The sequence below is a fragment of the Catellatospora chokoriensis genome, assembly GCF_011297315.1.
In the GTDB taxonomy this organism is placed as follows: domain Bacteria; phylum Actinomycetota; class Actinomycetes; order Mycobacteriales; family Micromonosporaceae; genus Catellatospora; species Catellatospora citrea.
This window is the reverse complement of record NZ_JAAOTI010000023.1, coordinates 55559-159932: the sequence shown is the minus strand read 5'-3', so window position 1 is coordinate 159932 and position 104374 is coordinate 55559. Positions and strand designations below refer to the sequence as shown.

Here is a 104374-nt window from a genome sequence, read left to right as displayed (position 1 = left end):
GCGCCTACACCCGCAGCAGCCGCGCCGCGGACCTGCTCGGCTGGCGGGCGGAACAGTCCGTCGAGGAGGGCATCAGGGACTCCCTGACCTGGTTCGCGCACCGCGGGCAGATGCTGCCCGACCTCGCCGGCTAACACCCACGGATCGCGCCCCCGTCGGATGTGGCGAACACGAGAAAGGCCCCGCCGGTATGGCGGGGCCTTTCCCGTGGAGCGTCAGCGCATGTACTGGATGGGGCCGGAGCTGGCGGCCATGGCCTCCAGGCGACGGACCCGCTCCTCCATCGGCGGGTGCGTGGAGAACAGCGACGCGATGCCGCCGCCCTTCAGCGGGTTGTCGATCATCAGGTGGGCCGTGCTGGCGAGCTGCCCCTCAGCGGGCAGCGGCATCTGCTGCACACCCATGTGGATCTTCTTGAGCGCGCTGGCCAGGGCTAGCGGGTCGTTGGTGAGCTGCGCGCCCGAGGCGTCGGCCTGGAACTCCCGGCTGCGGCTGATGGCGAGCTGGATGATCGTCGCGGCCAGCGGGCCGAGGATCAGCATCATCATCAGCGCGAGGGGGTTGGGGCCGTCGTCGTCATCGCCGCCCAGCGGGATGAACCAGGCGAGGTTGGCCAGCATGGTGATGATGCCGGCGAGCGCCCCGGCGACGCTGGAGATGAGGATGTCGCGGTTGTAGACGTGCGACAGCTCGTGGCCGATGACGGCGCGCAGTTCCCGGTAGTCGAGGATGCGGGTGATGCCCTCGGTCACCGCGACCGCCGCGTGCTGCGGGTTGCGGCCGGTGGCGAAGGCGTTGGGCTGCATGGTGGGGCTGACGTACAGGCGGGGCATGGGCTGTCCGGCCTGCTGGGCGAGTTCCCGCACCATCTGGTAGAGCTGGGGGAATTCGGCCTCGCTGACCGGTTGGGCGCGCATCGAGCGCAGTGCGAGCTTGTCCGAGAAGAAGTAGCTCACACCGTTCATGAGCACCGCCACGATGACGGCGATGAACAGGCCCGCGCTGCCGCCGAACCAGTAGCCGATGCCGAGGATGATCGCTGTCAGCAGGCCGAGCAGGGCCGCCGTCTTCAAGCCGTTGTGGCTGTGCATGCCTTCCCTCCACGAGTGGCGCGGTCGGTGGACCGCGCATCCGTTTCAACCAGTGCTCCTGGTCTCCACGTTCCCGCCGGGCGCTGTGAACATGCTGAAAACTCGGGTTTGGCGGCAGCGTCGCGGTGGAGATCGCTGTTCCGTGTCAAGATCTGCGGTCGAACCGCAGGTCCGGGCACCGAACAGCGATCTTCGACGCGGAGGCGCCGGGCGTCAGTGCCAGGCGGCGACGGCGGCGTAGACCAGTTGCGGGTCCACGGTGAGCAGGACGCCCGCGGCGGTGGCCAGGCCGAGCGCCGCCGCGGGGGCCCACGGCACGCGGGCCGGCTCGCCGGAGCCTCCGGTCGAGCGGTAGAGGGCCGAGACGGGACGCCAGTACACGGCGAGGCCGATGACCGAGACCAGCGCCACGAGCAGGGCCAGCCGGTAGGAGTCGACGCGCAGCAGCGACTGGATCACGGTGATCTTGGCGAACAGTCCGGCCAGCATCGGCGGCAGCCCGGCCAGGCCGACCAGCGCGAAGGTCAGCGCGGCCGACCGCCACGGTGCGGTCCGGCCCAGGCCGCGCAGGTCGGCCAGGGTGCCGCCGTCCGGCTCGTCCGGCCGCAGGGCCACCACCGCGCTGAACGCGGCCAGCTCCAGCACCAGGAAGAAGACGGTGTACTCGAGCGCGGCGTCGAGCAGCCCGTCGGCCTGCCCGGCCAGCGCCAGCCCGGTGAGCCCGCCCAGCGGCGCGAGGATGAACCCGGCCTGCGCGATCGAGGACCAGGCCAGCAGGCGCACCGTGCGGCGCTGGCGCAGCGCGACCAGCGTGCCGACCAGCATCGACAGGGCGGCCAGCACGGACAGGGTGATGCCCGCGGTGATGAGCATGCCGCGGTCGTCGCCCGCCGCGCCGGTGACCAGGACGCCGTCGACGACGATCAGGATCGCCACGACGCCGCCCAGCTTGGAGGCGGTGGACAGGAACGCGGCGACGGGCACCGGCGCGCCCTCGTAGGTGGCCGGGGCCCAGGCGTGCAGCGGCGCGGCGGCGACCTTGAAACCGAGGCCGACCAGGATCAGCGCCAGGCCGGTGAGCGCCACGGGACGCCACTGGCCGGTGGCGAACAGCGGCGCCGAGACCAGCCCGCGCAGCTGCACGGTGCCCGAGGCGAGGTAGAGCAGCGCCGCGCCGAGCAGGGTCACCGCGGTCGCGGCCACACTGTTGGCGAAGAACGTCACCGCGGCCGCGGCGGCCTCGCCGGCCCGCCGTCGGTGCAGCGCGACCAGGGCGTACAGCGGGATGGTCAGCGTCTCCAGGGCCACGATGAGGGTGATCAGGTCGCCGGCCGCGGCCAGCGCGACACCGCCGGTCATCGCGCACGCGAACAGGAACACGGTCTCGCCGGCGGGCGCGTCGCCGCGGCGCAGCGCCGGGACGTAGAGCAGCAGCGCGCCCACGGTCAGCGCCGCGACCAGCAGCGATACCAGGCGGGCCCGGGAGTCGAAGACGAGCGCGCAGTCCACCGGCATGATCGCGTCGCTGCCGGGTGCGGCGAGCCCGGCGCAGAAGGTGCCGATCTGGCGCGGCACGGTGACTGCCGCGGTCACCGCCGTCGCCAGCGCGCCGAGCAGTCCGACGCCGACCGGCCAGCGCCAGCGCGGTTGCGTGATCAAGTCGACGACCAGCACCGCGAGCGCGGTCCCGGCGGCGACCAGCAGGGGCAGCATCAACTGGAGGTTCACGGTGCCACCGCTCTCGTCGTCAGCGCGGCCACGGCGTCGGCCGACATGCCCAGCACCAGCATCGGCATGACGCCGAGCAGCAGCGCCAGGGCCACCAGCGGCGACCAGGCGACCAGTTCGGGAACCCGGGCCTCGGGCGCCCCCGCCAGCGTCGCGGCCTGCGGGCCGTGGCTGACCCGGCGCAGCAGCCGCAGCAGGTATGCCGCCGTCAGCGCGCCACCGATCGCGGCCAGCACGGCCAGCACGGTCCACAGGGTGCCGCCGCGCTGCACGGACGCGACCACGGCGAACGCCTCGCCCCAGAACCCGGCCAGGCCGGGCAGGCCGAGGCTGCCCAGCGCGGCGAAGCCGAGCACGCCGGCCAGCCAGGGCTGGCGCTCGCGCAGCCCGCCCAGGTCGGCCAGCAGGCCGGTGTGCGCGCGGTCCTTGATCGCCCCGGCCAGGAAGAACAGCAGGCCGGTGAGCAGGCCGTGCGCGATGTTGCCGATCAGCGCGGCCTGCAGGCCGATCTCGTTGAGGGTGGCGATGCCGAGCAGCACGAAGCCCATGTGACCGACGGAGGAGTACGCGATCAGGCGCTTGACCTCGATCTGGGACAGGCAGACCAGGGAGCCGATGAGAATCGCGGCGACGGCGAGCACGCCCAGCGCGGGCGCGAACGCCACGGCGCCCTCCGGCGTGACCCCGACCCCGACCCGGATCAGCCCGTACGTGCCCATCTTCAGCAGCACACCGGCCAGGATCACGCTGCCCACGGTCGGGGCCTCGGTGTGCGCGTCGGGCAGCCAGGTGTGCAGCGGCCACAGCGGGCTCTTGATCGCGAACGCGAGCGCGAACAGCCCGAAGATCCACAGCTGGGCGTCGTGCGGCAGCAGGCCCGGTTCGGCGGTCAGCCGCGCGATGTCGGCGGTCCCGGTCTGCGTCACGACCGCGACCACGCCGACCAGCAGCAGCACCGACCCGGCCAGGGTGTAGAGCGCGAACTTCAGCGCGGCCGCGCGCCGGGCCGGGCCGCCCCAGCCGGCGATGACCGCCGCCATCGGCAGCAGCACCACCTCGAAGGCGAGGAAGAAGAGCACCAGGTTGAAGGCGAGGAAGGTGCCGAGGATGCCCACCTCGATAACCAGCAGCAGCGCCGCCAGCTGGTTGGCCCGTTCCGGTCGCTGCCACACCAGATAGCCGCAGCACAGCAACGTCAGCAGCGCGGTCAGCACGACCAGGGGATAGGAGATGCCGTCCACGCCCAGGTTCAGCCGCAGTTCCAGCGCGGGCACCCAGGTCCAGTCGACCTCGTGCCACAGCCCGGCTCCCCGGCCGACCGGCTTCACCACGCCGCGCGTGACGAACATCGGAGCCGCGAGCAGCACGGTGAGCGCCGCGACGACGGTGGCCGTGATCGCACCGGCCCGCGCGCGCAGCAGCAACGCGGCGACGGCCCCGAGCAGCGGCACCACCAATACGCCCACCAGGAGAAACGCAGAGATCGTCATGCGAACACCACCGCCGTCACCGTCACCAGCACCGCGCCGATCAGGACCCCGGCCAGCGCCCGGGGCAGTGCCGCGCGATGCCAGGCCGCGAGCCCGGCCCCGGCTCCGGCGGTCGCCCGGCCGAGGCCGTTGACCGCGCCGTCCACGCCGGACACGTCGACGAAGGTGACCGCCCGCGAGAGCGCCCGCACCGGCCGGACCACGAGGCGGTCCTGCGCCGTGTCCAGGCCCAGGCCGCTCGCCAGGAACGGCCCGGCCTCGCCGAGCACCGCCGCCGGGTCGCCGCCGTCGGCACGCCGCCAGCCCCACCAGGCGGCTGCGACGCCGAGCACGGCCAGCGCCAGCGGCAGGATCAGTTCGAGACTCAGGTGGGCCAGTTCGTAGTCGGCGACCAGCGCACCGATGCCCAGACCCGCGGCGGGCACGGCGAGCAGCAGCAGCGGGGCCCGCATGGCCCAGCCGGGCTCGTGCGCATGCACGGCGGCGTCACGGGCCGGGCCGAAGAAGGTCAGCAGCCACAGGCGGGTGGAGTACCAGGCGGTGAGCGCGACGCCGAGCAGCGCGGCCAGCCACAGCGCGGGCTGGGTGTGCAGCGCGCCGACGACGGCCTCCTTGCTGAAGAAGCCGACGAACGGCGGCAGGCCGACCAGCGCGCCGAGGCCGATGGTCATGGTCCAGAAGGTGAGCGGCATGTCCTTGCGCAGGCCGCCCATCCGCGACATCAGGTTGCTGCCCACCGCGTGGATCACCGAGCCGGCGCACAGGAACAGCAGCGCCTTGAACGCGGCGTGAGCCAGCAGGTGGAACATCGCCGCGTCGACGGCCTTCGCGGACAGCGCGGCCATCATGTAGCCGAGCTGCGAGACCGTCGACCAGGCCAGCACACGCTTGATGTCGTCGGCGGCGGTCGCGGCGAGCGCGCCGAGCAGCAGGGTCACCCCGGCCATCGCCGCCATCACGGCCAGCGCCGTCGGGGAGGCCGCGAAAACCGGGAAAAGCCGCGCCACCACGTACACACCAGCGGCGACCATGGTGGCCGCGTGGATGAGCGCGGAGATCGGCGTCGGGCCGGCCATCGCGTCGGGCAGCCAGGTGTGCAGCGGGAACTGCGCGCTCTTGCCGGCCACGCCGGCCAGCAGCAGCAGTGCCGCCGCGGTCACCGTCGCGCCGGACATCGACGGCACCGCCGCCAGCACCTCGGTGATGCGGAAGCTGCCCGCGGTGACGCCCAGCAGCACGATGCCGAGCAGGAAGCCGATGTCGCCGACCCGGGTGACCAGGAACGCCTTCACCGCCGCGGCGGGCGCCTCGGGCAGCGTGCGGTCGTGCGCGATGAGCAGGTACGAGCAGGCGCCCATCACCTCCCAGCCGATCAGCAGGGAGATCAGGTCGCCGGAGAACACCACGGTCAGCATCGCGCCGGTGAAGATCGAGATCTGGGCGGCGTACGGCCCGTAGCGCCCGTCCCCGGCCAGGTAGCCGACCGAGTAGACCTGCACGCACAGCGCCACCACCGCGACGGCGAGGGACATCAGCAGCGCGCGCGTGTCGACCAGCGCGGTCAGCGTCACCCCGAGGTCGCCGAAGCGGGCCCAGGTCGTCGAGAACTCCCCGCGCGTGCCGTCGGCCAGCAGGAGCACCGTCAGCACCAGGCTGACCGCCGCCCCGGCGATGCCCAGGGCCGCGCCGAGCGGCCGGTTGCGCATCGGCAGCAGCAGGCCGACCAGCCCGCACACCAGCGGAGCGAGCACCAGTGTCGCGATCATCCTTGCTCCCCGTCGAGCGTGGGCGCACCGGCCGCCGCACGGGCTTCGGCCGGCCCGGGCTCGCCGGACGGCGCGTCGCCGCGCGGCTCGTCGAGCGCCACCTGGTCGGTGTTGATGTCCTGGCGCAGCCGGAACAGCCGCAGCACCAGCGCCAGGCCCACGCCCACCTCGGCCGCCGCGATCACGATCACGAACAGCGCGAAGACCTGGCCCGTCACCCGCTCGCGCATGGTGTCGCCGGTGACCAGGATCAGGTTCACCGCGTTGAGCATCAGCTCGACCGACATCAGCACGAGCACCGCGTTGCGCCGCCGCAGCACGCCGTACGCGCCCAGGCCGAACAGCAGCGCCGCGGTCACCAGCGGGATCACCGGCCGGATCATCGGCCGCTCCCCTGCGCCACGGCGTCGGACTGCGGGGCGGGCCCGGCCGGGCGCGACAGCACGATCGCGCCGACCAGGGCGGCCAGCAGCAGGATCGACAGCACCTCGAACGGCAGCACCCAGTCACCGAAGACGGAGTCGCCGATGCGCTCGGCGCTGCCCACCCGCGGCGCGGGGACCTGGAACTGTCCGAACACGCCGGCGAACAGCGCCGCCAGGCCGAGCCCCGCGGCCGCGCCGACCAGCGCCGCCGGCAGCGCCGGGCGGTCCAGATCGGCGCTGCGGCCGATCGGCGCACGGGTCAGCATCACCGCGAACAGCAGCAGCACGACCACCGCACCGACGTAGATGAGCACCTGCACCCAGGCCGCGAACTCCGCGCCCAGCAGCAGGAACTCCACCGCGACCGCGCCGAGCGCGACGACGAGCCACAGGCCGGCCCGTACCAGCTGCTTGGTGCTGACCACCGCGACGCCGCCCGCGACCGCGACCAGGCCGACCACCGCCAGCAGCACATCGGTCAGGGTCACGAGGCGCTCGCGCGCTTGGCCACGGCGGTCTCCTCCTTCGACGGCTCACCGAGCGGATCGTGCGGGGGCGGCGGCGGCACGGTGGCCATCCACTCGCCGAGGCGGTCCTTGTCGTGCATCAGGTCGCGGATGTCGTACTCGGCGTACTCGAACTCCGGCGACCAGTAGAGGGCGTCGAACGGGCACACCTCGATGCAGATGCCGCAGTACATGCACAGGGAGAAGTCGATGTCGAACCGGTCGAGGACGTTGCGCTGCCGGGGGCGGGCCGCGCCCGGCACCACGACCTCCTCCTTGTGCGAGTCGATGTAGATGCACCAGTCAGGACACTCGCGCGAGCACAGCATGCAGACCGTGCAGTTCTCCTCGCGCAGGGCGATCACGCCCCGGGAGCGCGGCGGCAGCTCGGGTGCCACATCCGGATACTGCTGCGTCGTCGACGGGGTCACCAGGGTCTTCAGCGTGACCGCCAGGCCCTTGCCCAATCCCGCACCGGGAATGCTCATGCCCCCTCCTCGCTGCGCTCGTCGGCCGCACGAGTACCGGACCACATGATTCGCTCGGCGGGCTCGCTCATACGTCCCATCCTGCCGTGTCGCCGGTCAGCGCGCGAGCACCGGTACAGACGGATGATCCAATGCCGGACGATCTCCGCTACGGTGAGTCGGTTTCACACGGGGAGGACCGATGCGTCGATACGCGAAGGCCGCGCTGGCAATCCTAGCCACAGCCGCCGTCATTTCACCAAGTGCCGATGCTGCCAGCTCACCTTCGGCGGTCACCACCGGCGCGTGGCAGCAGGCCGCACAGCTGGCGGCCACGCAGGCCGCCGCGCCTCAGCCCGCCGGCCGGTCCGCCGACCAGTCCGCCAACCAGGCGGCCGCGCCTGCCGCCACGGCACCGGAGGCGACGACCGTCCCCGCGCCGCCGCCGGCCTCGCCGCAGCCCGCGCAGGCAGCGGCGGCCGCGCCGACCACGAGCCAGATCAGCGGCACGATCACGGACGCCGCGTCGGGCGAACCGATCGCCGGGGCCTGCGTGACCGCGTACAACGGGAACCGCCAGACTCTCGCGCGCACCTGCGCCGGAGCCGACGGCAGGTACACGATCGGCAACGCCCGCGCCTACGGGATGTACCTGAAGGCCACCGTCGGCCCGCACGCACAGTGGTGGCCCGGGGCGCTGGAGCAGGCCTACGCGACACGGGTCGACGTGTATCCCGGTCTGGCACCGGTCGCGGACTTCCGGATCGAGCGGCGGCTGGGCACGGTCCGTGGCTCCGTGACGCGCCAGGACGGTGCCCCGGCGGTCAACGCCGCCGTCTTCTTCGACCCGGTGGACGCGGCCAGGACGGTCGGTTACACCATCGCGTTCGACGGCGGCTTCCAGCGCGAGATCCCGGTCGGCCGCTACCGCGTGTCGTTCTCCGGCAGCGGTTACCCCAGGCAGTGGTACCCGGCCCGGGCCGCGCAGGCGGACGCGGCGGTCGTCGAGGTCACCGACGGCGGCGTCGTCGAGCTGACCGAGCAGTTCCTGGCGGTCGACCCGATCCCCGCCGTGCCATCGTTCATCACCAGGCAGGGCCGCGTCCTCGCGCAGCCCGGGGCGACACCGGTCGCCGACGCGCAGGTCACCATGTACGCCACCGGCCTGGTCCCCCTCGGCACCACACGGACCGACGCCGAGGGCAGGTTCACCTTCCCGAACCTGTTTACCCAGGCCGCTGTGTACACCAAGGCGAGCGCGCCCGGATTCGCCACTGCATGGATGGTCGACGATCCAGAACCCGTCATCGCCATGGGCGCGGCGAACCAGCCCATCCCGATCACCCTACGCCCGGGTTCGGGGCGGTTGCTGGCACGGATCAGCGACCACGACGGCAGTCTGCCGTACCCGGGCACCACCGCCACGCTGTCCAGGGTGGACAGCGCCTGGACGTACACCCTGCCGGTCCGCTTCGACGGCACGATCGACCTGCCCGAGCTACCGGCCGGCCAATACCGGCTCCAGCTCCATCCGACGACGCCCACCACCTGGCGCCCCCAGCAGTGGTACCCGGGCGAGTTGGACAGCACCGACGCGGGCGTCATCACCATCACGGACGGCCAGACCACCGAGATCACCGAATCACTCCTGGGACCGGCCGTTGTCGAGGTCACGCTCCGGGACGCCGTCACCAGCGCGACGCTGTCCGGTGGTTGTGTGCTGTCGGTCTGCACCGACGTCGATGGCACCTATCGCGTGACCTTGGGCTGGCAACCCAATTCCTACGGACTCAGCGCGACGCATGCGCCGTACCACTACCCCGCGCAGATCTCGGTCACCGCCAGGCCGGGCGAGATCACCCAGGTCACGTTGACCATGCAACCGGGCGCCGTCGTCGCCACCACCTACCAGGACAGGGTCAACACGTACCTCTTCCCCGACGTCTGCGTCCACGCGGTGCGGGGGCGCTGGGGAATGGAGACCGACAACGACGGTTCGCCGGTCTGCGCCCGGCCCGCCGCCGACGGATCGCTGCTGCTCGGCCCCTTCCAGCCGGGATACGTGCAGCTGTTCGTCAGGTCCCGGGGCATCGCCGGGGCCCAGTGGCTCGGCTATCAGGGTGGGACCGGCGACCGCCGCAGTGCGGCCACGCTGCTCCTGCAACAGGGAGCGGTCACGACGGCGCCGACGATCGTCGCCGCCGAATCGGGCTCCGTACACGGCATCATCCGGGAGGCGGTCACCAATTGGCCGGTGCCGTACTCCTGCGCCGACGCGGGTCCCGGAATGATGAGCTGCGGCGACGGCGGTTTCTACAACTTCAGTGACCTGGGCCCGTACCGGTGGGTGATCGCCTATTCGGGCCCCGGCAAGGTGACCGTCAGGACGGGCGAGGCCGGCGCACCCGCGTCGGTGGTGATCACCTCACGGGGGGGCATCGCGGCGGACCCCGCGCTGCGACCGGCCACCGTAGGGCAGTCCTTCGCGGTCGGCGGGACGGCGCCGACGATGTGGAATGTGCTTGTTTACGACGCGTCGACCCGCGCGATGATCGACGCCGCGGGCAGCGGCGCCGGCATGGTCCTCCCGTATGGCCGGCACGTGGTGGTCCGGCTGGACTACGACGGCCATCGCTGCTGGGCGTACTCGGCCACCGGCAGCCGGCTGACTCCGTACCACCAGGTCGGCGTCAGCTTGATCAACAAGCTCACGTTGACGCCGGGGCAGAACTGCCTGGATTCCGAACCGACGCCGATGCCGCAGCGGATGCGCCCGGCGACCCCCCGCGGGATGCAGCCGTAGCTCCGCGCGGCGGCGGCCCTCCGATGTGCGGGTGGTGCTAGTTCAGCGCCACCCGCACCCCGGCGGTCAGCACCAGCTGGGCCAGCGCCAGCGGCACCAGGACCAGCCAGCACAGGCGCTGCAGCTGGTCCTCGCGCAGCCGGGGCCAGGACACCCTCAGCCAGATCACCACGAACGCCACCGCGCCGGTCTTGAGCAGCATCCACAGCCAGCCGACCGAATCGGCCCACGGACCGTGCCAGCCGCCGAGGAACAGCGCCGCGGTCAGCGCCGAGATCACCACGATGCCGACGTACTCGGCGAGCAGGAAGAACGCGAAGCGCAGGCCGGTGTACTCGGTCATGTAGCCGAAGACCAGCTCGGAATCGGCGATCGGCATGTCGAACGGGGGGCGGCGGATCTCGGCCAGCCCCGACACGAAGAAGACGATCGTCGCGGGCAGCTGCCACAGCAGCCACCACGGCTGCCAGGCGGCCACGATGCCGGGCAGGCTGAGCGTGCCCGCGGCCATCGCCACGCTCGCCGCGGACAGCACGAACGGCAGCTCGTACCCGAGCAGCTGGGCCGCCGCGCGCAGGCCGCCGAGCAGCGAGTACTTGTTCGCCGAGGCCCACGCCGCCATCAGCACCGCGATCACGCCCACGCCGACCACGGCCAGCACGAAGAACAGGCCCACGTCGAGCCGCTGCCCGACCAGGTCGCCCGGACCGAGCGGGATGACCAGCAGCACCAGCAGGTACGGCAGCAGCGCCACGGCGGGCGCGAGCCGGAACACGGGGCCGTCGGCGGCGCGCGGGGTCACGTCCTCCTTCTGCGCGAACTTCACGCCGTCGGCGATCAGCTGCGCCCAGCCGTGGAACGCGCCCGCGTACATCGGGCCCAGCCGGGCCTGCATGTGCGCCATCACCTTGTGCTCGGTCTGGCCGACCAGCAGCGGCAGCGTCAGGAACGCCACCGCCACGAGGCCGACCCTCAAGATCACGTCCCAGATCATGCTCCCGGCCCCCACTCCCCCGGTGCGGGCACGCCCGGCGGGCGGACGGCCTGGCGCTTGGAGCCGGTCTCCGACTCGCCCGGCTCCTTGGCCCCGGGCCACGGCTTGGCGACCCGGCTGGCCAGCACGAAGCTCTTGCGCAGCGGGTGCCCCTCGAACTCGGGCGGCAGCAGCAGCGGTTCGAGCGGGCCGGGGAAGCCGATGCCGAACATCTCGTAGGTCTCCCGCTCGTGCCAGGCCGCGCCGGGGTACACGTCCACGGCGGACTCCAGCGTGCCGTCGGCCGGCACCCGAGTGCGCAGCAGCACCCCGTGCCGCCGACCCGTCGACCACACGTGCGCGACCACGTCACAGCCCGCGTCCAGCTCGTCCACGGCCGACAGCCAGTCGAAGAAGTCGCAGCCCAGTTCGTCGCGGGCGGCGGTCAGCGCGGGCACCCACGCCGCGGCGGGCACGTCGACGACCGCGCGCGCGTACGGGCCGCCGCCCGACACACCCGCCTGCGCGCCCGCGACGGCTTCCGTCAGGCGCGCCCCGATCTCCTCCGGCGTCATGCCCGGCATCCTATGCCCGCCGCCGCCCGGCGCGCCCGCGCCAGCGCGACCCGCGGACCGGCCGACGCTCACACGCCCGGGATCGCGCCGTTGCGGAACAGGTCGACGAAGAGCTGGTGGTCGGTACGCGCCTGGGCGCCGTACGCGTGGGCGAACTCGACCAGCCCGCCGACGAACCCGGCCTCGTCGCGGTCGAGCTCGGCCACGATCGCCTCCTCGGTGGAGAAGTCCACCAGGTCGTGGCTGGACTCGTCGTCGGCGACCGAGTGCATGCGGGCCACCGCCCGGCCCAGCTCCCGCACCACGCTGACCAGCTCGTCGGGTTCGTTGACGTCGGACCAGTCCAGGTCGGCCGCGTACGGCGACACCTCGGCGACCAGCTGCCCGACCCCGTGCAGCTCGGTGTAGCCGAGCCAGGCGTCGGCCGCGGCCTGCAGCGCGCGCTGCGACTCGGCGGTGCGGTGGCCCTGGTGCAGGAAGTAGCCGCGCACCCGCGCGTCCTCGATGTGCCGGGCCACCGCCGGGGTCTGCGCCTGCTTCATGTAGACGACCACGTCGTTCTCCAGCGCCTGGGTGTGCCCCTCCAGCAGCAGGCTGTACGACGGCAGCCCGGCCGAGCCGATGCCCACGCCCTTGCGCAGCACCACGTCCTTGATGGTGCGCTCGACCCCGGCGTGGCCGTTGTGCGCGTGGTGCGGGTTCAGCGTGCCGAGATAGCCCCGGAAGGCCTCCTCGACGGCGTTGCGGGTCGGCGCGTCGATCCGGTACACGCCCTCGCGCTCGACGAAGCGGCGCTCGTACCGGTCGATCACCGTCATGCCCTGGAGCAGGTCCACCCGGGTGTTGAGGCGGGCCTGCTGAAGCACCCGGTGCAGCGGGCCGGTGGTGGTGGACAGGGTCAGCGAGCCGATGGCGTCGTCCCCGCCGAGCGCGATGGCCCGCAGCTCGGCCAGGTACGCCCCGGCGAAGTCCTTGATCAGATAGCCGATGGTCTCGTCGGACAGCGCCTTGGCGTAGCCGAGCAGCGCGATGCTGGCGCACAGCCGCCGCAGGTCCCACAGGAACGGGCCGACATACGCCTCGTCGAAGTCGTTGACGTTGAAGACGAGCACGCCCTCGGCGTTCATGTAGGTGCCGAAGTTCTCCGCGTGCAGGTCACCGTGGATCCACACCCGGCTGGTCTGCGGGGTCAGGAACGTGTCGTCGGCGTACTGCCCGTTCATGTCGGCGTAGAACAGCGCGGCGCTGCCGCGGTAGAACGCGAACGCGCTGGACGCCATCTTGCGGAACTTGCGCCGGAACGCCGCGGGCTCGGCCGTCATCAGCGGCCCGAACTCGGTGACCAGCACGTCCAGGATCTGTTCTGATCGCGTCATGGGTTGGACGCTAACGCGTGATCGCAACCGGGCGCTGCGGAAAGCGGACAGGTCAGCGCGGTGGTGACACGATAGGGGCGGTCAGCGCGGCCGGGTCGGGGCGGTGCACGCCGCCGAAGCCGGACTGCTCCGCGGCGATCTTCTCCTGCAGGCGCAGGATGCCGTGCAGCAGCGCCTCCGGCCGCGGGGGGCAGCCGGGCACGTACACGTCCACCGGGATGATCTGGTCCACGCCCTTGGTCACCGAGTACGAGTCCCAGTACGGCCCGCCGCAGTTGCTGCACGCGCCGAAGGAGATGACGTACTTCGGCTCGGGCATCTGGTCGTACAGCCGCTTGATGGCCGGGGCCATCTTGTCGGTGACCGTGCCCGACACGACCATCAGGTCGGCCTGGCGGGGGCCGTGCGCGAACGGGATCACGCCGAGGCGCATGAAGTCGTGCCGTCCCATGCTGCTGGCGATGAACTCGATCGCGCAGCAGGCCAGCCCGAAGTTGAACACCCACAGCGAGTAGCGCCGACCCCAGTTCAGCACGAACTTGATCGGGTCTCCGAGCACTGAGGGCAGGGCCATACGGCTCAGCCTAGACCGCGGAGGTCGGCGGAACGTAGCCCAACCACGCCTCGACCTCCTCCTGGGTCAGGATGCGGTCGACGCGCACCTGCGCGGTGATCGGGAAGCGCCGGCCCGGCCGCCAGTGCCGGCTGTAGCGGGCGTCGTCCAGCACCAGGATGCGCGAGCCGCTGACCACGGCGATGTCGGCCGGACCGGCCTCGTTGCGCATGGTCGCGCCGGTCGCGTCGGTGAGGTGGAAGCTGTCGTCGACGTGCTCCAGCACGGTGCCGTCCGGCCCGTGCTGGAACGCGCTGACCCAGCGCGCGTCGGGCCGCTTGCCCTGCACCAGGCCCGCCCCGATGAGCGCGTCGGCGAGCAGCGTCTGCAGCTGGAAGTTGTCGGCCACGCCGCTGACGAACACCATCGCCCCGCGCCGGGTCGGCCGGTGCAGCACCAGCAGGTGCTCGTCGACGATGCGCAGCGCCAGGATGAGCCGCATGAACGCGGGCGCGGCCGAGTGCAGGGGGTCGACCTGCGCGGTCCACGCGGCACGGTCGCCGAGCTGGGCCCGCGCCTCGGCGTGGTGCAGGCAGGCCACCGCGGCCAGCGCCCAGTGCGGTGCGTCGCGCCACGCTGCCACCAGTGGCATCGCCCGGTCGGGGCCGAGCTGGGAGGCCAGCAGGCCGGTCGCCACGGTGACGTCCATCTGGGTGCGCTCCGGCAGCGCCCGCCCGCCGCCGTGCGCCATCCAGGCGTCGATGAACGCGTGGGTGCCGGTCAGCGCGCTGCCGAGGCGCTCCAGCACGATCCGGGTGAGCGGGCCGGGCGACCCGCCCAGCTCGACCAGCGCGCCCGCGGCGGTGGCCGCGGTGGCCGCGACGAACGGGATCGGCGCCGCCCCGATGGCCGGGGCCAGGTGGGTGACCGCCGGGGTCAGCTCGTGCGCCGGGGCCAGCCGGGCCGCCTGCACCAGCGGTGCCACCGCGGCCAGCGCGGAGTTCACATCCTGGCCGAGGATGAGCTGGTGGAACCGCTGAACCTGCTGCACGAACATGTGGCGTGCACCCTCCCCTGAGGTCCTGTACACAAACGTGGAGCTACCTGGCCGGAGCCGCCTCGGGCAGCGGTTCGGCGTGGTCGGTGACGGCCGGGTCGCCGCCGAGGTCGTACCCCCGCAGCAGCACCAGCGCGATGCCCACGATAAGACCCGGCACCACGGTGAACCCGAGCAGTACTCCCGTCTTCGCCAGATCGCTCTGCGCGACCGTCTCACCTGCGGTGGTGGAGATGTAGCCGAAGAGCTGGAGCACGACGCCGAAGATGAACGGGCCCAGCGCCAGCCCCAGGGTCTCCCCCGCGGTCCACACGCCGGTGAACACACCCGCCTGCCGCTTGCCGGTGCGCGCCGTGTCGTACGCGATGCAGTCCGGCAGCATCGACAGACCGAACAGTTGCTGCCCGGCGTAGCCGAAGCCCATCACGGCGATGATCGAGTAGATCGTCCAGTGCGGCAGCAGCGGGGCGGCCGACAGCGCGAGCGTCGCCACGGTGAGCGTGATCGAGGCGACCACGTAGCCCTTGAGCTTGCCCAGGCGCTCGCCGACCCGCCGCCACACCGGCATCACGAACAGCGCCGGGCTGACCACGACCACGAACAGGGCGGTGGTGGTGCCCGCGTCGCCGAGCACGTGCTTGGCGAAGTACTCGACGCCGCCGAGCATGCAGGCCACCCCGGTCGACTGCGCCACGAAGCAGGCCACCAGCACCCGGAACGGCCGGTTCGCGGCGACCACCTTCAGCTGGGCGCGCAGCGACGGCTCGCTGGCGGTGATGGCGCCGGTCGGCGCGGAGCGGGTGCTCACGAACACGATCAGCGTGCCGGCCACCATGATCGTCGCGACGAACAGCGCCATCCAGCGGTAGCCGGGCAGGCCGCCGCCCATCGCGTCGCGGATGATCGGGGCCATCGCGCCGGAGACCAGGATCGAGGTGGCCAGCAGCGCCACCCGCCAGGTCATCAGCCGGGTGCGCTCGGAGTACGAGCTGGTCATCTCGGCGGGCATGGCCACGTAGGGCACCTGGAAGAACGCGAACGCGGTGGCCGTCAACAGGAACATCACCGCGACGTACAGGCCCGCCTGGCCGCCGTCGCCGAACGGGGCCGCGAACAGCAGCGCGAACAGCACGGCCATGCCCAGGCCGGCGAAGAGCAGGTAGGGGCGGCGGGCACCCCAGCGCGTCTGGGTGCGGTCCGAGATACGGCCGACCACGGGGTTGAGCATGACGTCCCAGGCCTTGGGCAGCAGCACCAGCAGGCCCGCCAGACCGGCCGCGACACCCAGGGTGTCGGTCAGGTACGGCAGCAGCAACAGACCGGGGACGGTGCCGAAAGCACCGGTCACCAGGGAGCCGAGCGAATATCCGACTCGCACACGAGTGGGAAGCGCTTCGTCCGGGGCCTCCATCACCTCCACACTGGATGTCATGAGCGCGGATGGTACGGGAGGCGAGTGAATGCTGGTACCTGCCGGTGTGGCAGCGGGCCATCCGGCCACCGCTGATGTAGGCCTTCGGCTACTGCGGATGGGCGGAACGGCGGCGGATGCGGGGGTCGCCGCGACCCTGGCCGCCTGCGTGGCCGAGACGATCTTCACTGGGTTGGGCGGCGGGGGGTTCGCCACCTACTACGAAGCTTCGACTGGCCAGGTCACTTGCCTTGATTTCTTCGTCGCAATGCCCGGCCTGGACGGCGATCGTAAGGCGGAGCCCATGACGCCGATCGCGGTCCGGTTCGGTGAGGTGCCGCTGCCCTACGAGATCGGCGGGGCGTCCGTCGCGGTCCCCGGCCTGCCCGCCGGATGTGGCGAGATTCACTCACGTTGGGGGGCCCTGCCCTGGGCCGACGTCGTCGCGCCCGCCGCCGAGCTGGCCCGCACCGGCACCGCCATGCCCTTCGCGCACGCGGTCACCCTGCCCTCGCTGATCGAGGCGATGCTGCCCGGCCAGGGCGGTCCCGCGTACGCCCCCGGCGGCAACCTGCTGCAGGGCGGGGACCGGCTGTTCCACGCCGGGCTGGCCGATGCGCTGGACATCCTCGCCGAGGACGGACCCGGCACCTGCTACACCGGCAAGCTCGGCGCGGCCGTGGTGGAGTCGGTGCGCGCCGACGGCGGGGCGCTCGGGCCGCTCGACCTGTCCGCGTACCAGGTGCTCGAACGGGCGGTGACCACGGCCGAGCTGGCCGGACGCACCGTGCTCGGCCGCGCCGACCTCAACCGCACCGTGCAGACCCTGCGCGGCCTGCCTCCGGACCTGGCCGCCATGCCCCGCCCGGAGCGCGCCGTGGTGCTGGCCGACGCGCTCGACGTACGCGGCCCCGACGACCGGCTCGGCGACACCACCAACGTCACCGCCGTCGACGGCGCCGGCAACGCCTGCGTCATCACCACCACGCTCGGCCTCGGCTCCGGGGTCTGGCTGCCCGGCCTGGGCGTGCACCTCAACTCGATGCTCGGCGAGGGCGAGCTGTACTCCGGCGAGCTGGCCCCCGGCGAGCGGCTGGCCTCGATGATGTGCCCGCTCGTGGTGCTCGATCCCGGCGGGGCGCTGCGGCTGGCGATCGGCTCGGCCGGGGCGTCCCGGATCCGGTCCGCGCTGCTGCGCACCCTGGTCGGCGTGCTCGTCGACGGCCTGGACACCCCGGACGCGGTACGCGCCCCGCGCCTGCACCCCGTCGACGACGTGGTCCACGTCGAACCGCACTTCCCGGTCCCCGAGGAGATGGCCCTGGCCGAGGCCGGCTACACCGTCAACCGCTGGCCGCACCGCAGCCACTATTTCGGCGGCGTCTCCGCCATCGGCACCACCGGCGCCTCCGGCGACCCCCGCCGCGGCGGCGCCGCCCGCCTCCTCTGACCCCCCTCGGGCTGACCCCTTCGAGTTGATCATGAACCTATGGCACGGCTCGACGGCGTGTCGTGACCACAACTTCATGATCACCCAAGCATGCGGTGCTGCCCGGTGCCGTTGATCGCTCGACTTGCCGGGCAATCGTGGGAAAGCGTGGCCAAGATACGCACAGGTGCCAGGCAAGTCCGGCGACCTTGAGGGGCGGCGGCCGCGGCCTGCCACGGGCGTGGGCGGGCGGGCGGGGGTCAGTTGATGGCGGAGGCGGCTACGCGGTCGCCGCGGAACGGGACGCCCTCGGCGGCCAGGCGGCGGCGGGCCTCGTTCTCGTGGCCGGGAGGCAGGCGGCCGCCCGCGCCGACGACGCGGTGCCAGGGAACCCCGCCGCCGTGCTTCGCCATGATCGTGCCGATGCGGCGGGCGGAGTTGCGGCCCGACTCGTCCGCGAGCGCGTCGGCGATCGCACCGTAGGTCATCACCCGGCCGGGCGGGATCGCCTCGACCATCCGCAGCACCGCTTCGGTGTACTCCTCGGGGGTCATGCGGGTCAGGCTAGTTGACCACGACCCCAAGGCAGCGACACGCCGTCGAGCACGTCCATAAGTTCATGATCGACGCGGGTGGGGGTGGGAGGGCGCGCCAGTGGGTGGGATCGGTGCGGGGTGGGGGGCGGTGGGGGCGGCAGAATGGGCGGATGCGTGGAGTAGTCACCCGGGCTCGCCGGGTGGTGGTGAAGGTGGGGTCGTCGTCGTTGACGACGGCCGCCGGAGGGTTGGCTCCGGAGCGGTTGGCGGCCCTGGTGGGGGCGTTGTGCAGCGTGGACGACCGGGAGCGGCCGCGGGAGGTCGTGCTCGTGTCGTCGGGGGCGATCGCGGCGGGGCTGGCCCCGCTCGGGCTGTCGCGGCGACCGCGTGACCTGGCCACGCAGCAGGCCGCGGCCAGCGTGGGCCAGGGGCGGCTGATGCACGCGTACACCGAGGAGTTCGGGCGGCACGGGCGGACCGTGGGGCAGGTGCTGCTGACCGTCGACGACGTGACCCGGCGGGCGCACTACCGCAACGCGCATCGCACGCTGCGCAAACTGCTCGACATGCGGGCCGTGCCGATCATCAACGAGAACGACACCGTGGCCACCGAGGAGATCCGGTTCGGCGACAACGACCGGCTGGCCGCGCTGGTGGCCGCGCTCGTGCAGGCCGACCTGCTGGTGCTGCTGTCGGACGTGGACGCGCTCTACACCGGCCACCCGTCGCGGCCCGGCTCCCGGAAGGTCGACGAGGTCACCGACTTCGCGCAGCTCGCCGAGGTGTCGGTGGGCGGGGTGGGCAGCGCCGGGGTGGGCACCGGCGGCATGGTCACCAAGGTCGAGGCGGCCCGCATCGCGACCGACGCGGGCATCCCGGTGGTGCTGACCGCCGCGCCGCTGGCCGCCGCGGCCCTGTCCGGCGAGGCGGTGGGCACGCTCTTCCACCCCGCGGGCGTACGCGCGACCGCCCGGCTGCACTGGCTCGCCCATGCCACCACGGCCCGCGGCCGCCTGCACCTGGACGCGGGCGCGGTCACCGCGATCGTCGACCGCCGCGCCTCGCTGCTCCCGGCCGGCATCACCGGCGTCGACGGCGCGTTCACCGCGGGCGACCCGGTCGACCTGGTCGACGTCGCGGGTCGCGCGGTGGCCCGCGGCCTGGTCAACTACGACGCCCTGGAGCTGCCGGGCCTGCTCGGCCGCTCCACCGTCGAACTCGCCGCCGCCCTCGGCCCCGCCTACGAACGCGAAGTCATCCACCGCGACGACCTCGTCCTGCTGTAAGGAAGGGCACCTTGTTATCGCTATGCGTAGCGGAAGGGCACCTTCTTAACGCCGTATGCGGGCTGAGCTGCGCCGACACGAACTCACGCACTGACGGAAGGCTGGAAACGAGATGAGCGTCATCGAGCAGGCGACGCGCGCCCGCACGGCGGCACAGGTGCTGGCCACGGCGTCGCGCAGGGCCAAGGACGCCGGGTTGGCGGCGATGGCCGACGCGCTCGCCGCGCGTACCCCCGAGATCCTGGAAGCCAACGGCCTGGACGTGGCCTTGGCGCGCGAGCAGGGCACGCCCGAGTCGACCGTGGACCGGCTCGCGCTGAACGCGTCGCGGCTGGCCGGGATGGCCGACGGCCTGCGCCAGATCGCGGGCCTGCCGGACCCGGTCGGCGAGGTGGTCCGCGGCGGCACGCTGCCCAACGGCCTGCAGGTGCGCCAGCTGCGGGTGCCGTTCGGCGTGGTCGGCATCATCTACGAGGCCCGCCCGAACGTCACCGCGGACGCGGCCGGGCTGACCCTGAAGTCGGGCAACGCCGTGCTGCTGCGCGGCTCCGGCTCGGCGGCCCGGTCCAACGCGGCGATCGTCGCCGTGCTGCGCGACGCGCTCGTCGCGGCCGGGCTGCCCGCCGACGCGGTGCAGCTGGTCGACTCGGCCACCCGGGACAGCGTCAAGGAGCTGATGCGGGCGCGCGGCCTGGTCGACGTGCTGATCCCGCGCGGCGGCGCGTCGCTGATCCGCACCGTGGTCGAGGAGTCCTCGGTCCCGGTGATCGAGACCGGTGTCGGCAACTGCCACATCTACGTCGACGAGTCCGCCGACCTGGACATGGCGCTGACCATCCTGCTCAACGCCAAGGTGCAGCGGCCCTCGGTGTGCAACGCGGCCGAGTCGCTGCTGGTGCACGCGGCGGTCGCGGACGCGTTCCTGCCCGCGGCCCTGGCCGCGCTGCGCGAGCACGGCGTGACGGTGCACGGTTCGCCGGAGGTCGCGGCGTACTCCGCTGACGTCGTGCCCGCCACCGAGGAGGACTGGGGCACCGAGTATCTGGCCCTGGAACTGTCCGCACGGGTGGTGCCGTCGCTGGACGAGGCGGTCGCGCACATCCGGCGGCACGGCTCCGGCCACTCCGAGGCGATCATCACGGCGTCGCTGGCGGCCGCGAACCGGTTCGCCGCGCAGGTCGACGCGGCGGCGGTGCTGGTGAACGCGTCGACCCGCTTCGTCGACGGCGGCGAGCTGGGCTTCGGCGCCGAGATCGGCATCTCCACCCAGAAGCTGCACGCCCGCGGCCCGATGGGCCTGCCCGAACTGACCAGCACCAAGTACGTCATCACCGGCGAAGGCCAGATCCGCGCCTGACCCGCGCCGCGGTCAGCCCGTGCCGCGGGTCAGCCCGTGTCGCAACTCTTGAAGCCTCGCGGCCTCAGAGACGATCTGAGGCCGCGAGTCTTCAAGAGTTGTCGCAGGTGGGCAGGCCGCGCATGGTCAGAGGAGGGTGCTGCGGTTGGGTGGGGTGATCTCGTAGAGGGCGCGGATGACGTTGAGGGTGAGGTGTACGTCGAACACCTCACCGTCCTCGGACTCCCAGCCGCCGTCGGTGCGCTGGGTCTCCGCGAGGCGGCGCTTGGCCGCGATCATGGTCCAGTCGTCGGCGGACACGCCCACCCGGCGCAGGGCCGCCGCCATGGCCGCGGCGTCGGAGGGTGCCATCGCGGGCAGGCGCTCGCCCAGCACCGCCTGCATCCGGGCGGCCTCGTAGAACATGTCCTGCCGGTACATCACCGCCGCGCCGAGCCAGCCGGTGACCAGGTAGGACGGCCAGGTGCCGTCCGAGTTCAGGCTGCTCTTGATGAACTCCGCGCCGCGCAGGGCCGCGTCGGCGTACGGGATCGGGGTCGGGTCGCCGTACGGCAGCGACGAGCGCACGTCCAGCCCCATCACGGTGAGCCAGAACGTGGCGTTCGCGGTCAGGTAGAGCGTGGCCTCCGGGTCGCCGGGCTGCGCCCACTCGGGCGCGTCCGCGGCCAGCTCCTTGGCCTCCTGCCAGCTGCCGTCGGTCGCCTGGCGCCCGGCCAGCCAGTCGAAGGCCCGCTTGACGCCGGGCCGCCCGAGCGCGCCGAGGTCGTCGAGCTGCGCCAGCCGGAAGCAGGTGACGTCCACGGAAGGGATCTTGCCGCGCTGGGTGGCGAACCACCCGCCGCCGTCCGCCTGGCCGGCCTCGGCCGCGGCGAGTATCTCCTCGGCCGGCGAAACGCCGGTACGCAGGTACGACAGGCGTGCCCGGTCGACCGGGTCGCCCTTCTTCACCACGAAACCGATAGCCGCGTCGAGATCCACCACGGTCATCGAGGGTACGTGCCCGGTCACCGTCCGGCCTCATCAGGTTGGTCAAGGTCAACAGCACTGGCGGGTGAAATAACGGCCGAACAACGCGAGAAGGCACCAGTTCGGGCCTGGTGACGTGCCGTTGTCGGCATCGGCGCGGGCAGTTGTCAGATATGGACAGTGTTCGAAGTCACAGTGCCCCGGCCGGAGACGTTGCCGACAGCCGCCGCCGGACACGAAGACGCCGGCCGTGACGGGCACGGCCGGCGTCTGTCGCGAACGGACTCAGTAGCTGGGCAGGGACGGGTCCACGGTCTTGACCCAGGCGAGCACGCCGCCCTGGACGTGCACCGCGTCCTTGAACCCGGCCGCCTTCAGCGCGGCGAGCGCCTCGGCGGACCGCACGCCCGACTTGCAGTGCAGCACGATCTGCTTGTCCTGCGGCAGCTTGGCCAGCGCCTCGCCGGACAGGATCTCGCCCTTGGGGATCAGCACGCTGCCCGGGATGCGGACGATCTCGAACTCGGCCGGCTCGCGCACGTCGACGAGCAGGAAGTCCTTGTCGGCGTCCTGCCACTCCTTGAGCTCGCGGGCGGTGATGGTCGCGTCGACCACCGCCTCCTGCGCCTCGACGGAGACCGCGCCGCAGAAGGCCTCGTAGTCCTCGACCAGTTCGGTGATGCTCGGGTTCTCGCCGCACAGCACGCAGGACGGGTCCTTGCGCACCCGGATCTTGCGGTACGACATCTCCAGCGCGTCGTACACCATCAGCGACCCGACCAGCGGCTCGCCGATGCCGGCCAGCAGCTTGATCGCCTCGGTCACCTGGATCGAGCCGATGCTGGCGCACAGCACGCCCAGCACGCCGCCCTCGGCGCACGACGGGACCATGCCGGGCGGCGGCGGCTCCGGGTAGAGGCACCGGTAGCAGGGGCCGTGCTCGGCCCAGAACACGCTGGCCTGGCCGTCGAAGCGGTAGATCGAGCCCCACACGTACGGCTTGCCGAGCAGCACCGCGGCGTCGTTGACCAGGTAACGCGTGGCGAAGTTGTCGGTGCCGTCGACGATCAGGTCGTACTGCCCGAAGATCTCGAAGACGTTCTCGCGGTCGATCGCGGTGTTGTGGATGACCACGTTCACGTACGGGTTGATCTCCCGGACGCTGTTGGCGGCCGACTCCGCCTTGGGCCGGCCGATGTCCGACTGGCCGTGAATGATCTGGCGCTGCAGGTTCGACTCGTCGACGGTGTCGAACTCGACGATGCCCAGCGTGCCGACCCCGGCCGCGGCCAGGTACATCAGCGCGGGCGAGCCGAGCCCTCCGGCGCCGACGCACAGCACTTTGGCGTTCTTGAGCCGCTTCTGCCCCTCGACACCCACGTCGGGAATGATCAGATGGCGGCTGTAGCGGCGGATCTCGTCCACCGAGAGCGACTCGGCAGGCTCCACAAGCGGCGGCAACGACATAGGCATATTCTCGCTCGCCGCGGTAGGGAATGCCATGATCTCCAACCCGCTGGGATGCGAGTTGCATCACGCGCAGATCAGCCTTCATTTGATCATGAACTTATTCCCGCGACACGCCGCCGAACCGTGCCATAAGTTCATGATCAACTGGCTCGGGCCGGAGGCCCGTGGCCCGGTCAGGGGATGGTGGGGCCGCGGTAGAGGGCGGGGTCGGTGGGGGCGGCGGGGTGGGGCCAGGGGTTGGCGGTGCAGTCTTTGAGGCCGGTGGACTGCTGCTGCATGACGGGGGCGGGCTGGCCGGGGGCGGGGCAGGCCTCGTGGCCGTAGCCGAGCTGGTGGCCGAGTTCGTGGTTGAGGGCGAAGGCCTGGTAGTCGGGCAGCGGCGCGCCGTAGCCGGGGACGGCCTGCGACCAGCGGTCGAGGTTGACGATGAGCTGTCCGGGCAGGCGGCAGGAGCTGAAGCCCTCGGTGTGCAGGCCGCCCGCGGCGCACATCTTCTGCGTGGTGCCGGCGGTGGCCAGGTAGACGGTGAACTCGTAGCTCGCCTTCTCGGCGACGCGCTGGAAGCGGTGCTTGCCACCGCCCGTCCAGCCGCGCGGGTCGGCGAGGATCCGCTCCGCCTCGGTCGCGAACGCCGTGACCTCGGCGTCGGCGCCCTTCTCCACGGCGACGCGGAACTTGTGCAGCGTGCCCGCGGCACCCAGCACCTTGCCGGTGCCGGTGGCGTAGCCGAACGTGCCGCCGCCCGCCGGCGCGGGCGTGCTCTCCTCGCGGGGCTGCCCGGACGCCTCGGGCTCCGCCGACACCCCCGGTGCCGCGGAACCCGCCACCGGTGCGGCGGGTCCGGGCAGGAGCAGGCCGTCCTGGCCGCGCGCGAGGTCGATGCCGACCAGCACCACGACCACGCCCAGCACGCCGGCCACGAGGACCCCGTTCCGGCGGCGGCGCGCCTGGATGACGGCTCGGCGGCGGGCCCGGAACCCGGGCGCGTCCTCGGCCGGGCGGCGCGGGGCCGCCTCCTGCCGCTCGAAGAGTTCCAGCTCGCCGCGCATCAGGCCACCGGGGGCCCGGTGTAGCGCTTGCCGTCCACGTACGGCCACGAGTTGGCGGTGCAGCCCTTGAGGCCGTACGTCTGCTGCTGCATGACCGGCGCGGGCTTGCCCTGGCCCGGGCAGCCCTCGTGGAAGCGGCCGAGCTCGTGGCCCACCTCGTGATTGATCACATACTGCCGGTAGGTGTGCAGGTCGATCTTGCCGTCGACGTAGTCGGGCACCGACATCCGCCAGCGGTTGAGGTTGATGACGACCCGCCCGGGCAGGCGGCACGAGGTGTACGAGACGCCGTCGAGCCGGGTGTCCATGCCGCCCGCCCCGCACAGCTTGCGGGTCGTCTCACCGGTCGCCAGGTAGATCGTGAACTGGTACGCCGACCCGGACGGCACCCGCTGCAGCCGGTACTGCTCGCCCGCGATCCAGCTGCGCGAGTCGCCCAGCGTCTCGTCCACCATGCTGGTGAACACGTCCAGCTCCTCGTCGGCCACGTTCTTCTCCGCCGCGACCCGGAACCTCTTGACGGCGCCCGCGGTGCCCAGCACCTCGCTCTGGCCGCTCGCGTACGTCCAGGTCCCCGGGCCGGACGCGGGGAACTCGCCGGCCATCTGGTAGACGGCCTCCGGCTGCACGCTGGGTGACGGCTGCGCCGCGGGCGGTGACTGCTCCGCCGCGGGCTCGGGGCTGTCGGTCACCGCGGGGGTCGACGCCACCTGCTTGGTGGGCACCGGTTCGGGCCCACCGCGCAGCAGGTCCACGCCCACCAGCAGGGCCGCGCCGAGCAGCACGCACACGGCTGTCGCGCGGCGGCGGCGCTGCCGGGCACGAGCCCGGCTGAGCCTGCCCGACTCCACTCGCGACGACCGGACGGGAGCTTCCCGTTCGGTCCGCGGGGGCGGTGCGAGGGCGGTGCGCATCGACACAGCCTGCCACATCCCTACGGCAACAGTGCCGCTAGCCGCCTGTTCACCGCGCTGAGCGTGGCTCGGACGACCGCCCGGCGAGGGTCTCCGGAGACCAGGGCGGAGCCCGCGAGCTGCTCCACCCAACCGCCGCAGACCAGCAGAACCACCACGACGGCGACCTCGCAACTGCCCATCGGGACGATGGTCGCCTGCTCCACGAAACACCGGCCGGACTCGCCGGTCGTGGTGCCCTCCCGCAGCAGGTCGTCGATGGCCACCGCGGTCGCGGCGGCGCACAGGCGCAGCACGTACGCGTCGACGGCCGGCCCGCTGGCCACCCCGACGGCCAGCCGGTCGCCGGTGTTGAGGCGCACCTCCACCGTCGCGTCCAGGCCGAAGGTGCTGGTCTGCACGTGCTCGATGATCGCGCGGGGGCCCTGGTCGCGTTCGGTGGGCAGCGGCGGCGGTGAGGCCGTGGCGGGCAGCTCGGGTTCGCTGTTCACCGAACGCAGCGCGGCGACCCGGTCACGCAGCTCGCCCGGCGCCCGGCGGGGCACGCTCACCGGATGGCGGCGGCGCGGCTCGCGCGGCGACTGGTCGGACAGCGGATCGGGGTGCAGCCCGGTCAGTCCCGGCGGCGGTGCCGCGCCCGCGCCCGACCGGGGCGCGGGCAGCGTGGCCGTCGGCGGGGTGGTGTCCGAGGGCGGCGCGGGCTTCGGCACCGGCGGGCCGGCCGGCGCGGCGTCGATGCCCATCTGCTCCTGCAGCATGCGGGCGACCATGCGGCTGATCGCCGCGGGGTCGGCCCCCTCGGCGAGGTCGAGCCGCAGGTGGTGGGCCCCGGTGGCGGTGGTGCGCAGGGCCGCGTCGCGCACCCCGGCGACGCCGCGCACGGCACGCAGCACCGCGTCGACGTCGAACCCGTCCGGGCGTTCGTCGGTGCCCACGTCGTCACTGCGGCGCAGGTGGGAGGCGATGCGGTCGAGCTGGGGCGTCGCCGCGACAACCGGTTCCGCCTCCACCACCGGGTGGATGGCGGGCGGCACGTCGGGCACCGCGGGCACCCGCTGCGGCAGGTGCTCGGCACCCGCCGGGTCGCCCTTGGCCTCCCCCGGCTCGGCCCGCCGGGCCTCGGGCACCGCCTGCTGGGGCGGCGGAGGCAGCTGCGGCCCGCCCGCGGGCTTGGGCACGTGCGGCAGTGGTTGCTGCGGCGCCGCGCCCGCAGGCGGCGGGAGGTGCGGCGGCGGCGAGGGCGGCAGGTAGGGCCGCGGCTGCGAGACGAAGGAGGGCTGGCCGGGCAGGCCGCCCGCAGGACCGCCGTCGTTTCGTTCGCCGGAGCGGCCGGGCTCGCGGCCGGGGTCACCGGCCGCCTGCGCCGCCACACCGCGGCTGTGGTCGATGCCCGCGAGCGCGGCGGCATGGCCGTCGCGCGTGGCGGCGAGGGTTTCCCGGGCCGCGGCGAGGCCGTCCCGGGCACCGCTGAGCTGGGCGGCGCGTGCCATGCCGGCCTGGGCGGCGGCGTAGCCCTCGCGGGCCGCGTCCAGCCGGGCGGCGGCAGCGGCGGCGGGATCCGGCAGCACCGGGAACTCGCCCGTCCGGATCCGCTCGGCTGCGTCGCCCGGACGCGCGGCGTCCGCCACCGCGCCGTGCGCGGCGTCGGGACCGGCCGGTTCGGCCTCGGGACGGGCCGGTTCCTGCGCCGGCCCGCCCTGGTGGAGGCCGTTGGTGCGGGACGGTGCCGGCGGCTCGGCGAAGGCCATGCCGAAGCGTGCGCCGAGCGACATGCGCTCCGCCTCCGCCTCTTCCTCCACCGCGTCTTCGTAGTCGTAGTCGTCGTCGAGCGCGGACGCGTCCGACCTGGGCCGCGGGGCGGCGGGCGGCACGGCCCGGGTGGCGGCTTCGGCCATCGCGGCCAGCGGCGCGTCCGCGGGTGGCGCGGTGGGCACCGGGCCGGAGAGCTCGGCGGGCAGCGAGGGCCGCAGGCCGGGCGGCGGCACCGGATAACCACCGGTGGGCATGGTGAGCGCGGGATTGGCCCCGGCGGGCAGCGGCGGCATGACCGGGATCGGGATCACCTCCGGCGGCGCGACCGCGGCCGAGGGGCCGGGGTGGTACGGCGTGAACACGGGCAGGCGTCCGGTGTCGTCGGGGCCGAGCACCGGCGAGCCGTTGCGGGGGGTGGGCTCGTCGAACGCGGCGTGGCGGGCGAACTCGGCCGAGGTCTGGGCGAACTCGTCGGCATACGGGTCCTCGCCGGGGGAGGAGAGCTCCGGCAGCGGACGTTCGTATGGCCGGTGGTGGCCGTTGCGCGCGGAGGGGGCGGTGTCCGGCGCGCGGACCAGCGTGGTGGTGACCGGGTCGGCGCCGGTGAGCGCGTCTATCCCCCGGCGGTCGGCTACCGTGGCGTGCCACGGGGTCAACGGCTCGAATCCGGGCTCCAACGCCGCACCCGCACTCGACCATGTATCCGTACGGTCGGAATCCGCCCAGCTCGCGGGCTTATGCCCGTTAGCCGTCGGGTGTCCGACTCCGCCGGCTGACCCGTTGGCGGGGTCGTCAGCTCCCGCTGTGTTTCCGGTCTGCCCTGTTACGTCCACCGTGCGCTCCTCCGTCGCCCACGCTGAGGCTACCGTGAACGGCGAATGACGATAAGTTGCAACGACGGGCCAGTTTGCAAGATCCGTCAAAGGATCCGTCTGCAGGGTGAGGAGATTCGATGACCGCGGCCACCAGTGGCGCCAACCCGACCGGCTCGACAGCCACGGGCCGGCCGACCCGGCTGCCCCGGTCGGCACGACGCAAGCAGCTGCTCGCCGCTGCTCAGGACGTCTTCGTCGCCCAGGGCTACCACTCCGCAGCGATGGACGACATCGCCGAACGGGCGGGCGTGTCGAAGCCGGTGCTCTACCAGCACTTTCCTGGAAAACTGGAGCTCTACCTGGCGCTGCTCGACACGCACTGCGACGCGTTCGCCGAGCGCATCCGCTCCGCCATGGCGGCGACCACGGACAACAAGGAACGCGTCCGGGGCGCGATGCAGGCCTACTTCGACTTCGTCTCGCACGAGAGCGAGGCCTACCGGCTGGTGTTCGAGTCCGACCTGAGGAACGACCCGGCGGTCGCGGAGCGGGTGGACCGGATGGAGCGCCTGTCGGTCGAGGCGATAACCGAGACCATCATGTCCGACACGGGTGTCAGCCGCGCCCGCGCCGAGGTGCTGGCCGCCGGCCTGTGCGGCGCGGCGCAGGTGTCGGCCCGGTGGTGGCTCGCCGGCGGCCGCGTCATCGCCCAGGACGAGGCCGAGCAGCTCATCACCACCCTCTCCTGGCGCGGCATCAGCAGCTTCCCCCTCTCCGGCACCGAGCACTGAGCCCCGCCCCCACCGACGACGCTGGGGGCGATCTCGCGCGGGCGCGCCTCGGCGACACGCGTGTGCCGGACGCCGGAGGGGCCGTTCTGGCAAGATCATCACAGGAGGTCGGCCGCCACGCCATCGTCCAGCTGCGACACCGGGGTAATCTCGGGAGCGAGCCGAGGAGGTTGTGTGGAGGTCAAGATCGGTGTGCAGTTCGCCCCCCGCGAGTTGGTGGTGGACAGCACGCAGACGCCCGCTGAGGTCGAGCAGATGGTCGCCGACGCGCTTGCGTCGAAGGCCCAGCTGCTGACGCTGGTCGACGAGAAGGGCCGGCGGGTCATCGTCCCGCTGGACAAGCTGGCTTACGTGGAGATCGCCGAGGCTTCGACGCGGAGTGTCGGCTTCTCGGCCCGCTGAGGTCGATCAGTACATAACTGCAGGTGAACGGCACGGTGCGGGTCGCACCGTGCCGTTCGCCGTCGCGGCCGGGTGCCCGGGGCAGGTCGGGCCGGTAGTCTGCGAGCGTGTCCACTGACGCCGGAGTGATCGATCTACTGGGCATGCTCGCCTACGGCGAGCTGCTGGCCTTCGACCGCATGGCCGCCGACGCCCGGCTCGCCCCGGACCTGGGCCGGCAGGCCCGGCTGGCCGAGATGGCCGCCTGGGAGATGGCCAACTACCGGCGGCTGGCCAACCGGCTCACCGCGCTGGGCGCGGACCCCGAAGAGGCAATGCTCCCGTTCGTCACCGCGCTGCGCACGTACCACGACAACACCGAGCCGGGAGACTGGCTGGAGGCGCTGACCAAGGCGTACGTCGGCGAGGGCATCTCCGACGACTTCTTCCGCGAGGTGGCGCAGGTGCTGCCCGAAGGCGTGCTGGCCGCGCCGGACCGGGCCCTGGTGCTCGACGTGCTGCACGACGACGGCTACGCGGACTTCGCGGCCGGGGAGATCCGCGCGGCCATCGCGGCGGACCCGAAGGTGGCCAACCGGCTGTCGATGTGGGCGCGCCGGCTGACCGGCGAGGCGCTGTCCCAGGCGCAGCTGGTCGCCCAGGAGCGCAGCCCGCTGACGGCGCTGGTGCTGGCGGGCATGAGCGGCGGGGAGTCGGTCGACGTGCTGTTCCGGAGGTTGACCACCGCGCACACGGCCAGGATGACGGCGGTCGGCCTCAACAATTGACCGTTTTGCGTGGGAAATCCCACTAAGAACCGGGAATTCGACACACACCTGGTGACCAGACGGCCACCGGGCCGTACGATGGCTGAGTTGACATGGGCCCGATGCCCATGTCGTCGCGTGTGCGGCGCCGCGATCCCCAACGATCGCGCCGCGCGATGGGATCCACATCCTTCATCGCCGCGCCCCGCGCTCGAGACTACATATACGCCCTTCGATGAACCGGGCGTACCGACATCCGCTGGGCAGCCCGCAGGGTCCGCCGTACGCGGATCACTGAGAGGGCACCCCAGAACCTGATGACCGAAAACATCGAAAGCACCACCGAAAGCACTCCCAAGACCGTCACCCTCGCGCCCACCTTCGCCGAGCTCGGCGTGCGCCCGGAGACCGTGGCCGCACTCGCCGCGATGGGCATCGAGCGCGCCTTCGCCATCCAGGAGTACGCGCTGCCGATCGCGCTGCGCGGCGGCGACATGATCGGTCAGGCGCCCACCGGCACCGGCAAGACCTTCGGCTTCGGCATCCCGCTGATCGACCACGCGATCGCCCCGGGCGAGGGCGAGTCCAGCGGGCAGCCGCAGGCGCTCGTCGTCGTGCCGACCCGTGAGCTGGGCCTGCAGGTCGCCAAGGACCTCGCCGGCGCGGGCCGGTCCCGCGGCGTGCGGGTGCTGGCGCTGTACGGCGGCGTCGCGTACGAGCCCCAGGTCGACGCACTGAAGGCCGGTGTCGAGATCGTGGTCAGCACGCCCGGCCGCCTGCTCGACCTGTGCAAGCAGAAGCACCTCAAGCTCGACCAGGTCAAGGCGCTGGTGCTCGACGAGGCCGACCGCATGCTCGACCTGGGCTTCCTCGACGACGTCGAGAAGATCCTGAAGATGCTGCCGGAAGACCGGCAGACCATGCTGTTCTCGGCGACCATGCCGGACCCGATCGTCACCCTGTCGCGCAAGTTCCTGCGCACGCCGGTGACGGTGCACGCGGGCCACACCACCGAGCCGGGCGTCAGCCCGCAGACCAAGCAGGTCGTCTACCGCACGCACCAGCTGAACAAGCTGGAGCTGCTGGCCCGCATCCTGCAGGCGCAGGGCCGCGGCCTCACCATGATCTTCACCCGGACCAAGCGCAACGCCGACCGCGTCAGCGAGGACCTCGACTTCCGCGGTTTCGCGGCCGCCGCGGTGCACGGCGACCTGGGCCAGGGCGCGCGTGAGCGGGCGCTGCGCGCGTTCCGGGCGGGCAAGGTCGACGTGCTCGTCGCCACCGACGTGGCCGCCCGCGGCCTGGACGTCTCCGGCGTCACCCACGTCATCAACTACGACTGCCCGGACGACGCGGAGACCTACGTGCACCGCATCGGCCGCACCGGCCGCGCCGGGGCCACCGGTGTCGCGGTGACCTTCGTCGACTGGGAGGACATGCCCCGCTGGCGGATCGTCGACAAGACGCTCGGCCTGGAGCTGACGGGCCCCGACGGCCCGGCGGAGACGTACCACACCTCGCCGTGGGTCTACACCGACCTGGACATCCCCACCGACGTCAGCGGCACCCTGCCCAGCGCCCAGCGCTCCCGGGCCGGGCTGTCCGCCGAGGTCGAGGAGGACCTGGGCGGCCGTTCCCGCGGCAGCCGGGACCGTGGCAAGCGCGGCCCGGCGGCCGAGCAGGCCGCCCCGCCGCGCGAGCGCGCGCCGCGCCGCCGCCGTCGCCTGGCCGGTGACGACGACGCCGCACCGGTGGCCGAGGCCGGAGCACAGGACGCGCCCGCCGACACGCCCGACGCCGAGGGTGAGGCCGGCCGTGGCCGCCGCCGCCGTCGCGGCCGGGGTGCCGGCACGGGCGCCGCGGTCGCCGCGTCGGTGACCCACGAGGGCGGGCTCGCACCGCTGTTCGCCGCTCCCCCGGACGGCTCCGACGGCCCGGCGGAGCCCGCCGAGGCAGCCGAGGGCGGCGCTTCGCGCTCGCGTTCGCGCCGCCGTCGTCGCCGCGGCGGGTCCGGTGGACCGGCCGAGGGCGCGCTGGAGACCTCGGTCGAGAGCTGATCTCGCGTCACAGGGACGCCCCCACGCTGCAGCCACAGCGTGGGGGCGTCTCTTTGCGCAGGCCAGGATCAAACGAAAGTTTGAGGTTAGGGTGACCTTACTCGCGTACGGTGCTGCGCATGAGTGAGCCCTTCTCCGCCCGCCTGCGCGCCGCCACCTGGTCCGACCACAGCTCGGCCGAGCAGACGACGTTCCTGGACGACCTGACCCGGGGGCGGCTGACCGTCGCCGCCCACGCCGCGCTGACCGCGCAGCACTACCTGGTCTACCAGGTGCTGGAGGAGGCCGCGGCGCGCTGGAGCGGGGACGCGGCCGTGTCCGGCTTCCACGACGACGCGCTCACCCGCCTGCCCGCGCTCGCCGCGGACCTCGCCTTCCTGCTCGGGACCGACTGGCGCGACGCGCTCACCCCGGTCCCGACCACCGCCGAGTACACCGCCCGCCTGCGCGAGGTGGCGTTCACCTGGCCCGGCGGCTTCGTCGCCCACCACTACAACCGCTACCTGGGCGACCTGTCCGGCGGGCAGTACGTGGCCCGCGCCCTGGCCCGCGCGTACGGGCTCGACCTCGGCGGCGACGGCCTGCGCTTCTACGCCTTCGACGGCATCGCCGACCCGACCGCCTTCAAGGACGCCTACCGCGCCCGGCTCGACGCCGCGCCCTGGGACGCCGCCGAGCAGGACCGGGTCATCAACGAGGTGAAGCTCGCCTACCTGTTCAACACCGATCTGCTGGCCGACCTTGGCCGGGTCCACCCGGACCCGTTCCCGCCGGAGGTCATCGCCCAGATCATGCGGCACATGAACGACGACCACCCCGCCGACTCCCTGCTGATCTGCCGGGCCACGCTGCCCGAGCCGGCCCGCCCGGCCGCCACTGCGGCGGCCATGTCGGGCATGGACAACCGCGGCATCGAGTTCAAGGCCGTGATCAACGGCGTCGAGACGCCGATCCGGGTGCCCTTCGCCCAGCAGTTGACCGAGCGCGCCCAGGTGCGCGTCGAGGTGACCCGGCTCTACCGCGAGGCGTGCGCCCTGCTCGGGGTGCCATCCCGGTGAGCGCGGGCGTGGAACACTGGCCGGTGTGGAGACGGCACACGATGTCCTCATCGCGCTGACCAGGCGGTACGCCTTCGCTGAGGTGGCCGCGCTGGTCGCGCCGGACTCCGGCGTGCTGCCGCGCGCCGGCGGCGGGGCGCTGTCCACCGAGTCCGTCGCCCACGTGCAGCAGCTGTGCGCGTTCGGGCAGCGGCTGCTCGACCTCGACGCTGAGGACTTCGGCGAGCTGAACGCCGCCGCCGAGGCCAACACCGAGCATGCGGTCGCCGACCAGGTGCATGGCGACCACGTGCCCGAGCACCTGCGGGAGCGGGCGCTGGCGTGCCGCATGCCGCAGGCGCCCAGGGAGGTGCACCGCGGCGCGCTGGGCAGCATGCGGCCCGCGTTCCGGCTGCTGCTGGAGGTCATCGACGCACGCTTCCGGCGCGGCGAGACCACGGCGGTGGTCGCCGCGGTGCACATCGCCAGCGAGTACGGGCCGCTGCTGGTCTGGGAGCGGGTGCTCGGGCACGCCGCCGACCCGGTGCGCATGCCCGCGGCGGTGGGCGGCGACGGCAGCGCGTGGGGCGACTTCGACGACCGGGACTGCCCGCACACCAAGCCCGAGAAGTCCGCCGCGCGGCGCTGCCTGACCGTGGCGCACGAGAACAGCGCCGGCTGGCGGACCTACCTCGACCGCCAGCACTCCAACACCTCGCACGCACTCTGCGTCTGCGCCACCACCTGCCACCGCCGGTGCAGCGTCTACCGCCGCCTCGACGCACGGCAGGCCGAGGTGGTCACCCACGGCTGCCGGCTGGCCGCGGCGCTCAACGAGTCGGCGGTGGTGAAGCTGCGCCACAGCGCGCCGGTCGGCCACGGCTTCGGCGTGCCGTCCCAGCGCGAGCTCCTCGACGCCTGGGGTCGCACCCGCGCCTCGCTGGCCAAGCACGACCCGGCGATCGCCGAGGAGGACGGTTACCCGCTGCCCGGGTTCGCCGCCTTCGTCGCGGTGCTGGCCGGTGCGCCCATGCCCCCGGACACCCTGCTCGCCGAGACCGCCATCGAACTCGCCAAAGCCCTCACTCCCTGACGCCCGCCCGCAGCGCGGCGCATTGATCGTTCGACTTGCCTGGCACCTGTGCGTATCTTGGGCGCGCTTTCGCCCATGTGCCTGGCAGGTCGAGCGAGCTTGACGCGGGCGGTCAGCCCGGCGGGGTGACCGCCAGCAGGGTCGCCAGGTGGGGTTGGACCTGCCACTCGGACAGCAGGGCGGCCAGTTCCGCGGCCTCGGCGGGCGACGGGCGGCGGCCGGTGCGGTGGGCGCGGATCATCGCGTTGCGCGGGGTGTGCGCCGAGTCGATGAACTCGACCACCTCCACCGCGTACCCGTGCTCGCGCAGCAGTGCCGCGCGCACCGTGTCGGTGAGCACGTCGGCGAAGCGCTCGCGCAGGATGCCGTGCTCGGTCAGCAGCCCCGCCGCGCCTGCCGGCGGGTGCTTGCGCAGCTGCCGGGACAGGTCCTTGTGGCAGCAGGGCGCGGCCAGGATCCAGCGCGCGTCCCAGGACAGCGCGCGGGCCAGCGCGTCGTCGGTGGCCGTGTCACAGGCGTGCAGCGCCAGCACCACGTCGGCCTGCGGCACCGCGGCGTCGGCGATGGTGCCCGCGAGGAAGCTGACGTGGTCCGCCCAGCCCAGCTTGCGGGCGATCGCGGTGTTGCGCTCGCGCTGGTCGTCGCGCACGTCCACGCCGATCAAGCGCACGTCCAGGCCGAGCCCGGACAGGTGGCGGTACGCCGCGAAGGTCAGGTACGCGTTCCCGCAGCCCAGGTCGACGACGTGCAGCGGGCTCGGCAGCTGCGCCGGGTCGGGCAGGGTGGCGTCCAGCGCCCGCAGGAACGCGTCGACCTGCCGGCGCTTGGCGGCGTCACCGCCGATCACGGCGTACAGCGGGTCGCCGGGGTCGATCAGGTGCTCGCGCGGCCGGTCGTGCGCGGTGACCGCGGGCGCGGCCGCGGGGGCCGCGGAGCGGTGCAGCACCGCGCCCTTCTTGGTGGCCTGCAGGCGCACCGTGCCGTGCGCGGTCTCCACCGTCCAGCTGCCGAACGGCTCGGCCAGCAGCTCGTCGACCCGGCCCGCCAGCTCCGCGCCGGGGGCGAGGTTCACCGTGGTGGGGCGCTGCCCGTCCTCGGTCACCAGCTGCACCCGGTCCCCCGCTTTCAGGGTCACCGGGCGCAGCGTGGCGCGTGACACGGACGGCGTCCCGTCGCGCCGCTGCCCGCCCGCGGTCGCCCGGATCAGGTCCGGCGCCAGCAGGAGTTCGCGTACCTCGGCCAGGGCTTCAGGGAGTGCTGCCATACGTCAAGGATGCGCGATGGCGCGCGGAGCCGGTCAGAAGGCCCCGGCCGGCTCGCGGTAGTAGCCCGGACTCTCCGCGGAGAAGACGATCAGCGCCACGATCGCCGCGATGATGAGCAAGCCCAGCGCGGTGGCGATCCAGCCGACGATGATGCCGGTCAGGGCCATGCCGTCGCCCTCCTCGCCGCTCTCGCGGATCTTGCGACGGGCGACGTGCCCCAGGATCGCGCCGAGCGGGCCGAGGATGAGCGCGGGCACGCCGTAGAAGCACAGCATGACCGCGCCGGCCAGTGCGGTCACCATCGCGCCGATGGCCATGCCGTTGGTGCGCCGCTGCAGGTAGACGTAGGGGTATGGGGCGTATCCGGGCGGTGGGTAGGCGCCGTACGGGTTCGGCTGGCCGAGCGGCTGCCCGGGAACCTGCGGCCAGCCGCCGGTCGGGTGACCGGCCGCCGGGTGGTGCGCGGCCGCCTGGTACGGGTTCGGCCAGTGTCCGGGTGCGGCAACGGGGCTCGCGGCCGGGCTGCCGGGCGCGGCCGCGGGGGTGGCCGGGCTGTCCTGAGCGTTCGCCGCGGCGGGGTCGGCCGGGCCGAAGGTCAGCGGCGCCGGTGCAGGGAACGCCGGCTGCGGCGTGCCGGGATCCGGGCTCGGGGGTGGCGGCGCGGTGGGGTCGGTCATCGGCCTGGCTCCATCCGGTAAGGGTCCCGACAGAGTAAGCGGTGCCTCCTACTGGCGTCAGCTCGGACAAACCGGCAGGATCAAGCCATGAACGAGCGGATGGATCTCTTCCGGCTGGACGGCCGGGTCGCACTCGTCACCGGTGCCGGCAGCCCGCACGGCATCGGCTTCGCCACCGCTCGCCAGCTGGCCGCACTCGGCGCGAAGGTCGCCGTCGTCTCCACCACCCGGCGCATCCACGAACGCGCCGGCGAGCTGGGCGTGCTCGGCTTCGTAGCCGATCTCACCCTGGAGGCGGAGGTCGGCGCGCTCGCCGACGCGGTCACCGAGCAGCTGGGCGACGTCGACATCCTGGTCAACAACGCCGGCCTGACCAGCCGGGCCAGCCCGGAGGTGATCCGGCCGGTCGCGCAGCTCAGCTTCGAGGAGTGGAAAGCCGAGATCGACCGCAATCTGACCACGGCGTTCCTGTCCAGCCGGGCGTTCCTCGGCGGCATGTCGGAGCGCGGCTGGGGCCGCATCGTCAACCTCGCCGCCACCGCCGGACCGGTGAACGCGCTGCCGGCCGAGGCCGGTTACGCCGCCGCGAAGGCGGGCGTGCTGGGCCTGACCCGGGCGCTGGCGATGGAGCTGGTCGCCGACGGCATCACCGTCAACGCGGTCGCCCCCGGCACCATCCACACCTCGGCGTCGACGCTGGCCGAACTCAAACTCGGCTACGACACCCCGATGGGCCGCCCCGGCACCCCCGACGAGGTCGCCGCCACCATCGCCTTCCTCTGCTCCCCCGCCGCGGGCTACATAACGGGCCAGATGCTGGTGATCGACGGCGGCCAATCCGTCCGCCAGGGCTGACCAGCCGAAGGAAGGGCACCTTCTTGACGCTATCCGTAGCAGAAGGTGCCCTTCTTAACACCGGAGCGGCTTCACCTGCGGTGAAGCCGTCGGCGATTTGCGGTGGGCGCGGTGCGGGGCTCGGCGTGGGGCGGGGCTCGGCGTGGGGGCGAGGCTCGGCGCGACGGTGAAGGCCCGGAGCCGTGTGGTCATACCCCCACGGTTTGGGGTGTCAGCGCGAGCGCGGCCGCGTCGGGGAGGGTGACCGCCGACTCGCCCGCGAAACCGTCGTCGGAGGCGAACTGCAGGTGGTCGGCGAGATCCGGCGCGGCCAGCCGGATCGCCCGGATGCCCAGCGCCTGCGCGCCGGTCAGCTCACGGGAACCGCCGTCGCCGACGAACACGCACTCCTCGGGGACCACGTCCAGCCGCGCGCAGGCGGCGAGGTAGATGCGCGGATCCGGCTTGCTGCAGCCGACCTGCACCGAGAAGACCTTCGCGTCGAGCAGGTGGTTGACCGGCAGCGCCCGCATGATCTCGGGCAGCTCCCAGGCGCAGTCGCTGACCACGGCCAGGCGGATGCCCGCCCGGCGCAGCCGCCACAGCGTGGGCACCGCCTCGGGACGCAGGTGCGTGTCGGCGCGTACGGCCATCAGCCGGGCGGCCTGGGCCGCGCGCAGCCGCGCCGGGGTGACGCGTACACCCAGCTCGGAGGCCACCCAGCGCATGGTGTCCAGGGCGTCGCCGTACGCGCCCCGGCAGCGGGGGAAGAAGGAGGTGTTCAGCACCGCGAAGTACTCGGCGGGCTCGCAGCCGAGCAGCCGGGGGGCCAGTTCGTGGGCCGGTCCGCGGGTGCACGCCGAGGTCAGCGTGCCGTAGAAATCGAACAGGATCGCGCGCGGCATTACGCCGGATAACGAAGGTTCTGAATCCATTCGAGCGACAGTAATCAGCTGCTCACGTGAAGTACATAGGATGATCGCGCACAGTGGGCAGATGAACGCATGGAGTAGATGTCAGTGTGCTGACAGGCCGCTCACCTGCGCCTGGCAGGATCGGGCCTCATGCGATCACGGCTCGACCCGCTCACCATCGCCGCGATCACCATCGCGATCATCGCCGTGTCCTCGTCCGGGCCGCTCATCGCATACGCCGCCGCGCCCGCGCTGGCCATCGCCTTCTGGCGCAACGCCCTCGCCGTCGGCGTGCTCGCCCCGGTCACCCTCACCCGCCGCCGCGCCGAACTGCGCGGCCTGCGCACCGACCACGCCTGGCGGTGGAGCGTGCTGGCCGGGCTCGCGCTGGCCGGGCACTTCGCCACCTGGGTGCCCAGTGTCAAGATGACCACCGTCGCCACCGCGACCGCACTGGTCGCCACGCAGCCGGTCTGGGCCGGCCTGATCGCGCTCTGGCAGGGCCGGCGGCTGGGCCGGTGGACCTGGGTCGGCATCGGCACCGCCGTGGTGGGTGCGGCCATCGCGACGGGCGCGGACTTCACCCAAGGGGGTACGGCTTTCGTCGGCGACCTGCTCGCCGTGGCCGGCGGCCTGCTCGCGGCGATCTACACGTCCCTGGGCGAGAAGGCCCGCAGCCGGACCTCGACCACGACGTACACCACCGTCTGCTATTCCGTGTGCGCCGCGGTGCTGCTCGGGGTGTGCCTGCTGTTCGGCGTGGAGCTGACCGGCTTCGACGACCGGACCTGGCTGGCCATCATCGCGCTGACGGCCGGCGCGCAGCTGCTCGGGCACTCGATGTTCAACTACGCCCTGCACAAGGTCTCCGCCACCACGATCAGCGTACTGATCCTGCTGGAGGTGCCCGGGGCCGCAGCGCTCGGCTGGGTGTGGCTGGGCCAGGCCCCGCCCGCCGCGGCCTGGCCCGGCATCGCCCTGCTCATGGCGGGCGTCGCCGCCGTCATCCTGGGCGCGCGCCGCCCGGCCGCCCTGCCCACCCCCGACCCGGTGGACGTCGACCTCCCCGCCCGCGACGGCTGACGCCGTGTCGGTGCCGCGGTTCTGCACTTTCCGGGAAAGTGCAGCCACTCGCGCGCTCGAACGCGCAGTTTCCCCGAAACTGCAGCCCGGCAACGCCGGCCCTGCTGCTCGCGTCGCGTCGGCGGGTGAAGGTGCGGCGGTGCGGCGGCGCAGGCCGGGTGGGCGAGGTGTTAAGAAGGTGCCCTTCCGCTACGCGTAGCGATGGGAAGGTGCCCTTCCTTCGGGTGGGAGGATGGGCGGCATGACGCATCCGTTGGTGGAGGAGGCCGCCAAGAAGGCGGCGGTCGCGTGGGTGTCGGTGGGCGGCGGGCTTGCGCGCGCGGTGTGGTGCCTGCCGCAGGACGGGCGGCTGCACGTGGTGGTCGGGCCGGGTGAGCAGGACCTGCCGGGGCTGGCCGAGGCCGCCACCGCCACGGTGACGCTGCGCGGCGACCACGGCGGGGCGGTGGTGACCTATCCGGCACAGGTGCAGCGGATCGAGCCGGGCAGCGAGCAGTGGGACGCGGTCGCGGTGACGCTGGCGGGCAAGCGGCTCAACTCTCCCGGCACCGCCGAGTTGCTCGCCGCGCGCTGGGGCCGGGAGTGCGCCCTGGTGGCGCTCACCCCGGCCGGCGACCCCGCACCGGCGGGCGACGACTCGGGGCGGGCCGAACCGCGGCCGAGCCCCGCCGCCAACGCCACCCGCAAGCCGTTCCGGCTGCACCGGGTACGACGCCGATAACACCCGATCATGTGAGAAATACGCATACCATGCGAATATGGCCACGCTGACCAGGGTCTTCGTCGCCCGGCTCGCAGGCCTGCCCGTCTACGACCCGAACGGCGACCAGGTGGGCCGGGTGCGTGACGCCGTCGCCCGGCTGCGCTCCGACGGGCCCCCGTCGGTCGTCGGGCTGGTCGCGGAGATGCCGCTGCGGCGGCAGATCTTCCTGCCGATGGCCCGGATCACCTCGATCGACACCGACAGCGTGGTGCTCGGCTCCGGCACCATCAACCTGCGCCGCTTCCAGAAGGGCCCGGCCGAGCTGATGGTGCTCGCCGACCTGCTGGACCGGCGCATCACCACCCCCAACGGCACCCCTGCCACGGTCGTGGACGTCGCCATGGAGTCCGACCGGGCGGGGCAGTGGAACCTCGGCCGCGTGGCAGTACGCGACGTCACCAGCCGGCTGAGCCGCCGCGGCCAGCTGCACCAGTTCGAGTGGCACGAGCTGCCCGGCCTGGTCGACCCCGGCGCGCTGCAGGGCACCGCGTCGCTGCTGTCCGTGCTGGAGAAGATGCGCCCGGCCGATCTCGCCAACGCCCTGCAGGACCTGCCCGACCAGCGCAAGCACGCGGTGGCCGCGGCGCTGGACGACGAGCGGCTGGCCGACGTGCTGGAGGAGCTGCCCGAGCACGCGCAGGTCGACATCCTGGCTCGGCTGGACCGCGAGCGGGCCGCCGACGTGCTGGAGGAGATGGACGCCGACGACGCCGCCGACCTGCTGGCCGAGCTGCCGCCCTCGGAGCGGGCGCTGCTGCTGGACCTGATGGAGCCGGAGGAGTCCGCCCCGGTGCGCGCCCTGATGCAGTACCGGCCGAACACCGCGGGCGCGGTGATGACCAGCGAGCCGGTGATCCTGACCCCGGACGCGACCGTCGCCGACGCGCTGGCCCGCATCCGGGAGAAGTCGCTGTCCCCGGCGCTGGCCGCGCAGGTGTTCGTGTGCCGCGCTCCGATCGACACGCCCACCGGCCGCTACCTGGGCGTGGTGCACTTCCAGCGGCTGCTGCGCGAGCCGCCGGGCGACCTGCTGGGCGGGGTGCTGGAGCGCGACATCACGCCGCTGGCGCCGAACCTGCCGCTGGCCGACATCACCCGGCGGATGGCGACGTACAACCTGGTCGCGATCGCGGTGGTGGACTCCAACGACCGGCTGGTCGGCGCGGTGACCGTGGACGACGTGCTCGACCACCTGCTGCCGCGGGACTGGCGGGAGCAGGAGCGCGCCGCGGACAGCACCCCATGACCGCGGCCGGCCGGGAGGCGGTCCGGTGAACGACCGCCTGGACCAGCCCCGGGAGCCGCACGCCATCCGGCTGCCCCGCTGGGACCCCGACGCGTTCGGCAACTTCGCCGAGAAGTTCGCCCGCTTCATGGGCACCGCGAAGTTCCTCGTCTACATGACGGTCTTCGTGATCGTGTGGATCCTGATCAACCTGATCGGCGTCTTCGGGCTGCAGTGGGACCCGTACCCGTTCATCCTGCTCAACCTGTTCTTCAGCACCCAGGCGTCGTATGCCGCACCGCTGATCCTGCTCGCCCAGAACCGCCAGGCCGACCGCGACCGGCTGACCATCGACGAGGACCGCCGCCGCGCCCAGGCCCAGAAGGCCGACACGGAGTACCTGGCCCGGGAGATCGCCTCGCTGCGCATGGCGCTCAACGAGGTGGCGACCCGCGACTACATCCGCTCCGAGCTGACCAAGCTGGCCGAGGAGCTGGACGACGCCGCGCACCGGCGGCACCAGCAGGAGAAGGCCGATCGCAAGGAAAAGAAAAGCCGCGCGTCGCAAGGGGCATGACGCGCGGCCGGATCTCTTTCGATGGTCCCACGGTCGGGGGACGGGGGCAACGGGTCGCGAGAATGTTGCGCGTGCCACCCGGCCCTCGCGGCGGCCGCTCATGATCGATGCCGCGGGTAACATGGGCGCATGTCCACCGCTGTGCACGCCGACGACCAGGCTGTCCTGGCCGCACTCGCCTCCGTGAACGACCCGGAGATCAAGCGCCCCATCACCGAGCTCGGCATGGTCGAGTCGGTGAAGGTCGACGCGGGTGTGGCGTACGTCCGCATCCTGCTCACCGTCGCCGGCTGCCCGCTCAAGGACACCCTGCGCACCGACATCACGGCGGCCGCCGTCACCGTCGAAGGCGTCACCTCGGTCGAGATCGACTTCGGCGTGATGAGCCCCGACCAACGCCAGGACCTGCAGAAGCGGCTGCGCGGCAACGCTGCGGCCGAGCCGGTGATCCCCTTCGCGCAACCCGGCAGCCGCACCCGCGTGTACGCGGTCGCCTCCGGCAAGGGCGGCGTCGGCAAGTCCAGCGTCACCGTCAACCTGGCCGCCGCGCTGGCCGCCCGGGGCCTGTCGGTGGGCGTCGTCGACGCCGACATCTACGGCCACTCGGTGCCCCGCATGCTCGGCGTGCAGGGCCGTCCCACCCAGGTCGAAGACATGATCATGCCGCCGCAGGCGCACGGCGTGAAGGTCATCTCCATCGGTATGTTCACCAGCGGCAACGCCGCGGTCGTCTGGCGCGGGCCGATGCTGCACCGGGCCCTGCAGCAGTTCCTCGCGGACGTGTACTGGGGCGACCTGGACGTGCTGCTGCTCGACCTGCCCCCGGGCACCGGCGACATCGCGATCTCGCTGGCGCAGCTGCTGCCGACCGCGGAGATCCTGGTCGTCACGACCCCGCAGGCCGCGGCCGCCGAGGTCGCCGAGCGCGCCGGCGCGATCTCCATGCAGACCCACCAGCGCCTGGTCGGCGTCATCGAGAACATGTCCTGGCTGGAGCTGCCCGACGGCACCCGCATGGAGGTCTTCGGGGCCGGCGGCGGGCAGACCGTGGCCGACTCGCTGACCCGCCTCACCGGCGCGTCGGTGCCGCTGCTGGGTCAGATCCCGCTGGACACCGGCGTACGCGAAGCCGGCGACGACGGCACCCCCGCCGTGCTGGCCAAGCCCGACTCCCCAGCCGGCACCGCCCTCAACGCCATCGCCGACCGCCTGGCCCTGCGCCGCGAGTCCCTGGTCGGCAAGTCCCTGGGCCTCTCCCCCGCCAAGCGCTGACCCAGGCGCGACACCCCGACCCGCCCGCGGGCCCGGCCCGCCCTGCGGGCACCCCACCCTGCGACAACTCTTGAAGACTTGCGGCCTCAGAGTGCATCTGAGGCCGCAAGTCTTCAAGAGTTGTGCGCGAAGGGCGTGGCCGGCCGCCGCGGCGCGGAGCGCTGTGCGACGTCGGCGGGGTGGGTCAGGTGGCGTCGTCGAAGCGGGCCGGGGCCGGGGTGGCGGCGGGCGCGGACGAGGTGGATGCGGGGGTGGCGGAGGCCATGGCGTTGACGTTGGCCTTGGTCTCGGCGGCCAGCTTGCCGGCGGTGCTCAGCTCGCCCTTGAGGTCGTCGTAGATGCCGGTCAGCGGCTTGCGGAGGGCGGCCTCGTCCTCCTCGCTGAGCAGGTGCTTGCGGACGAAGGCCTTCGGGTTCAGGTCTTCGAGCTTGATGTCGGTGCCCAGCTCCTTGCTCAGGTCGCCGGTGGCGTTCGTGGCCATGGCGCGCAGGCCGCGCAGCATCCGCATGCCGTCGCCGATGACCTTGGGAAGCCGCTCCCCGAAGATCAACAGTGCGATCAGCAGGAGCCCGATGAACTCCCAGCTGTTCAGGTTGTCCAACACCGCTGCCTCCCGAGTGTGTCCGCCGTCGCAAGGGTACGTGCGCGACGGCCGGACAGGCCACCCCTCAGTCAGCGTCAGCGACGAGTGTCACGGCAGCATCGTGGCTGGTGGCGCCCCGTTTGTAGGTCACTTCGACCACCTCACCCGGTGCAGTTTTCCGCACAAGTGCGATGAGGTCCGTCGGCTCGCTGAGCGGGCGGCCGTCGAAGCTGGTCACCACGTCACCGGTGCGCATGCCCGCCTCGGCGGCCGGACCGGTGGCGGTGACCTCACCCAGCCGCACCCCGCCGGCCGGTCCGCGGAACGACTCCTCGACCTCCGCGCCGATCACCGTACGGTGCGCCCGGCCCGCGGCGATGATCTCCTCGGCGACCCGGCGGGCGTGGTTGATCGGGATCGCGAAGGCCAGACCGATGTTGCCGGCCGACTCCTCGCTGCCCGCCATCGACTTGATCACGGCGTTGATCCCGACGACCTGCCCTGCGGCGTCGACCAGCGGGCCGCCCGAGTTGCCGTGGTTGACCGCGGCGTCGGTCTGGATCGCGGCGTAGTACCTGGTGGTGCCGTTCTCGGCGTCGGTGGCGATGGGCCGGTCCAGCGCGCTGACGATGCCCGCGGTGACGGTGCCGCGCAGCGCCAGCGGCGAGCCGATGGCCACCACCGCGTCGCCGACCGCTACCGCGTCGGAGTCGCCCAGCATGGCCGGGTGCAGCTCGCCACGCTTGACCTGGAGCACCGCGACGTCCGACTCCGGGTCGGTGCCGATCACCTTCGCCGGGGAGCTGGTGCCGTCGTCGAATATGACGCTCACCACTCCGGAGCTGCCCGACACCACGTGGTCGTTGGTGATGATGTGGCCGTCGGCGCTGGCCACGAAGCCCGAGCCGAGCGAGACGCTGCCGTCCACCGGCACCCGGACGGTGACCACGCTGGGCAGCAGCATGCTGGCCACGGCGGCCAGCGACTCGGGGGCACGGTGCGGCGGGGAGGCGGTCGAGCCGAGGATCGAGCGGGCGGTCTGGCGGTCGTCGCTGAACCGCACGCCCATCGCGCCGCCGAGCACCCCCGCCAGCACCCCCGCGAGGACGGCCGCTCCGGCGACTGTCCACAACGTACGCCGTCGGGTATGGTCAGGCTCGGCCAACGGCTCCGGCACGGGCGCGTGCGCGCGCTCCGCGGGTGGCACGAGCGCCACCGGCGAGTGCGGATCGCGCCACGGATCGTTGAGCGCATCAGACCACCAAAACGACGCCGGCGGTGCGACGGCCGGTGGCGTGTGCTGCGCTGCCGTCCGGTCGTCGTCATCCGGCCGGCGAAACCCCCAGCCGTCGGTCACTGACCAGCCCTCCGTCCCGTTCCCGGTTTCAGGATGGCATGGTTTCAACGTGAAAAATCACTGTTCACGGAAGGTGCCCCATGACGACGCTGCATCGCCAGCCCGGTAGCGCAGGCGACTTCATCGCGTCGTTCGTCCCCGAGGACGTGATCGCGCAGACGGCCCGCGGGCTGGCGGTCGAGGTGGGCCTGCAGCCTGTCGCACCTGCGGTCGGCGCGGCCCTGCGCATGCTGGCGGGAGCCTGCGCCGCGAAGGCCGTCGTCGAGATCGGCACCGGCACCGGGGTCAGCGGACTGTGGCTGCTGCGCGGGATGCGCGCCGACGGCGTGCTGACCACCATCGACCGCGAGTCCGAGCACCAGCGCATGGCGCGACGGCTGTTCATGGAGGCCGGCTTCTCCGCCTCGCGGGCCCGGGTGATCACCGGCCGGGCGCTGGAGGTGCTGCCCCGTCTCGCCGACGGCGCCTACGACCTGATCTTCGTCGACGCCGACCCGACCGAGTACGCCGCGTTCGTGGACGCCGCGGCCCGCCTGCTGCGCCCCGGCGGCGTGGTCGTCCTGCACGGAGTCCTGACCAGCGGCCGCGACGTCTTCACCGTCCGCGAGCTGGCCTACGCCGTCCGCGACAGCGACCTCTGGCAGCCCGCCCTGCTCCCCCTCGGCGAAGGCCTCCTAGCCGCCGTCAAAGCCTGACGACCCCCGCACTTTAAATAGACGTTGGCCTATCTGATCGAGTTTTCAAAGATCGAACTCAATCAGATAGGCCAACGTCTATAAACGAAACGGTCAGGAGACCGTGGAGAGCCACCGCACCAGGGTGCGTACGCCCCAGCCGGTCGCGCCCTTGGTCAGCTCCCCGTCCGGCGTGGCCGACCAGGCCGGCGACGACATGTCGATGTGCACCCACCGGTCGCGCATGCTGCCCGCGAACTCGCGCAGGTAGAGCGCCGCCGTGATGGTGCCGGGGTTGCCGGCCGCGTTGTCCAGGTCGGCGATGTCGGAGGCGACGTCACCGGCGTACTCCTCGGCCAGCGGCAGCCGCCACAGCGGCTCCCCGACCTCGGCGCCCGCGGCGGTGAAGCCGTCGATCAGCGCCTCGTTGCCGCTGAACAGCGCGGCGGTCTTCTTGCCCAGCGCGATCCGCGACGCCCCGGTCAGCGTGGCCAGGTCGATGAGCAGGTCGGGGGCGAGGTTCTCCACCGCGTACGCCATCGCGTCGCCGAGCACGACCCGGCCCTCGGCGTCGGTGCTGCGCACCTCGGAGGTGAGGCCGCCGTAGTGGGTGACCACGTCCCCGGAGCGCCAGGCGCTGCCGGAGAGCATGTTCTCGGCCAGCGGCGCGAGCGCGGTGACCCGCACCGGCAGGCCCAGCTCGGCCACGGCGAGCAGGGCACCGACGACGGCGGCGGCGCCGCCCATGTCCTTGCGCATCAGCTGCATGGCGTCGTTGGGCTTGATGTCGATGCCGCCGGTGTCGTACGTGATGCCCTTGCCGACCAGCACCACGTGCTTGGTCGCGCCCTCGGGGGACCAGCTCAGCTCCAGCAGGCGGGGCTCGTGCACGGAGCCGCCGCCGACGGCGAGGATGCCGCCGAAGCCCTCGGCCTCCAGCTGCTCGCGCTCGCGCACGGTGACCGTCACGCCGTCCCCGGCCCGCTCGCGCACCTGGCGCACGAACCAGTCCGGCGTCTTGGTCAGCGAGGGGGTGTTGGTGAGGTCGCGGGCGAACCGGGTGTGCCCGGCCACGGTGCGGGTCGCCGCGAGCGCAGCCGCCCGCTCGGGGCTGCCCGGCACGGCGACGACGACCTCGGCCAGCTTCGCCGCGGCCTCGGGCTTCTCCTCGGCCACCCGGAACCGGTAAGACGCCAGCCACAGGCCCTCGGCCAGGCCGCGCAGCGCGGCGTCGCTCAGGTCGGCAGGGGCGAGCACGGTGATCGCGGACTCCTTGGCCGCGGCACGGGCCAAGGCGGCGCCGGCCGCCCGCCAGCCCGCCTCGTCACCGGATCCGACCCCGACGAGCAGCACCTTCGACGGCTCGCGCAGCGGCCGCGGCAGCGTCTGCAACGCACCGGCCGAGCCCTTGTGCTCGGTGGCGGCGAGGAATGCCGTCACCTCGGCGGCGACGTCGGAGGGCAGCACGGCGAGCGGTGTGCCCGCCGCGGACTCGCCCTCGGCGGTGCCCACCGGGCACGCGACGGTTCCGGCGAGATCCGCCGCGCCGTCCAGTCGAATCGAGATCATCCCTGCCCCTTCACTGGCTGTGCCGCCGACGTCCCACCGGCCGCCGACCGCCTGACCCTACCGCGCCGCCTCCGCCGCCGGCCGCGACGGAGGTGCTGGCCCGCGGCCCGCCGGTGGGGGTCGCCGCCCGCGCGGCATACCGGATGAAGGACGCGTTGGAGCTGGTCAGGAGAAGGTGGTGCAACGGGGGTGAGACGGCGTCAGACCGCGCGTGGAGCGCGGCACAGGTCGCCGGGAGGGGTGGGTTGGACGGCCGGGATGGTGCCCGGCCGGTCCCGATGTCAGCCGACGGCCAGTTTGAGGGCCTCGCCGAGAGCGGTGGCCTCGTCTGGTGTCATCTCCACCACAAGCCGCCCGCCGCCTTCCAGCGGCACGCGCATGACGATTCCCCGGCCCTCTTTGGTGACCTCCAGCGGACCGTCGCCCGTCCGCGGCTTCATCGCCGCCATGTGTGTCTCCCCTCAGACTTGCCAGACCTGCACCCGGGTTGAATGCAAGACTTGGCGGGTCTCCCCGCCTGCTCCGCCGACGAAACCTCGCGACGGCTGCCGAGGCAGCCTGACCGCGACGCGCCGTCTTCGTACGCCGTCCGGCACCGGCGTGTGGTTGGGTGGGGCCACACGAACGGGTGCCGACCAATGATTTTCCCTGATGGACTCCGCTAAGCCCAAACCGGGCCGGTCACGGTGTGACATCATCTCGCCAGCGCAGTTCACATCTGTCACAATCACCCCTCATGCAGGCTCGTTCCGCACTCTTCGACCTCTACGGCGATCACCTGCGACAACGTGGTGGAAGAGCCGCCATCGCGGCCCTGATCCGGCTGCTCGCGCCGCTCGGCATCGCCGCACCGGCGGTACGTACCGCGGTGTCCCGCATGGTGCGACAGGGCTGGCTCGCGCCGGTACGGCTGCCCGCCGGACCCGGCTACCAGCTCACCCCGCGGGCGGTACGACGCCTCGACGAGGCCGCCGCCCGCATCTACCGGACCGGCCGCAGCTCCTGGGACGGACATTTCGATCTATTGGTGATCTCCGCCCCGGAAGCCCGCACCGAGCGCGACCGGCTCGCCGCCGAACTCGCGTTCCTCGGTTACGGCCGGCTGGAGACCGGCGTCTGGCTCGCCGCCCGGCCCGCGGGCGAGGTCGACGGCCTGCTGGCCGACGCCGGGGTGCGCTTCGAGCGTTTCTCCGCCGCGCACACCGGCGGGGAAACCGGCGCCCGAGAGCTGATCATGAGAGCGTGGAACGTGCCGGCCGTGGGCGCCTCGTACGCCGGGTTCGTGGCGCAGCTCACGCCGGTGGTCGGTGCGATCACCCGGCTGACCGACGACCGCACCGCGTACGCCGCCCGGTGTGCCCTGGTCCACGCCTGGCGCGCGTTCCTGTTCCGCGACCCGCAGCTGCCCGCCTCGCTGCTGCCGCCGGACTGGCCGGGCACCGCCGCGGCCGCCTTCTTCGACCGGCAGGCCGCCCGGCTGCGGCCCGCCGCCGACCGTTTCGTCGACCACTGCCTCAGGGAGAGCTGATGTCCGCACCGCTGCTCGTCGACCGCGCCGAGGGCGTCGTCACCGTCACCATGAACCGCCCCGACTCGCTCAACTCGCTCGACGTCGCGCTCAAGGTGGCGCTGCGCGAGACGTTCGAGGAACTGGCCGCCGACCCGGCGTGCCGCGCGGTGGTGCTGGCGGGCGCGGGCCGGGCCTTCTGCGTCGGGCAGGACCTGCGCGAGCACATGGCCACGATGGGCGACAAGGCCCCGCTGGACACCGTCGAGAAGCACTACAACCCGATGGCGCTGGCCCTGGCCGAGCTGCCCAAGCCGGTCGTGGCGGCGGTGCGCGGACCGGCCGCGGGCGCGGGCGCGGGCCTGGCGTTCCTGTGCGACCTGCGCATCGGCGGCCCGTCGACGTCGTACCTGATGGCCTTCGCCCGGGTGGGCCTGGCCGCCGACACCGCCGTGTCCTGGACACTGCCGCGCTTCGTCGGCGCGGCCAAGGCCGCCGAGCTGCTGCTGCTGGCCGAGCCGGTCAAGGCGGAGGAGGCGCACCGGCTCGGGCTGCTGACCAGGCTGGCCGACGACGACGAGCAGGTGCTGCCGATGGCGCAGGAGCTGGCGGCACGGCTGGCGGCGGGACCGACGGTGGCGTACGGCCAGATCAAGCGCGAGCTGCTGCACGGCGCGACCGGCACGCTGGCCGACGCCCTGCTGATCGAGCTGGCCGCGCAGCAGCTGTCCGGCGGCACCGCCGACCATCGCGAGTCCACCGACGCCTTCGTGAACAAGCGCAAGCCGGCCTTCGAGGGCCGCTAGTCCTCTTCGGGGTCCAGGGGGGCGACGCCGTCAGTGACGTACGCCGTCATCCGCAGCTCGTCCCCCGACGGCGAGACGTAGGCGGGCAGCTCGTCCGGGCCCAGCTCGGTGACGTAACGCCAGAACTCCCGGACCGCCTCCTCCGCCGACTCCGCCTCGATCGGCAACGCGACGCTGACCAGCCACTCCCTACTCACCCGCTCATCCCATCACAGCGCTCTCGCAACGACGTGGCAGCCTGCCAGGTGGTCGTCGACCATGCCGGTGGCCTGCATGAGCGCGTACGCGGTGGTGGGGCCGACGAAGCGCAGGCCGCGCTTCTTCAGCTCCTTGGCCATCGCGACGGAGGCGTCCGAGGTGGCGGGCACGTCGGCCCGGGCGGCGGGCCGGGAGCGACCGGGCGGCGGGGCGTACGACCACAGCAGCGCGCTCAGCCCGCCGGGCAGCTCCAGCGCCACCCGGGCGTTGTGCAGCGTCGCCTCGATCTTGGACCGGTTGCGCACGATCCCGGCGTCGCCCAGCAGCCGCTCGACGTCGTCCGGCCCGAACGCGGCCACGGTCTCGAGGTGGAACCCGGCGAACGCCGCCCGGAACGCGGGCCGCTTGCGCAGGATCGTGATCCAGGACAGGCCGGACTGGAACGCCTCCAGGCTCACCCGCTCGAACAGCGCGTCGTCGCCGCGCAGCGGGGTGCCCCACTCCTCGTCGTGGTAGGCGCGGTACTCCGGCGCACCGGCCGACCACGCGCAGCGTGCCAGCCCGTCGTCACCGACGATGAGGTCGCTCACCCTATTGCCCCCTTACTGGAACGCGAATAGCCTTCGGAACTCATGGAGCTCCCGGACTTCCCCCCGGTGGTGCTGTACTCGGTGCCGCTGTTCATTCTGCTCATGGTCCTCGAACGCGTGTCCTACCGGTTCCATCCCGACGCCGACGAGGTCGGTTACGGCGGCAAGGACACCGCGACGAGCCTGAGCATGGGCCTGGGCAGCCTCGGCTGGGACGTGCTCTGGGGCCTCGGCACGGCCGCCGCGACCAGCGCGATCTACCTGCTCACCCCACTGCGCATCGACTTCCACTGGTGGGCGCTGCCGCTGTTCCTCATCGCGCAGGACCTCTGCTACTACTGGTCGCACCGCGGCCACCACATGATCCGCCTGCTGTGGGCCTCGCACGTGGTGCACCACTCGTCGCAGACGTTCAACCTGTCCACGGCGCTGCGCCAGTCCTGGACCGGGTTCACCGGGTTCCTGTTCTACCTGCCGCTGGCCGCGGTCGGCGTCAACCCGGCGGTCACCGCGTTCTGCGGCGGCATCAACCTGGTCTACCAGTTCTGGATCCACACCGAGCGCATCGACAAGATGTGGCGGCCGTACGAATTCGTCTTCAACACCCCGTCGCACCACCGCGTGCACCACGCCTCCCAGGGCGGCTACCTGGACCGCAACTTCGGCGGCATCCTGATCATCTGGGACCGGATGTTCGGCTCCTTCGCCCCCGAGATCGAGCGCCCCGTGTACGGCCTCACCACGAACATCACCACCTACAACCCGCTGCGGGTGGCCTACCACGAGTACGCCGCGATCTTCCGCGACCTGCGCACCCGCCGCGTCCGACAGTGGCTGCCGACCCTGCTCCGCGGCCCCGGCTGGTCCCCCACCGCAGGGACAACACCCAGCACGGTCGCCGCCACGGCTGTTTCGCGGGCCATGCCGGTCGAATGACGCCGGGTCAGGACGCGGCGGAAGGCCTGCGGGCGCGGGCGGTCCGCGCGGCGAGCGCCGCCAGATCCACCTCGACGGGCCAGGGCTGCGCGGTCCGGAAAACCTCAGTCGTGTAATGCGTCGCATACCGGTAGGCGCCGTCCTCCAGCACCAGTTCCGCCAGCGCGATCGTGTCGGCGTCCGGGTCCGGGACGACCACCCAGTAGAACGGCACGCCGGCGCGCGCGTAAAGCACCCGCTTGATCTCGGTGTCCCGCAAGGCCGAGGTCGGCGACACGACCTCCACGACCAGTTGCACGCCGTCCACGGGAAACGGCGAATCGTCGACGTAGGCGGCGGGCAGCACCACGATGTCCGGGCGGGGCTCGTTGTGGTCATCGATGGTGACGGACTGGTCGGTGGCGACCACGTGGTCGCCGCCGGGATTGGCATCCTCGATCAGCTGCGCGATCCAGCGCGCGATCATGTTGTGGGCGCTGGTGGCGGAGGGGAACAGGACGATGCTCCCGTCGATCAGCTCGTGCCGCGGGCCGACTTCCGGGAGGGTGTGCAGATCGGCGACGGTATATCCGCGCACACCTGGGCGCAGCTGCGCGAGCTTGGCTACGGCAGCACTCATCGCGTCCCCTCCAGCAGTCGTGGGAGCCACGGTCAAAGGCTACCGTGACGGCTCACGATGGAAGGTTTCGCTGATAGGAGGTTTCCCCGCTCGGGGTTCACTCACGGCAGGCGGCCGGACTCGACCATCTTGGCGAACCGTTTGAGAGCCTGCTTGAGGCTGACCTTGGAACCGGGCCACAGCAGCGGCCAGGCCAGCCGGCCCGCGACGCCGCCGGGCAGGTGGAACCACTCGTGCCAGACCACCTGGGTGCGGTCGCCGGCCATCGGGGTGCACCGCATGACACCCGGGCCGCGCAGCACCTTGCCCTGGTGGACGACCCGCACCTCGTAGGGCGGGTCCACTTTGACCACGCGCATCTCGTCGCGCAGCACCGCCGGACCGGCCACGGTGATCGCCTCGATCACGGTGCCCTCGCCGCCGTCCCCCTCGATCACGCGCACCTTGGTCAGCGGGATCCAGTCGCTCTGCCGCTCCCAGGCCATGAACGCGGCGAACACGCGCTCGGCGGGCGCGGCGACGATGATCGTCGCGGTGACCTCGCCTGCGCCTGGAGCGGTGGGGTCGGTCCCCGTCACCGCCGGACCGGCTCGCCGGCGGCCGCCTCGTCCACCTCGGCGGACACCGGGTCGGTCTCGTGATCGGCCTCGTCGACCGGCTGCTCGCCGGCCTCGGTCGCGGTCACGGCCGGCTCGGCCGGGTCGGCGGCCTCGGCGGGGATCTCCTCGACCGCGTCCACCGGCGCGTCGACCACGGCGCCCGCGGTGACCACGCCCAGCGCGCTGGCCCGGGCCCGGGCGAGGGTGTCGGCGTCCTCGACGCGTCCCTCGCGCAGCGCGGTGACCTCGGCTTCGAGCACCTGGATCAGCTCGCTCTTGTAGCCGATGTCGTAGGCGAGGCGGCGCAGCGTCTGGTCGACCTGCGCCATCCGGTATCCGCGCCAGGTCGGGTCGAACGTCACCCGGGACACGTCGCCCTCGACGAGCGGGCGGTCGGCGGGCAACGGAGTGGCTCGTTCGTCCGGCTCGGCCGGCGCGAGGCCCGGGTCACCACCGGTGACCAGCGTCATCACCCCGAACACCACGGCGCCCACGGTGAGCGCGACGACGATCAGCAGCAGCAGGTTGCCCATGCCCACGATCGTGGCACGAGTGGCGCTTCAGCGCGACCCTGCCACCCGAGCTGTCCGGCCCGTGGCACGGGAACCGTCCGGCTCATTACCCGGCGGTAGTGTGACGCCGCGAGCGTGCCGCAGCGGCCCGCGCGGGGCCGTCACAGCCAGCGCAGCGCGTTCTTGCGCCAGGCGTAGAGCAGGCCCAATGCCAGCACGGCGACGAAGACGGCCATCTCCACGACCACCGCCAGACCCGACCGGGCATAGACGACGGCCCACGGGAACAGGAACACGGCCTCGACCGCGAACAGCACGTACAGGTACGCGTAGACGTAGTAACGAATCTGCATCTGCGCCCAGCCGCCCTCGACCGGGTCGAGTCCGCACTCGTACGTGTCGAGTTTGCCCTCGGCCGCGTTGGGCCGCGACGGGCGCAGCAGCCGGTTCGCCGTGTACGCCCCTCCGATGATCAGCACGCCGACCAGCAGCAGCAACGCCACCGTCGCGTACGCGTCGAGGTAACCGGTCACGACCGCAGCCTAACGGCTGGCGTCGCCCTTGGGGATCGGTGCGGCAGGGGGCGAACGACGCCGGGCGGCGGAGGTGCGCGTGGAATGGCACATCGATCGCCGAATGGCCGATGGAATGCCACTCTGTGGGACCGACCAGTGATATGCGCGACCCGTCCCACCGCCCGCTGTCGCGTTTATCACGTTCCGCATGGTTTAGCTGGGGGGGCCGTGTCAACGCTATTCCCTACCGCCGACGTAGGCTGACCTTAATCGAGACGTAACAGCACACCACCCCAGCAGGAGGTCGCGTCCAGTGGCCGAACATCGTGAGGGCGCCGGGCAGACCGGTCAGCTCAGCGAGCACGGGCATCCCGCCAAGGAGATCCACCAGCTCGACCGGGTGGTGATCCGCTTCGCGGGTGACTCGGGCGACGGCATGCAGCTCACCGGCGACAGGTTCACGTCGGAGACCGCCCAGCTCGGCAACGACATCTCGACGTTGCCGAACTTCCCGGCGGAGATCCGGGCGCCTGCCGGCACGCTGCCCGGCGTGTCGAGCTTCCAGGTCGCCTTCGCCGACTACGACATCCTCACGCCCGGCGACGCGCCGAACGTGCTGGTGGCGATGAACCCGGCGGCGCTCAAGGCGAACATCGCCGACCTGCCCAAGGGCGGCACGATCATCGTCAACACCGACGAGTTCACCAAGCGCAACCTGGCCAAGGTCGGCTACGACAGCAACCCGCTGGAGGACGACTCCCTCGCGGGCTGGGACGTGCACCGGGTCGGGCTGACCAGCATGACCGTGGGCGCGCTGGCCGAGCTCCCGGTGAGCAAGAAGGACGCCGAGCGCGCCAAGAACATGTTCGCGCTGGGCCTGCTGAGCTGGCTCTACTCGCGGCCGCACGAGTCCACCATGGCGTTCCTGGAGCGCAAGTTCGCCGCCCGGCCCGAGCTGGTCGCCGCGAACAAGGCCGCCTTCAACGCCGGCTGGAACTTCGGGGAGACCACCGAGGGCTTCGCGGTGCGCTACGAGGTGCCGCCGGCGCAGATGGCGCCGGGCAACTACCGCAACATCACCGGCAACGCCGCGCTCGCCCTGGGCCTGGTCGCCGCCGGTGTGAAGGCGAAGCTGCCGGTGCTGCTGGGCGCGTACCCGATCACCCCGGCCTCGGACATCCTGCACGAGCTGAGCAAGCACAAGAAGCTCGGCGTGACCACGGTGCAGGCCGAGGACGAGATCGCCGCGATCGGCGTGGCGCTGGGCGCGGCGTACGGCGGCGCGCTGGGCATCACCACCACCAGCGGCCCCGGTGTCGCGCTCAAGAGCGAGACCATCTCGCTCGCGGTCGCGCTGGAGCTGCCCCTGGTGATCGTGGACGTGCAGCGGGCCGGGCCGTCGACGGGCCTGCCGACCAAGACCGAGCAGGCCGACCTGAACATGGCGCTGTACGGCCGGCACGGCGAGGCGCCCGTCGCGGTGGTGGCCGCGCAGTCCCCGGTGGACTGCTTCCACGCCGCGATCGAGGCCTGCCGGATCGCGCTGAAGTACCGCACCCCGGTCATCCTGCTGTCCGACGGCTACGTCGCCAACGGCTCCGAGCCGTGGCTGCTCCCGGAGATCAGCGAGCTGCCCGACCTGCAGGTCGAGTACGCGACCGGTCCCAACGGCGAGGACGGCAAGTTCTACCCGTACCTGCGCGATCCGGAGACGATGGCGCGGCCGTGGGCCGTGCCGGGCACGCCGGGGCTGGAGCACCGCATCGGCGGCCTGGAGAAGGCCGACAAGACCGGTGACATCTCGTACGACCCGGCCAACCACGACTTCATGGTGCGCACCCGGGCCGCCCGCATCGAGGCTATCGACGTCCCCGACGTCGCGGTCGAGGACCCGTCGGGCGAGGCGAAGGTGCTGGTGCTGGGCTGGGGCTCGACGTACGGCCCGATCGGCGCGGCGGCGCGGGCCCTGCGCCAGCGCGGGGTGAACGTGGCGCAGGCCCACCTGCGGCACCTCAACCCGCTGCCGAAGAACCTGGGCGAGGTGCTGGCGTCCTACGACAAGGTGGTCATCCCCGAGATGAACCTGGGCCAGCTGGCCCACGTGATCCGGGCGCGCTTCCTGATCGACGTCGTCGCCTACAACCAGGTGCGCGGGCTTCCCTTCACCTCCACCCAGCTGGAGACCATGCTCGAGGAAGTGATCAAGAATGTCTAACGCGGTGCCGGTCCAGCTGTCGGCGAAGGACTTCAAGTCCGACCAGGAGGTGCGCTGGTGCCCGGGTTGCGGTGACTACGCGATCCTGGCCGCGATGCAAACCTTCCTGCCCGAGCTGGGCATCCCTCGCGAGCGGACGGTCTTCGTCTCGGGCATCGGCTGCTCCTCGCGTTTCCCGTACTACCTGAACACGTACGGCATGCACTCGATCCACGGCCGCGCCCCGGCGATCGCCACCGGCCTGTCGGTGTCGCGCCCGGACCTGACCGTGTGGGTGGTGACCGGTGACGGCGACGCGCTGTCCATCGGCGGCAACCACCTGATCCACGCGCTGCGCCGCAACGTGAACATCAAGATCCTGCTGTTCAACAACAAGATCTACGGCCTGACCAAGGGGCAGTACTCGCCCACGAGCGAGATCGGCAAGATCACCAAGTCGACGCCGACCGGCTCCTCGGACGCGCCGTTCAACCCGATCTCGCTGGCACTGGGCGCGGAGGCCTCGTTCGTCGCGCGCACCATCGACTCCGACCGCAAGCACCTGCAGTCGGTGCTGCGCCAGGCGGCCGAGCACCAGGGCTCGGCGTTCGTGGAGATCTACCAGAACTGCAACATCTTCAACGACGGCGCGTTCGAGGTGCTCAAGGACCCGGAGACGCGCGACGCCTACCTGATCCGGCTGGAGCACGGGCAGCCGATCACGTTCGGCAAGGACGGCTCGCACGTGGTGACCCACCCGGCGGGCAGCTTCGGGCTGGCCGTGAGCGAGGCCGACAAGGTCGAGGCGGGCGAGGTGCTCACGCACGACGCGCACGCCGAGGACCCGGCGTACGCGTTCGCGCTGTCCCGGCTGGCCGGGCCGGACCTGCGGCACACCCCGGTGGGCGTGTTCCGGTCGGTGCGCCGCCCGTCCTACGACGAGCTGGTGCGCAACCAGCTCGACGCGGCGAAGGCGAAGGCCGGCGAGCCCGAGGCCGACCTGGCCGCGCTGCTCAACTCCGGCGACACCTGGACCATCCTGTAGCCGTCGCCTGACAGGTGAAGCGCCGCCCGTGACCTGCCGGTCGCGGGCGGCGCTCTCGTTCTGCCGGGGTTCAGGCCTTCGGCTCGGTCCTGGTCTCCAGCTGGCCGCGCTCACCGGCGAACTTCGCCTGCACGTCGGCGACCTTCTTCTCGAAGTACATGATCGAGCCCAGGCTGCCGCTGTCGGACCACACGCAGATGGCGACCGGCCCGCTGTCCATCTTCAGCGCGGCGCACTTGGCGATGCCGCCCAGCGGGCCCGGCTCGACGTCCACCCACTGCTCGGTGACCGTCGAGCCCTCGGTCATCGACTTGGTGAACTCGTCCAGCGCCTCGGCCGGCTTCGGGTTGAGCATCGCCATGGCGAAGGCCATCGCCATGTTCTTCGTCTTCACGTCGCCGTAGAAGGCCGCGACGGAGGCGGTCGACCCGGGCATCTCCTCGGAGATCTGGGTCTTCAGCTCGGCCGCCGCCTTCACCAGATCGGGCTCGGCGATCTTCTCCCGCCCGCCGAGCTGGGCCGGCTCCTTCACCGTGATCTTCGCGGCCTCGTCCGTCGTCGCCTTGACGTCGCTGAGGAAGTCGCTGAGGAAGAAGTACACCCCGCCGCCACCGCCGCCGCAGAGCACCAGCAGCACCACCAGCGTGATCCACAGGCCCTTGCGGGACTTCCGGTACGGCGGGTCCGGGTCGTGGCGGCGCTTGCTGCGGGGCTCGTGTCCGGCGAACGGATCGTCGTCGACGCTCACGTCGCCCAGGAAGCCGCCCTGCTGCGGGTAGCCGTCCTGGCCGGCCGGACGGCCGTAACCCGCGGGCTGGCCGTAGGGCTGCTGGGGCTGGCCGCCCGGCGCCGGGTAGCCGCCCGGGGCGCCGTAACCGCCCTGGGCGTACCCGCCCTGGTTCCCGTAGCCGCCCTGACCAGCCTGTGTACCGTAGCCACCCTGCTGTGGATATCCACCCTGGCCGTACCCACCCTGCTGTGGATATCCGCTCTGGCCGTACCCACCCTGCTGTGGGTAACCGTCACCATGCTGTGGGTAACCGTCGCCCTGGCGACCGTAGCCCGGCTGTGGATAACCGCCGCCGGCACCCTGTGCGTCCTGCTGCGGATAGCCCCCTGCCTGCGGATATCCACCCTGTGAGGGGTAGCCGGCGCGCCCCTGCGGGGGGTGCCCCCCGGCGTATCCACCGGGTCCGGCGTAGCCGCCGTCCTGTGGATAACCTCCGGCCGGTGGATAACCCGGTTGCTGTGGATAACCGCTGTTCTGCTGGGGATAGCCGTATTGCTGGGGATATGTGCCATTGGTGCCGGAGGTCGGGGCCGATGACGGCTGACGGCCGCGGCCGTCGTCCTCGCCCGGCCGCCGCCACGGGTCCGTCGGGTGGCCCTCCGGCTCGTCGCCGCGCGAACCGTAGTCGGAGTAGGACATCTCATCCCCCCACGTGTGGCGGGCGACACGCTGTCGCCGTCCGCCAGATGGTAGCGGCAGTCGAGAAGTCCTCGGGAACCATACCCATCGAGACTCTTGCGTTCTTGGCGCGGGAATGAAAGTTTTCTTCGGACTGAACATTGCTACTGGAGGAATTCTCATGCGCATGAGACTGATCGCGGCCGCGGCCGCGACAGCGCTGCTCGGCGCGCTGCTGGTGCCCGGCGGCGCGCAGGCCGATCCGCTGTCCGCAGCGCATGCGGGCACGCCGGACGCGACGGAGTGCACGCTCAACCCCGCACAGCCCAAGCGGCAGCTGCGGGCGATGTGGATCGCCAGCGTGGTGAACATCGACTGGCCCAGCGCCCCCGGCAAGGCCGAGGAGGAGCTCAAGGCCGAGTACCGCGGCTGGCTCGACCTCGCCCAGCGGCTGAACCACAACGCCGTCGTGGTGCAGGTCCGGCCCACCGCGGACGCGTTCTGGCCCTCACCCTACGAGCCCTGGTCGGAGTGGCTGACCGGCAAGCGCGACAACGTCGGGCCGGGCTGGGACCCGCTGGCCTTCCTGGTCGCCGAGTCGCACGCCCGCAACCTGGAGTTCCACGCCTGGTTCAACCCCTACCGCGTCTCCATGCCGACCAGCGCCAGCGGCCTGGGCGCGGGCACCGACGTCAACAACCTCGCCCCCGGCCACCCGGCCCGCGAGCACCCGGAGTGGGCGCTCGCCTACCCGGTCAACGCGGCCGGCAGCCGGCTCTACTACAACCCGGGCATCCCGGCGGTACGGCAGTACGTGCAGGACGCGATGATGCACGCGGTCGAGAACTACGACATCGACGGTGTGCACTTCGACGACTACTTCTACCCGTACCCGGCGGCCGGCCAGGACTTCGGTGACCAGGCCACCTTCGAGCAGTACGGGGCCGGCTTCGCCAGCAAGGCGGACTGGCGGCGCAACAACATCGACCTGCTGGTGCACGAGATGAGCCAGCGCATCAAGGCCGCCAAGCCGTGGGTGAAGTTCGGCGTCAGCCCGTTCGGCATCTGGCGCAACAAGGCCGCCGACCCGCTGGGCTCGGAGACCAACGGCACCCAGTCCTACGACGCCAACTTCGCCGACACCCGCAAGTGGGTGAAGGAGGGCTGGCTGGACTACATCGTGCCGCAGATCTACTGGAACATCGGGCTGGCCGTGGCCGACTACGCCAAGCTCGTCCCGTGGTGGTCCGACGTGGTCGCCGGCACGAAGACGCAGCTCTACATCGGCCAGGCCGACTACAAGATCGCCACTGCGGGCCAGCCCGCGGCGTGGTTCGACCCGGCGGAGATGAGCAAGCACCTCACCTTCAACCGCGACTACAACGTCGCGGGCAACGTGCACTTCAGCGCGGTGCAGGTGCGGGCCAACCGGATCGGCGCCACCGACCTGTACGCGGCCGACCACTACAGCAAGCCGGCCCTGGTGCCGACCATGACCCACCTGCCCAGCAAGCCGCTGCTGTTCCCGGTCGTCACCAAGGCCGACCGGAGCGACGCCGGGGTGGCGCTGAAGTGGCAGCCGCTGGCCGACGGGGCCGGCCCCTTCGGCACCGCGGCGTCGTACGCGGTCTACCGGGTCAACGGGCTGCGGATCCTGCCCAGCGCCTGCGACCTGGCCGACGCGACGAACCTGGTCGCCACCACCCGGGGCACGTCGTTCACGGACACCACCGCGGTGCCCGGCCAGCGCTACACCTACTTCGTCACCTCGCTGGACCGGCTCTACAACGAGAGCCTGCCCGGCCCGGCCCGCTTCGTCCCCTGATCCGGGGATGAGCACGCACACCGCGTGCTCATGGAGGGAGGCGCGTCCACCGAGATCCGGTGGGCGCCCCTCCCTCATCCGTTCGCGCCTCAGAAGCGCAGCGCCGGGTCGAGGCCGACCGCGACCCATGCGTCGGTCAGCGACATCAGCCGCTTCCGGTCCTGCGTGACCATGTAGTGGACGCCGCTGGGCTTGTTCACCCTGACGCCGCCCGCGTGCCGGTAGACGGCTTCACCGTCCGGGCCGCGCGTCGGCCCCCGACCCGCCTCCTCGGCGAGCCGCCGCTCCTCGGCGTCCGTGTCGTTCACCGGCGGTCCCCACGGGTCGTAGAACTCTCCCCGGGTCACCAGGATGCGCACCGACGTGGTCTCGTTCCCGACGGTCAGCTGCGCCCGCCAGGTGAAGTTCGTGTTGCGGTAGTCGTGGAACCCGGTGCCCGCCGGGCAGGCCGTGTCGTAGGTCGCGGCGTCGTACGGGACGAGCTCGGCCCCGCCGGTGATGCACCGGTGCATCTGCCGCTGCAGCGTCTCCAGCCCGGTGACGCCGGGCATCTCCCGGGCGATCGCCGCCTTGAGCACCGACTGCAGCCGCGCCGCCGTCTGCTCCTGGGTCTCCGCAGCAGGCGACACCGCGGCCGAGGCGGCCGCTGACGTCACCGCCGGGGTCAGCGGCCCCGGCGCGGGCGTCATCGCGCCGAACAGGCTCAGCGCGGACACGGCCGCCACGGCCGAGAGCGCCAGCCCGCCCGAGGCCACCGCGAGCCGGCGGCCGAGCTGCGCCCGGCGCCCCCGCCCGACCAGTTCGTCGATGTCGATGGCGGTATGCGGGGCGGTCCCCACGTACTCGTCCATGGTGTCGCGGTATTCGTTCATCGCCGTCCCTCTGCAATCGCCTTGGTCGCCAGGCCACGCAGGGTCTCGAGCCCCCGAGCCGACTGGCTCTTCACGGTTCCCGCGGAGATGCCGAGCAGACCCGCGGTCTGCTCGACCGACAGGTCGCAGTAGAAGCGCAGCACCACCACCGCCCGCTGGCGCGGCCCGAGCGACCGCAGCAGCCGGCCGATACCGCTGCGGTCCTCCGGCTCCGCCGGTGCGGTCGCCGTCTCGGGCAGCTCCGCCGCCGGCCGCTCCCGCCGCCACGGCCGACGCCGTTCGTCCAGCCAGGCGTGGGTGAGCATGCCGCGCACGTACGCGTCGAGATTGTCCGCCCGGCGGGCCCGTGACCAGGACCGGTAGAGCTTCAGCAGCACCGTCGACACCAGATCGTCGGCGGCGTGCCAGTCGTGGCACAGCAGGAACGCGATGCGCCGCAGGCTCTCCAGCCGCGCCGCCACGTACTCCCGGTACTCCGGTTCGTCCTCGCGCTTCACGTCGTTCCTTCCCGTCGTCTCCGGGCAGGGGACGTAAGCCGCGTGCAGCGGGGTTGCATGTCCTTGCAGCGCCAGAAAAATCAACACTTCCGAAACATCCGCGCAACGACTACATTCAGCTCCACCGATGCACACCCCGGCATCGGGCCACCGGCTCGTTGTACCCCAGACGAACCCTATTCGCCGAGGTGAAGCCATGTCCCGCCTGCGCCTGCTGCTCGTGCCCGCAGCCGCGATGGTCGCCGTTCTCGCGATCGCATCGCCGGCCGCGGCGGTCACCCCCGCCGAGAAGCTGTCCGTCATGTCGAGCTGGTCGCAGACGAGCGCCAGCAGCTACAACGCGTGGAACAGCGCGCGGCAGAACCAGAGCGCGTGGGCGGCGTACGCGTTCGACTGGAGCACCGACTACTGCTCCACGAGCCCGGACAACCCGCTCGGCTTCGACTTCAAGCTGTCCTGCTACCGGCACGACTTCAACTACCGCAACTACAAGGCGATGGGCCAGTTCTCCGCGAACAAGTCCCGCCTGGACAGCGCGTTCTACGAGGACCTCAAGCGCAAGTGCGCGACGTACAACGCGATCGTGCGGCCCGCCTGCACGAGCCTCGCCTGGACCTACTACCAGGCCGTCAAGGCCTTCGGCAGCGTCGGCGCCGTCAGCCAGGCCGACATCGCCAAGGCGCAGAAGATGAAGGACGACGCGCTGCGCGCCGCCGCAGCCCAGCACAACTGACGCCCGCCCCCGCGGTTCCTGCGCAGGCTTCCCGATCCGTCTCCGGGAAGGCTGCGCAGGACTGCGTCCGGGCCCGGCGCGGGTTCAGGAGCCGCTGGGCAGCTCGGCGAAGCGGCTGGAGTCCAGCGCGAGATCCGGGTGTTCGACCGCCAGCGCCAGCGATGCCGTCTCGCCCAGCGACAGCGCGGCTCCGCGGGCGTACGCCTCGTCGAAGACCGCGTCCCCGAGCGCGGCACGGGCCGCCTCCTGCTGCGCCGTCCAGAACGAGGCGAAGATGCCGGGCCCGCAGTGCAGCCGCACGGTCGTCGACTCGGCCGCCCCGAACAGCGTCGCCGCCGTCATCGCGTCCCCGCCCTGCACGCACCGCGCCGCCATCGCCTTGACGGCCACGCAGGCCCGCCCGTGGAAGCCGTACGCCATGCGCGAGCGCAGCGCCACGGTCAGGTGCTCGTGCGCGGCCACCAGGTCACCGCGGCGCAGCGCCACCATGCCCAGCAGCAGGTCCAGGGTGCGCCGCCCACGCTCGGCGGGGCGCAGCTGCTCCAGCTGGCGGGAGGCGGCCAGCAGCGTGGCGGCCTCGTCCAGCGCGCCGCGCAGCCACAGCAGCTCGGCCAGATTGCACACCGCGAACAGCGCGTCCGGCGCGACCTCGTAGCGGGTCGCCCAGGCGAGCACCTCCCGGCAGGCCTGCTCGGCGTCGTCGGGCTTGCCCGCGTCGCGCAGCGCGCCCGAGCGACCGGCCAGCACCCGCGCCAGCAGGCCAGGATCGCCGGCCCGGCGGCCCGCGGACTCGGCGCGGCGGCTGAACCGCAGCTCCTCGACGAACTCGCCGTCGACGGCGGCGTGACCCGAATGCGCGTGGTAGGCGCGGGCCAGCTCGGCGTCGGGCACCACCTCGCCGGTCTCCGACAGGCGCGCGTACAGCCGGAACAACCACAGCCGGCCCTCCCGGGCCAGTCCCCGCTCGCGCCACCACTGGTCCAGACCGCAGGAGATCTGCAGCCCGGAGCGGGCGCTGCCGCCCGTGCCGCACCAGCGCAGCGCGGCCCTCAGCTCGGCGGCGAGCGGGTCGATCGAGTACAGCGACAGGGTCACCGGCTGGTCGTCCGGCCCGCGCCCGACCGCCTGCAGCGCGCGCAGCGCCCAGGCCACGTGCCGGTCCCGGGCGGCCGCCTCCTCGCCGTGCGCGGCCAGCCGCCGGGCGGCGTACCCCCGGATCGGATCGAGCATCCGGTAGGTGGTGCCGTGTGCGCCCGGTTCGGCCTGCACCAGCGACTTGTCCACCAGCACGGTCAGCGGGCCCAGCGGGTCGCCGTCCATCAGCCACTCCACCCCGGCCAGGCTGACCGGCCCGGCGAAGACCGACAGCCAGCGCAGCAGCCGCGCCGCGTCGTCCGGCAGGGTGCGGTAGGACCAGGTCACCGTGGCCTGCATGGTGGCGTGCCGGGCGTGCGCACCCGAATGCGGCCCACCCGCGTCCAGCGCCCGCAGCGGGTCGCTCTCCTCCGCGGTCAGCTCGGCGTGCAGCCGGGCCGCCAGCTCGCCGCCGGACAGCACCCGCAGCCGGGCCGCGGCCAGCTCGATGGCCAGCGGCAGCCCGTCCAGCCGGGCCGCCACCCGGGCCAGGTCGGCGAGTTCGGCCGGTTCGACCGGGCGGCCGCCGCGCGCCGCCGAGGTGCGTTCGGCCAGCAGCGTCACCGCGTCGCTGACGCCGCCGCCCGCGTGGGGCGCCAGCGACAGCGGGGGGATGCGCCAGACCAGCTCGCCCGCGATGCCCAGCGGCTCCCGGCTGGTCGCCAGCACGGTCACCTCGGGCGCCCCCGCCAGCAGCCGGGCGACCAGCGGTGCGACAGCGCCCACCTGCGCCTCGCAGGTGTCCAGCAGCAGCATCAGGCGGCGGGTCGAGGCGTGCTCGACCAGTGTCTCGACGACCGGGCGGCCCGGCTCGGGGCGCAGCCCGAGCATCGTGGCTACGGTGAAGGCCAGCAGGCCCGGATCGGTGACACCGGCGATGTCGACGTTCCAGATACCGTCCGGATAGGACTCGATGAGGTCGTGCGCGACGGCCACGGCCAGCCGCGACTTGCCCGCGCCGCCCGCACCCACCACGGTCGTCAACCGGTGCGCCGACAGCAGCTCGGCCAGCTCGGCCCGTTCCGGGTGGCGGCCCACGAACGAGGTCAGCGGGCTGGGCAGGTTGTGCGGCGCGGTGCGATCGGTGCGCGGCCGCGGGAAGTGCTGCTCCAGTTCGGGCGCCACCAGCTGGAAGAGTCGCTCGCGGCCGTCGAAGCCGCGCAGCCGGTGCAGCCCGAGGTCCAGCAGCCAGGCCTGGTCCGGCAACTGGCAGGCGGCTTCGGCGGTCGACGCGGAGAGCAGGATCTGCCCGCCGTGCGCGGCCGCGGCGACCCGGGCCGCGCGGTGCACCTCGGGGCTGGCGTACTCACCGCCGTGCGGCTGTGCGAGTCCAGTGTGGAGGCCCATCCGGACCTTGGGCTGTGCCTGCGGATCCGGCCACTGGTGCGCCTCGAGTGCGCGCTGCGCGCCGGCGCAGGCCTCGACCGCGGTCGAGGCGTCGGCGAAGGCGAAGAAGTAGGAGTCGCCCTCGGTGAACAGTTCCACGCCACCGGCCGCCGCCAGCACGGCACGGAGCACCCGCCGGTGCTCGTGGAGCACCGGCCGGTAGCCGTCGCCGAGCATCTGGGCAAGTCGGGTCGAGCCCTCGATGTCGGTGAACAGGAACGTCACCTGCCCACGCGGCAGGTGTATACGCTGCGGCACGCGCGGATAACCTCCGCCCCCCTGGAAGTCGCGGTTCATGCTGCCGTACCCCCACTTGCCCAGGACATCGTAAGAACGGGTTGATCGAGCCAGCCGAGGTGTCACCACCCGCGGCGATGAAGGCGATCAGTGCCGTGTGGAGCTGCCAACCGTCGTAACGACGACACCGCAGGGCGGATGTGGGCCGTCAGGTCACAACCGGATCATCCGAGCCGCCTCGACGGACAGCCCGTGCGCACGACAATGCGGCGCGGGCGAGGCATACTCGACCCGTGCGGGACGGGGAAGACATCACGGAAGCGGCGGCGCGGGCGACGAAGCCGGCCGCCGACGACGCTGCCGGTGCGCCGGTCGCGCAGGACGCGGAAACCGTTGCCGCGACAGCGGCCGACGCCGACGGCGACGCTGCGACGACCACGGGATACGGTGCCTTGCCGAAAACCGCCGTCGCGCCGGGCGAGGCCGCGGCCACGATCTCGGTCGGGGCGGCGATGGTGCGGCTGCGTTCGGCGGCCATGGACGCGGGCCGCGTGGTCTGGCGGCAGTCGCGCCGCCCGGTCGGCCGGCTCACCACGACCGGCGTCACGATCGTCATGCTGGTCGCCGCGACCGGCGCATCCGGCGCGCTGCTGATCCCGGCGCTGGCCGGCGCGAAGGCCGCGCCCGCGCCGACGCCGTCGGTGTCGAGCCAGGCGCCCGCCACCGCGGAGCCGAGCCCCACCTTCGCCCCGCCGACCTCCTCGCCCACCGCCACCGCCACCCCCGTGGCGCGGCCCGCCGCGGCGTTCCACCGCTGGGCGGAGGCCACCTCGCCCAAGGTGAGCGTGCCGGTGACGGCCCTGGAGGCGTATGCGTACGCCGAATGGGTGGTGACCTCGACGCGCCCGTCGTGCAAGCTGCGGTGGACCACCCTCGCCGCGATCGGCAAGATCGAGTCTGATCACGGCCGCACGAAGGGCGCGAAGCTCGGCGACGACGCCAAGGCGCTGCCGCCGATCCTCGGGCCCGCCCTGGACGGCACCAAGAACACCAAGAAGATCACCGACACCGACGCCGGCACGCTCGACTTCGACAAGAAATGGGACCATGCGGTCGGCCCCATGCAGTTCATCCCGGCGACGTGGGTGACCTACGCGGTGGACGCCGACAACGACCAGCTCGCCGACCCGCACGACCTCGACGACTCGGCCCTGACGGCGGCGTACTACCTGTGCGCGCCGGGCAAGGATCTGACCGTCGTGGCCAACTGGAAGTCGGTGGTGCTGTCGTACAACAACGTAGGGGTGTACCTGCAGAAGGTGTACGACACCGCGCAGGCGTACGGTCGTAGCAGTCAGTCCTGATCAACCGGACGTCTCGCCCACATCAGCGAAACGGCCCATAACACTACCGTCCGCCACTGCCTTCATCGTCGATCGCCACTCAGAGTAATGGTTTGCATACGATGACAGGTGGGACCCTTCCGTTTCGGGGGCGCAGTGTGCAAGCTGGACAAGTGAAGGTGCGCGAATGGGATCCCCGTACCGCCGCCGCCACTGAGATCACCTCTCTGGTCGCTCTCCTCAACGAGGTTTCCGCGGTCGACCTACCTGATGATCCGCTGTGGCAAGACGGCAGGATGCGCGACTACCTGGCGGTCACCATGCCCGGTGAACGCAAGATGATGTGGCTGGTCGAGGAGAACGAGGGGGACGCCGCGCGGGGGGTGGCGCCGCTGGGCGCCGGGAGCATCATCCTGCTCGGCGACATCGGCGTCGTCGAGATCCTGGTCCACCCCAAGGCACGCCGCCAGAACATCGGCCGGGCGCTGCTCACCGAGCAGGTGCGGGTGGCGCTGCGCAAGGGCTTCAGCACGCTGGGCGTCGAGGTGGCCGGCGGCACCACCGCCGTCGACTTCTACCAGGCGTACGGCTTCACCCTGGCGTTCACCGAGATCCGCAGCGTGCTGCGGCTCGACACGGTCGACTGGTTCTCCCTCGGCGACCTGGCCGCGGGCATCGGCGCCGGCTACCAGATCGAGTTCTACGCCGACGGCCCCCCGGAGCACCTGATCACGCCGTACGCGGCTGCCAAGGCCGAGGTGCGCGACGACTACGACCTGGGCGATCTGGAGCTGCGCCCGAGCTCCTACGAGCCGGAGCGGCTGCTGGCCAGCCTGCACACGCTGGCCGCCCGAGGGCTGCAGCTCTACGTCGTGGTCGCCATCCAGGAGAAGACGGGCGAGGTCGCCGGCCTCACCGAGGTCGTCGTGCCGGCACAGCGCCCCGGCCGCGCGGACCAGTACGACACCGTGGTCGTGCCCCGCCACCGCGGCTACGGCGTCGGTCGCGCGATCAAGGCCCGGATGCTGTTCGAGCTGCGCTCGGCGGAGCCCAACCTGACCGAGGTGCAGACCTGGAACGCCGCGGTCAACGAACCCCTCATCAAGGTCAACCAGGAGCTCGGCTTCGTCGCCGACCGCCAGTGGCTGGAATACGAGGGCGACGTCGTGGAACTGGCCGCCAACCTCGGCATAAGCTGACCCGATGCCACGCTACGACTTCCGCTGCCGCGCCTGCGGCGACACGTTCGAGGTGAACCGGCCGATGGCGGCCGCGGGCGACCCCGCACCCTGCCCGGCCGGTCACGACGACACCGTGAAGCTGCTGACCACCGTGGGCCTGTCCGGCCGCGGCGACGCCATCCCCGCCCCGTCCGGCGGCGGTGGCGGCGGATGCTGCGGCGGCGGCTGCTGCAGCTGACCCCTCGCCGACTGCGTTCACCTCATCCGCGCTCTGCCGGCTCAGGTATACCTCCTGACTGCATTTGCTCTGCACCCAATTGCTTGCTCTGCACCCCAATACGCAACGGGAGCGGGTGGCCCGAGCGGGCGGCATCTGTTGCGCCGGTGGGTGCAGAGCAAGGCTTTGGGTGCAGAGCAAATGCATTTCGGGGGTATGCCTGGGCTGGGAGGACAGGGCGGCGCCGGGCGGCGGGTTGTCCACAGGCTCGGTGGTTGTCCACAGGTTCACGGGTCGCCGGTTGCCAAGGACGGGTCTGGCCGTGAGGCTGACGGGTATGCCGCGTCCTCGCAGAGAGAGCCTGCCGGGCACACCATTCCCCGTCGTGGGATTGATCCGGGCCGCCCGCCGCCGCGCCGATCTGAGCCAGCGCGAGCTGGCCAAGGGTGCGGGGCTGCACGCGTCCACCGTGGGACGCATCGAGGCCGGCGAGCTGTGGCCGAGCCTCGTCGCCTTCGCGAAGCTGATGGGGGCGGCGGCGCACTATCTCACCGTCGTCGACGATGACGGGCACGTGCTGATGCCGATGATGGACCGGCCCGACCTGCGTGACGGCGCGGAGCGCCGCTACCCCTCGCACCTGGATCTGGTGCTCGACCCGAGGCCGGGCGAGTGGTGGGCCGACCAGTACGGGCTGGCCCGGCCGCCGGAGACGTTCCTCCGGGACCGGGCACATCGCGACGCGCAGCGGCGGCGCAGCCAGTGGGAGGTCCGGGTGAAGAAGTACCGCAACGACCCGGAGCCGCCGGAGGTCTACTACTAGAAGTCGGCGCGGAGCTGGCGGGCGGCGTCGACGGCCCAGTAGGTCAGGATCAGCTGGGCGCCGGCGCGGCGGATGGAGTGCAGAGTCTCCATCATGACGCGGTCGCGGTCGATCCAGCCGTTGGCGGCGGCCGCCTCGACCATCGCGTACTCGCCGCTGACCTGGTAGGCCGCGACGGGCACGTCGACCATGCCGCGGACCGCGGAGATCACGTCGAGGTACGCCAGAGCCGGCTTGACCATGACGATGTCGGCACCCTCGGCGACGTCGAGGGCGACCTCGCGCAGCGACTCCCGCAGGTTCGCCGGGTCCTGCTGGTAGGTGCGCCGGTCGCCGTCCAGCGAGGACTCGACCGCGTCACGGAAGGGGCCGTAGAAGGCGGAGGCGTACTTGGCCGCGTACGCCAGGATCGTGGTGTCGCGGTAGCCGGCCTCGTCCAGCGCCCGGCGGACCACGGCGACCTGGCCGTCCATCATCCCGGACGGGCCGACCACGTGCACGCCGGCCGCGGCCTGGGCCACCGCCATGCGGGCGTACGCCGCCAGGGTCGCGTCGTTGTCCACGGAGCCGTCGGGGCGCACCAGGCCGCAGTGGCCGTGCGAGGTGAACTCGTCCAGGCACAGGTCGCTCATCACCACGACGCTGTCGCCGACCTCGGCGACCACGTCACGGATCGCCACGTTGAGGATGCCGTTCGGGTCGATGCCGCCGGAGCCGACGGCGTCCTTCTCGGCCGGGATGCCGAAGAGCATGACCCCGCCGATGCCGGCCTGGGCCGCCTCGGCGACCGCCTTGCGCAGCGACTCCCGCGAGTGCTGGAGCACGCCGGGCATCGACTCCACGGCACGGGGCTCGGCGATGCCCTCCTTCACGAACAGCGGCAGGATCAGCTCGGCCGGGTGCAGCCGGGTCTCGCTGACCATCCGCCGCATCGCCGCGGTGGTGCGCAGCCGTCGCGGCCGCACGTTCGGGAAGGACATCACGCACTCCCTGGGTTTGAATCGGCACGTCCTCGCAGATCAACGAGGCAACGCGTCCGTGAGGACGTGCCGGATCAGTCGTCCTAGCGGAACCGCAGCGCGGTCGGGCCCTGGACCTTCGAGCCGCGGCGCTGCTTGGCGGGCATCGCGGCGAGCCGCTCGCGCAGCTCGACGGCGTACATGGCGAGCGCCTCGACCAGGTCGGGGACGGACGCGTGCTCGGGCTGCACGTCGACGCGCAGGCCGAACTCGAGCGCGGTCTCGGCCGTCTTCGGGCCGATCACCGACACGACGGTGCGCTGGTGCGGCTTGCCGGCGATGCCGACGAGGTTACGCACCGTGGAGCTCGACGTGAACAGGACCGCGTCGAAACCACCCGACTTGATGGCGTTGCGGATCTCCTCCGGCGGCGGCGCGGCGCGCACGGTCCGGTAGGCGGTGACGTCGTCGACCTCCCAGCCGCGCTCGGTGAGCCCGGCGGCGAGCGTCTCGGTCGCGATGTCGGCGCGGGGCAGCAGCACCCGGCCCACCGGGTCGAAGATCTCGTCGTACGGCGCGAACTCGGCGAGCAGGCCCTCGCTGGACTGGTCGCCCGCGGGCACCAGCTCCGGCTGGATGCCGAACGCGCGAACCGCCTCGGCGGTCGACTCGCCGATGCAGGCGATCTTGACACCGCCGAAGTGGCGGGCGTCGAGGCCGTGCTCGGCGAACTTCTCCCACACCGCGCGCACGGCATTGGCGCTGGTGAAGATGACCCACGCGTACCGGCCGTCGACCAGGCCCTTGATCGCCCGCTCCATCTGGGCCGGGGTCCGGGGCGGCTCGACCGCGATCGTCGGCACCTCGCACGGGATGGCGCCGTACGCCCGCAGCCGCGCGCTCATCACGCCCGCCTGCTCCTTGGTACGCGGCACCAGCACGCGCCAGCCGTACAGCGGCCGCCGCTCCCACCAGCCGAGCTTGTCCAGGTTCTGCACGCCGCCGCCGACGGTCACCACGACCCGGCCGGAGAAGCCCAGCGCGGCGGCGACGAAGCTGTCCACCGACGAGGTGGTCGTGTACTGCGTGTCCCCGGTGCCGTCACCGGTGATCGCCACCGGCTGGGTGCCGTCGACGCCCGCGGCCAGCAGGCCGTCGCGCACCGAGGCGAGGTCGCCGGCGTCCACGGCCAGCGCGACCGAGCCGTGCCGCACCGCGGCGGCCAGCCCGTCGAAGTCGAGCGTAGTCACGTCGTCGACGTCGGCCGCGGTGCGTACGCCGGTCAGCGGCACGCCCGCGTAGGTCGCCACACCGGCGGCTTGGGGCACGCCGGGCACGACGGCGAAGCGCACGTTGGTCCGGGCGACCGCCTGGACCTCCTTGACCACCGCGTCGTGGCCGAACGGGTCACCGGTGACCAGGTGCACCGCATTGCGGCCGGAGCGCGCCTCGGACAGCAGCACCTTGGCCACGTCCCCGGGCACCCCCTCGGCGGGGCTGTATTCGGTCAGGTCGCCGGTCTCGGCGCGCAGCGTGTCGAGCAGCGCGTCGGGCACGCTGCGGTCGTACACGATGTGGTCGGCTTCGAGCAGCGTGTCGTACGCGCGGCGGGTGAGCAGTCCCGGGTCGCCGGGTCCAGCCCCGACGAACGCGACGTGCCCGGCGGGCTTACGGGTGCGGGTCATTCTGCACTCCCAAGTACATTCTCGGCACCGTCTTCGAGCAGGTCGGCAGCCAGCAGGCGGCCTACCTTCTCGGCGTCGGCGAGCGTTCCGGTACGCGACAGTCGGAGGGCGAACCGCCCGTCCACGCTGATCACCGCACCGCGCAGGTAGATCTCGTCGTCTTCGGTTGTCTCGGCCAGCGCGGCGACGGGTGCGCTGCACCCTGCCTCCAGCGCGGCCAGCAGCGCCCGTTCGGCGGTGACCGCCGCACGGGTCGCCCGGTGGTCGAGAGCCGCGAGGGCCTCGACCAGGTCGGCATCTGCGGACCGGCACTCGACGGCCAGCGCGCCCTGGGCGGGCGCGGGCAGCATCAGCATCGGGTCCAGGATCTCGGTGACCTCACCGGCGCGGCCCAGCCGGGCCAGGCCGGCACGGGCCAGCACGACCGCGTCCAGCTCGCCTTCGGCGACCTTGCGCAGCCGGGTGTCGACGTTGCCGCGGATCGGCACGGTGGTCACGGGCAGGCCCAGCGCGTTGATCTGCGCGATGCGGCGCAGCGCGCCGGTGCCGATGACGGCCCCGGCGGGCAGCTCGGCCAGGGTCAGCCCGTCCCGGGCGATCAGGGCGTCACGCGGGTCGGCCCGCTCGGGCACAGCCGCGATGGACAGGCCGTCGGCGGGCGCGGTGGGCAGGTCCTTGTACGAGTGCACCGCGAAGTCGATCTCTTTCGCGGAGAGCGCGTCCCGCAGCGCGGACACGAACACGCCGACGCCGAGCTGCTGGACGGGCGCGGACGAGCGGTCGCCCGCCGTCGCGATCTCCACGAGCTCGACCCGCATGCCGGTCGCCGCGGTCACCATGTCCGCCACGGTCTGCGACTGCGCCATGGCGAGGGCGCTGCCTCTCGTACCGAGGCGGAGCACGCCTGTGCTGGTCATCAGGCACCCCCCTTCAAATCTGGCACATCGGCCACCGTGGTGTGGTCCGGTGATCCGGGGATCACCGACAGGTCGAACAGGTCGCGCAGCAGGCTGGCGTACGCCTCGCCGCCGGGTTCGGCGGCCAGCTGGCGCACCCGCACGGTGGGCTGGTGCAGCAGCCGCTGCACGATCCGGTGCACGGTGTGCGCCACGTCGGCACGCTGGTCGTCGGTCAGGTCGGCGCGGCGCTGGGCGAGCCGGCGCAGCTCGGCGCTGACCACGTCCTCGGCGCGCGCCCGCAGCGCGGCGACCGTCGGCGCCACCTCGGCGCCGCGCAGCCAGCTCGCGTACGTGTCGACCTCGCCCGCGACGATCTCCTCCACGGCCGCGACCTCGCGGTCCGCAGACGAACGGGGACAGACCGGGGCGCCGGACGTGGCGGGATCCAGCACGGTGCCCAGGCGCGCGACGTCGACGAGCCGCACTCCGGGAAGCTCGGCGACAGCCGGCTCGACGTCGCGCGGCATCGCCAGATCGATGATAGTCAGGATCTTGTCGGACCCGGTGCGCGCCGCACCGACGTTCTCGGAAGTGAGCACGTGGCCGGTCGACGCGGTCGCGGTGATCACGACATCGGCCTCGGCCAGCAGCTCGGGCAGGCGCTCGATCGGGGCGGCAATGGCGCCGTACGCGTCGGCCAGCCGCTGCGCCCGCTCGATCCCGCGGTTGACCACGGTGACCGTGCCCGCGCCACGGCGGGTCAGCTCGGCGACGGCCAGCGCGCCCATCGCCCCGGCGCCCACCACCAGCCAGCGGTGGCAGTCCGCGGAGTTGGCCACGGCGTGGTCCAGCGCGGCGCTGACCATGCTGCGCGGCGCGTGGTCGATGCCGGTCTCGGCGTGCGCCCGCTTGCCGACCCGCAGCGCCTGCTGCAGCAGCTCGTGCAGCACCTTGCCGGCCGCGTCGGCCTCGGTGGCCTGCTGGTACGCCTCGCGGAGCTGACCGAGGATCTGCGCCTCACCGGCGACCATCGAGTCGAGCCCGGCGGCGACCCGGAAGACGTGGCGCACCGCGTCCTGCCCGTGGTGCACGTACAGGGTGGTCGCGAGCTGCTCGGCGGGCACGCCCGACAGCTCGGACAGCACCTCGCCGAGGTGGCTCAGCCCGGCGTGGAACGCGGGCACGGCCGCGTAGACCTCGACCCGGTTGCAGGTGGAGACGACGACCGCCTCGGTCAGCTCGCCGCCGGACAGCAGCCGGGGCAGCGCCTGCGGGCCCTCGACCAGGGACAGCTTCTCCAGCAGCTCCACCGGCGCGGTCCGGTACGACGCGCCCACCACGATGAGGTTCACGCGGCCACCTCTCCCAGCGTGGCGGCGGGGCTGCCGTTCACGGCCCCGCGGGCCACCGCCTTGGCCAGTTCGGCCCCGCGGGCCACTGCCTTTGCCTGCTCGGCCCCGCGGGCCGATTTGCGATGCTCGTGGAACGAGAGGATCTGCAGCTCGACAGCGAGATCCACCTTGCGGACGTCGACCTGCTCCGGGAGGTTGAGCACCACCGGGGCGAAGTTCAGGATGCTGGTGACCCCGGCGGCGACCAGCTGGTCGGCGACGGCCTGGGCGGCTCCGGCGGGGGTGGCAAGCACGGCGATGGAGATCGCCTCGGACTTGACCACCTCGGGGATGTCGCCGATGTGCCGCACGGCGATGCCGTTGATCAGCTCGCCGACCCGGGTGAGGTCCGCGTCGAACAGCGCCGCGATGCGGAAGCCGCGGCTGGCGAACCCGGCGTAGCCGGCCAGCGCGTGGCCGAGGTTACCGACGCCGACCAGGGCGACCGCGCGGCGCTTGTTCAGGCCGAGGATGTACTCGATCTGACCGACCAGGGGCTCGATGTCGTAGCCGACACCGCGGGTGCCGTACGAGCCCAGGTGGGACAGGTCCTTGCGGAGCTTGGCGGAGTTGACGCCCGCGGCGAGGGCCAGGCCCTCGCTGGAGACCGTGTCGTGGCCCGTCTCTGCGAGGTGATGCAGGGCACGCAGATACTCGGGCAGGCGGGCCACCGTCGCCTCGGGCAGATCCGGGAAATCCGGCTGGCTACCTAGAACTGCAGAGGGCGTGACCGCGCCGACACGGCCGGTGATCCCGGCTTCGTGACCGGTGCGCTGCTGACTCATGAGACTCCGTGCCGAACAAGGCTTAGACCCCAGATCACATGGCCGAACGGCTCTGTGCTAGCGGGGAACGTCGAGGTAACAGACTAAGCGCTTGTGAACAGGTGCACAAATCGCGATCTTGAAAGCGCGCCCATCCGGGATCGCGAATCGGCCAGAATGCCCCCGCGGCATGTGTGCCCCCACTCTGGCCGAACCCCATGCCACCCGTCACGGAGAGTCGCCGGAAAGGCGGTTCGCGACGGGCGTCCGGATGGGCGCTGCTCCGCGATTATGTCGCAACCATGACAACAGCTCCCAAAACACGCCCACTTGATTCGGCGCTAACCAGAGCAAAAGCCACTATTCGCTCAAACCGCTTACCGGTGCCGACGGCTCCCGGCTTCCAGAGACGAACGTCACGCCGCGAGCGCGACGGCCTCCAGCAACGTGTCCGCGACCGGCACGCCGTACGCGCGCAGCTTGGCCGGGTCGGTGAAACCGCCCGTGTAGAGCACGCAACGCGCGCCCACGGAGGCGGCCGCGTCGGCGTCGTCGATCGAGTCGCCGATCAGCACCACGTCGGCGCCCTCCAGGCGCAGCTCCGCCAGGTGCCGCTTCAGGTGGCCGGCCTTGTGCGCCTGCTCGCCGCCCAGCCGCTCGCGCAGCCCGTCCACCCGGATGAAGTGCGACGTCAGCTGGTATCGGGTGACGGTCGGCACCAGCTCGTCGTGGAACCACATGGACAGCAGCGACTGCGTGCCGGTCCAGCCGCGCAGCGCGTCCAGCGCGCCCGCGGCCAGCGCCAGTTCGGCCAGGCCGGTGCGGTAGGCGTCGTGGAACACCCGGTCCAGCTCGGCGAACTCGGCCTCGGTGACCGGGCGGCCCAGCACGGAGCCGTAGTACTCACTGATCGGGCGGCGGAAGTCGCGGCGGTGCTCGTCGGCGGTCACCTTGATCGACAAGCCGGGCGCGGCCACCTCGAACGCGACGTTGGTCGCGTTCACGACCAGGTGCAGGTCGTCGACGAGGGTGCCGTTCCAGTCCCAGACGATGTGCTTCGCGCCGCGCTTCATCGCGCCAGATTACCCGTGCCGCCCCTGCTCAGGGTGCCCGGTCCGGCCGTGGCGCGAGCCTCAGGAAGCCTTGGCGAGGTCGCGGCGCAGGCGCTGCTCCTCGACCCGCCAGTAGCCGTGCTCCCGGCCATCGAGCATGATCACCGGGATGCGGTCGCCGTACTCGGCCTCCAGCTCCCGGTCCCCGGAGATGTCGATCTCTTCGAACGGCTCGCCGATGCGCGCCAGCACCGCCACCGCGTCCTCGCACAGGTGGCAGCCGGACCGGGTGTAGAGAGTCAGTCGGGTCACGGCCCCATTCTCCCCAAGGAGTCCGTCGACATGCGGAGCGGACTCCGCATGTCTTCCGGACTCCGCATGTCGATGTCACAGCAGGCCTTTGCGCACCTTGCCGATGACGGAGTAGGGCAGCGTGTCGGCGAACTCGATCTCGCTCGGGCACTTGAACCGGGCCAGGTTGCGCGCGCAGTGCGCGGCCAGCTCGGCGGCGGTGACCTCGGCCCGCGGCGCGGGCACCACCACCGCGCGCACCTGCTGGCCGGTCATCGGGTGCGGCGCGCCCAGCACGGCCGCCTGGGCCACGCCCGGGTGCGCCAGCAGCACCTGCTCCACCTCGGCCGGATACACGTTGAAGCCGCTCACCAGGATCAGCTCGCCGAGCCGGTCGACCAGGAACAGGTCGCCGTCGCCGTCGGCGTACGCCACGTCGCGGGTCGGCCACCAGCCCTCGGCGTCCGGGCCGCCCCGGCCGTCGGGCCAGTAACCGGCGAACAGGTTCTCCCCGCGGACCACGATCTCGCCCGGGTCGGTGCCCGGCGAGTCCGGCACGTCGAGGTCGAGATCGTCTTCGTCGTCCGCGCCGAGCGGCTCGCCGCCGCGCCACACGTCCTCCCCGGCTCGGTTGACCAGGCGCAGCTCGACCCCGGGCAGCGGGCGGCCGATGGCACCCGGCTTGGCCGACGGAGCGGCGACGGTGGAGGCCAGCACCGGCGCGGTCTCGGTGAGCCCGTAGCCGACCTGCACGGTGTGCCCGGTCAGCGCGGTGAACCGGGCCGCCGCGGCCGGCTCCAGCGCCGCCGCGCCGCACACCGCCAGCCGCACCGAGCGCAGCCGCTCGCCGATGTCCGGCACCGCGCTCCAGGCCAGGAACATCGGCGGCACGCCGACCAGCACGCTCACCCGGTGCTCGGCGATCAGCGCGGCGGAGCCGGCGGGGTCGAAGTCGGCCAGCAACACGCCCGCCGCGCCGTGGAACAGCACCGAGCCGAGGCCGGTGTTGAGGCCGTACGCGTGGAACAGCGGCAGCGCCAGCAGCACCGTGTCGTCCGGGCCGACCAGCGGCGGCTCGACGGCGGCCAGCTGCCGGTGGTTGGCCAGCAGCGCCGCGTGCGGCAGCATCGCGCCCTTGGGCACGCCCTCGGTGCCCGAGGTGTAGAGCAGCAGTGCGAGCCCGTCACCGGCGTCCTCGGCGGGCGCGGCGCCCTCGGCGGCCGGCAGCACGGTCAGCGGGTGCGGCACGGCGTCGGCGACCCCGGCCAGCAGCTCCTGCGGGGCGACCAGCACCTGTGCCCCGCTGTCGGCCAGCACGTGGCGCAGCTCGCGGGGGGTGAACCCGGGATTGCAGGGCACCGCGACCAGGCCCGCGCGCAGCACGGCCAGCAGGGTGACGGTGAAGTCGAGGTCGTTGCGCAGGGCGATCGCGACACGCGCGGGAAAACCGGCCGAGTCGGGCAGTGCCAGCGCGTGCAGGCCGCGCGCCGCGGCGTCGACCCGGGCGTCCCAATCCGCCCAGGTCAGGGTGTCCTCGTCCGCGCGCAGCGCGATCCGGTCCGGTGTCGCGGCGGCGTGCTGGCGCAGCAGTGTGGCGAGGTTCACGGTGGCTGAGTTTTCCACAGCCCGGCCCGCGAGCCCACCCCCCGCGTTCACCGCCCTGACACGACGCCGACACGGCGCCGACTGTCACGGGGACGACAAGGGCATCACCCGCCCGGGTGAGCCGCGTCGAAACTTTCGGTCAGTACTCCCACCAGCGCACAAAGTGTGCGACGACACCTACGGGTGCCGGTGCAACATTTCGGTCCGGCGTGTAACTGACTCCACACCGCTGGGTGAGTTGGGGCCTTTATAGTCCTCAGGGTCGGCTCACCCTTTTTGCCATGAGTCGACACCCCTCAGCCTGAGGAGGCCTTTGTGCCGTTTATCGCACCGAACGAGTACCTCATGGGTGTTCAGCGGCTTATGGTGGAGATTGCCCGGTATGCCGGGGGGCGCGTGCGTCCTCCGCAGCACCGGGACGGATCGGTCTGGGGGCACGCGGAGGTGGCGGGATGAGTTCTCTGTTGTTCGGCGATGAGCTGGTCACCAGCGAAGTGGCGGCGGCCCGCCGGGCCCTGGTCGACGGCCTGACGCTGCTCCGTACTTCGCTCAACGAAATGCTGGCCACGGCGGTACGAGGCGACGGCGGGACGCAGCGGATCCGCACTCGGCAGACCAACGACGCCACGGCCCGGCACCAGCCACCCGGCACCAAGCCGGTGGGTGGGCGGGTCAACGGGCGCAGCGCCCCGACCCAGGCCAGCGGCTCCGCCGTGGAGGCCGGCGAGACCCAGGTGCTGCCCACCGTCGAGGAGGGCGGCACCGGCGGCACCGGCTATCCCGACCGGCCCGATCCCAGCGACGCCGCACACGAGGTGTGGACCCTGGTCGAGCGGGCCCAGCAGGGCGACTCCGAGGCGTTCGGGCTCATCTACGACCGGTACGTCGACACGGTGTTCCGGTTCATCTACTTCCGGGTCGGCAACCGGCCGCTGGCCGAGGACCTGACCTCGGACACGTTCCTGCGCGCGCTCAAGCGCATCAGCAGCTTCACCTGGCAGGGCCGCGACCTGGGCGCGTGGCTGGTCACCATCGCCCGCAACCTGGTCGCCGACCACTTCAAGTCCGGGCGGTACCGGCTGGAGGTCACCACAGGCGACGTCCTGGACGCCGACCGGGAGGACCGGGGCCCCGAGGGCAGCCCCGAGACGGCGGTGGTGGACCACATCACGAACGTGGCGCTGCTGACCGCGGTCAAGCAGCTCAACCCCGAGCAGCAGGAGTGCATCGTGCTGCGGTTCCTCCAGGGCTTCTCGGTCGCGGAGACCGCGCAGGCGATGGGCAAGAACGAGGGCGCCATCAAGGCCCTCCAGTACCGCGCCGTCCGCGCGCTCGCCCGCCTGTTGCCCGAGGGGTTCCAACCGTGAATGTGACTCACATCACCATGGGTGCCCCGTCACCCTTGGCGGCCGTAACTGATCGTGCCCTGATCCCGTTTGACCGGGTGCGAGCGGCATTCTCAGCGTTCGCCGTAACCATCACCGCGATCAGCGAAGGGGGGTGCCCGCGGTGAACAACATTTCCCTGTTCGATCGTGGGCGTGCCGAGCGCTTCGCCCAGTTGCTCGACGAGGCCAACGGCGGCCGCCGTCACCACACCCGGTCCCGCCTCGACGGCCAGCTCACCGAGCTGGTCACCGTCGGTCAGCAGCTGCGCACCGTGGCCCTGCCCGGCGTGCCCGAGGCGACGTTCAAACGAGACCTGCGCGCTCAGCTGATCGCCACCGCGGAACGCGAGGGCATCGGCGTCACCGCTCGGCCCGAGGTCGAGGACCAGCGCGCGAGCGCACCGTGGTCGGCCCGCAGGCCCGGCCGGGTCCGCGCCCGTGGGGCGATCGTCATCGGCATCGCCGCGGGCACGCTGGCACTGTCCGGCGTGTCGGTGGCCAGCGGTGAGGCGATCCCCGGCGACGCCCTCTACGGCGTCAAGCGGCAGACCGAGAAGGCCCAGCTCGCGCTGGCCGGCTCGGACCTGTCCCGCGGCCGGCTCTACCTGGAGTTCGCCCGCACCCGCCTGTCGGAGGCGCACGCCGTGCGCACCGACGCCACCGGGTTCGGGGCCGCGCTCACGGACATGGACAGCGACACCACGCAGGGCATCCGGATGCTGATCACGTCCGCGATGGCGCGGCGTGACACGTCCGCCCTGGACGCGGTGGACCGCTTCGTCGCCGACCAGCGCATGCTCGTCGGGCAGCTGCTCGACGGCAGCACCGACCGGGAGAAGGTCACCGGTTCGCTGTCACTGCTGGACCGGATCGAGAAGCGCTCCGCGGCGGTCCGCACGGCGCTGGCCTGCGGCGCGGGTTCGACCGGCAGCGACCGGTTCGGCTCCGTGCCCGGTGCCTGCGCCAACGCGGCCAGCCAGCCGTCGCGGCCGGAGCAGCAGCAGACGCAGCCGGCGCAGACCAAGGAGAACGCCAAGCCCGGCAGCGAGACAAGCCCGGCCGCCCCGCAGGCGTCGGTCGCGCCGAGCGCCTCGGCCTCGCCCGCGGCCACCGAGGGCGAGCCGGAGCAGACGCAGGACACCGGCCTGCTCGACGAGCTGGGCCGGATCCTCGGCGGCCTGCTCGGCTAGCTCGCACAGACGGATCACAGGGGCGCGGCGGCCGGCAACGGCGTCGCGCCCCTACTGTGTGCGGCGGTCTGCGACGCATACGCTCTAGCCGTCCGGAACGCGGACTCACCGGCACCCCGGTGCACCGCGTTCCCCGCAGAAGGAGGGCCCCGATGGCACGTCGTCGCAGTCCGGCGCAGCCGATCGCCGCCGTCGGCGCGGCCCTGCCGCCGATGCCGCCGTCCGTCGTGCCGATGCCGCTGGCCGAGCCGGCCGCACCGGCCGCCGACCGCACCGGGGCCGCGTTCTTCGACGTCGACAACACGATGATGCAGGGCGCCTCGCTCTACTACTTCGCCCGCGGCCTCGCCTCACGGCGCTACTTCACCACCATCGACCTGGCCAAGTTCGCCATCAGCCAGGCCCGGTTCCGGCTGCTGGCCGCCGAGCACTCCGGCGACATCGCGCAGGCCCGCGAGGCGGCGCTCGCCTTCATCGAGGGCTGGAAGGTCGACGACGTGCAGCGGCTCAGCGAGGAGATCTTCGACGAGCTGATGGCCGACCGGATCTGGTCCGGCACCCGCGCGCTCGCCGACCAGCACCTCGCCGCGGGCCAGCGGGTGTGGCTGGTCACCGCCGCGCCCGTGGAGCTGGGCCGGGTCATCGCCGCGCGGCTCGGCCTCACCGGCGCGCTGGGCACGGTCGCCGAGATCCGCGACGGGGCGTACACGGGCCGCCTGGTCGGCGAGATGATGCACGGGCCGGCCAAGGCGCACGCCATCGAGGCGCTGGCCGCCGCGGAGGGCCTGGACCTGACCCGGTGCACCGCGTACAGCGACTCGATCAACGACGTGCCGATGCTGACCAGCGTCGGCCGCGCGGTCGCCGTCAACCCCGACAGCGCGCTGCGCCGGATGGCCCGTGCCCAGGGCTGGGACATCCGCGACTTCCGCTCCGGGCGCAAGGCCGCCAAGGTCGCGGTGCCCGTCGCGCTGGGCGCGGGCGTGCTGGCCGGCGCGGTCGCGGGCGGCATGGCGCTGAGCCGGCGCCGGAAGAAGACGTGACCCTGTCCGCACCACGCGGCACCGCGCCGCCAACCGAAGACCCGGTGCCGCCCGGACGGCACCGGCATCCGGGCACCCTGCCGGTGACCCGTGCCGCGGCGCTGCTCCTGGCGCTGGGCGCGGCGGGCTTCATGCTCGCGCTGAGCCCGCAGCGGCCCGCCCCGCCGCGCTCGGCCGAACCCGCGCTCACCGAGGCGTACGCGGGCGCCACCGTGCGGGACACCCCCGGCATGCTGGCCGACGGGTCCGCGTACAGCCCGCTCTACTTCGTCAGCGCGACCGCGTCCGTCGGCACCGCGCTGTCCCCCGGCGGCGACGACCTGCGCCTGCTGCTGCGCGACGGCGGCGAGGAGCGCGAGCTGCGCCGGATGCCCAAGGACCGCGCGGCCGAGTTCGCCGGGTTCACCAGCGACGGCACGATCCTGGCCTGGGTGGAGCTGAGCGGCGACGCCGGCGGCGCGGGCCGCACCGGCATCTGGGCCGCCCGGCTGGACGGCGGCGCGCCGCGGCTGGTCACCGCCGACACCGGCGCCGTGCTGCTCTTCGACAAGCAGGGCGACCTGTCCCTGCACGACGGGCAGCTGAGCTGGATGGCCGACGCCGGCAAGCCCGGCTACTCCGCGATCCGCACGGTGCCGCTGGCGGGCGGCAGGCCCGTCGTGCGCGAGCTGGCCGGCGGGTACGCCATCAGCGCCTGGCCGTGGCTGGTCAGCGAGGCGGTGGCGGACGCGGGCGCGATCGAGCTGAACAACCCGCAGACGGAAGAACGGATCGTGGTCGGCGTGCAGCCCGGCGAGCTGATGACCTGCTCGGCCACCTGGTGCCGGTCACTGATCATCGGCAGCACCGAGGCGTCCACGGTCATCGAGCTGGTGCGCCCCGACGGCTCCGAGCGCCTGCGCACGGCGACCGGCGCGGTCTCGTCGGCGATCACGGACGTCGCGGTGCTGGACCGGTTCGAGGTGTACACGCGGACCACCCAGGGCCTGACCACCACCCGCGTCCAGCTCTACGACCTGAAGACCCGCAGCCCCGCCCTGGTCACCGCGAACGCGGGCCGGGTCGCCTGCCGTGGCGGCGTGCTCTGGTGGTCCACCGGCGACAACGAGACCCTGCGCTGGCACGCCCTGGACCTGCGTGAGCTGTAGCGCGGCGGGTCAGGCGGCGAACGGGTCCGGGCGCAGTTCCAGGGTCTCGTGAAGCATCGTCTGGATGGTCTCGCGGACCTGGTCGGCGAGGTTGAAGACGACCGCGGGGTCGTCGGCGCCGTCGACGTACGGCGCGGTGTCGATGGGCTCGCCGAAGCGGATCAGCCACTTGCTCGGCAGCGGCACCAGGCCCAGCGGGCCCAGCCACGGGAACGTCGGGGTGACCGGGAAGTACGGCACGCCGATCAGCCGGGCCAGCGGCTTGATGTTGCCGAGCAGCGGGTAGATCTCCTCCGCGCCGACGATGGCCACCGGCACGATGGGCTTGCCGGTGCGCAGCGCCGCCGACACGAATCCCCCGCGGCCGAAGCGCTGCAGCTTGTACCGGTCGACGAAGCGCTTGCCGACGCCCTTGAACCCCTCCGGGAAGACGCCGACGAGCTCCTCCGCGTGCAGCAGCCGCTCCACGTCCGGGTTGCAGGCCAGGGTGGCGCCCGACTTGCGGGCCAGTTCCGAGACGAACGGCATGCGGAACACGAAATCCGCGCCGAGCAGCCGCAGGTGCCGGTGGGCCGGGTGCTCGTCGTGGCAGGCAACCGACAGCATCAGCGCGTCCAGCGCGACGGTGCCGGAGTGGTTGCCGACGACCAGCGCACCGCCCTCGGCGGGCAGGTTCTTGACGTCGATCACCTCGGTGCGGAACCAGCGGCGGTAGAGCTGGCGCAGCACCGGCTGGAAGACCTGCTCGGTCAGCTCGGGATCGAACCCGAACTCGTCGATCTGATACTGCCCGGACAGCCTGCGACGCAGGAATGCCAGGCCCGCGGCGACGCGCTCGTCGAACTCGTCGTCGACCTCCGGGACCGTCACCTGCCTGCCCTCCCCTGCTTCTCGCGCACCGACCGGATCATGTCGAGCATCCGCTGCTCGGCTGCTGCCACCAGCGCGGGTGTGATGACCGCGCCCGGCTTCTGCGCCTGGACGAAGTCGTCGAAGGCGTCGGCCGTCGAGCGGGGCGTGAAGCCATACTCCCGGACGAGCTTGGCGGTGTCGACCACACGGCCGTGCACGAACAGGTCGACCTGGTCCAGGCTGAGCCCGGCCACCCCGCGGCCGAACGAGGCGGCGGCGTGCATGGCCGGCTCCAGCACCGGCAGCGCGATGCGCCCCGAGCGGCGCACCGCCTGGGACAGGGTCAGCGTGCCGGGTCCGGCCACGTTGAAGGTGCCCTGGTGGTCCTCCAGCACCGAGCGGCGCAGGATCTCCAGCGCGTCGTCGACGTGGATGAACTGCAGCCGCGGGTCCCGCCCGAGCACCGTCGGCACCGCCGGGCGGGCCAGGAACTTCAGCAGCGCGGTGTCGGCCTGCGGGCCGATGAACGGGGCGAAGCGCAGCACCGTGGTGGTGACGTCGGGCCGCCGGCGGCGGAAGCCGCGCACGTACGACTCGATGTCGAGGATGTCGCGCCCGTAGCCGCCGCGCGGGGCGTCCCGGGGTTCGGTGTCCTCGGTGAACACGGCCGGGTCGCGGAACGAGACGCCGTACGCCGCCGTCGACGAGCGCAGCACGAGCCGGCGCAGCGACGGCATCTGCTGGCACGCGGCCAGCAGCTGGAGCGTGCCGATGACGTTCTGGTCCTTCATCGCGGCCCGCCCGCCGGCGTCCGGATCGGGCGAGGAGACCACGGCGAGGTGCACGAGCGCCTCAGCGCCCAGCTTGATCAGGGAGGACGCGCCCCCGGTCAGGTCGACCCGGCGCACCGCGACGTCGCGCAGCAGCGGCGCGAGCTCGGCAGGCGGGTCGACCAGGTCCACCCCGACCACCTTGTGGACCCGGGGGTCCGCGGCGATCCGGGCGGCGATGGTCGCGCCGAGGAACCGGCTGACGCCGGTGACGATGACGACCCGGGGAGCGCGTGCGCGATCGGCGGCGGAACCGTTGGCGACCGCGGTCATGACGCGCCTCCCCGGGGCGGCGAAGAATGAAGAGAAGCACCGCGAACCCCGCGAGCCGTACGGCCCGCAGCGGGGTTTCGCGGGACTACGCCCGGGCCTGAGACCGTCGCAACGAATTCGCCAGTGGTGCGCGGTCACGCGCCGCGAATCGGCCGGTCAGCTCAGCGCCGGGCGCGGGCCTCACTTGCCGAGACGACGACGCTGGACGCGGGTCTTGCGCAGCAGCTTGCGGTGCTTCTTCTTCGCCATGCGCTTGCGGCGCTTCTTGACCACGGAGCCCATATGGCATCCCCTCGAAGTTGACGGTGGTGGAACCCGTTCAGGGTAGCCGAGCAGCCGCGAGCCCACTGCCAGGGGTCACCGTCAGGGTGAGTCGGGATACCTATTGCTCCGAGAACGCACCCCGCAGGTACTCCTGAACCGCCTGCTCAGGGACCCGGAAAGAGCGGCCGACCCGGACGGCGGACAGCTCCCCCGAGTGGACCAGGCGGTAGACGGTCATCTTCGACACCCGCATCAGGGTCGCCACCTCGGCGACGGTGAGGAATCTGACCTCCGCCAGTCGTGCGTCCTGTCGTGTCGATCCGATCATGAGCAGGCCCACCTCCTCCGGTACAGGCCGCGCCGCGGGGCGCGACGTGATCGCGGTCGGTCTCGCGAGCACGGATTCCTGTGTAATGAGTACGGTACCGGGACGGTTGTGACCGATGCGAGCCTTTCGTCAAGATCGGGCTGATCGCGGCATGTTCAGGCGACGCTGTGACGGATGAAGTCGGCGCATTCGCGCTCCAGGTCGGGCCACTCCACACCCAGCGTCTCCCGGGCCGCCACCGGCACCGTCACACCGTCGTGGACCACCTTGTGGAAGAACTCGACCAGCCGCGCCTCGCCGAACCGGTCGGCCAGGTGCCGCACGGCCAGCGCGCTGATGCCGTACCGGGCCGAGACGATCCAGCCCTTGGTGCCCTTGGCCGGGTTCGCGAACTCCACGTCGCCGTTCCAGCCGTCCTCGACCAGCTGCCGGATGGCGGGCAGCCGCAGGTAGTCGCGCACCCGGCCGCCGTCCATCAGGGCGTACTCGGCCAGACCCTCGTGCAGCCACCACATGGTGTCGCCGTCCTTGAACGGCCCGGCCAGCGACGCCGCGTGGGTCAGCTCGTGGCGCAGCACCCCGCCCAGCACCTCCGGCGTGATGTTGTCGTCGTAGAGCATCAGCTCCCAGCGGTCCACGCTCACCCGCAGCGCGACGCCGGAGACCGTGTCCCCGGGACTCCAGGTGAACCAGCGCCGCCACTCGTCCGGGCCGGCGTAGTAGACGACGTACCGCGACGGGACCGCGTCCGCGCGGGCGAACCGGTCGGCGACCTTGGCCGCCTTCTCCGCCTCGGCCAGCAGGGTCGGCAGCTCGCCCGCGTACTCGGGCGTGGTGGCCACCACGGTGCGCTCACCCGCGTCGGCGACCAGTTCCGCGACCTGCCACGGGTGCGGCGACGGCTGCTCGGCGACCGGCTTCCACTCGATCAGCCAGGCCCGGCCGTCGCGGATGCGCCACCGGGTCTGGGACCGCGCGCCGGCCTTGGCGCAGGTCGGCGTCACGAAACAGGGCGTGCCGCGCAACTCGGTCGACCACTGCTCGCCGCCCTCGGCCGACACCGGGGTCGGATTGCTCGGCTCCTCCGTCCAACCCGCCACCCGCATCGCGCGCAGCGACCGGAACTGCGTGCGCATCCCGTCCAGCACCTGCGGCGCGGCCGTGTCGACCACGGACAGGTAGCCCGCCTCGTCACCGGCCAGCAGCGCCCGGCCCTGCGTGGTCAGGGCCGTCCCGATCCGGTCCTTGATCCACGCCTGGCGGGTGGCGAACGGGGCGTTCGGACCGGGACTCGGCGCGCCGGTCGGTCCGGCGCCGTCGATGCGGTTCTTCAGCCACGGGAACGCGAGCACGGCGAGCCCGCCCACGATGAGGCAGACCACCACCAGCATGAAAGCGAGGATCGCGAGCAGCCGCCCCCAGCGCCGCCGCGGCCGCAGTGGCGGTAGCGATGGCGGTGGCGGCCAGCCCGCCGGATAGCCGCCCGGCACACCGGACGCGGGAAATGCCGGATGCCCCACGGGTGTCCCGGACACCGGATAACCACCCGGCACCGCCGACACCGGCGGTGCCGGGTGACCGGCAGGCGCGGAGACCGGCGGTGCCGGAAGACCGGCAGGCGCGGCGGAGACCGGCGGCATCGGCGCGGGCGGCGGCACGAAGGTGGACTCCATCGGCGGGGCGTGTCCGGCCAGCGGGAGGGTCGGCTGCTCGACCTGGGACGGCGCGTACCCGGCCAGCGGCGCGGTGGGCTGCTCGTCGTCGGGTGGCGCGGCGGAGTGGGCCGCCGCGATCACCGCGGCGGGGGTGGGGTCCTCGTCGTCGAGCGGCAGGAGTTCGGGGGCGCTGCGCGCCCAGGGGTCCACGGCCCCCGTGCCGGTCTCGTCGGGCGAGCGTCGATCGGCGGGCGGGGGCCAACCGGCGGAGTGGGTCTCGTCCTCGGGGGGCACGGACGTGGAGGCTACCAACGGGTCGCGACGACGGGTAGGGCTCACGGCCGTCGAATCCGGTATGAGCGGCATGGGTGATCCAGACGGTGCGCCCGATTCGCCCATCTCCCGTTGACCCGCGCGCCGGTCAGCCCGCGGTACGCCGCACGTAGTCGACCAGGTCCCGCTGCATCGCGGCCCAGCTCACGCCGAGCGTCTCCGGGGCTGCCAGTGCCGGCTCCCGGCGCTGGTGCAGCACGTTCTTGAAGAACGCCATCGCCTTGGCGAACCCGAACCGGGCGATCAGCCGGTGCACCGCGAGATACGCGACGCCGTAGCGGGCGGCCACCTCGTCGTCCGAGGTCTGCTCGCCCGGCGCGATCAGCGCGAGGTCGCGTTTCCAGGACTTCACGAACGTGCGCACCTCGGCCAGCGCCTCGTACCTCGTCGGCTGCGCCCCGTTCATCGCGGCCTCCTCGGCCAGGCCCTCGACCAGCCACCAGGCGCCGTAGCCACCGGACGAGCCGGTCAGCGACGCGGCGTGCGTCAGCTCGTGCCGCATCAGGTCGCCCAGGCCCGCCTGCAGGAGGTAGTCGCCGTTGAGGACGAGTTCGTAGCGGTCGGCGGTCACCGGGAGGGCGTAGCCGCCGGCCCAGGGCGGCAGCTTGCCGCCGTACCAGCGCTCCCACTCGCGGCTGTCGGCGTAGTACACCGGGTAGCGGGCGGGGGCGGCCCCGACGGCGTACCGGTCGGCGACCTTCGCGGCGCTCTCCGCCTCCCGGAGCAGCGTGGGCAGGTGCCGGGCGTAGACGGGGGTGGTCGCGACCACGGTGCGCGAGCCGGCCAGCGCGACGAGCTCGTCGGTCTGCCAGGGCGGGCCGCCGTCCTTCTCGCCCGGTTCCCAGTGGACCAGCACCGCCCGGTCGTCCTCGATGCGCCAGCGCATGACCGACGGGGTGCGCGACTCGGCGCACGTCGGGACGACGAAGCACGGGGTGCTGCTCAACCGGACCGTCCACTCGTCGCCGGTGGGACTCGGCTGGTATCCCCGGTCGCTCCACGCCGCGACCTGCATCGCGCGCAGCGAGCGGAACTGGATCCGCAGCCCGTCCAGGGCGCCGGCCGCGGTCGGCTCGACCACCGAGAGGTAGCCGCTCTCGTCACCGCCGAGCAGGGCCTTGTGCTGCACGGCGAGCGCCGCGTCGATGCGCTCCTTCGCCCAGGCCTGGCGCACCGACAGCGGGTCGCCCGGCTGGGGGCTGGGCGCGCCGCCGGGCGCGCCGCCGGCCGCGGCGAGCTGCTCCAGCACCGGCGGGACCAGCACCACCGCGAGGCCGCCCACGGCGGCGCAGGCCAGCGTCAGGCCGGTCGCGACGAGCGCGACCACCCAGCCCCAGCGGCGGCGCGGCCGGTGCAGCAGCGCCGGGTCCGGCCACAGCGTGGGGTACGGGTAGGGCGCGCCCGGGACGGGCACGGGCGGAGGCGAGGACCCGTCAGCGGAGGGAGCGGCGTCCTCGGCGTTCACGGACGAGGACGCTACCCATCGACGCGGCCTTGTTGATCAGCCGGACGGTCACTTCTTCGAGATCAGTGCCCGGCCGAAGAAGGCGAGGTTGGCGGGGCGCTCGGCGAGGCGGCGCATCAGGTAGCCGTACCACTCGGTGCCGTAGGGCACGTAGACGCGCACCGTGTGCCCGGCCCGGGCCAGGCGGGTCTGCTCCTCGGGGCGGATGCCGTAGAGCATCTGGAACTCGAACTCGTCCGGCGAGCGGTCGAACCAGCGGGCCCGGTCCTGCGCGATGGCGATCAGGCGCGGGTCGTGGGTGGCCAGCATCGGGTAGCCCTCGCCCGCCATCAGGATGTTCATGCACCGCACGTACGACTTGTCCACCTCGAGCGGGGCCTGGTAGGCCACGTGCTCGGGCTCCTTGTAGGCGCCCTTGCACAGCCGCACCCGGGACCCGGCGGTGGCCAGCTCCCGGCAGTCGCCCTCGGTCCGGCGCAGGTACGCCTGCAGCACCGCGCCGGTGCCCGGGTGGTCGCGGCGCAGCCGGGACAGGATGTCCAAAGTCGAGTCGGTGGTGGTGTGGTCCTCCATGTCCAGGGTGACCGTGGTGCCCAGCGCCGCGGCGGCCTCGCAGATCTCGCGGGCGTTCTTCTCCGCGAGCTGCTCGTCGAAGGCCTGGCCGAGCGCGGACAGCTTCAGGCTGACCTCGGCGGTGGCCACGGTGACGGCCTCGCCGCCGCCGTTCTTGGCCGCGGTGAGCCCGGCCTGGCCGAGGGCGGCCAGCAGCTCCAGGTACGCCTCCTTGGTGGCGTTGGCCTGGTCGGCGGTGAGGGTGTCCTCGCCGAGGTTGTCCAGGGTGATGCAGAGTCCGGCGTCCGCGAGCTGCCTGGTGGTGGCGAGCGCCTCGCCGGTTCCGGAGCCGGCGACGAAGCGCTTGACGACGTCGCGGCTGATCGGGGCGGTCTCTACGAGCCGTTCCACCTTCTGGGATCGGGCGGCGGCGAGGATCACGGAGCGAAGCATGAGGGCAGCGTAACCCGCCTGTGCCGGGCGACTCACAGGACTCCTGCCCCATGTATACAAGAACACGCCTCGATATCTCGGTGAAGGAGGGGTTGTGTGCGTCGGCTACAAACTTCAGCTGTGAACTCCAACCCGCTCCGCTCCCCCGCCGTGATCATCGGTGGGGTCGTGCTGCTCGTCGCCGGCCTGGCCTGCGCCCTGGACGACGATGACGACGACTGCTGGGGTCAGCCCGACCCGCAGCAGACGGTGTTCGCCGCCGGCAGTTCCGGCATCCGGCTGGCCGAACCTCCCGCCCCGACCGAGGCCCTGCCCGATTCGGGCGGCTTCGGCACCCACCTCGCCTCCTGCGGCGGCTGATCGCCCGTGCAGCGGCACCAGGTCGAACCGCGCCCGGACTGGCGGGAGAAGGTCCGGGCGCAGGGCATGCTCTACGCCGACACCAAGCTCGACGACGGCGCGACCACCCCGTACTGGGACGAGTCGGCCTGCTACGCGTTCACCCTGGACGAGGTGCTGCGGCTGGAGGAGGCGACCGAGGAGCTGCACCTGATGTCGCTGGCCGCCGCCAGGCACGTGGTCGAGCAGGACCGGTGGGCCGACTTCGGCATCCCGGCCTGGGCCGTGCCCGAGGTGCGCCGGGTGTGGCGGGAGCAGCCGCCGACCCTGTACGGCCGGTTCGACCTCTGGTACGACGGCAGCGGCCCGCCGAAGATGCTGGAGTACAACGCGGACACGCCGACCTCGCTGCTGGAGGCGTCGATCATCCAGTGGTTCTGGCTCACCGACACCCGGCCGGACCTGGACCAGTGGAACAGCCTGCACGAGCGCCTCATCGCCGCCTGGCGCAGGCTCGGACCCCAGTTCGCCGCGGGTCCGGTGCACTTCGCGTGGTCGAACCTGGAAGAGACGTTCGAGGACCTGATGACCGTCGGCTACCTGGCCGACACCGCGCACCAGGCGGGCCTGGACGTGCGGGTGACCCCGATGCTCGACATCGCCTGGGACGGGCGGCGCTTCCGGGACAGCGGCGGCGACCCGATCAGCACGATCTTCAAGCTGTACCCCTGGGAGTGGATGGTCGCCGAGCCGTACGGGCGGCTCGCGCTGGACCCGGGCACCCCGACCACCTGGCTGGAGCCGGCCTGGAAGCTGCTGCTGTCGAACAAGGCGCTGCTGGCCGTGCTCTGGGAGCTCCACCCCGGGCACGAGCTGCTGCTGCCCGCATACCTGGACGGGCCGCGGGACATGGCCGAGTACGTGGCCAAGCCGCTGCTCGGCCGCGAGGGGGCCAATGTGCGGATCGTCACTGCGGCAGGTGAGCAGGTCACGGACGGTATCTACGACACCGGCGGGCACTGCTTCCAGGAGTTCCGTGCGCTGCCGTCGTTTGCGGGCAACCACGTCGTGCTGGGTTCGTGGATCATCGATGGCGAGTCGGCGGGACTGGGGCTACGCGAGAGCACCAGCCTGATCACCGACGGTCACGCCCGGTTCATACCCCACTATGTTGACACCCCACGCACGCCGTAGGTGCACTACCTTTGTCGGGTGAACTTCGATGCGTACGCCCGAACGGCCGTTGATCTTGTCAACGCGCCGCTGGACGACCTGAGCCAGCTCCGCGCGGTCCTGCCGGGGCCGGACTGGATGTGCGAGGACGCCACCGAACGCGACCTGCAGGTGTTCCGCAAGGCACAGCGGCGCCTGCGCGAGGTCTTCGAGCACGGTGCCCACGGCCGCGAACGCGAGGCCGTCGAAGAGCTCAACTCGCTGCTCGAAGCCCATCCGGTGCATCCCCGCATCTCCGGCCACGAGTCGGGGAACTGGCACATCCACGTCACCAGCCGCGGCTCCGCGGTCAGCGCCGAGTACCTGGCCGGCGCCGTCTGGGGCCTGTCCGTGTGGCTCTGCGAGTACGGCAGCGCCCGCTTCGGCGTCTGCGCCGACGACCGCTGCGGCAACGTCTACCTCGACACCTCGTCCAACAACTGCCGCCGCTTCTGCTCCGAGCGCTGCGCCACCCGCTCGCACGTGGCGGCCCACCGCGCCCGCAAGAAGGCCGCGGTCACCGAGCTCGCCGCCCACTCCAAGGCCCAGCTCAAGCCGGCCGTCCCCCAGCAGTCCACCCTCACCCCGGTCGGCTGACCCCTTCCTTCAACCACCACGGGCCGCTCCCCCTCCGGGGAGCGGCCCGCGCTTGTTGAAGGAAGGGCGCCTTGCAAACCACATACGTAGAGCGGCGGCCTGCGGAGCGGAGCGGGTGGGAGCGTGCCGGTGGGGCCGCTCAGGAGCGGGTGGGGGCGACGCCCGCGCCCAGGTGGGTACGCGCGAACGCCAGCGCCTCGGCCAGGTCGGCCTCCCGGGCGGCGCGGCTGCCCGCCTTGCGGGTGGCCACCTCCATCGCCACGGACCCGGTGAAGCCGCGCTGTTCCAGCCCCGCCAGCAGGCGAGCGCACGGCTGGGTGCCGCGGCCGGGCACCAGATGCTCGTCCCGGCCCTCGCCGGTGCCGTCACCCAGGTGTACGTGGGCCAGCCCGGCGCCCATCGTGTCCGCCATCTCCAAGGCGTCGGAGCGCGACGCCGCACAGTGCGACAGGTCCAGGGTGTAGGAGTCGTAGCCGGCCTCGGTCGGGTCCCAGCCCGGGTGGTACGGCACGACCTGGCGGCGGCCCATCCGCACCGGGTACATGTTCTCCACCGCGATGCGCACCCCGGTGTGCCGGTGCGCCAGCTTGCCCACCGTGTCGGCGAACCCGCGCGCGTAGTCGCGCTGCCAGGTGAACGGCGGGTGCACCACGACCGTGGGCGCGCTCAGGGTGTCGGCCAGGATCACCGCGCGGCGCAGCCGCTCCTTCGGGTCGCTGCTCCAGACCCGCTGGGTGACCAGCAGGCAGGGCGCGTGGATCGACAGCACCGGCACGCCGTAGTGCTGGGACAGCCCGCGCAGCGCGCCGGCGTCCTGGCTCACCGCGTCGGTCCACACCATGACCTCGACCCCGTCGTAGCCCAGGGACGCCGCCAGCTCGAACGCGGCGGCGGTGGGCTCGGGAAAAACGGACGAGCTGGACAGGAGCACGGGAACGGACACGTTGTCCAGAGTAGCCCCGCTCACCCCGCCGAGAGCTGATCCAGGCGCGTCAGGATGACTCCCTCACGCAGCGCCCAGGGGCAGATGCGCAGCTCATCGATGCCCAGCCGGCGCATTGCGGCCTCCGCCACAACCGCTCCCGCGAGCAGCTGGTGGGCGCGGCTGGCGCTCACTCCGTCCAGTTCGGCCAGACCCGCCGACGGGATCCGCTGGATGAAGCCGCGCACCTGGTGCAGCCCCTGCAGGGTGAGCGCGCGCGGCGCCCACAGCCCGTCGCCGCTGGGCGCGGCGCCGGCCAGCCGGGCCAGCGACCGGAACGTCTTCGAGGTCGCCGCGGCGATCTCCCAGCCCCGCAGGCCGTCCAGCTCGCGATGCATGAGCTGCTCGTCCACGTAGGACTGCAACGCGGCCAGCTCGGCCGCGCCCGGCGGGTCGCTCTTGAGCCAGCGCCGGGTGAGGCGGCCCGCACCCAGCGGCAGCGACACCGCCACCGTGGGTTCCTCGTCGATGCCCGCCGCGATCTCCAGGGAGCCGCCGCCGATGTCGAGCACCAGCAGCCGGCCCGCCGACCAGCCGAACCACCGGCGTACCGCGAGGAAGGTCATCCGGGCCTCGTCCTCGCCCGAGAGCACCCGCAGCTCGACGCCGGTCTCCTCGTAGACCCGGCGCAGCACCTGGGCCGAGTTGGTGGCGTCGCGGACCGCCGAGGTCGCGAACGCCATCAGCTCCTCCGCGCCCTGCTGCTCGGCCGCGCTCTTGGCCTGCTCGCACGCCTTCACCAGCGCGTCCGCCCCGGCGATGGTCAGCTCACCGGCCTCGCCGAGCTGCTCGGCCAGGCGCAACCGCTCCTTCTGGGAGTGCGCGGGCCACGGATGGGCACCGCGGTGCGCATCGACCACCAGGAGATGAACTGTATTGGATCCGACATCGAGGACACCAAGCCGCATGCGCCTACGTTATCGGTGCCCGCGCCCGCCGTAGGCTGGGATCGTGGACCATGAGGGCGAGACTTCGCTGGACTTCCCGCGGGAGTGGATCGAGTTCGCCGACCCGGCGGACCCGGCCCACCTGATCCGCGCCGACCTGACCTGGCTGCTGTCGCGCTGGACCTGCGTGTTCGGCAGCGCCTGCCGGGGCATCATCGCCGGCCGGGAGGACGAGGGCTGCTGCTCGCACGGCGCCTTCTTCACCGACGCCGACGACGTCAAACGGGTCAAGGCCGCGGTCAAACGCCTGGACAAGACCACCTGGCAGCACCACGTACGCGGCTTCGAGAAGTGGACCGAGCTGGACGAGCTGCACGACGAGAAACCGGCCCGGCGCACCGCGATCCAGCACGGCCCCGACGGCGAGGAGGGCCCCTGCGTCTTCCTCAACGACGCCGACTTCCCGGGCGGGGGCGGCTGCGCGCTGCACGCCCAGGCGCTGCGCGACGGGGTGCACCCGCTGACCTACAAGCCCGACGTGTGCTGGCAGCTGCCGATCCGCCGGGACCAGCAGTGGGTCAAGCGCCCCGACGACACCAAGATCCTGGTATCGGTCATCGGCGAGTTCGACCGGCGCGGCTGGGGCGCGGGCGGGCACGAGCTGCACTGGTGGTGCACCTCGTCGCCGGACGCGCACGTCGGCGCCGAGCCGATGTACGTCAGCTACGGCCCCGAACTCACCGCGCTGGTCGGCGAGCAGGCGTACGCCCGGCTGGCCGAGATGTGCGCCGAGCGCGACAAGCGCGGCCTGGTCGCCGAGCACCCCGCCACGGTCGAGGCCCGCCGCCGCACCCCGCTCACACTCATTGCCCGCCCGGCTAACCTCGATTCATAACGATGTCACGAGGAGCGCACATGAGCGAGGAGCAGCTTCGCGGGCGGCAGGCCCCCGGCCAGCCCGCGGTCGACGACGAGGAGCGCCTGGCCGCGCTCGACGACCTCGACGAGATCGAGCCCGGCCCGGAGGGCTTCGCCGCCGCCGTGCAGGAGATCACGAGCGCGCACGCCGAGCTGCTCGCCCGGCTCGCCCAGTGAGCGAGGTCTACGTCCCGACGTACGCCGACGTGCTGGCGATCGCGGACCGGCTCGGGGTGGCGGTACGTGATCCGGGGCTGGTCGAGTCGGCGGTGGCCCGCCCGCGCAGCACCGCGTTCGGCGCGGACGCCTACCCCGACCTGTGGACCAAGGCGGCGGCGCTGCTCCAATCGCTGACCCGCAACCACGCGTTCGTCGACGGCAACAAGCGCATCGGCTGGATCACCGCGACCGCCTTCCTGACCGTCAACGGCGCGGTGAGCCGCCGCCGACTCGCGGCCCTCGACCAGGACGCCGCATACGACCTGGTCATCGCCGTCTGCACGGGCCAACTCCGCGACATCGAAGAGATCGCCCAGGCGCTGCGCGCCCTCTACTGACCCATGGACGCGCCGCCCGGCGGAAGCTCGTGCGCTTTCGGGGAAACTGCGGCAATCCGGCACCGGATTCGCGCAGTTTCCCCGAAAGCGCGGGAACCTACATGGGTCCGTCGACCGGAGGCAGGACTCGCTGGGTGTAGCCGGACGGGACGACGACTGTCAGGGGCGCGAGCGACTTCGCGGTGCGGGTCTGCCACTCGAAGTCCATGCGGTTGCGCGAGTCGCCGTCGGGGGTGCGCTTGACGATCTCCCGGCGTACGGCGCGGTAGGTCTCCGCGTCGACCCACAGCTCGTCCGAGCCGTCCTCGAAGTCGAAGCGCAGGTGCAGCACCGCCCGGCCGGCCAGGTCCTCGGGGCCGACCAGGGTGTACCCCTCGCCCCGCTGCAGCGCCGCGCGCAGCTCGTCGGGGGTGCTGCCGGCCGGGCCGACCGGGTGCTGCCCGTCGAGCGGCCGTTCGTGGACGAGATAGCTCCGGTCGCGGTGGAAGACCTGCGTCATGGTCAGCTTGTCGTCGCGTACCAGCTGCCAGAGGTCCATTTGCACCGCCCCGCCGGGGCCCTGCAGGTGGGTGATGTGCGAGTCGCCGGTCACCTGGTCGAACCACCACTCGCCATGATCGGTGGTGCTGCGGTAGGTGACCGTCTGGACGATGTGCTGCACGTCGTCGGCGGCCAGCGCGGCGACGGCCCGCTCCTGCACCATCGCCACGGTCAGCAGCTCCGGCGCGGGCGGCGCGCCCGGCTCGACCGGCGGTGCGGCGGGCGTGCCGCCCAGCGCCGTCATCGCCACCGCCACCACCGCCGCCAGGGCGAACACGCCGGTGCCCGACGCCATGGCCGCGGTGCGCCTGCGGTTGCGGCGGGCCGCCCGGTCCAGCAGGTCCGCGCTCGGCTTCAGATCGGCGGTGTGCTCCCGCATCCCCGTCGCCAGCTCGTCTTCCAGGTCGATGTTCATGAGGGTGCTCCGATCCGCAGTGGGGATTCGTCGAGAGCCCAGGCAGCCGTGATCTCGCGCAGCCGGGTCAGGCCGCGCGAGGCGCTGGATTTCACCGTGCCCACCGAGCAGCCGAGCACCGCGGCGGCCTCGGCCTCGCTGAGCTGCTCCCAGTAGCGCAGCACCAGCACCGCCCGCTGCCGCGCCGGCAGCTGCGCCAGGGCCTGCACCAGCGCTTGGCGCAGGGCGAACCGGTCGGTGCCGTCCGGGTGGGCCGGCGGCTCGACCGTCGCGACGACCTCGCGCCGCCGCAGCCGTCGCCGCCAGCTGTCCACGGCCAGGTGGTACATGGTCCGGCGCAGGTAACCCTCGGGGTCGCCGTCGACCCGGCGCCAGGCCCGCATCAGGCGTTCCAGGGCTGCCTGGAGCAGGTCCTCCCCGCCGGCGCGCCCGCCGCTGAGCAGGGCCGCCGTGGCCAGCAGGGCCGGGCCGCGCTCCGCGACCAGGTCCGCCAGTCCGGCGTACGCGTCTGGTGACCGCACAGGCTCTCCTCTCGTCGCCCACCAAGGACGACGCGGCCCACCTGAAGGTTGACTCCCCCCACAGGAAAGAAGCTCCGCCCGTGGCACCGGGCGGAGCTGCTCAGGGTCGGCGGATGCCGATCTACGGCTCGAACTTGTAACCCAGGCCGCGGACGGTGACGAGGTAACGGGGCGTGGACGGCTCCGGCTCGATCTTCGAGCGCAGCCGCTTCACGTGCACGTCCAGGGTCTTGGTGTCGCCGACGTAGTCGGCGCCCCACACCCGGTCGATCAGCTGGCCGCGGGTCAGCACCCGGCCCGCGTTGCGCAGCAGCAGTTCCAGCAGCTCGAACTCCTTGAGCGGCAGCTGCACCGGCGCGCCGTCGACGGTGACCACGTGCCGCTCCACGTCCATGCGCACCGGACCGGCGGCCAGCGTGCCGCCCGCCACCTCGACCACGTCGGTGGTCTGCCGGCGCAGCACCGCCCGAATGCGGGCGACCAGCTCGCGCGGGGAGTACGGCTTGGTCACGTAGTCGTCGGCCCCGATCTCCAGGCCGACCACCTTGTCGATCTCACTGTCCCGTGCGGTGACCATGATGATCGGCACGTGCGAGCGCTGGCGCAGCTGGCGGCACACCTCGGTGCCGGACATCTCCGGCAGCATGAGGTCGAGCAGCACGATGTCCGCGCCGGTGCGGTCGAACTCGGTGAGCGCGGCGGTGCCGGTGGCCGCGACGGACACCTCGAAACCTTCCTTGCGCAGCATGTACGACAGCGCGTCCGAGAACGACTCCTCGTCCTCGACGACCAGTACGCGGGACATCACGCCCACCTTTCGCAGTTGCCAGTCAGCCGGTCTGTGCCGGTCGTGCGGGGTTCGCAGCCGCCGCGGGGGTCGCGTCCTCGGCTGCGAGATTCACGGCGTCGGCCGCTTGGTTCAAGTCTGCCGGGGCGGAGCCGCCGGCCGGGTGCGACGGCTTCTCGGCACCGGAAACCGGTGCCGCATCGATCTCAAAGGAGGCGGGTAGCGGAAGCATCGCCTCCGGGGGTCGGGCAGGTAACCGGAGGGTGAACGTCGAGCCTCCACCCAGGCGGCTGCGCACGTCGACCCGGCCCCCGTGGTTGGTCGCGATGTGCTTGACGATGGCCAGGCCGAGACCCGTGCCACCGGTCGCGCGCGACCGCGCCTGGTCGGCCCGGTAGAACCGCTCGAACACCCGGTCCAGGTCCCCCGGCCCGATGCCGATGCCCTGGTCCGACACGCTGATGTCGACCCGGTCGCCCTCGGCCAGCGCGCTGACCACGACGGCCGAGTGCTCGTGCGAGTACGCCACGGCGTTCTCGACCAGGTTGCCCAGCGCCGTGGCGAACTGATTGTCGTTGCCGTACACGGTCAGCCCGCGGGTGCCGACGACGACCAGCTCGATGTGCTTGGCGGCGGCGTTGGTGCGGGCGCGGTCCAGCGCCTCGGCCACCACCCCGTCCACCATGACCGGCTCCGGATCGGGCAGCCGCTCGGCGCCCTGCAGCCGGGACAGCTCCAGCAGCTCCGACACCAGCCGGCCGAGCCGCGTGCTCTCCCGCTGGATGCGCTCGGCGAAGCGGCGGCTCGCCGCCACGTCCTCGGCCGCCTGGGCCGCCGCGGCCTCCGGGTCGGCCGGTTGCTCGTCCGGCGGCTCGGTGGCGTCCAGCAGCGCCTCGGCCAGCAGTTGCAGCGCGCCGATCGGGGTCTTCAGCTCATGGCTCACGTTCGCCACGAAGTCGCGGCGCACCCGCTCCACCCGGTGCGCGTCGGTGACGTCGGCCGCCTCCACGCACACCAGGCCGCCGCCCACCGCCACCGCGCGCAGGTGCACGCCCAGCGGCTGCGACTCGCCCAGCTCGCGGCCGCGCGGCAGGTCCAGCTCGACCTCACGCGGCACGCCGGTGTGGCGCACCTGCCCGGCGAGCGTACGCAGGATCGGGTGCGCGGCGATCGTGCCCGGCACGGCGCTGGCCCGCAGCATGCCCATGGCCCGCGCCGCCCGGTTGGCCAGCACGACCTGGTCGGTGCCGTCGAGCAGCACCACTCCCACCCGCAGCGCGTCCAGGCTCCTGCGGCCCAGCCCCGCCAGCGGGTCGCCGACCGGCGGCGCGCCCAGCCCCGAGGGGCCCAGCGTGTTCACGGCGCTCGTCGCGCGCCGGTGCGCCAGGTAGCGCGCCAGCAGCAGCCCCGCCGTCAGGCCCAGCACGATGCCGACGGCGATGGCCAGCATCAACGTGCCGCCGTCGAGGGGCGCTGCCAGTACCTTCACGTTGCGATCGTAGGTCAGATCTTTCGACCAACGTTCTAGTACAAATCATCTGTAAACTAGCTAAATACGGCATTGGTTGCACAGTGTTCACCGTCGCGCCCATTCCCGTTCACCGGCGTTCACCTTCCGGCCTCGCGGGCACCCTACCGTGAGGCAGACCCGACCCCCACCGTTACTGGAAGTGATCAATGCGCGAGGAGTTCCGTGCCGACCTGCTCGAGGTCGGCCGCCTGCTGGTCTCCATGGCCGAGGCGGTCCGCACCGCGATGAGCGCGGCGACAACCGCCCTGCTCAGCGCCGACAAGGAGGGCGCCGAGCGCGTCATCGCCCGTGACGAGGAGATCAACGCCCTGTTCCGCGCGGTCGAGGAGAAGGTGCTCCGGCTGCTCGCCCAGCAGGCTCCGGTCGCCTCCGACCTGCGCATGGTGATCACGTCGCTGCACATCGGCACCGACCTGGAACGCATGGGCGACCTGGCCGAGCACGTCGCCAAGTCCGCGCTGCGCCGCCACCCGGCGGTCTGCGTGCCCGCCGAGCTCACCGGGGTCTTCGGCCAGATGGCCAACATCGCGGACCGCATCGCCGGCAAGATCACGCTGGTGCTCGCGTCCCGCGACATCGAACGCGCCGCCGAGCTGGAGCGCGACGACGACGCCATGGACGAGCTGGAGAAGGCGCTGTTCGAGAAGCTGCTCAACACCGAGTGGACCCACGGCGTCGAAGCCGCCGTCGACGCCGCGCTGCTGGCCCGCTTCTACGAGCGCTACGCCGACCACGCCGTCAACGCCGGCCGCCACGTCATCTACCTGGTAACCGGCGAATCCTGACCCACCCGATCGACAACCCCTCCACACCACCGCCGCCGCCGCGAGCCCGGCCCCACCTTACGTAGACGTTGGCCTATCTGATCGAGTTCGATCTTCAAAAACTCGATCAGATAGGCCAACGTTTATTCCTTGTCGGATCCGGTCGACGCCTCCGGGGTGCGTCAGCCCCGGCGTGAGCGGTGGTTGGCAAGTATTCGCAGCACCTCGGCCCGCACGACGTCAGGTTCGCGCACGAGTCGGGTTCCGGTGTACCGAACGACCGTGTAACCGAGGGCCGCGAGCTGCGCATCCCGGCGAAGGTCGCGCTCACGGTCCGCCCGCGACGAGTGGAACGCCGCCCCGTCGAGTTCGAGGTTCAGCCCCGTCGCCTCATCCAGCATGTCGAGCACGACCGTCCGGCCGTCCAGCTTCACCGGAACCTGCCACCGGAACCTCTCGAAGGCCCGCCCAAGAAAGACCCGGTCGTATCCCCACAGCTCCAACGGGCTTCGGCAGCCGGCCGCCAACCGATCGACCAATCGGACGAGGTGCCGGCGGCCGGCCAGGCGCGGTGCTCGCAGCAGTTCCTCCGACAGCCGTTGCGGCGTCGTCATCCGCTCGGCCACCGCGGTGATGGCCGGTGCACGTTTCGCGTCACCGTCCAGCAAGGGCCAGCTGTCCACGATCGCCGTCTCCAAGCGCACCACCGGCAGTCCGTTGCGCACCACCACATCAGGCGGCTCGATCATGAACCCGTCCCGGCGATGGACCCTGACCCCGGGCGCCCCTCGCAGATGTCTCGTCCCACCGGTCATGAGGTGTGTCCACGCGTCTTCCGGCACCGGCAGACCCCAGACCCGCAGCGCGGAGAGATGACTCGCGGCCGCCGGCCCAGCGGCGTAGAGCAGCGCCGCCCGCAGCACTGCGCTCTTGTCACCCACCGCCTCCGGGATCAGGAACGTGCGAGGCAGCGGCCGGAGCAGGTGTCCGGCCTGAACAGCCCACGCGAGCACGTACCGGTCGACGGCCCCGCGCGCCGTCGCACGAGTGGCGACACCGCCGCCACCGTCCATCACCTTCCGCAGACGTCGATCCATCCCGGCAGCCTGCACGGCCGACCAACGCGCCGCCTCCGACCAGCCCGCCCCCTGTGGACGACACGCACGTTATCCACAGGCCACCCCTGGCTAGCAATAGACGTTGGCCTATCTGATCGAGTTTTTGAAGATCGAACTCGATCAGATAGGCCAACGTCTATGCAAGACGGGTCGTGGGGCGGGGTCCACTGCCACCGCTGGGCGGGGGACGATCTTGTTACTTGAGCGTGGCGCCGGTCAGGCCGCTTTGGACCTGGCGGTGGAAGATGAGGTAGACGGCGAGGATGGGCAGCATGGCCAGCGTCATACCGGCGAACAGCCGCGCGAAGTCCGTCTCGTACCGCGCGTTCGTGGCCAGTTCCAGCAGCCCCTGCGTGAGCAGCCGCTTGTCCTCGTCCTTCATGATCACCGTGGGCAGGATGAACTGGTTCCACTGCCCGATCACGTTGAAGATCCCGATCCCGATCAACCCGGGCTTCGCCATCGGCATCATCACCTGGAAGAACAACCGCACGTGCCCCGCCCCGTCCACCGACGCCGCCTCCGCGATGCTCGACGGCAGCGTACGGAAGAACGCGTGCAGGAAGAACACCGTGAACGGCAGCGAGTACGCGACGTACACCAGGATCAGCCCGAGGTGCGTGCTCAACCCGATGACCTCACCGAGCCCCAGAGCATTCGCCACGTTGTCCACGGTCAGGTACAGCGGCAGGATGCCCAGGTAGATCGGCATCGTCAGCCCGGCGACGAACATCCAGTACACGGCCCGGTTCCCCCGGAACGGATACCGCGCGAGCACGTACGCCGCCATCGACCCGAGCAGCATCGTCAGCCCGACGCCGCCGATGAGAACGAGCACGGTGTTGAAGAAGAACTCCCCGATGTGGCCCTTGGTCCAGGCGCGGCCGAAGGCACCCCAGAGCCACTGGTCGGGCAGCCCCAGCGGGTCGTTGATGATCTCGGTGTCGGTCTTGAACGACTGGATGACGGCCCAGAGCAGTGGGATGGTGACCAGGGCGCCCCAGATGAACAGGAAGCCGTGCGAGAAGACGTTGAAGACGCGGCCGGTGTCGGCGGTCATCTTCGGCGCGGACTTGGCGGGCGCCGGGGCCGGGGTGGGCTCGGGCGTCGCGGGCGCGTCGGTGGTCGCGAGGTGAGACATGGTGTTGCCCCTCAGAACTCGAGCTTGTCGCGGCTGCGGGTGAGCCGCATCTGCGCGGCGGCGAAGAGCAGCGTCAGGATGGCGATGGAGACGCCCATGGCGCAGGCGAACGCGAAGGAGTCGAACCGGGAGGGCCGGAACGCGTTCGACATCATGTAGGAGCTCATCACCTGGCTGGCGTCGTTCGGTCCGCCGCCGCCGGGGCCGGGCGTCATGCCGACGACCAGGGCGTAGAAGTCGAGCGCGGCGATGCCGAGGTAGACCCAGGCGACGGAGACGTGCTCGCGCAGCAGCGGCAGGGTGACCCGGAAGAACGTCTGCACGCGGGTGGCTCCGTCGAGCGTCGCCGCCTCGAAGATGTCCTTGGGGATGGACTGCATCGCGGCCGAGAAGAGGATGAGGTAGAAGCCGACGCCGCCCCAGATCGCGATGAGGATCAGGCAGACCAGGACGACGGGCGCCTCGAAGGTGAAGTTGCCGAGGTGGATCGGCGGGAAGACGGAGTCGGACTCGGCGAGGAACAGCAGCGGCTTGTCCTTCTCGACCAGGCCGAGCTTCATCAGCAGCGAGTTGATCATGCCGCCGTCGTTGCTCTGGAACACCCGGCGCCAGATGACGGCGACGATGGCGATGGAGAGCACCTGCGGGAAGAAGAAGATGAATTTGTACACCGACGAGCCGCGCACGCCGCGCACGCCGGCCTTGTCACCGCGCCCGCCCACGTTGAGCATGAACGCGAAGAACAGCGCGAGCAGGATGGTGACGACCGGGAAGACCGTCAGCACCACGACGTTGTGGCCGAGCGCCCGCAGGAACACCTCGTCGGAGAACAGCTCCACGTAGTTGCCGAATCCGACATACGAGTAGTCCGGGCTGAAGCCGGAGAAGTCGGTGACGGAGTAGTACGCCGTCTGCCCGTACGGGTACAGGACGTACACCGCATACAGAACTATGGGGGCGACGAGGAACCCAAAGATGAAGCGGGCTCTGCCGAACGACATGGTCGGAAGTCCTTTGCTGGCCACGACAGGAGGGTGGGGCGGGACCGGTGAGCCGGCCCCGCCCGTGCGCGATCAGGAAGCCTTCTGCTTCACGATCTTGTCGTCCTTCGCCACCTCGTCGGCGGCCTTCTGCACGGCGGCCTGGAACGCGGCCGGGGTGCTCTTGCCGGCGGCCAGGTCGGTCGCGGCTGCGAACACCGCGTTCTGCAGCGGGACGTACCAGCCGGCGTAGCGCCAGTTGATGACCTCCGGAGCCGCGGCGGCGACCTTGGAGGCCGACGACAGGGCGCTGGAGATGGTGAGGCCGTCGGCCGCACCCTTCACCACGGGCAGCGACTTGGTGAGCTCGGCGAACTTGCGAGCCTGCTCCTTGCCCAGCATCATGCGCAGGAACTCCTGGCCACCGGCCGGGTTCTTGGCCTTGGTGGGGACGACGAAGCCCTCACCGGGAGCCGCGTGCACGGTGCCGTACTTGGCCTTGTCCGAGGAGGACAGGTCCCACGGCGGCGCGACGGCCAGCTTGACCGTCGCCGGCAGGGTCTTGGCCATCTCGCCCTCGAGCCAGGAACCGCACCAGATGAACAGCGCCTTGCCGTCGATGACGGCCTGCTGGGTGGTGGTGTGGTCCAGGCCGGACGCGCCCGCCTGGATCCAGCCCTTGCTCGCCATCTCGGCGATGCGCTCGGCGGCGACCTTGACCGCGTCCTGCTTCCACGCGTCGGGCTCGAGGTTGTCGATCTTGAGGATCGCCTCCTTGCCACCGACCTTGTAGATCCACTCCGTGATCACGTTGTGGATGTACCAGGGGTGGATGCCCTGGAAGGTGTAGGCCGCGATGCCCTTCTTCTTGGCCGCCTCGGCCAGGGTGGCGAACTCCTCCCAGGTCTTCGGGACGGTCCACCCCTCCTTCTGGAACAGCGCCTCGTCGTACCAGTGGCCGTAGATCGAGTAGGCGTAGTTCAGCGTGTACATCTTGCCGTTGAACGTGCCCTCCTCCACGACGCCGGCGACGAGGGTGTCGCGCACCTTGGTGTTCGGGTCGTCGTAGCTCGGCGCGTCCAGCAGCGCGGTCAGGTCGACCAGCTGGCCGCCCTGCACGACCGGGCCCACCGGGATGGTCTCCGGCGACGAGTTGTTCAGCACGTCCGGCGGGTTGCCGCCGTAGAAGCGCGGCTGGTAGTCGGTGAGGATGGTCTTCGAGAACTTCAGGTCGACCTTGCTGCCCGGCCACTTCGCCTCGTAGGCAGCCACGTCGAACTTGGCGTAGTCCTCGCCGAAGCCGCCGTTGAAGAACACCGTCTCCAGCGGCTGCTTGTCACCGACGCCGAACGGGTTGGCAGTGGTCTTCTCGCCGGTGGTGCCACCCTCGCCGTCCTCGCTGGCGCACGCGGCCAGGGCGCTGATGGCGGGGGCGGCGAGCAGACCGACGGCAGCGGCCCGGCGCAACACGGTGCGGCGGTTCAGCTCCGACGGGCTGTCGGGGGTTACGGTCATGACAATCTCCTCGTACGAGATATCGCGGCGCGTCGGGCCCATCCGGCGCGTCGCTGCACTTCGATCTGGTGTTGCGCTTCCCCGGGGGTGCAGGGATTCGTCACGCCGCGGGGCGTGACCAGATGCCGCAGCGGTGCGTCGCTTGACGTCGCCGCGTCTACCGGCACAGATGCGCCGGAGTCTGTGGCACGGCCCGAAGCCGTGCGGGTGGGGACCGCCGTGAGGGTGGACATCGCTCACACCACCTCCCGGAGGCGGTGGCCCGCGACCGCCTGGGCGGTGCGCTGGAACGCCGCGTGCGCACGCTCGTGGGTGCGCTGCGCGACGGCGATGTACAGCAGGTCGAGCACGACCAGCTGCGGGTGGCGGGCCGAGAGCGAGTCCGGCCGGAACGTGGTGGCCTGCGTGGCCGTGGTCAGCACGACGTCGGCGACGTCGGCCAGCGGCGAGCGCGGGAAGCTGGTGAGCGCGACCGTGATCGCGCCGCGGCTGCCGGCCTCGGCGACCATCTCGATGGTCTCCCGGGTCTGGCCGGAGTGCGAGATGCCCAGCGCGACGTCCCCGGCGCTGAGCAGCGCGGCGCTGGCCAGTCCGTTGTGCACGTCGGGCCAGGACCAGGCGGCGATCCCGATGCGGTGCAGGGAGAACTGCATCTCCGCGCCGACCAGCGCGGAGCCGGAGGCGCCGTAGATGTCGACGCGCTCGGCCGCGGCGATGGCGTCGGCGGCGCGCTCGACCTCGACCAGGTCGGTCATCGCGGCGGTGTCCTGCATGGCCCGGGTGTCGGCGGCCATGATCTGGCCGAGCACGCGCTCCAGCGGGTCGCCGGGCTCGATCTCGCGGCCGATGTCGACGAGCCAGCCCGCGGAGCGGGCCGCGCGGCCGGTCTCACCCGCGATCGCCAACCGCAGGTCGGCGTATCCCTCGAAGCCGACCGCCCGGCAGAACCGGGTGATGGTGGCGGGCGAGGTGTGCGAGCGCTCGGCGAGTTCCACGATGGTCGCCCGCGCAGCGCCGGAGGGGTCGGTCAGCACCTGCTCGGCGACGCGCCGCAGGGCGCCCGTGAACTCCGGGAGCTTGGCACGCAAACGGGCGAGCACGCTGTCCGTGCCTGCCGTCGAGTACGCGCCTCGTTCCACGTTCGTCAACCTCTTTTAGGAAGGAGTGTTAACTGTATGTGGAAAGAATTCTTACTTAATTTGGCGCTGTGTCAACAGTCACGTCGGCCGTTTTCAAACCGTTACTTTGCGACATCCTTCG

The 104374-nt window shown here is 72.1% G+C and carries 97 protein-coding genes and 4 pseudogenes; 39 read left to right on the top strand and 62 right to left on the bottom strand.

The genetic code is table 11. From position 1 onward, the window contains the following. Window positions 1–215: 215 nt before the first annotated feature. The 7 genes and pseudogenes from htpX to HAV39_RS29940 all read right to left on the bottom strand — a co-directional run. Entirely contained in the window at window positions 216–1091 is an 876-nt protein-coding gene (htpX, locus tag HAV39_RS29970; RefSeq protein ID WP_191842510.1) for a zinc metalloprotease HtpX, read from the bottom strand. 213 nt (window positions 1092–1304) lie between these two features. Then, window positions 1305–2819 (bottom strand): NADH-quinone oxidoreductase subunit N, encoded by a 1515-nt coding sequence (locus tag HAV39_RS29965; protein ID WP_239120575.1) that lies wholly within the window; start codon window positions 2817–2819, stop codon window positions 1305–1307. After that, window positions 2816–4309 carry a complex I subunit 4 family protein gene (locus tag HAV39_RS29960; protein ID WP_191842509.1) on the bottom strand — a complete coding sequence of 498 codons (1494 nt, stop codon included), beginning with the start codon at window positions 4307–4309 and terminating at the stop codon, window positions 2816–2818. Before HAV39_RS29960 ends, HAV39_RS29965 begins: the two co-directional genes overlap by 4 nt. Next, entirely contained in the window at window positions 4306–6075 is a 1770-nt protein-coding gene (locus tag HAV39_RS29955) for an NADH-quinone oxidoreductase subunit 5 family protein (protein ID WP_191842508.1), read from the bottom strand. Before HAV39_RS29955 ends, HAV39_RS29960 begins: the two co-directional genes overlap by 4 nt. Continuing rightward, window positions 6072–6455 (bottom strand): NADH-quinone oxidoreductase subunit NuoK, encoded by a 384-nt coding sequence (gene nuoK, locus HAV39_RS29950; protein ID WP_191842525.1) that lies wholly within the window; start codon window positions 6453–6455, stop codon window positions 6072–6074. Before nuoK ends, HAV39_RS29955 begins: the two co-directional genes overlap by 4 nt. Next, complete coding sequence (locus HAV39_RS29945; protein ID WP_191842507.1) at window positions 6455–6988, bottom strand: NADH-quinone oxidoreductase subunit J family protein; 534 nt, start codon at window positions 6986–6988, stop codon at window positions 6455–6457. Before HAV39_RS29945 ends, nuoK begins: the two co-directional genes overlap by 1 nt. Next, window positions 6951–7494, bottom strand: a pseudogene (locus HAV39_RS29940) (NuoI/complex I 23 kDa subunit family protein); the annotation flags it as partial. The pseudogene HAV39_RS29940 and the gene HAV39_RS29945, both read right to left, overlap by 38 nt. Before the next feature lie 181 nt (window positions 7495–7675). Here HAV39_RS29940 and HAV39_RS29935 point away from each other — a divergent pair. Further along, window positions 7676–10276: a carboxypeptidase-like regulatory domain-containing protein gene (locus tag HAV39_RS29935; protein WP_191842506.1), complete on the top strand. Its 2601-nt coding sequence runs from the start codon at window positions 7676–7678 to the stop codon at window positions 10274–10276. A gap of 37 nt (window positions 10277–10313) precedes the next feature. Here the strand turns inward: HAV39_RS29935 and HAV39_RS29930 are convergent, their stop codons facing one another. The 6 genes from HAV39_RS29930 to HAV39_RS29905 form a co-directional block, all read right to left on the bottom strand. Further along, window positions 10314–11270, bottom strand: coding sequence for a complex I subunit 1/NuoH family protein (locus tag HAV39_RS29930; RefSeq protein WP_191842505.1), 957 nt, complete (start codon window positions 11268–11270; stop codon window positions 10314–10316). Then, the gene (locus HAV39_RS29925; RefSeq protein WP_191842504.1) at window positions 11267–11824 is read right to left on the bottom strand and encodes an NADH-quinone oxidoreductase subunit C; all 558 of its coding nucleotides are present in this window, start codon (window positions 11822–11824) and stop codon (window positions 11267–11269) included. The genes HAV39_RS29930 and HAV39_RS29925 overlap by 4 nt, the downstream gene beginning before the upstream one ends. Window positions 11825–11892: 68 nt before the next feature. Continuing rightward, window positions 11893–13200, bottom strand: coding sequence for a DUF2252 domain-containing protein (locus tag HAV39_RS29920; protein ID WP_191842503.1), 1308 nt, complete (start codon window positions 13198–13200; stop codon window positions 11893–11895). A 52-nt stretch (window positions 13201–13252) separates the two neighbouring features. Beyond that, on the bottom strand, window positions 13253–13774 hold the full coding sequence (locus tag HAV39_RS29915) for an NADH-quinone oxidoreductase subunit B (protein WP_120317207.1): 522 nt from the start codon (window positions 13772–13774) through the stop codon (window positions 13253–13255). 10 nt (window positions 13775–13784) lie between these two features. Next, window positions 13785–14810 carry a hypothetical protein gene (locus tag HAV39_RS29910; RefSeq protein ID WP_191842502.1) on the bottom strand — a complete coding sequence of 342 codons (1026 nt, stop codon included), beginning with the start codon at window positions 14808–14810 and terminating at the stop codon, window positions 13785–13787. A 43-nt stretch (window positions 14811–14853) separates the two neighbouring features. Beyond that, window positions 14854–16242, bottom strand: coding sequence for an MFS transporter (locus HAV39_RS29905; protein WP_191842501.1), 1389 nt, complete (start codon window positions 16240–16242; stop codon window positions 14854–14856). Window positions 16243–16270: 28 nt separating this feature from the next. Between HAV39_RS29905 and HAV39_RS29900 the strand changes: the two genes are divergently transcribed. Beyond that, the gene (locus tag HAV39_RS29900) at window positions 16271–17671 is read left to right on the top strand and encodes a gamma-glutamyltransferase (protein WP_191842500.1); all 1401 of its coding nucleotides are present in this window, start codon (window positions 16271–16273) and stop codon (window positions 17669–17671) included. Window positions 17672–17910: 239 nt separating this feature from the next. On the opposite strand, the gene HAV39_RS29895 is transcribed toward HAV39_RS29900, so the two are convergent. Then, window positions 17911–18204, bottom strand: a complete 294-nt coding sequence (locus tag HAV39_RS29895) for an MGMT family protein (RefSeq protein ID WP_191842499.1) — start codon at window positions 18202–18204, stop codon at window positions 17911–17913. Window positions 18205–18356: 152 nt separating this feature from the next. On the opposite strand from HAV39_RS29895, the gene proB reads away from it, so the two are divergent. Beyond that, a complete protein-coding gene (gene proB / locus HAV39_RS29890) occupies window positions 18357–19472 on the top strand; it encodes a glutamate 5-kinase (protein WP_191842498.1) in 1116 nt (371 codons plus the stop codon). Between the two features lie 112 nt (window positions 19473–19584). After that, window positions 19585–20829, top strand: coding sequence for a glutamate-5-semialdehyde dehydrogenase (locus HAV39_RS29885; protein WP_191842497.1), 1245 nt, complete (start codon window positions 19585–19587; stop codon window positions 20827–20829). 126 nt (window positions 20830–20955) lie between these two features. Here the strand turns inward: HAV39_RS29885 and HAV39_RS29880 are convergent, their stop codons facing one another. From HAV39_RS29880 to HAV39_RS29860, 5 genes are all read right to left on the bottom strand, one after another. After that, window positions 20956–21837, bottom strand: a complete 882-nt coding sequence (locus tag HAV39_RS29880; RefSeq protein WP_239120574.1) for a prenyltransferase/squalene oxidase repeat-containing protein — start codon at window positions 21835–21837, stop codon at window positions 20956–20958. A 243-nt stretch (window positions 21838–22080) separates the two neighbouring features. Next, window positions 22081–23262 carry an adenylyltransferase/sulfurtransferase MoeZ gene (gene moeZ / locus HAV39_RS29875; RefSeq protein WP_191842496.1) on the bottom strand — a complete coding sequence of 394 codons (1182 nt, stop codon included), beginning with the start codon at window positions 23260–23262 and terminating at the stop codon, window positions 22081–22083. A gap of 176 nt (window positions 23263–23438) precedes the next feature. Further along, complete coding sequence (locus tag HAV39_RS29870; RefSeq protein WP_191842495.1) at window positions 23439–24314, bottom strand: DUF3152 domain-containing protein; 876 nt, start codon at window positions 24312–24314, stop codon at window positions 23439–23441. Further along, window positions 24314–25228 (bottom strand): DUF3152 domain-containing protein, encoded by a 915-nt coding sequence (locus tag HAV39_RS29865; RefSeq protein ID WP_191842494.1) that lies wholly within the window; start codon window positions 25226–25228, stop codon window positions 24314–24316. The genes HAV39_RS29870 and HAV39_RS29865 overlap by 1 nt, the downstream gene beginning before the upstream one ends. Before the next feature lie 20 nt (window positions 25229–25248). Beyond that, a complete protein-coding gene (locus HAV39_RS29860) occupies window positions 25249–27657 on the bottom strand; it encodes a hypothetical protein (protein ID WP_191842493.1) in 2409 nt (802 codons plus the stop codon). A gap of 275 nt (window positions 27658–27932) precedes the next feature. Between HAV39_RS29860 and HAV39_RS29855 the strand changes: the two genes are divergently transcribed. The 6 genes from HAV39_RS29855 (at window position 27933) to HAV39_RS29830 (ending at window position 33921) form a co-directional block, all read left to right on the top strand. Next, complete coding sequence (locus tag HAV39_RS29855) at window positions 27933–28586, top strand: TetR/AcrR family transcriptional regulator (protein WP_120317218.1); 654 nt, start codon at window positions 27933–27935, stop codon at window positions 28584–28586. A gap of 174 nt (window positions 28587–28760) precedes the next feature. Continuing rightward, window positions 28761–28988: a DUF3107 domain-containing protein gene (locus tag HAV39_RS29850; RefSeq protein WP_120317219.1), complete on the top strand. Its 228-nt coding sequence runs from the start codon at window positions 28761–28763 to the stop codon at window positions 28986–28988. Between the two features lie 107 nt (window positions 28989–29095). Then, on the top strand, window positions 29096–29755 hold the full coding sequence (locus tag HAV39_RS29845) for a ferritin-like fold-containing protein (protein WP_239120573.1): 660 nt from the start codon (window positions 29096–29098) through the stop codon (window positions 29753–29755). A gap of 296 nt (window positions 29756–30051) precedes the next feature. Then, entirely contained in the window at window positions 30052–31791 is a 1740-nt protein-coding gene (locus tag HAV39_RS29840) for a DEAD/DEAH box helicase (RefSeq protein WP_191842492.1), read from the top strand. A 119-nt stretch (window positions 31792–31910) separates the two neighbouring features. Further along, a complete protein-coding gene (locus tag HAV39_RS29835) occupies window positions 31911–32849 on the top strand; it encodes a biliverdin-producing heme oxygenase (protein WP_191842491.1) in 939 nt (312 codons plus the stop codon). 25 nt (window positions 32850–32874) lie between these two features. Continuing rightward, entirely contained in the window at window positions 32875–33921 is a 1047-nt protein-coding gene (locus HAV39_RS29830; protein ID WP_191842490.1) for a hypothetical protein, read from the top strand. A gap of 112 nt (window positions 33922–34033) precedes the next feature. Here HAV39_RS29830 and HAV39_RS29825 read toward each other — a convergent pair whose 3' ends face one another. Together HAV39_RS29825 and HAV39_RS42930 are read right to left on the bottom strand one after the other, a co-directional pair. After that, window positions 34034–35185, bottom strand: a complete 1152-nt coding sequence (locus HAV39_RS29825; protein ID WP_191842489.1) for a class I SAM-dependent methyltransferase — start codon at window positions 35183–35185, stop codon at window positions 34034–34036. A 33-nt stretch (window positions 35186–35218) separates the two neighbouring features. Further along, window positions 35219–35863, bottom strand: a complete 645-nt coding sequence (locus tag HAV39_RS42930) for a DUF4190 domain-containing protein (RefSeq protein ID WP_191842488.1) — start codon at window positions 35861–35863, stop codon at window positions 35219–35221. Between the two features lie 87 nt (window positions 35864–35950). On the opposite strand from HAV39_RS42930, the gene HAV39_RS29815 reads away from it, so the two are divergent. Next, complete coding sequence (locus HAV39_RS29815; protein WP_120317224.1) at window positions 35951–36718, top strand: SDR family NAD(P)-dependent oxidoreductase; 768 nt, start codon at window positions 35951–35953, stop codon at window positions 36716–36718. A 188-nt stretch (window positions 36719–36906) separates the two neighbouring features. On the opposite strand, the gene HAV39_RS29810 is transcribed toward HAV39_RS29815, so the two are convergent. Then, on the bottom strand, window positions 36907–37602 hold the full coding sequence (locus HAV39_RS29810; RefSeq protein WP_191842487.1) for an HAD family hydrolase: 696 nt from the start codon (window positions 37600–37602) through the stop codon (window positions 36907–36909). A 159-nt stretch (window positions 37603–37761) separates the two neighbouring features. On the opposite strand from HAV39_RS29810, the gene HAV39_RS29805 reads away from it, so the two are divergent. The 5 genes from HAV39_RS29805 to HAV39_RS29785 all read left to right on the top strand — a co-directional run bounded on the left by HAV39_RS29805 (window position 37762) and on the right by HAV39_RS29785 (window position 42531). Continuing rightward, window positions 37762–38694, top strand: a complete 933-nt coding sequence (locus tag HAV39_RS29805; protein ID WP_191842486.1) for a DMT family transporter — start codon at window positions 37762–37764, stop codon at window positions 38692–38694. 241 nt (window positions 38695–38935) lie between these two features. Further along, window positions 38936–39415, top strand: a complete 480-nt coding sequence (locus HAV39_RS29800; protein ID WP_239120571.1) for a hypothetical protein — start codon at window positions 38936–38938, stop codon at window positions 39413–39415. Between the two features lie 37 nt (window positions 39416–39452). Further along, window positions 39453–40703 carry a magnesium transporter MgtE N-terminal domain-containing protein gene (locus tag HAV39_RS29795; RefSeq protein ID WP_191842485.1) on the top strand — a complete coding sequence of 417 codons (1251 nt, stop codon included), beginning with the start codon at window positions 39453–39455 and terminating at the stop codon, window positions 40701–40703. A gap of 25 nt (window positions 40704–40728) precedes the next feature. Continuing rightward, a complete protein-coding gene (locus HAV39_RS29790; RefSeq protein ID WP_191842484.1) occupies window positions 40729–41259 on the top strand; it encodes a DUF1003 domain-containing protein in 531 nt (176 codons plus the stop codon). 129 nt (window positions 41260–41388) lie between these two features. Next, window positions 41389–42531: an Mrp/NBP35 family ATP-binding protein gene (locus HAV39_RS29785; RefSeq protein ID WP_191842483.1), complete on the top strand. Its 1143-nt coding sequence runs from the start codon at window positions 41389–41391 to the stop codon at window positions 42529–42531. A gap of 184 nt (window positions 42532–42715) precedes the next feature. Here HAV39_RS29785 and HAV39_RS29780 read toward each other — a convergent pair whose 3' ends face one another. Both HAV39_RS29780 and HAV39_RS29775 read right to left on the bottom strand, forming a co-directional pair. After that, a complete protein-coding gene (locus HAV39_RS29780) occupies window positions 42716–43135 on the bottom strand; it encodes a twin-arginine translocase TatA/TatE family subunit (protein WP_191842482.1) in 420 nt (139 codons plus the stop codon). A gap of 64 nt (window positions 43136–43199) precedes the next feature. After that, window positions 43200–44471, bottom strand: coding sequence for a S1C family serine protease (locus HAV39_RS29775; RefSeq protein ID WP_191842481.1), 1272 nt, complete (start codon window positions 44469–44471; stop codon window positions 43200–43202). An 80-nt stretch (window positions 44472–44551) separates the two neighbouring features. On the opposite strand from HAV39_RS29775, the gene HAV39_RS29770 reads away from it, so the two are divergent. Then, window positions 44552–45166 (top strand): O-methyltransferase, encoded by a 615-nt coding sequence (locus HAV39_RS29770; protein ID WP_191842480.1) that lies wholly within the window; start codon window positions 44552–44554, stop codon window positions 45164–45166. Between the two features lie 93 nt (window positions 45167–45259). Here HAV39_RS29770 and HAV39_RS29765 read toward each other — a convergent pair whose 3' ends face one another. Continuing rightward, window positions 45260–46714 carry a leucyl aminopeptidase family protein gene (locus HAV39_RS29765; RefSeq protein WP_191842479.1) on the bottom strand — a complete coding sequence of 485 codons (1455 nt, stop codon included), beginning with the start codon at window positions 46712–46714 and terminating at the stop codon, window positions 45260–45262. Between the two features lie 281 nt (window positions 46715–46995). Further along, window positions 46996–47163, bottom strand: a complete 168-nt coding sequence (locus HAV39_RS29760; protein WP_120317235.1) for a DUF3117 domain-containing protein — start codon at window positions 47161–47163, stop codon at window positions 46996–46998. A 287-nt stretch (window positions 47164–47450) separates the two neighbouring features. Here HAV39_RS29760 and HAV39_RS29755 point away from each other — a divergent pair, with 287 nt between their 5' ends. Together HAV39_RS29755 and HAV39_RS29750 are read left to right on the top strand one after the other, a co-directional pair. Further along, on the top strand, window positions 47451–48242 hold the full coding sequence (locus HAV39_RS29755; RefSeq protein WP_120317236.1) for a PaaX family transcriptional regulator: 792 nt from the start codon (window positions 47451–47453) through the stop codon (window positions 48240–48242). Then, complete coding sequence (locus HAV39_RS29750) at window positions 48242–49027, top strand: enoyl-CoA hydratase-related protein (protein WP_191842478.1); 786 nt, start codon at window positions 48242–48244, stop codon at window positions 49025–49027. The genes HAV39_RS29755 and HAV39_RS29750 overlap by 1 nt, the downstream gene beginning before the upstream one ends. Here HAV39_RS29750 and HAV39_RS29745 read toward each other — a convergent pair. Both HAV39_RS29745 and HAV39_RS29740 read right to left on the bottom strand, forming a co-directional pair. Further along, window positions 49024–49212: pseudogene (locus HAV39_RS29745) on the bottom strand (hypothetical protein); the annotation flags it as partial. The gene HAV39_RS29750 and the pseudogene HAV39_RS29745 sit on opposite strands and share 4 nt — an antisense overlap. 24 nt (window positions 49213–49236) lie before the next feature. Then, window positions 49237–49815 carry a DNA-3-methyladenine glycosylase I gene (locus HAV39_RS29740; RefSeq protein WP_191842476.1) on the bottom strand — a complete coding sequence of 193 codons (579 nt, stop codon included), beginning with the start codon at window positions 49813–49815 and terminating at the stop codon, window positions 49237–49239. 42 nt (window positions 49816–49857) lie between these two features. Between HAV39_RS29740 and HAV39_RS29735 the strand changes: the two genes are divergently transcribed. Continuing rightward, the gene (locus HAV39_RS29735) at window positions 49858–50751 is read left to right on the top strand and encodes a sterol desaturase family protein (protein WP_191842475.1); all 894 of its coding nucleotides are present in this window, start codon (window positions 49858–49860) and stop codon (window positions 50749–50751) included. 7 nt (window positions 50752–50758) lie between these two features. Here the strand turns inward: HAV39_RS29735 and HAV39_RS29730 are convergent, their stop codons facing one another. From HAV39_RS29730 to HAV39_RS29715, 4 genes are all read right to left on the bottom strand, one after another. Next, complete coding sequence (locus HAV39_RS29730; protein WP_191842474.1) at window positions 50759–51400, bottom strand: Uma2 family endonuclease; 642 nt, start codon at window positions 51398–51400, stop codon at window positions 50759–50761. Window positions 51401–51471: 71 nt separating this feature from the next. Further along, window positions 51472–51948, bottom strand: coding sequence for an SRPBCC family protein (locus HAV39_RS29725; RefSeq protein ID WP_120317242.1), 477 nt, complete (start codon window positions 51946–51948; stop codon window positions 51472–51474). Then, the gene (locus HAV39_RS29720) at window positions 51945–52502 is read right to left on the bottom strand and encodes a DivIVA domain-containing protein (RefSeq protein WP_191842473.1); all 558 of its coding nucleotides are present in this window, start codon (window positions 52500–52502) and stop codon (window positions 51945–51947) included. The genes HAV39_RS29725 and HAV39_RS29720 overlap by 4 nt, the downstream gene beginning before the upstream one ends. 140 nt (window positions 52503–52642) lie before the next feature. After that, window positions 52643–53014, bottom strand: coding sequence for an NADH-quinone oxidoreductase subunit A (locus tag HAV39_RS29715; RefSeq protein ID WP_120317244.1), 372 nt, complete (start codon window positions 53012–53014; stop codon window positions 52643–52645). Between the two features lie 364 nt (window positions 53015–53378). Between HAV39_RS29715 and HAV39_RS29710 the strand changes: the two genes are divergently transcribed. Next, window positions 53379–55211: a 2-oxoacid:acceptor oxidoreductase subunit alpha gene (locus HAV39_RS29710; RefSeq protein ID WP_191842523.1), complete on the top strand. Its 1833-nt coding sequence runs from the start codon at window positions 53379–53381 to the stop codon at window positions 55209–55211. After that, entirely contained in the window at window positions 55204–56235 is a 1032-nt protein-coding gene (locus HAV39_RS29705) for a 2-oxoacid:ferredoxin oxidoreductase subunit beta (RefSeq protein ID WP_120317245.1), read from the top strand. The genes HAV39_RS29710 and HAV39_RS29705 overlap by 8 nt, the downstream gene beginning before the upstream one ends. Window positions 56236–56305: 70 nt before the next feature. Here the strand turns inward: HAV39_RS29705 and HAV39_RS29700 are convergent, their stop codons facing one another. Next, on the bottom strand, window positions 56306–57664 hold the full coding sequence (locus HAV39_RS29700) for a hypothetical protein (protein ID WP_191842472.1): 1359 nt from the start codon (window positions 57662–57664) through the stop codon (window positions 56306–56308). Between the two features lie 160 nt (window positions 57665–57824). Between HAV39_RS29700 and HAV39_RS29695 the strand changes: the two genes are divergently transcribed. Further along, window positions 57825–59468 (top strand): glycoside hydrolase family 10-like protein, encoded by a 1644-nt coding sequence (locus tag HAV39_RS29695; protein WP_191842471.1) that lies wholly within the window; start codon window positions 57825–57827, stop codon window positions 59466–59468. Window positions 59469–59557: 89 nt separating this feature from the next. On the opposite strand, the gene HAV39_RS29690 is transcribed toward HAV39_RS29695, so the two are convergent. Continuing rightward, window positions 59558–60340, bottom strand: a complete 783-nt coding sequence (locus HAV39_RS29690; RefSeq protein WP_191842470.1) for a hypothetical protein — start codon at window positions 60338–60340, stop codon at window positions 59558–59560. After that, window positions 60337–60837 (bottom strand): SigE family RNA polymerase sigma factor, encoded by a 501-nt coding sequence (locus tag HAV39_RS29685; protein ID WP_239120569.1) that lies wholly within the window; start codon window positions 60835–60837, stop codon window positions 60337–60339. Before HAV39_RS29685 ends, HAV39_RS29690 begins: the two co-directional genes overlap by 4 nt. 196 nt (window positions 60838–61033) lie before the next feature. On the opposite strand from HAV39_RS29685, the gene HAV39_RS29680 reads away from it, so the two are divergent. Beyond that, window positions 61034–61570, top strand: a complete 537-nt coding sequence (locus HAV39_RS29680; RefSeq protein ID WP_191842468.1) for a phospholipase — start codon at window positions 61034–61036, stop codon at window positions 61568–61570. Between the two features lie 84 nt (window positions 61571–61654). On the opposite strand, the gene HAV39_RS29675 is transcribed toward HAV39_RS29680, so the two are convergent. Then, the gene (locus HAV39_RS29675; RefSeq protein ID WP_191842467.1) at window positions 61655–64348 is read right to left on the bottom strand and encodes an ATP-binding protein; all 2694 of its coding nucleotides are present in this window, start codon (window positions 64346–64348) and stop codon (window positions 61655–61657) included. A 272-nt stretch (window positions 64349–64620) separates the two neighbouring features. On the opposite strand from HAV39_RS29675, the gene HAV39_RS29670 reads away from it, so the two are divergent. From HAV39_RS29670 to HAV39_RS29655, 4 genes are all read left to right on the top strand, one after another. Next, window positions 64621–65691, top strand: coding sequence for a lytic transglycosylase domain-containing protein (locus HAV39_RS29670; RefSeq protein WP_191842466.1), 1071 nt, complete (start codon window positions 64621–64623; stop codon window positions 65689–65691). A 101-nt stretch (window positions 65692–65792) separates the two neighbouring features. Then, the gene (locus tag HAV39_RS29665; RefSeq protein WP_120317251.1) at window positions 65793–66869 is read left to right on the top strand and encodes a GNAT family N-acetyltransferase; all 1077 of its coding nucleotides are present in this window, start codon (window positions 65793–65795) and stop codon (window positions 66867–66869) included. A gap of 4 nt (window positions 66870–66873) precedes the next feature. Next, window positions 66874–67089, top strand: a complete 216-nt coding sequence (locus tag HAV39_RS29660) for an FmdB family zinc ribbon protein (RefSeq protein ID WP_191842465.1) — start codon at window positions 66874–66876, stop codon at window positions 67087–67089. 364 nt (window positions 67090–67453) lie between these two features. Further along, on the top strand, window positions 67454–67891 hold the full coding sequence (locus HAV39_RS29655; protein ID WP_239120568.1) for a helix-turn-helix domain-containing protein: 438 nt from the start codon (window positions 67454–67456) through the stop codon (window positions 67889–67891). On the opposite strand, the gene hemB is transcribed toward HAV39_RS29655, so the two are convergent. The 8 genes from hemB to HAV39_RS29615 form a co-directional block, all read right to left on the bottom strand. Next, window positions 67888–68871: a porphobilinogen synthase gene (hemB, locus tag HAV39_RS29650; RefSeq protein WP_191842463.1), complete on the bottom strand. Its 984-nt coding sequence runs from the start codon at window positions 68869–68871 to the stop codon at window positions 67888–67890. The two genes, HAV39_RS29655 and hemB, sit on opposite strands and share 4 nt — an antisense overlap. Window positions 68872–68954: 83 nt before the next feature. Beyond that, the gene (locus HAV39_RS29645; protein ID WP_120317254.1) at window positions 68955–70535 is read right to left on the bottom strand and encodes a bifunctional uroporphyrinogen-III C-methyltransferase/uroporphyrinogen-III synthase; all 1581 of its coding nucleotides are present in this window, start codon (window positions 70533–70535) and stop codon (window positions 68955–68957) included. Beyond that, window positions 70532–71452 carry a hydroxymethylbilane synthase gene (gene hemC / locus HAV39_RS29640; RefSeq protein ID WP_191842462.1) on the bottom strand — a complete coding sequence of 307 codons (921 nt, stop codon included), beginning with the start codon at window positions 71450–71452 and terminating at the stop codon, window positions 70532–70534. The genes HAV39_RS29645 and hemC overlap by 4 nt, the downstream gene beginning before the upstream one ends. Then, complete coding sequence (locus HAV39_RS29635; RefSeq protein WP_191842461.1) at window positions 71452–72786, bottom strand: glutamyl-tRNA reductase; 1335 nt, start codon at window positions 72784–72786, stop codon at window positions 71452–71454. The genes hemC and HAV39_RS29635 overlap by 1 nt, the downstream gene beginning before the upstream one ends. Further along, window positions 72783–73610 carry a redox-sensing transcriptional repressor Rex gene (locus tag HAV39_RS29630; RefSeq protein WP_191842460.1) on the bottom strand — a complete coding sequence of 276 codons (828 nt, stop codon included), beginning with the start codon at window positions 73608–73610 and terminating at the stop codon, window positions 72783–72785. Before HAV39_RS29630 ends, HAV39_RS29635 begins: the two co-directional genes overlap by 4 nt. 395 nt (window positions 73611–74005) lie before the next feature. After that, on the bottom strand, window positions 74006–74662 hold the full coding sequence (locus tag HAV39_RS29625; protein WP_191842459.1) for an HAD family hydrolase: 657 nt from the start codon (window positions 74660–74662) through the stop codon (window positions 74006–74008). A 60-nt stretch (window positions 74663–74722) separates the two neighbouring features. After that, the gene (locus tag HAV39_RS29620) at window positions 74723–74953 is read right to left on the bottom strand and encodes a glutaredoxin family protein (protein WP_191842458.1); all 231 of its coding nucleotides are present in this window, start codon (window positions 74951–74953) and stop codon (window positions 74723–74725) included. A gap of 75 nt (window positions 74954–75028) precedes the next feature. Next, window positions 75029–76537 carry a class I adenylate-forming enzyme family protein gene (locus tag HAV39_RS29615; RefSeq protein WP_191842457.1) on the bottom strand — a complete coding sequence of 503 codons (1509 nt, stop codon included), beginning with the start codon at window positions 76535–76537 and terminating at the stop codon, window positions 75029–75031. Between the two features lie 557 nt (window positions 76538–77094). Here HAV39_RS29615 and HAV39_RS29610 point away from each other — a divergent pair. From HAV39_RS29610 to HAV39_RS29595, 4 genes and pseudogenes are all read left to right on the top strand, one after another. Beyond that, a complete protein-coding gene (locus HAV39_RS29610) occupies window positions 77095–77904 on the top strand; it encodes an ECF subfamily RNA polymerase sigma factor, BldN family (protein WP_373311753.1) in 810 nt (269 codons plus the stop codon). Window positions 77905–78037: 133 nt separating this feature from the next. Further along, window positions 78038–78886: pseudogene (locus tag HAV39_RS29605) on the top strand (DUF5667 domain-containing protein); the annotation flags it as partial. A gap of 440 nt (window positions 78887–79326) precedes the next feature. Next, a complete protein-coding gene (locus HAV39_RS29600) occupies window positions 79327–80157 on the top strand; it encodes an HAD family hydrolase (RefSeq protein ID WP_191842522.1) in 831 nt (276 codons plus the stop codon). Beyond that, a complete protein-coding gene (locus tag HAV39_RS29595; protein ID WP_191842455.1) occupies window positions 80154–81305 on the top strand; it encodes a TolB-like translocation protein in 1152 nt (383 codons plus the stop codon). Before HAV39_RS29600 ends, HAV39_RS29595 begins: the two co-directional genes overlap by 4 nt. A gap of 9 nt (window positions 81306–81314) precedes the next feature. Here HAV39_RS29595 and HAV39_RS29590 read toward each other — a convergent pair whose 3' ends face one another. The 7 genes from HAV39_RS29590 to HAV39_RS29560 form a co-directional block, all read right to left on the bottom strand. After that, the gene (locus HAV39_RS29590) at window positions 81315–82175 is read right to left on the bottom strand and encodes a lysophospholipid acyltransferase family protein (protein WP_191842454.1); all 861 of its coding nucleotides are present in this window, start codon (window positions 82173–82175) and stop codon (window positions 81315–81317) included. Then, a complete protein-coding gene (locus HAV39_RS29585; RefSeq protein WP_191842453.1) occupies window positions 82172–83260 on the bottom strand; it encodes an NAD-dependent epimerase/dehydratase family protein in 1089 nt (362 codons plus the stop codon). The genes HAV39_RS29590 and HAV39_RS29585 overlap by 4 nt, the downstream gene beginning before the upstream one ends. A 180-nt stretch (window positions 83261–83440) precedes the next feature. After that, the gene (locus tag HAV39_RS29580; protein ID WP_007465623.1) at window positions 83441–83542 is read right to left on the bottom strand and encodes a 30S ribosomal protein bS22; all 102 of its coding nucleotides are present in this window, start codon (window positions 83540–83542) and stop codon (window positions 83441–83443) included. Between the two features lie 100 nt (window positions 83543–83642). After that, on the bottom strand, window positions 83643–83852 hold the full coding sequence (locus tag HAV39_RS29575) for a helix-turn-helix domain-containing protein (RefSeq protein WP_120321539.1): 210 nt from the start codon (window positions 83850–83852) through the stop codon (window positions 83643–83645). A 155-nt stretch (window positions 83853–84007) separates the two neighbouring features. Next, on the bottom strand, window positions 84008–85801 hold the full coding sequence (locus HAV39_RS29570; protein ID WP_191842452.1) for a hypothetical protein: 1794 nt from the start codon (window positions 85799–85801) through the stop codon (window positions 84008–84010). 127 nt (window positions 85802–85928) lie between these two features. Then, window positions 85929–87305 carry a hypothetical protein gene (locus tag HAV39_RS29565; protein ID WP_191842451.1) on the bottom strand — a complete coding sequence of 459 codons (1377 nt, stop codon included), beginning with the start codon at window positions 87303–87305 and terminating at the stop codon, window positions 85929–85931. Window positions 87306–87353: 48 nt separating this feature from the next. Next, window positions 87354–88310 (bottom strand): proline dehydrogenase family protein, encoded by a 957-nt coding sequence (locus tag HAV39_RS29560; RefSeq protein WP_191842450.1) that lies wholly within the window; start codon window positions 88308–88310, stop codon window positions 87354–87356. A 120-nt stretch (window positions 88311–88430) separates the two neighbouring features. Between HAV39_RS29560 and HAV39_RS29555 the strand changes: the two genes are divergently transcribed. Genes HAV39_RS29555 through HAV39_RS29545 form a run of 3 tightly spaced genes read left to right on the top strand, consistent with a single transcriptional unit; the run spans window position 88431 to window position 90458 of the window. Continuing rightward, window positions 88431–88670 carry a hypothetical protein gene (locus HAV39_RS29555; RefSeq protein ID WP_230687110.1) on the top strand — a complete coding sequence of 80 codons (240 nt, stop codon included), beginning with the start codon at window positions 88431–88433 and terminating at the stop codon, window positions 88668–88670. Between the two features lie 6 nt (window positions 88671–88676). Further along, a complete protein-coding gene (locus HAV39_RS29550) occupies window positions 88677–89843 on the top strand; it encodes a glutathionylspermidine synthase family protein (protein ID WP_191842449.1) in 1167 nt (388 codons plus the stop codon). Window positions 89844–89861: 18 nt separating this feature from the next. Then, complete coding sequence (locus HAV39_RS29545) at window positions 89862–90458, top strand: CGNR zinc finger domain-containing protein (RefSeq protein WP_191842448.1); 597 nt, start codon at window positions 89862–89864, stop codon at window positions 90456–90458. Between the two features lie 139 nt (window positions 90459–90597). Here the strand turns inward: HAV39_RS29545 and HAV39_RS29540 are convergent, their stop codons facing one another. Together HAV39_RS29540 and HAV39_RS29535 are read right to left on the bottom strand one after the other, a co-directional pair. Then, the gene (locus HAV39_RS29540; RefSeq protein ID WP_230690100.1) at window positions 90598–91401 is read right to left on the bottom strand and encodes a sugar phosphate isomerase/epimerase family protein; all 804 of its coding nucleotides are present in this window, start codon (window positions 91399–91401) and stop codon (window positions 90598–90600) included. A 20-nt stretch (window positions 91402–91421) separates the two neighbouring features. Continuing rightward, on the bottom strand, window positions 91422–92348 hold the full coding sequence (locus HAV39_RS29535) for a Ppx/GppA phosphatase family protein (protein WP_191842447.1): 927 nt from the start codon (window positions 92346–92348) through the stop codon (window positions 91422–91424). A gap of 43 nt (window positions 92349–92391) precedes the next feature. Between HAV39_RS29535 and HAV39_RS29530 the strand changes: the two genes are divergently transcribed. The 3 genes from HAV39_RS29530 to HAV39_RS29520 are packed head-to-tail and all read left to right on the top strand — an operon-like array spanning window position 92392 to window position 93802. After that, complete coding sequence (locus HAV39_RS29530) at window positions 92392–93222, top strand: DUF3109 family protein (protein ID WP_239120567.1); 831 nt, start codon at window positions 92392–92394, stop codon at window positions 93220–93222. A 20-nt stretch (window positions 93223–93242) separates the two neighbouring features. Continuing rightward, window positions 93243–93422, top strand: coding sequence for a hypothetical protein (locus HAV39_RS29525; protein ID WP_191842446.1), 180 nt, complete (start codon window positions 93243–93245; stop codon window positions 93420–93422). Beyond that, window positions 93419–93802 (top strand): type II toxin-antitoxin system death-on-curing family toxin, encoded by a 384-nt coding sequence (locus tag HAV39_RS29520; RefSeq protein WP_191842445.1) that lies wholly within the window; start codon window positions 93419–93421, stop codon window positions 93800–93802. Before HAV39_RS29525 ends, HAV39_RS29520 begins: the two co-directional genes overlap by 4 nt. A gap of 97 nt (window positions 93803–93899) precedes the next feature. On the opposite strand, the gene HAV39_RS29515 is transcribed toward HAV39_RS29520, so the two are convergent. From HAV39_RS29515 to HAV39_RS29500, 4 genes and pseudogenes are all read right to left on the bottom strand, one after another. Beyond that, window positions 93900–94757, bottom strand: coding sequence for a hypothetical protein (locus tag HAV39_RS29515; protein ID WP_191842444.1), 858 nt, complete (start codon window positions 94755–94757; stop codon window positions 93900–93902). Next, window positions 94754–95278: a SigE family RNA polymerase sigma factor gene (locus tag HAV39_RS29510; protein WP_239120566.1), complete on the bottom strand. Its 525-nt coding sequence runs from the start codon at window positions 95276–95278 to the stop codon at window positions 94754–94756. Before HAV39_RS29510 ends, HAV39_RS29515 begins: the two co-directional genes overlap by 4 nt. A gap of 121 nt (window positions 95279–95399) precedes the next feature. Continuing rightward, on the bottom strand, window positions 95400–96083 hold the full coding sequence (locus HAV39_RS29505) for a response regulator transcription factor (protein WP_120317276.1): 684 nt from the start codon (window positions 96081–96083) through the stop codon (window positions 95400–95402). 172 nt (window positions 96084–96255) lie between these two features. Next, window positions 96256–97515, bottom strand: a pseudogene (locus tag HAV39_RS29500) (sensor histidine kinase); the annotation flags it as partial. A gap of 227 nt (window positions 97516–97742) precedes the next feature. Here HAV39_RS29500 and phoU point away from each other — a divergent pair. Continuing rightward, entirely contained in the window at window positions 97743–98381 is a 639-nt protein-coding gene (gene phoU / locus HAV39_RS29495; protein WP_191842443.1) for a phosphate signaling complex protein PhoU, read from the top strand. 161 nt (window positions 98382–98542) lie between these two features. Here the strand turns inward: phoU and HAV39_RS29490 are convergent, their stop codons facing one another. The 5 genes from HAV39_RS29490 to HAV39_RS29470 form a co-directional block, all read right to left on the bottom strand. Continuing rightward, window positions 98543–99433 carry a DUF559 domain-containing protein gene (locus HAV39_RS29490; protein WP_191842442.1) on the bottom strand — a complete coding sequence of 297 codons (891 nt, stop codon included), beginning with the start codon at window positions 99431–99433 and terminating at the stop codon, window positions 98543–98545. A 241-nt stretch (window positions 99434–99674) separates the two neighbouring features. After that, window positions 99675–100619 carry a carbohydrate ABC transporter permease gene (locus HAV39_RS29485; protein WP_191842441.1) on the bottom strand — a complete coding sequence of 315 codons (945 nt, stop codon included), beginning with the start codon at window positions 100617–100619 and terminating at the stop codon, window positions 99675–99677. A gap of 11 nt (window positions 100620–100630) precedes the next feature. Then, on the bottom strand, window positions 100631–101620 hold the full coding sequence (locus HAV39_RS29480; RefSeq protein ID WP_191842440.1) for a carbohydrate ABC transporter permease: 990 nt from the start codon (window positions 101618–101620) through the stop codon (window positions 100631–100633). 72 nt (window positions 101621–101692) lie between these two features. After that, entirely contained in the window at window positions 101693–103114 is a 1422-nt protein-coding gene (gene ngcE / locus HAV39_RS29475) for an N-acetylglucosamine/diacetylchitobiose ABC transporter substrate-binding protein (RefSeq protein ID WP_191842439.1), read from the bottom strand. 236 nt (window positions 103115–103350) lie between these two features. Continuing rightward, the gene (locus HAV39_RS29470; protein WP_191842438.1) at window positions 103351–104253 is read right to left on the bottom strand and encodes a MurR/RpiR family transcriptional regulator; all 903 of its coding nucleotides are present in this window, start codon (window positions 104251–104253) and stop codon (window positions 103351–103353) included. Window positions 104254–104374 lie beyond the last annotated feature (121 nt).

Coding starts and splice junctions, on each gene's coding strand:
- htpX (WP_191842510.1), bottom strand. CDS start 1,091: ATGCACAGCCACAACGGCTTGAAGACGGCGGCCCTGCTCGGCCTGCTG.
- HAV39_RS29960 (WP_191842509.1), bottom strand. CDS start 4,309: ATGACGATCTCTGCGTTTCTCCTGGTGGGCGTATTGGTGGTGCCGCTG.
- HAV39_RS29955 (WP_191842508.1), bottom strand. CDS start 6,075: ATGATCGCGACACTGGTGCTCGCTCCGCTGGTGTGCGGGCTGGTCGGC.
- HAV39_RS29935 (WP_191842506.1), top strand. CDS start 7,676: ATGCGTCGATACGCGAAGGCCGCGCTGGCAATCCTAGCCACAGCCGCC.
- HAV39_RS29930 (WP_191842505.1), bottom strand. CDS start 11,270: ATGATCTGGGACGTGATCTTGAGGGTCGGCCTCGTGGCGGTGGCGTTC.
- HAV39_RS29925 (WP_191842504.1), bottom strand. CDS start 11,824: ATGACGCCGGAGGAGATCGGGGCGCGCCTGACGGAAGCCGTCGCGGGC.
- HAV39_RS29920 (WP_191842503.1), bottom strand. CDS start 13,200: ATGACGCGATCAGAACAGATCCTGGACGTGCTGGTCACCGAGTTCGGG.
- HAV39_RS29915 (WP_120317207.1), bottom strand. CDS start 13,774: ATGGCCCTGCCCTCAGTGCTCGGAGACCCGATCAAGTTCGTGCTGAAC.
- HAV39_RS29910 (WP_191842502.1), bottom strand. CDS start 14,810: ATGTTCGTGCAGCAGGTTCAGCGGTTCCACCAGCTCATCCTCGGCCAG.
- HAV39_RS29905 (WP_191842501.1), bottom strand. CDS start 16,242: ATGACATCCAGTGTGGAGGTGATGGAGGCCCCGGACGAAGCGCTTCCC.
- HAV39_RS29900 (WP_191842500.1), top strand. CDS start 16,271: ATGCTGGTACCTGCCGGTGTGGCAGCGGGCCATCCGGCCACCGCTGAT.
- HAV39_RS29895 (WP_191842499.1), bottom strand. CDS start 18,204: ATGACCCCCGAGGAGTACACCGAAGCGGTGCTGCGGATGGTCGAGGCG.
- proB (WP_191842498.1), top strand. CDS start 18,357: ATGCGTGGAGTAGTCACCCGGGCTCGCCGGGTGGTGGTGAAGGTGGGG.
- HAV39_RS29885 (WP_191842497.1), top strand. CDS start 19,585: ATGAGCGTCATCGAGCAGGCGACGCGCGCCCGCACGGCGGCACAGGTG.
- moeZ (WP_191842496.1), bottom strand. CDS start 23,262: ATGTCGTTGCCGCCGCTTGTGGAGCCTGCCGAGTCGCTCTCGGTGGAC.
- HAV39_RS29870 (WP_191842495.1), bottom strand. CDS start 24,314: ATGCGCGGCGAGCTGGAACTCTTCGAGCGGCAGGAGGCGGCCCCGCGC.
- HAV39_RS29865 (WP_191842494.1), bottom strand. CDS start 25,228: ATGCGCACCGCCCTCGCACCGCCCCCGCGGACCGAACGGGAAGCTCCC.
- HAV39_RS29855 (WP_120317218.1), top strand. CDS start 27,933: ATGACCGCGGCCACCAGTGGCGCCAACCCGACCGGCTCGACAGCCACG.
- HAV39_RS29840 (WP_191842492.1), top strand. CDS start 30,052: ATGACCGAAAACATCGAAAGCACCACCGAAAGCACTCCCAAGACCGTC.
- HAV39_RS29835 (WP_191842491.1), top strand. CDS start 31,911: ATGAGTGAGCCCTTCTCCGCCCGCCTGCGCGCCGCCACCTGGTCCGAC.
- HAV39_RS29825 (WP_191842489.1), bottom strand. CDS start 35,185: ATGGCAGCACTCCCTGAAGCCCTGGCCGAGGTACGCGAACTCCTGCTG.
- HAV39_RS42930 (WP_191842488.1), bottom strand. CDS start 35,863: ATGACCGACCCCACCGCGCCGCCACCCCCGAGCCCGGATCCCGGCACG.
- HAV39_RS29815 (WP_120317224.1), top strand. CDS start 35,951: ATGAACGAGCGGATGGATCTCTTCCGGCTGGACGGCCGGGTCGCACTC.
- HAV39_RS29810 (WP_191842487.1), bottom strand. CDS start 37,602: ATGCCGCGCGCGATCCTGTTCGATTTCTACGGCACGCTGACCTCGGCG.
- HAV39_RS29805 (WP_191842486.1), top strand. CDS start 37,762: ATGCGATCACGGCTCGACCCGCTCACCATCGCCGCGATCACCATCGCG.
- HAV39_RS29800 (WP_239120571.1), top strand. CDS start 38,936: ATGACGCATCCGTTGGTGGAGGAGGCCGCCAAGAAGGCGGCGGTCGCG.
- HAV39_RS29795 (WP_191842485.1), top strand. CDS start 39,453: ATGGCCACGCTGACCAGGGTCTTCGTCGCCCGGCTCGCAGGCCTGCCC.
- HAV39_RS29785 (WP_191842483.1), top strand. CDS start 41,389: ATGTCCACCGCTGTGCACGCCGACGACCAGGCTGTCCTGGCCGCACTC.
- HAV39_RS29770 (WP_191842480.1), top strand. CDS start 44,552: ATGACGACGCTGCATCGCCAGCCCGGTAGCGCAGGCGACTTCATCGCG.
- HAV39_RS29765 (WP_191842479.1), bottom strand. CDS start 46,714: ATGATCTCGATTCGACTGGACGGCGCGGCGGATCTCGCCGGAACCGTC.
- HAV39_RS29760 (WP_120317235.1), bottom strand. CDS start 47,163: ATGGCGGCGATGAAGCCGCGGACGGGCGACGGTCCGCTGGAGGTCACC.
- HAV39_RS29755 (WP_120317236.1), top strand. CDS start 47,451: ATGCAGGCTCGTTCCGCACTCTTCGACCTCTACGGCGATCACCTGCGA.
- HAV39_RS29750 (WP_191842478.1), top strand. CDS start 48,242: ATGTCCGCACCGCTGCTCGTCGACCGCGCCGAGGGCGTCGTCACCGTC.
- HAV39_RS29735 (WP_191842475.1), top strand. CDS start 49,858: ATGGAGCTCCCGGACTTCCCCCCGGTGGTGCTGTACTCGGTGCCGCTG.
- HAV39_RS29720 (WP_191842473.1), bottom strand. CDS start 52,502: ATGGGCAACCTGCTGCTGCTGATCGTCGTCGCGCTCACCGTGGGCGCC.
- HAV39_RS29705 (WP_120317245.1), top strand. CDS start 55,204: ATGTCTAACGCGGTGCCGGTCCAGCTGTCGGCGAAGGACTTCAAGTCC.
- HAV39_RS29700 (WP_191842472.1), bottom strand. CDS start 57,664: ATGTCCTACTCCGACTACGGTTCGCGCGGCGACGAGCCGGAGGGCCAC.
- HAV39_RS29695 (WP_191842471.1), top strand. CDS start 57,825: ATGCGCATGAGACTGATCGCGGCCGCGGCCGCGACAGCGCTGCTCGGC.
- HAV39_RS29690 (WP_191842470.1), bottom strand. CDS start 60,340: ATGAACGAATACCGCGACACCATGGACGAGTACGTGGGGACCGCCCCG.
- HAV39_RS29680 (WP_191842468.1), top strand. CDS start 61,034: ATGTCCCGCCTGCGCCTGCTGCTCGTGCCCGCAGCCGCGATGGTCGCC.
- HAV39_RS29665 (WP_120317251.1), top strand. CDS start 65,793: ATGACAGGTGGGACCCTTCCGTTTCGGGGGCGCAGTGTGCAAGCTGGA.
- HAV39_RS29660 (WP_191842465.1), top strand. CDS start 66,874: ATGCCACGCTACGACTTCCGCTGCCGCGCCTGCGGCGACACGTTCGAG.
- hemB (WP_191842463.1), bottom strand. CDS start 68,871: ATGTCCTTCCCGAACGTGCGGCCGCGACGGCTGCGCACCACCGCGGCG.
- HAV39_RS29645 (WP_120317254.1), bottom strand. CDS start 70,535: ATGACCCGCACCCGTAAGCCCGCCGGGCACGTCGCGTTCGTCGGGGCT.
- hemC (WP_191842462.1), bottom strand. CDS start 71,452: ATGACCAGCACAGGCGTGCTCCGCCTCGGTACGAGAGGCAGCGCCCTC.
- HAV39_RS29630 (WP_191842460.1), bottom strand. CDS start 73,610: ATGAGTCAGCAGCGCACCGGTCACGAAGCCGGGATCACCGGCCGTGTC.
- HAV39_RS29625 (WP_191842459.1), bottom strand. CDS start 74,662: ATGAAGCGCGGCGCGAAGCACATCGTCTGGGACTGGAACGGCACCCTC.
- HAV39_RS29610 (WP_373311753.1), top strand. CDS start 77,095: ATGCTGGCCACGGCGGTACGAGGCGACGGCGGGACGCAGCGGATCCGC.
- HAV39_RS29600 (WP_191842522.1), top strand. CDS start 79,327: ATGCCGCCGTCCGTCGTGCCGATGCCGCTGGCCGAGCCGGCCGCACCG.
- HAV39_RS29585 (WP_191842453.1), bottom strand. CDS start 83,260: ATGACCGCGGTCGCCAACGGTTCCGCCGCCGATCGCGCACGCGCTCCC.
- HAV39_RS29580 (WP_007465623.1), bottom strand. CDS start 83,542: ATGGGCTCCGTGGTCAAGAAGCGCCGCAAGCGCATGGCGAAGAAGAAG.
- HAV39_RS29575 (WP_120321539.1), bottom strand. CDS start 83,852: ATGATCGGATCGACACGACAGGACGCACGACTGGCGGAGGTCAGATTC.
- HAV39_RS29560 (WP_191842450.1), bottom strand. CDS start 88,310: ATGCTTCGCTCCGTGATCCTCGCCGCCGCCCGATCCCAGAAGGTGGAA.
- HAV39_RS29535 (WP_191842447.1), bottom strand. CDS start 92,348: ATGCGGCTTGGTGTCCTCGATGTCGGATCCAATACAGTTCATCTCCTG.
- HAV39_RS29525 (WP_191842446.1), top strand. CDS start 93,243: ATGAGCGAGGAGCAGCTTCGCGGGCGGCAGGCCCCCGGCCAGCCCGCG.
- HAV39_RS29515 (WP_191842444.1), bottom strand. CDS start 94,757: ATGAACATCGACCTGGAAGACGAGCTGGCGACGGGGATGCGGGAGCAC.
- HAV39_RS29505 (WP_120317276.1), bottom strand. CDS start 96,083: ATGTCCCGCGTACTGGTCGTCGAGGACGAGGAGTCGTTCTCGGACGCG.
- phoU (WP_191842443.1), top strand. CDS start 97,743: ATGCGCGAGGAGTTCCGTGCCGACCTGCTCGAGGTCGGCCGCCTGCTG.
- HAV39_RS29490 (WP_191842442.1), bottom strand. CDS start 99,433: ATGGACGGTGGCGGCGGTGTCGCCACTCGTGCGACGGCGCGCGGGGCC.
- HAV39_RS29485 (WP_191842441.1), bottom strand. CDS start 100,619: ATGTCTCACCTCGCGACCACCGACGCGCCCGCGACGCCCGAGCCCACC.
- HAV39_RS29480 (WP_191842440.1), bottom strand. CDS start 101,620: ATGTCGTTCGGCAGAGCCCGCTTCATCTTTGGGTTCCTCGTCGCCCCC.
- ngcE (WP_191842439.1), bottom strand. CDS start 103,114: ATGACCGTAACCCCCGACAGCCCGTCGGAGCTGAACCGCCGCACCGTG.